Origin of the sequence: Bacillus sp. FSL E2-8900 (genome assembly GCF_037966225.1) — a bacterium.
In the GTDB taxonomy this organism is placed as follows: domain Bacteria; phylum Bacillota; class Bacilli; order Bacillales; family Bacillaceae_G; genus Bacillus_A; species Bacillus_A cereus.
The window spans coordinates 1,301,714-1,416,137 of sequence record NZ_CP150193.1 but is presented as its reverse complement, the minus strand read 5'-3'; the positions used below and the strand labels follow the sequence as shown (position 1 = coordinate 1,416,137).

Genomic DNA, 114,424 nt, shown 5'->3' with positions numbered 1-114,424 from the left:
CCATCATCTTCTCTGCTTTATTTAATCCTTCCACGTAACTCCGATGATGTTTATCATGATGTAACATCATAATTTCTTTAGAAATATACGGTTCTAACGCATTATATGGATAAGGTAATGGCGGGAGTGTATGTCCTCCAATTGGGACAGCTCGTTCACTATCCCCTCTTTCATATAATTCATATTCCTCTTCTTCTTGCATAAATACTTCCTGCAAGTGATGCTGAATATGTTCTACATCATCGCTTATTTCATACATAAACTCTGCATCTGTTTCATACTCATGCTCTTTCATACGCTCTAATAACGTCTGAATTTTATAAGCAAGCATATGGACATCATACACTTCCATTGCGCGACTATCTAATACGTGAAGAACACTTTCACACCAATTTTCTACTTCATGAAAGTAATCTGTAAATACACCTTGCTGATTCATGTTGCACCTCCCTAATGCTATCCACTTAACTATATTCAATGAAAATCCCTTATATAACTGTACAAAAGGAAAAGAAGCTAAGTCACCTTAGCTTCTTTTCCTCAATCAATATTTGTGTAACATCTTTGTCTGATAATCCGTCTCATAATATTCTAGTTCTTCACGCATCAATTGAAATTTACCTTCTAAACTCTTCATCACTTGCTCTAAAGATGCAGGTGGTGTTTGTTGAAAAACGATAGAATTTTTCCCTGTATATGCAGACCGACTATTTTCATACCAATGATCACTCTTCGGTGAAAAAAACTCTGCAATTACTTGATGGTAAATCTTATATAAAATTTTTTCAGCTGCTGTTTTTCGAAATGGCTGGCTATTCAACAAAACAAAACATGCATCCTGTCCTTCTTCACAAAAAACGAGAAGTCGTCTCATTGATGCTAATAACCCTTTATAATATCGCTCATTCCCTGCTGGTGTTTCCTCTAATAAAGAAGGTAACGTATGATAATTTACATAATTGGTTATCAAATTAATAGCATCTTCTAAAAATATAGAAACTTGTTCTGTTTGATTTTCAACCATCAAATTAGACATTTTTTCTCTCTCCTTTGCCATTTCACGCTATTTCTACTCTTTTATTTTTATGTAATTCAGCCAATATTTCTTGTACTTTCGACACCGTTCCCTCATCAAAATATTGTTGAAATTCTTCCATATTATTTAAATACAAACGTTTTTGCGCACGAAGCTCCTTATCTTTCATTAAACAACATATCGCTACAATATCGCGCAAATATATGTTTTGTTCTTCTACTTTATACACTGGATTTCCTTCAAAAGGAGTAATTTCTTGTAAAACTTCTTCAAAATATCGAACGTATAAAACCGAAAAAGTTTTCTCTTTACCATTTAATATATATGTCACTTCAGATCTGTTAAAAAAATCCTCTGATGTATTAGGTTTCGCTTTTTCTAACTCATATCCTACGTAACCTTTTATAATCATATACTCCCCTCCCCTTTCTGTCATTTTATTCTAACTTAATTTTCTGATAAACTAAATATTCTTTTAAATATACCTATATAAAAAATAGCTCGCCTATACAGGATTTTACCTTTTTATTTTTCTTGAAGTTTGTCATAATAATATTATTGTCTCAGTTTTCTTATACAAGGAGAGTTGTATTTATGTCGTTTTCATGGAAACGTTTCTTACAAATCGGGAAAATTATCTTCCCATTTGTTGTATTAACAATTGTATTCTTTCAAGCAAAAAAAGAATTAGCGGGCATTTCTTTTTTAGAAGCGATTGATACAATTAAAAACATTCCAACTGGAGGAGTCTTTTTAGCAATTACACTTGGTGCATTCGCTGTATCAACAATGTTCTTTTATGACTATGTTATGCTTCGTTACTTAAAAGCTGATATTCCTGTCCAAAAGATTTTCCGTATCTCGTGGATTGCTAATACTTTAAATGGATTTATCGGGTTTGGTGGTCTTGTTGGAGCCGGCGTACGCACAATGCTTTATCGTCCATATATAAAAGAAAATGGAAAACTTATTAAAAGTATCGCTTGGATGACAACTGCCTTTATTAATGGATTAGCCATTCTTTCATTTCTTGGTCTTATCGGAATATTAGACACGAGATTTATTTTGCATGAAAAACCATGGCTATGGCCTGTTCTTATCTTCTTCGCTCTTTTCGTCCCTATATATATCGGATTTTCTAAATTAAAAAATAGAAAAGCGACGCAAACAGAGGAACAAGAAGAAGAGGAGAAAAACCCAACTGTTTTATACTCATTAGTTTCATTAGTCGAATGGGTATCTGCTGGTATTGTTATGTACGTCATATTACTATTATTTGGCATTGAAATCGAATTCCAAAAGTTTTTAGGCGTATATGTTATTGCTGCTTTAGCTGGTGTCGTTAGCCTTGTTCCTGGTGGCCTTGGATCATTTGATCTTGTCTTCTTAACTGGGCTTGGGCAATACGGCATCGATACAGGTGTTTTACTCCCTGCTATGTTATTATATCGTCTCGTCTATTACATCTTGCCCTTCTGCCTTGGTCTCATTTTTGCAGCTTTTGAAATGACAGGAGTAGCCATTAAAAAGTTTGAAGATAAACCTTTTATTGCGCCTGCATTAGAGACAACTGGTGTTATATGGACTTTGCAGCGTGACTTTCTAGGAAAGTTAGGTTCTTGGGCATCTGCTGCTTTAACAGTATTTGCTGGCTTAATGGTTATTTTATCAACCATTCTACCGACAAGTATAAATCGGGCACACGCCTTACATATTCTAGCTCCAAAACATCTTATTCAATTTTCTTTTAGCTTATCCCTAACATTCGGTATTCTCCTCCTCATTCTTTCGCGGGGGATATATTACGGAACAAAACGTTCTTATTATATGACGATTGTTTCTTTAATTGGAGCGGCTATTTTTAACACACTAAAAGGAATTGATGTTGAAGAAACTTTTATTTTATTAATCGTACTCGCTGTATTGTATATGCTTCGTAAAAGGTTTGTACGTGAGAAAATGGAAGTCTCACTTTCCGATATCGTAAAAGTTTTTATATTCCTACTTGTAACGTTATATTTATATAAAAACTTAGGTATTTTATTTGCAGGTGCAAAAGAAGCTTTCAAACCTGATTTTGTCGTTCGTAATATTACACAAGTGAAACGAAGTGCATTAGCAGCTGCCTTTTTTGTTCCTACTTTTTTACTAATTGGTTCACTCATTGCAAATCGTTATCGAAATGAATTTCCTGGGCAACCAGCTAATGATAAACGATTACAAAACTTCTTAGATGAACATGGTGGAAATGTGCTTAGTCATTTAGGTTTTTTAGGAGATAAACAGTTCTTTTTCAGTAGTGATGGAAAAGCACTCATTCTCTTCTCAATAACTGGAAAACGGCTTATTGTACTAGGTGATCCAATTGGGGACCCTTCCTCCTATCGTACTGTATTGCAAGAGTTTTTAGCTGAGGCTGATCGATTTGGATACATTTGTGTATTCTATCAAATTGAAAGTAAATGGATGAGTTTATACCACGATTTTGGTTATAACTTCTTTAAGCTTGGTGAAGAAGCTGTTGTTGATTTAAATACCTTTACAATAACAGGAAAGAAACGCGCTGGCATGCGAGCTACTTTCAACCGTTTTGAAAGAGAAGGCTATACATTCTCTATTCATGAGCCACCTTTCTCCGACGAATTATATGAAGAGTTAAGAAAAGTTTCAGATGCATGGCTTGGTGGAAAAAAAGAGAAAGGTTTTTCACTCGGATACTTCGATCGTGAATATATTAGTCGCGCTCCTATCGCAACATTATCTGATGCGGATGGAAAAATTATTGCATTCACAACATTCATGCCTGTATATCAAAACGGATCATTATCTGTCGATTTAATGCGATATTATCCAGATGCGCCTAGCGGCATTATGGACGCAATTTTCATCCACTTATTCCAGTGGGCAAAAGAAAATGAATACCACTCCTTTAATATCGGTATGGCACCACTTTCAAATGTTGGTTTATCCACACAGTCTTTCTGGTCTGAACGAGTGGCTGCTGCAATCTTTAATAACGTTCGTTATACGTATAGTTTCAGCGGATTACGACATTTTAAAGAAAAATATAAACCAGCATGGAGCGGTAAATATTTAGCATTTAGGAAGAATCATTCTTTACCAATTACAATGCTCTCTGTAACAAAATTAATAGGAAAAAGAAAAAACAGCTAAATTCTTAGCTGTTTTTTCTTTTTTGAACTTGTACAATAAATTCTTTTTCATACTTCTTACCATTTATATAGAAATTCCCCCACATTTTATACGTGCCCTCGGCAGGAAATGTAATTCGGTATTGTAATTGCTCATCCGTATCTACAGGCATAGCGTATAAAAAATTCTCCTTCGTTTCATCCACTATATAGAGTGACTCTACTTCTCCTCTCTCTGAATGCAATTTCAATTTTTCACCCTTTTTCGCTTGAAACTGAAATGTTAACGTAACTGGTTCATTCGGATGTAATGCGCCAAATAAAAGAGAAACTTCATACTCTCCTATTTTTTTTGTAAGTACACTGTCGATTGGAAATTTCACTTTTTTCTTATTGTTCTCCTCTTTCGTTCTACCAAAATTCTTCCTAGCGAATGACTCTACGGACTTATTTTTGTCTTCGTATAAAAATATTGTATATTCTTCGTCTTTCGCTATTTTGGAAGATAACTTATATGACCCGTTCCCTGCAAATGTGGGTTTAATTTGTTGTATGTTTTTTAACTGTCCATCTACAATCACTGCCCGCATTTGATCATTTACACCACGAATTTCATTATTCTTGTTGTTTAACAACTGAAATACAATATCTACTTTCTCATTTCCCTTTCCATTTGAAACATCCCACTTTACTTCCTGAACATCTCCTACAGTCTCTTCGTTTTCTTGATATTTTTTTATGTAAAATCCTCCTGCCACAATAAGTACTAACGCAATAAGCCCAATGACAAGATTTTTCAAAACATCACCTACCATTTTTATTGTCTCTATTCATACAAAACTTCTTAAGATATATATTCTAGATTATGATTTATGAAATCCTCCTATTTTGTACATATTACAAATAATAAAAAGATTTTAATTGAAAGGATTCGTAGTGTATAATGCAAATGATATTGATTTCTATCAATACATTATAAGGAGGACTTTTTTATGAGTGTACATATCGAAGCAAAACAAGGCGAAATCGCTGAATCTATTCTATTACCTGGTGATCCATTACGTGCAAAATATATCGCTGAAACATTTCTAGAGGACGTTACTTGCTATAATAATGTGCGTGGTATGTTAGGTTTCACTGGAACTTATAAAGGAAAACGTGTATCTGTTCAAGGTACAGGTATGGGTGTTCCTTCTATTTCTATTTATGTAAACGAATTAATCCAAAGCTACGGAGTTAAAAATTTAATTCGCGTTGGAACTTGCGGTGCAATTCAAAAAGATGTAAAAGTTCGTGATGTTATTATCGCAATGACGGCTTGTACTGATTCTAATATGAACCGTTTAACATTCCCAGGATTTGATTTTGCACCAGCTGCAAACTTTGACCTTTTAAAGAAAGCTTATGATGCTGGAACTGAAAAAGGATTACACGTTCGTGTCGGTAACGTTTTAACAGCAGATGTGTTTTATCGTGAAAGCATGGACATGGTTAAAAAACTTGGAGATTACGGTGTATTAGCAGTAGAAATGGAAACAACTGCTCTTTACACATTAGCAGCGAAATACGGTGTAAATGCATTATCTGTATTAACAGTTAGCGATCACATCTTCACTGGCGAAGAAACAACATCTGAAGAGCGTCAAACTACATTTAACGAAATGATTGAAATCGCTTTAGATGCAGCAATTCAACAATAATACACTAAAGAACTTGTCATACGTCTGGCGAGTTCTTTTTATGTGACTTTTTATAAATAACTACTTTATAAAGAGACAGATTTCTCCCCTCTACTTTCTTGTAACGTTTGTTATAATGAAGTGAAACTTTAATCAGTGGAGGTTTTTTCCATCCCCCATTGATTATTAGTTGAACCAATCGGATTTTACGGGCAATTGATCTCCCGCCTAACTCCCTTGTATTCGCCGAATTTTGAAGTGGGAGTCTTATTGCCCGTTAAAGCGGGATAAAGAAATCATTTACAGTATTTCTCATAAGAGGTGACGCAGTGAAAAACAGAAGTATCGTCTTTAAACTATTTTTATTAACATCCACTTTATTTACAATCATATTCCTACTTTTTTTCCTAGGACAATCTCTATTTTTAGAGAAATTTTATATTAATAAGAAAGTAAAAACAGTCCAAACTGCTTTTGAAAAATTCGTAGATAATTATGATAAAAGTGATAAAAGTTATGAGCAGGTTAGAAAATTAAAACAAGAATTTCATGATAAAACAAATGCCGATATGCAGTTTTTGGATTCTAACGGTATTATTAAAAGTGATAACAATTACTATATCGATGTATTTAATCCCAACAATAATAAACAGTATTCCATTCCACTTAATAATCTTTTAACACCAGAAGAATATAATAAATTCGAAAATTTAGGTTTAAAAAAAGATGTAATAATCAATGTTGATGGAGTCGTACAAGAGAATAATATAATCACACCACAAAAATTAGGAACGAATTATAATCAATGGCAGAACGAACATTTCTATTCGGATTTTCAGTCAATTAATGGTAACCCTTCTAAGAACAGACTTGCAAGCCGATACAAATCTACAACTCGAATTGTCTTTACAGGTGTTATAACTAAGTTACAGCTCCCATCCAAAGCGGAGGTTCGTCTTGCAAATGATATTGAAACATTACAAGCCGTTCAATATTTTGCAGATATGATTAGAGAGGGAACTTCTAACTCGAACCAATTAAGTACTTTCATATTAGATGGCGGAGAAAATATAAAAAATAGTATCTTTGTAAAACCGATTATAGAAAATGGAAGGATTACAGAATACGCTTTTGCGATAGCATCTTTGCAGCCTGTTAATGAAGCGATGCTCGTTTTAAAAGATTATTATGTCTATGCCTTAATCATCGTGTTTCTCGTAATTATTTTGTTATCCTTCTACTACTCAAAAATCATTGTTAAGCCATTAATTAAAATAAATCGTGTTACAAAAAAAATGGCTAATTTTGATTTCAGCGAGAAATTACCTGTTACAGCTGACGATGAAATTGGCGGGCTTTCTGGCAGTATCAATACATTATCTGTAAATTTAAAAGATCGAATCGATCGATTAAATGTTGCTAATACAAAGTTACAACAAGATATTGAACGTGAACGTCAATTAGAAAAAACAAGAAAAGAATTCATTTCTGGCGTATCACACGAATTAAAAACACCGCTAAGTGTAATTAGAAGTTTTGCAGAAGGAATTAAAGATGGTGTTAGTAAGGATACTTCGTATTATACTGATGTTATTTTAGAAGAAACAGAAAATATGAACAGGCTGATTGTTGAAATGTTAGAATTAGCAAAGTTGGAATCTGGTACTTACAAACTAGATATGACGACGTTCTCAATCGGTGAATTAACGCAACAAGTCTACACAAAATTATTATTTAGCATGGAAGAAAAACATTTACAAGTGAACATCGATGCAGACTCTTCTATACTTGTTAAAGCAAATCGCAGTCGCATTGAGCAAGTAGTTGTGAACTTACTAAGTAATGCAATCCGTTATACGCCAGAGGGAGAAAAAATACAAGTCTCCATTATAGAAGCAGAAGATACCGTAAAAGTCGAAATCGAGAATACAGGAAACCCTATCCCTGAAGAAAGTCTTGAAAAAATTTGGGATCGCTTCTATCGTCTAGATGCATCGCGTAGCCGTCACACTGGAGGTACCGGTCTCGGATTATCTATTGTAAAAAACATTTTAGACCTCCATCATGCCGAGTATGGTGTGTATAATACGACTAACAGTGTTGTATTCTATTTCAATTTACAAAAAGTAAAAGAAGTCAAATAATTTGTCTTAATTTCACTAGGAGTTCACATGAAATTCACACTCTCCCTTTATAGTAAGAAACAAGTTAATCCTTTCCTTTACACATATAAAAGAGGAGAGTGCGTGAAATGAAACAAGCAGGACAACCTATTCAAAATGAAAAACAATTAGAAACTATCAAAAATATACTTTTACAATCTTCGAAACGTGATGGCTTATTATTCGTATTAGCTGTAAATTCTGGCTTAAAAGTAAGTGAAATCTTACAATTAAAAGTTAGTGATGTAATCGATGAAAATGAAAATGTTCGCCATTCCATTTTATTTTACAATGAAAAAGTGAAGAAACATAAATGGTTTGCTGTAAATGAAGACTTACAGCACGCAATCGAAGACTACATGAAAGAACGTAAAACTTGGAAACGTAATGAACCATTGTTAAAATCTCAAAAAGGAACAAAATCTATTACGAGACAACATGCATGGTACATTTTAAACAAAGCTGCAAAAGAAGTTGGATTAGAAGGGATTAGCTCACATACACTTCGAAAAACTTGGGGTTATTGTGCATACAAATCAGGTGTTGATATCGCATTTTTACAACACTTCTTTGATCACAGTACTCCATCAAAAACTTTAAAGTATATCGGTATTGCTTAATAACTCTTATACATAAAAAAGGTTACCATTTGAAAATTTGGTAACCTTTTTTATATTTCATATTCTCTTTTCTTGTCTCTCCTATACTGTAGTGGTACTCTAATAATAAGGGGGAGAAATTATGAACACACTTACAATTGAATTACCAAAAGAAACGGCTGAAAAACTTGATTTATTAAAACAAGCTTATGAAAAGAAAACAGGTGCTTCTATCTCTGAGAGCACTCTCGTTCAAACACTTATCTCAAAAGAATTTATCCAGGCGATAACTCCTTTTGATTTACAACAATTCGTCAACGGAAAAGAACAGCATTAATGCTGTTCTTTTTTTATCTCTATTTAAAATATACAAAGTTTTTTATATATTTTTAGAAAAACCATTGACAATGATAATGATAACCATTATCATTTGTTATGAAGCCAACAATTGATGAATCAACCAAACGCTCAGTAACATTGTTACCCCTCTTTTTCATATAGAAAGGCACTGTACATTCCCCCTGTTTGTACAGTGCCTTTCTTGTTTATTATCATTCAAAAAAATTTAATTGCTCCGGCTTCGGCTCACCATATGTAATGTTCATCATTTTCATAAGCTGTTTCGCATTATCTGCTGCATCGCCGCCCGAATTATTGTTAAATAGTACGTATATGTCCTTTGTCTTCTTTTTTAATTGTTCTAGTCTTTCTACCCATTCTTCTAATTCTTTATTGTTGTAGCGATATAAGCAACGCACCGCTCTCCAATTTTCCCCTTTATCAAGCCAGCCATGAACATTCCGGCCATGAAAACGTATTAACACCATCTCTGCATTCGTTACTTCTAATACAAGCGGTACTGAACCCATCCCTGCCTGTGGCTCATCACAAATTGTATGAATCCATTTCTCCAGCTCTAGGAACTGTAACGTCTTATCTCTCATTTTTGGATAAAACCATGTTTGATTTCGAAATTCTATCGCACACGGCAAACCTTCCATTTTTTCTTTTGTATATCGGAGAAAATCTACATTTTTCTTTTTACAATCAAACCATGGTGGATATTGAAATAAAATCGTTTTTAATTTACCAGCTTCAATTAAAGGAAGAATAGATTGTTTATATACATCAAACATCTCATCGAACGTAGAAAAAGGAATTTCACCTTTCATATGTCCCGTCATTCCTTGATACGCTTTTACGACAAAAGAAAAATCTTTCGGCGTTTCCATTGCCCATTTTATATAATTTCGTGCAGGTTGCATCGCGTAAAATGAACTATCCACTTCCACAATAGGAAAATACTCGCTATATGTTCGTAATTTATTTCTATTTTCATAGGGATTTATGTATAAAGAATCATGATCTCCCCATCCTGTCACTCCAATAAACAGCACATATACCTCTCCCTTTTTAACTTCATCTTCTATTCACTTTCCAAACACTTTGCATCATGTAGCCTTTTCTTTAAGAGTATCCTTATAAAAATATGATATACTATATGGAAGAATTTTTAAAATGAGGGGTTATTTATTTATGCTTCCAAACGATGCTACTGTATCTCATGAAAAACGAATTGAAGAACTAGAAAATAAAGTACGTTTTTATGAAGAACTTGTGAATCAATTACCACATCATTTCACATACAAAAATCCACATATTGGTTTACGAATAAAGAAAACTAGAACAACCCATTCCATTCAAGAAATACCAAAAGAGAATAAAGAGGCTCATTTTCAACTTACTTGTGATTCATTATTTTTATTTGAACAACTCGAAAAACACTTTGTACATATTTTTGATGCCTTTTCACATCATGTAACCTTTGTCGATAGTAAAGGGAATATTACTTTATGTAATCAAGTTGCTGCAGATGATTTCGGTGTAATACGAAATGATATTATCGGAAAACCGATTCAACAATTACTAAACTTGCCGGAAGAAAAAATTAAAGCGATTGAAACATTAAAAACGGGAACAGAAATATATAATGAAGAAGTTTTAGACAAAAACTATGGCATTATAAATAACCGAATTATTCGCGATTATAACGGGGAGATTTTTAGAGTTATTAGTGTCTTTCATTATTTAAATACAGAACGTGATGCAGAGAAGTTTTCGTTAGCAGGGCGAATCGCAGCTGGAATTGCACACGAAGTACGAAATCCTCTTACAACAGTACGAGGATACTTACAATTTTTACAAGAAAGCGTTTCTCCATCAAATAAAGAGTTATTTAAAAATTTGCTTATCCCTGAATTAGATCGTGCAAATAATATTATTACAAAATTTTTAGCCATTTCAAAAACACGGGAATTTACAAGAGAACCGTTTCCCATTAATACATTTTTACGTGACTATATTCAACAGTTACTAGTTAGTGAAGTTTCCTTGCATAATATTTCAATTGATTATAACTTCTCTAATGAATTAGATGATATTTTAGTCAATATTGATCGACATGAACTTGTTCAAGTGTTTTTAAATCTATTTCAAAATGCCGTCGATGCTCAAGGCGACAAACCTCTTTCTATTCAAATTACTAGTTATCGCCTTGATAACTTCGTTCGGATTACTTTCACAGATAATGGAATTGGTATTCCTCCAGCTATTCAAGAATATATCTTTGATCCATTCTTCTCAACGAAGGATTCGGGAACAGGACTAGGCTTGTCAGTAACAAAAAAAATCATCCAAAATCATAACGGCACGCTCAAAATGACTAGTGCTTCAAACGGTACAACTTTCACTATTTCTATTCCAATCTTACCTAAAACAACCCTTGAAAAATTAAATCAATGTAAATAAAGGACTAATGCACGAACTACATGCCAATTGTTAAACACTCCCAACAATTAGCATGTAGTTTTTTATGTTGCACTTTTCTTCTTTACATTATATAAACCTTTCTCTATATCTTACTTATTTCTTTCTAGGTGGGCCAATTTCTTATTTTTTTAGAAATGGTAGTTTGTCCATCACGAATTTAGTATAAATTTCATTTTAATATATAGTAATGACTAATGATTCTATGAAAGAAAAGAATGAAAAGATGAACAATAAAAATAAAGGAAAAGTATTTTATGGTAATGATTGTTGCGAAGTAAGAGCATGTAGCCATATTAACATCCCTAAGTCAGAACTCACAGAATTTGTTAGACTTCTTCAAACTCTTGGTCAAGCTATTCTAGTTCAATATGGATCTGGTTGCCTAGGCGGAGGAACTACGGGGACTACTGGTGCTCAAGGGGCTCAACAAGGACCTGCGGGCGATACAACTGCAACACTATCTGTATTCCGAATTTACTAATTTTCACTTAAAAAATATATTTATAATAATATGTATCGTTTAACCGTGCATTAAATCTCTCTTTATATAGAAAGGAGCACTTATTTGGGAGGATAAGTGCTCCTTCTTTACGTTTCTTTACCTCAAATTTACTCTATCTTAATCCTCTTTTTGTATGATAAATAATGAAGTCAAAGATATGAAAGAGGGATGAAAATGAGAGTTATGTCACTAATACGCATTTGGTTTGCTCTTATGGTATGCATTATTTTATGTGTAGGATTTTTTTTAACTCTAAAATATTCCACTATATCAAAAGCAGAGAGAAAAACTGTTCCATACAAACTTTTGTATACAAAACAAAGCAACATCCCTTATTCCAATGCAACAAATAATGAAAAAAAAGTTATAAAAGGAATGCTTATTACGGAAGCTCCTAGTTACGAAACTCTACTTCAAATTGCTGAAACGATTAAAAATCAATATATAAATAAAGGAATTGATGAAATCACGCTGTCTATCCATAATGAAAATAATGGTAGTTATGAAGAAGAATTACTATACGAACCGATTAGTAAAGGAACAATAATCATCACATACGATTCCCAATCCTTTGGCAGTACGAACATTACTCTTAATGAATAGTAGCATTTACCTCACAAATTATGAGCAAACTTTATTTTTCACATGAGAAAGAGGCGAATAACGAAATTCGCCTCTTTTTTTACCATAATGATGGAATCCACTCTTTCACTTTATTAAACCACTCTTGCTGTTCTTTTTTCCTTTGTTGTTCTTCTTCTTGCCTTTTCTTTTCTTCTTCTTTTCTTCGCTTTTCTTCTTCAATTGTTTGCAATTGTTTTTTATAGTCCGTTTCAGATATTAACGACAATTGGAACGCTTTTTGGGCTGGGTTTGCATTTGCTTTTTTCATGATATCCCGGAACATCGTCGTTGTAATTTGACTACCACCTGGAACATAATGCTCGCTATCTGTTTTGTCATATCCTACCCAAATCGCACCTACTAAATCTGGTGTGTATCCTACAAACCACGAGTCCTTTGCCCCTACGCTCGGACCATTTACAAGTTGAGTAGTCCCTGTCTTTCCTGCTGTATCAACATTAGTAACTTTCGCTTTTCCACCTGTTCCCTTTTCTACAACACCTTTTAATAAATACGTCATCTTTTGAGCAATTTTCTCACTCGTCACTCGTGTCTCTTTCTTATACCATTTCCCTATTATTTCTCCTTCAGCATTTTGAACTTCTCTAATTGCATGAGCCTCTACTTGAACCCCATCATTAGCAAATGTACTATATGCTTGGGCCATTACAAATGGTGATGTCCCTACATGCATCCCACCTAAAGCAATTGGATACGTACGGTCTTCTGGTACTAATGGAATACCAAATCGCTCTAAAGATTTCAATCCTTTATCTAATCCTATTTGTTCTAATAGCCACACAGCGGAAACATTATACGACTTTGCTACCGCTTCATACATTGTCACATTACCATGAAAAGCCTGATCACTATTTTTCGGTTCATATTCTTTAATATGAAATGGTTCATCCTTTAATATATCGTATACTTCATACCCTTGTTCTAAAGCGGGTACATATACAGCTAGAGGCTTTAACGTTGAACCTGGTTGTCTTTTTAATTGCGTAGCATGATTAAATTGTAAAAACTGATATGGTCCTCTACCACCAACTAAAGCTGGAACACCGCCTGTTTTGGGATTTATAAGGACTACACCCGTTTGCATAAGTTGATCTGAGCCACTATCTTTGAAATAACTATCATTATTCACAACGTCTTCTACAGCTTGTTGTTTTTTCGGGTCAAGCTCTGTATAAATACGATAACCACCCGCTAAAATTTCATTTTGTGTTAATTCGTACTTTTCCATCGCTTCTCTAACAATATAGTCTACATATTGAGAGTATTTTCCCTTGTATTTATCATCAACGCCACGTTTTAACACAAGTCCGCTCTCTTTTTCTTTATTATACTGTTCGTCAGAAATATACCCTTGCTCTTTCATTAAACTTAATACGACATTACGTCTTTCAATTGACTTGTTAAAGTTTTTATAAGGTGAATACGCAGATGGTGCTTTAATCAAGCCCGCAATCGTTGCAGCTTCTGAAATTGTTAAATCTTTTACATCTTTATCAAAATAAGATTTAGCTGCCCTTTTTATACCCCAAGCACCTTCACCAAAATAAATTTGGTTCATATACATTTCAATGATTTCATCTTTCGTATACGTGCGCTCTATTTTTTTCGTTAAAAAATATTCCTTTATTTTTCGGGAGTATGTGCGGTCTTGTGTCAGAAATACATTTTTCGCAAGTTGTTGTGTTATTGTACTTCCCCCTGCTACAACTTCTCCTGCTGTAATATTTTTAAAAACCGCACTTATAATTCCACTATAATAAATACCATGATGGTTAAAAAATTCCTTATCTTCTACTGCAACAATTGCCTGAACCATAATATCAGGAATATCTTTTCTTTTAACGCCTTCTGTTTTCGAAGAAGCTAATTTAGTTGCGACCTCATTATTTGCATCATAAATTAAAGTCGGTTGTGGAACAGCTTGTTTTAATTCAGATATGTCTTGAATGGAAATTATTATATTTACAGCAATAAATAGAGTAACGAATACACTTCCCAATACAATTAATGAATTACGAAGTTTCTTCCTCTTATTGAACCACTCAAGCATTTTTTTAAAATGAGTGTTCTTCAATTTCATTCGTTCACTTCCTTCATTTATTTACACTCTTCTTTTTAAAAGGAAGAATATACCGCCTTTTAAATTTATTATAATAACGTAGTCATTCCTATAGTGTAAAGCTTTTCTTTTGCATTCATACTTTTTGCAAGAAAAGGACATTCTACAAGTAAGATATTCACTATTGGATATTAATATTATTAATAGAACAACGAGAGTTATGTTAAGTTTTTGTAAACTTTTCGATAAAATGTTTTAAAAAACGACAGTTTTTTGTTAGAATTGATTAGCCAATATATTTTACATATATTACTTTTGTGGGGGTAACAATAATGGTCTTTAAATCAAAAAAAGATAAATTTTCTGAAATGCTAATGAATGTTTCCGAAAATTTAAAAGAAGGCGCGCAGTTTTTCGTGGAGTATAAAATTAAAAATGCTAGCGATTTAAAAGAGTTTTCTATGCGCATGAAAGAGTATGAGTCAAAAGGTGACTCATTTATTCACGAAATCATTATGGAGTTAAACAAAGCGTTTATCACTCCGATTGAGCGTGAGGACATCCTACAACTTGCAATGAGTATGGATGATGTATTAGACGGATTAGATCACAGTGCTGGTCTGTTCGAAATGTATTCTATTACAGAAGCTGATGAATACATGATTAAATTCGTAGAAGCAATTAATCAATGTGCGATTGAGATTGCAAACTCTGTTGAATTAATGTCTAACAAAAAATTAGTCGACATTCGTACAAATGCGATTAAAATTAAGGATTATGAATCACAGTGTGATGATATTCGCCGTCATGCGATTAAGAACTTATTCTCTCGTGAAAAAGATCCGATTAAGATTATTCAATTTAAAGAGATTTACGAAGAGCTTGAAGAAGTAGCTGATAGCTGTCAAAGCGTTGCAAACGTATTAGAAACAATTATTATGAAGAACGCGTAAGGAGTTTGATCATGGATACACTCTTGATACTGACCGTTTTAGTAGTCATTTGCGCTTTAGCTTTTGACTTTATCAATGGATTTCACGATACAGCAAACGCTATTGCAACGGCTGTTTCAACGAAAGCTCTAAAGCCTAGACATGCCATTATTATGGCGGCTATTATGAACTTTTTGGGCGCAATGACATTTACAGGTGTAGCAAAAACGATTACAAAAGATATCGTTGATCCATTCGCCTTACAAAATGGTTCTCTTGTAATTTTAGCTGCTTTGCTTGCGGCAATAGCTTGGAACTTAATTACTTGGTACTACGGTATTCCAAGTAGTTCTTCGCATGCAATTATCGGCTCAATCGCAGGTGCAGCAATTGCGGCCGCTGGGATTAGCTCGCTAAATCTTAAAGGATTTATTAAAATTATTGAAGCTTTAATCATTTCACCGATTATCGCTTTCGTTATTGGTTATACCGTATACAGTATTTTTAAAGTAGTATTTAAAAACTTTAACTTAACAAAAACGAATAAGAACTTCCGTATATTCCAGATTTTCACTGCAGCATTACAAGCCTACACACACGGTACGAATGATGCACAAAAAGCAATGGGAATCATTACGATGGCTCTTATGGCTAATAACTATCATACTTCTAGCGATATCCCGTTCTGGGTACAATTATCTTGTGCTATCGCAATGGGGCTTGGTACTTCTGTCGGCGGATGGAAAATTATTAAAACTGTCGGTGGACAAATTATGAAAATTCGTCCTGTAAATGGTGTAGCTGCCGATTTATCATCATCACTTGTTATTTTCGGTGCAACATTCATTCACTTACCGGTTAGTACGACGCACGTTATCTCTTCTTCTATTTTAGGGGTTGGTGCTTCTCACCGTGTGAAAGGGGTAAAATGGGGAACTGCAAAACGCATGTTAATTACATGGGTTATTACACTTCCTATTTCAGCTTCTTTAGCTGCTCTGTTTTACTACCTATTACATTTTGTTTTCTAATCAAAAGTCGTCTTCCTTATTTTTCTAGGAAGACGACTTTTTTGTGAACAAGCCTATTTCTCATTAAAAAGCGTGTATAATAATTGGTGGATAAGTTATTTAGAGGAGTTGGCAATTTTGGAATACATCATGTTACTTTTCATCGGACTAATCGCCGGAACAGTCGGCAGCCTAGTTGGGCTTGGAGGCGGAATTATTATTGTTCCGTTATTAATTGGATTACACAGTTTATCACCACAACTTGCAGTAGGGACTTCTATGGTAACAGTCGTTTTCACAGGACTATCTTCCACCCTTACTTACATGAAGCATAAGCGAGTAGATTATAAAAGTGGACTTATTTTATTTATCGGAAGCGGCCCTGGTGGTATTATCGGATCATGGGCAAATAAATTTTTAAACCAAGACACATTTTCTTTATACTTTGGGATTTTCCTTATATTCGTCTCAATTCTACTTATGCTTCGAGACAAATTAAAACCTCTTTCCCTCTCAAATACGTCTGTAATTAAGCGTTCTTTTACAGATAATGATGGAAATACTGTACACTACCAATTCCCACCGTTTCTTGCTATCTTTATCGCCTTTATAGTTGGGTTTATATCTGGATTATTTGGAATTGGTGGCGGTGCCTTACTTGTTCCAGCAATGATGCTTCTTTTTGCATTCCCAGCACATATTGCAGTAGCAACTTCAATGTTCATCGTATTTCTATCAGCAATTGTAAGTTCTGCAACTCACATCTCACTTGGAAATGTCAGCTGGATTTATGCATTAATCCTGATTCCGGGTGCATGGATTGGCGGAAAAATCGGGGCTTACATTAATACAAAACTAAGTGGTAACGCCGTAATTAATTTATTACGTATTACGTTGATTATTCTTGGAACTAGATTAATCATTATTTCCCTTTTATAACGTATTCTTTTTAGAATGCGTTTTTCTTATACACATGAATATAAAAATCCTCCGAGGAGAACAAATAAAATTAAACAAACACATAATAACATATAATTTGAAATATGTACTTTCTTCAAGTTGACCACTCCTATAACTGCGACTGTTATCTTTATGATAGCGAAAAAATAGTTCACTTGCAGTTACAGAGTGCTAACAATGCAAAATCAATTATTACAAATTTTATCCTTATATTTCATTTCTTTGTATATTCTATCGATTTAATAAAAAAAGATGTCATATTGACATCTTTTTTAATGAAGAAGTGACCACCCCATGAAGTCTTCATGTACTTGGCACGCCCTCTTATCGTTTCGATCATATAATTCAGCATAGCTATCTGTTTCTTCATCATAAGCCATCGTATAAATAATTTGGCCGTCTACTTCAACGGATAAAACGACTCCACCTTTCATCTCTTCTACATGAATGATAGCATTCGCCGGAATTCTCATATCCGTCATTCTCATCGCATCTAACAATATACTAAACCCCCTACAGCGTATTCATTGCTAGTACTATTACACACTAAATAGTATACTACTGTAATAGCATACATTTCGTCAATGAAATTGCTGTTGAAATAGCATATTGTCTATATACATATACGCTAAAATAGAAGAAATAGAAGAAATAGAAACATATTAATGGGGGGCTAACATTGATTCTACACAAAGGAGATGTACTATTCCGTCAAGGCGAGGACGGTCCTTTATACTTTATAAAAACAGGCTTATTAAAAGTAGTTCGGCTAGAAGAAGACGGAACACCATTTTTATTCAACATTATCGTTCCAGGTGAAACGATACCTCATCATTCTTTAATTTCACCGAAAGAATATCACGGTACAGCTATCGCTTTAATAAAAACAGAAGTGGAACCGATCACTAGTAGTGAATGGTACGAGAGACTTCAAGCAAATCCCGAATCGTATGCTAACATCGCTATGCAATTGCAATCTAAATTAAGAATGATGCAACAACGAATTGATCAATTGACAACCGTCTCTCCGAAAGAACGTCTTCATCGTTTACAAGAATGGTTCACCCTATATTTAGGTGACATTCCTATATATGAAATATTAACACAAACCGAAATTGGTCAACTGATAGGTATACGTCGTGAAACAGTAAACCGTTTATTACGAGAACAAATAAAAAACGAGGTAAAATAAATACCTCGTTTTTTTGCTTATTGTAAGCTTGTTGCTGGGCCGAAAAATTCATAATGAATATGCTCTTGTTTCACACTTAAATCAGTTAGTGCAGCATTTATATGCTTCATAAATGCTACTGGACCACAGAAATAAAACTCTGCTTCAGTTGTCGGAATAATAGTTTTTAACCATTCACTTTCAATGAAACCTTCTTTATCAAAGTTCTTCATTTCTAAATCTTTTTCAGTCGGTGCAGAATAACAAGTATATGCTTTAACTTGTTCATATTCATTTTCTACTGTCTTAACGTGTTCTTTCATTGCATGTGTATTACTATTTATTGCTGCATGAACAAAATATACATTACGTTTTGAATCTTGTTCAATTAACGTATTTAACATACTCATCATCGGTGTAATCCCTACTCCACCACTAATTAGTACAACTGGTAATGTTGAATCCATATTTAACACGAAATCTCCCGCTGGTGCACTTACTGGTAAAACATCTCCTTCTTTTACATGTTCATGTAAGTAATTAGACACTTTACCGTCTGGTGTATCTACACCTTTTTCTTTTTTTACACTAATACGATAATATTCTTTCCCAGGAGCATCGGATAAACTATATTGACGATTATGTGTATATGTCTCACCTTCAATATTGATTTGAATCGTTACATATTGACCTGGGATGAATGAAGAAACTTTCCCTCCATCTTCAGGTTTCAAATAAAATGACGTAATAACATCGCTTTCCTTCACTTTTTTAACAATCACAAAGTTGCGGAAGTCTTTCCATCCACCTTCTTTATGTGCAGCTTCTTCATACATCTCTGCTTCAATGCTAATGAATGCATCAGCAATGACACCATATGCTTCTCCCCATGCATTTAAAACTTCATCAGGTGCACCTGCGATCTCTTTAATGGCACGTAGTAAACATGTACCTACAATCGGGTAATGCTCTGCTTTAATACCTAAACTTCTATGCTTATGACCAATTTGTTTTACAACTGGAATAATAGCTTCTAAATTATCAATGTACGTTGCAGCTGCATAAACAGCATTCGCTAACGCTTGTTGTTGTCTTCCCTTTTTCTGATTTGTATGGTTGAAAATATTCAATAACTCCGGATGTTCCGAAAATAAAATTTCATAAAATCTCGTTGTAATTTCAACGCCTTTTTCTTGTAATAATGGTACTGTTGACTTTACGATTTCAATTGTTTTTGCACTTAACATTGTATCCCACTCCTCTATTTCCTTAACTGTTTTTAGTTTAACTGAATCTTATAATGCAGATTGTGATTTTAATCACTATTAACACGGTGTTTTTGTGAATAATATATGAACATTGCATTTACAAAAGAAAATAAGCTAACTAGAATTCTAGCTAGCTTATTATTTTGTTTGTATAGCTTGTTCGATTACTTTTATATCTTTCCCATCGCCAAACTCCGTATACCCCCAGATATTCGTTTCACCTCTATATTTATTTACGATAATATCCAAGTCATGATATACACGGTGAGCATACACTACATACTCAATATTTTGAAGTTCCACACCTTTTTTTACAATTTCATAGCTTCTATTTACATCGCGTTTTATTTTTTCATTCTTTATTTCCGTATGTATATTTTTTAAAGATTGTTCTTGTTGTTGAAACCATTGCTTAAATTGATTCCAATCCCCATCTGTATAATTCTCTGCTTTACCATAATTTAAGAAATTATTATAGCTTTCATGTGTCATTCGAATAAAATCTAGCACTTTTGTCTCTTCTTGCACATCTTCTATTTGAGCTATTGTATTTACCTCAGCAGGCTTATTTGCATAATGTAACAGCACTTTCATAAGACTATAACTCGCAATGATCATCACGATAATAATACCTAATACATTTAACAATTTCTTCATACACAGAACTCCTTCTCTACTAAAAATATTACAACGTATGACTATACTTGTAACATTCTCTCGTAGAAATATAATTCCTGTATTAATTCTTCCTATCATTTCGACAATATTTTTCTATACATTTCTCGTTGGCAAATGTTCTTGTAAAACAATATATCCTTCATAAGCTGTGTAACCGAGTATAACCATTAATCCGATATAACAAGCAAATACTGTCCATTTCGTTTTCGCATCCACTTTATAATAGTTTTCTTGTTGTTCCTTTTCTGTTTTCCATTCATTTAATTTTCTTTCTGACGCTTCAAATGCTTCCCTTATGTAAATTGTATACTCATCTTTTTCATCTTCATATGGAACATAATCTAACGGTTCGAACTTCGGTAAAAGATACTCTAACACTTCCATTTTTTGAAGTTCACCTATTTGTAACTCTTTTTCCCGTTCTCTTTGTCTTAATGCATTCATCTCATGATGCATCACGTATATAGTCCGATGTACAGCACCCGTTTCTTTTAATTCCTCTTCAAGCCTAGTAACATATTCTTTCATCCCATCAATTTTATGCCCTAATTCCTTAATCGGCTCATCTCTCTTTATTACTCTATATAACTCCATACAACCGATAATAACAATAAATCCTCCCAAAATACTTTTAAAGTAAATTGAATAGCCAAGTAATAAAATAAGGCCTGCTCCCCAAATTTTAGTATTGACAACTGAAATAATTCGCCCACCATCTAGCGGTGAAACGGGAATTAAATTAAAGAAATTAATCATACTTCCAAGCAAAATAACAAGCGCCCAAAATGGCTCTTTCGTCATTATATAAAGCGGTATCGCCGGTAAAAATGACAGAAGTCCGAAAAGCGGACCCATATAGGCAATGTAAGCTTCCTCTTTCGCATTTTTCGGCATCTCTTTCATTCCAATAAGAGCCCCCATAAATGGAATAAAGATTGCTGGCGATGTTGGGATCCCCTTTCTTTTCGCAGCCCATAAATGGCCCATTTCATGAACAAACAACAAATAAATGAGCGCTACTCCAAATTTCCAACCATATAGAACTGCGTATGCGCCAAGCGATAGAAACATACTAAATACCGTTGAAAACTTTGCTAATTTAAAAATTGCAAATACCCACTTTAACTTAGACAGTAAAAATAGACCTATCGCAACAATAATTCCCCATAATCCTTTTTTATTATTTTTCATATTCCTCTCCTTTATCTCTCATTAATGAATCATATCATTCATCAAAGCTTGTTCTTTTCTCTATTATGACATATTTTTTTCTATTGTTAGAAATAATGTTTATATAATCCATTTTCAGCCAAAAATATAAATAAAAGGAGGTGTACACAAATGAATTTACAATCTCTTATAATAGGTGCTCTATCGTTTTTAGCTTCAACTCTTATTTTTTATACCGTTAGTTACGTATTATTATTAGATTTGTTGCCCAATCACGTATTTATTGCCCTTGTCATCCTTTCCGCTCTTATGATTTCTTTTCTTATTACACGAAAATCAATGAATGAGCCATCTACAAAAGCAAAGTAATAGAGAGGGGTGCTTTCCCCTCTCTATTATCATTTCCTAGGAAAGGTCATATAGATTTGACGAGTTTACATTCATTCCAATCCGTAAGGGCTAATTAAAGTCTCACTTTATCTTTGAAAATTCATTTTTTCACCATAATCTTTAACAATCTGAATTATATTTTGAAACACACCTATTTTTTCTTTTTCACTGTTTAATATTTTCAAATCATAATTTTCGTAATATGTTTCTAATGATTTTAATTGTGATTCTGAAGCGCTTTTTATCGGAACAGTAGCATGCAATTCATATTGCTTATACCCTTCCTTTACTTTTTCACCTAAAATTATTTCACTCTCTTTTGCTCCAATTAATTTTTGAACTTTTTCTGGAAAATTGAGTTGCAAATAATATTCTTGCTCCTTCACTAACTTATTGTATAGTGATTGTGAAATCGTATACCGTACCGTATAATTCACGTTTTGATCGCCTGTTTTAATATGAAATGCGGTAATCTGCAAATCTTTTTTTGTTACTTCTGTTAAAGGACTTACCTGCATCTCATCTTCTTTTTGTTCTGAGACATTTGGAAATATATCCAAAAGCTTTTCCGTATCTTTTTCATTCAACATATACATAGCTTTCTTATATTGCACCCATCCTCGTCTATCTTCTCCCCTTAACCATGCATAATAAGTTTCTTTTTTCCCATCTCTACTAATTTGTATTTCATATTCAGGTTCACCGAAGCTTCCTGTTATTTCTTGTTTCTCAGCTTTATTCAAAATGTCTATTACTAACTTCGCTTCTGATTCCTGCAACTTTTTCTCTTTATGTTTTTTTTGTATAACGGTTACCCCTATTGTTTCTTTCACTTCATTCACCGTCTCTTCTACTTTTTTTGTTTCTTTTTTCGGCTCAACTTGACCACAAGCTGCTAGTAACATAACAAACAACAACACCAATACATATTTCCCTTTCAAATTAATCCTCCTCTTACGATAAGAAATCCTTATAATCTTCATACATAAAACAAAAACGTGACATCCTATTAAATACGCTATACTAATCATTGAAAGGAGGTCTTTATCATGTCCATTAATTTTCATGATGAAAATAATAAGTACACATATGCAATAAGAAACGCTCATATTTCTTGGGCTGAAATGGTAAAAAATATTACAGAAATACAAAACAAGCAAATAATTGATATCGGCTGTGGTGGTGGGATTTATACGAAAGAACTCGCTCTTATGGGAGCCAAAAATGTTGTGGGACTTGATTTTTCAAAAGAAATATTACAAGCTGCAAAAGAAAATTGTAACAACTTTTCAAACATTTCATTCATCCACGGTGATGCACATAATATCCCATACCCTAATGAAACATTCGACATAGTTATTTCGCGTGCAGTTATTCATCATTTACAAGACATTCCTACATTTTTACGTGAAGCTTCTCGTATATTAAATAAAAACGGTGTACTTATTTTACAAGATCGAACAATTGAAGATTGTACAATTCCAGGAAGTCCCGAACACATTCGCGGATATTTTTTCTCTCTATTTCCAAAACTTATTGAAATAGAGTCAAAAAGACGTCCAAAAACCAACACTATACAGACAGAATTACAAAAACATTCTCTTCATGTACTTCCCGCACAAACACAATGGGAAATACGAAAAATACATGATTCTGTAGAAGCATTATTGCAAGATTTATCTCCTCGAACAGGTCGATCCATTCTATATGAGTTAACAGATGATGAACTTTCTCAACTTCTACAACATATACAGACCGCATTACAAAACGTCTCTCCTATTATTGAAAGAGATCGATGGACAATTTGGAGCGCCATGAAGTTGTAAGGAAGGAAGCCTCACAAAATAATGTGAGGCTTCCTTTCTTTCATAATCTAATTTTGCAACACTCTTGATATCCTCCACTTCTGGCCTGTGCACTTCCACACTTCGGACATACTAAATATCTAGACTGATTTGTCAACAAACTACCTTTTTGAAAGAGTAAAACTTCTGCTTGTTTAAACGAACGCGAATAATATAACCACATAAAACCAATTATAGCAATAATGCCAAATAATACTCCCATCGCAAGCATTTCAGTCACCTCTTTTGGTTTGTTCTTTCCAGCAAGTGGATTGTTGTATTATTCTCTGTAAATTCAAATAATCCCTTCTTTACTCCTATAAATATCAACTTTCTCTATAAATTTTACAATTCTCCGCAAATTTTTACTCCTATTTTACAATTCATTATTCCTTTTGCAACAACGAATATCACTTTCGATATTTCCGTATATAAATATATCTTTCAAAAAACATATTGACTTTCTAAAAAAAACATGCAACAATACTGTCAGAATACTTGAATAAAAATTCATTGACGAGAACGAGTACGTTATAGAACTGTTCCCCAGAGAGTTGGCGATTTGCTGAAAGCCAACGTTCAGTGCGTAACCGAAAATCATCTCCGAGAAGTAGAACCGAATGTTACAGTAAGTTCTTACCGGCCGTCCCCCGTTACAAGGAACACGTATCATGTTGTACGTTGCAAAGCCGTATACATATAGATTTATTTCTACATGTGTAAATTAGGGTGGTATCGCGGGTAAATATAACTCGTCCCTTTCTTTAGGGACGAGTTTTTTGTGTTCTTACAAATGAATGAAAAAGGAGGAAAAACAATGAACACTGTATCAAAAAAACATATTTTTTTCACGGGTCTTATGCTATTTTCTTTATTTTTTGGGGCAGGTAATTTAATTTTCCCTCCCATGCTTGGCCAAAACGCAGGTGAAAACTTTTGGCCAGCAATGATTGGATTTTTACTAACAGGAGTTGGCTTACCACTACTAACTGTTATCGCAATTTCTCTATCAGGAAATGGAATGCAGCAACTTGCAAGTCATGTTCATCCATTATTCGGAATTTTCTTTACAGTAATTGTATACATTGCTATCGGTCCATCTATGGGCATCCCACGTGTTGCAAATGTCGCTTATGAAATGGGTGTTAGTTCTTTCTTACCAGAAACAATCCGCTCTAGCAGCCTAGTGCTATTTGTATATACAATCATCTTCTTTACTATCGTATTTTGGCTGAGTTTGAATCCATCTAAACTTGTTGATCGTATTGGAAATGTATTAACACCTATTTTATTACTCTCTATTTTCTTATTATTTGTTAAAAGTGTATTTACACCACTTGGGCAATCAGGACCAGCAATGCAAGAGTATCAAACTTCTCCAATCTTCAAAGGCTTTATGGAAGGCTACTTAACAATGGACACTATTTCAGCACTTGCATTCGGAATTATCGTTGTAAATGCAATTCGCTCTAAAGGTGTGAATGATCGTAAGTCCATTGCCATCGCCACAGCAAAAGCAGGGCTTATTGCCGCTACAGGGCTCGTACTTGTATACGGTGCACTCGGCTGGCTTGGGGCAACTAGCGTCTCGCTCGGATATGCAAAAAATGGCGGACAGCTACTTACTGTTATCGTACAACAATTATTCGGTCCATACGGTTTGCTCCTATTATCTCTTATCGTTACACTCGCTTGTTTAACGACATGCGTTGGACTCGTATCTGCGTGCAGCCAATATTTTTCAACATTATTGACTACATTTTCATACAAAACGTTCGCGAGTATCATTTGCGCATTAGGATTACTAGTTGCCAACTTAGGTTTAACGAAAATTATCGCAATCTCTGTTCCAATTCTACTTGTTGTGTATCCAATTGCGATTGTACTCGTACTACTATCATTACTTCATAAATACTTCGGTGGATATCGCTCTGTTTATGTAGGTGCTTTAATTGGAGCAGCTGTAGTGAGCGTATTTGATGGATTAAAACAAGGTGGTATTTCAGTTTCATTTATCACACCATATTTTGAATTTATTCCTTTATATAATGAAGGAATCGGCTGGCTAATACCAGCATTAGTAGGAGCTCTTATTGGTCTTGCAATGGCTAAGTTAAGCGGTACGAAAAAAGTTCCATTAGTAACCGAATCTCACGAAGTAAAAGCCTCCTAAAAAAACTCCCAAAAGGGAGTTTTTTTACATTTGATACGCAGTATGATTAAAACTGCTTATTTTATAAGCCTTCGTATAATATTCAATATTCGTATCAACTGTTTCTACCTTGACAACATCATAGTGCTCTTCTTGCTTTACTAAAAATAAATAGTATTCCTCTGTAGCCTCAATAATCGCAATTTTATCTGTTTCAACATTATATTGTTCACAAAGCGCTTGTAATGCGTTCACATAATCCCCTAATTTTTTAGACTTATCCATTCCGAATATAGTTTGAACTAACATATACATTCTCCCCTTTATATGTACTGTTAACACCTCAATGATAACGCTTACATTATTTGTCGTCAATAAAAACATTCAATTGTTTTAACGCCAAATCTATATTGCATCGAGCCAATAATCAGCGAGGAATTCCCCGCCAATTAAAGTTTTACTTTATCCCGCATTAACTGCCCGTAAAAGTCCGATTGGTGAGGGCTGATAATCAGTGGGAGAGGAACAACCTCCCCACTGATTAAAGTTTCACTTTATCACTTCGTTAATTGATGCCTAAATGCATAAATAACCGCCTGAGTACGGTCACTTACATTCAATTTATTTAATATATTACTCACATGTGTCTTTACCGTTTTCAGTGCAATAAATAACTCGTCCGCAATCTCTTGATTACTTTTTCCCTCTGCAATTAATAACAAAATCTCAAACTCTCTTTCCGTTAAATCATCATGCAAAGGTTGCTCTTTCTTTTGACGCATACGGGACATCATTTTCCCAGTAACTTTCGGCTCTAATACTGTTTCTCCATCATAAGTAGCTCGTACAGCATCAGCAATATCACTTGCTCTTGATGTTTTTAATAAGTAACTGGTCGCCCCAGCCTCAATAACAGGATACAATTTTTCGTCATCTAAAAAGCTTGTTACAACTACAATTTTTGCTTCTGGCCATTCTTGAATAATAGCACGTGTTGCTTCGACACCATCCATCTCATCCATAACAAGGTCCATTAAAATAATATCCGGCCTTAATTGCAATGCTAATTCTGATCCTTTTCTTCCATTCTCAGCTTCCCCTACTACTTCAATATCTGGCTGTGTTGATAAATATGCCGATACACCCATACGAACCATTTCATGATCATCGACAAGCAATACTTTTATCATACTTCTCCCCCTCTCTCAATCATAATCGGTACTTTTACTTCTATTTGTGTACCTTTGGCCGGGAAACTAAGTACCTTAAGTGTCCCACCAATTTCATGAACACGCTCTTGCATCGATCTTAGGCCATATGAACCAGCCTTATTAACCCCTACTTCAAACCCAACGCCGTCATCAATGATTTTTAAAATCGCATATTGATCAATTTTTCGAAGGCGCACTTCTGTTTTCTTTGCCTTCGCGTGTCGCAACGTGTTTGATAGCGCTTCTTGCACAATACGGAATAAATGATCTTCTACACCTTTTTTTAATTCTATTGGCTCAATAAGCCATTCAATTTTCATATGTTGTTTTCGCGATAATTCCGTTAATAATTCCTCTATACCTTCTGTCAGTTTCTTACCTTCCAATTGTACAGGACGTAAATGAAGGAGCAATGCTCTCATTTCTGATTGAGCATTTACAACCATATTTTCAACAAGTTGCAATTGTTTTTTTGTCACATCTGGAAATTCAGTTATTTGTTCATTAATCGCTGACATCATCATCGACATTGCGAAAAGCTGCTGACTTACTGAATCATGCAACTCCCTTGCTAAACGATGCCTTTCTTGAGAAATCGCTTCTTGTCTCATCTCTTCATTCCAATGAGCTCGTTCATTCGTTACTTTTTGAAAGAGTCCAGCTTGCTCCTCTAATCGACGAGCCAGAACGATTACTTTTCGTTCCACTTCATGAAATTCATCATCTGCAGTAAACGAAACATCGCTCGGAAAATTCCCTCGCTCTACTTCAAATAGAAAAGTATTTAATCCTTGTATACGCTGCTCTATATAATAACCGATTGCATATCCTACAATTCCCCCGATAAGTAAACTTGTAGTCATAATAAACAAGCCAATTGGAACAGAAGCGATGGATTCCTTCCATAATAAATCATACACTTGTTGCTCGCTTTTCCATACATATACAATTGTACAAATGAGTGCGATACTAACAGAGGACAACATAGAATAACGAATATACATCCACGAAATATTTTTTTGTTTCTTCATTATACTTTCCTCACTTCCGTGTCGCCTACGACAAGCGAAGAAATAATTTTAATACGTCGAGGAGCCTCTTTATACTGCTCTGTTCTAAATGTAACATTGCGGTTAAACCCTGTCTCTTCATGACCTGGCAAGAGCACACGTCCGACAATAACAGAATGATTTAAAGAAAGTTCAATATCATACGGCACATATAAACGAATATTACCAACGACACCCCGAATAACAATTACCGTTTCCCCTTCTGGAATCATAGCAGTTGTTAAATCTATTTCCACATCACAAGCACCATATTGAACATTAATATCCTCAAGTTCATAAATATGATCCATCATTCGTACATTGCCTACAAACATATTTTTCAAATATGTTTCTGTACGATATATTTGCTTCTCTTCGTCTATAATCCCTTTTTCTTTAATTTCAACCTTCATTGCTTTTTGCTGATGTCCTTGTTGAATCAATTGATAACCAATTAAAGCTAAACAAGCAAATACGACAAGAACAAATGCTGCTGATGAAAATAAGAAGAATAAAAATACGATACCACCAACAAATAAAAATACATTTCCCCGTACATAACGATTCTTTTTACGATAATGCCTTCCAAACATAAGCATAATAAATGCAAAAATGAGACCACCTGGTTCAAAATGTCCAAGTATCATATCAAGAAAAAGACCGAACCCAAATATGATGAGGAGCATCCCCATTAATTGTGTCTTTGAAAAATGTCTCTTCATTTCAGCTCCCCCCTTCTTGTCACATATACATAGAAGAAAAGGCATTGCTTTCCAACACCTTTTCTCCTATCACTATATCATAAGCCTGTTTTATAATATACTACTATTATTTTGTTAACTCTTTCGTTAACGATACATCATTCTTTTCTTTCATTTCACGCTCAAGTTTTGCAATTTTCATATCAAATGTATCACGCTCATGCTCTTCATTCATACGAGTTTCTAAGTCACGAATGTGATCTTCAATTTCTTCAAATCGTAAGAACGGATTATTTTCATCCATTTTATGCATCGCAGTATTCATACGACGATTTGCATGTGCCATATTTTCACGTGCCATTAGTTCCATACGCTTTGCGTGCATTTCTTTTAATTTATTTTTCATTTCAGAAAGACGACGCTCTAACTCATCAATTTGCTCTACAACACCTGCATACATTTCTTCTAATCGAGTTACTTGACCTTCATAATAAGCTACCTCTTCTAACGCACGTTCGTGCAATTGCAATTCGCCTGCTTCTTGAGCAATGATAGCTTGCTTTGATCTTTTATTAACGAAATAACGTGCTTGCTCAAGCTCACGAGCAAAGTTAGATTTTAATGTTTTATGACGCTCAATTAACTTCTCAATTTTTGTTATTTCACGCTCACTATCACGTAAATATTGGTTTAACATCGCAATTGGATTTTTTCTTTCCTTCTCATCTAACACGTTATGAAAATCAGCTAAAATTGCATCGCGTACACGTCCGAATAAAGATTGTTTCATTATAAATCTTCCTCTCTTCTACTTTAATTATAATTTGATTTATTGTTTTAGTTTTTCATTAATTTGTTCCACTCATCTTCAAAGTTGCTATATGGTTTAGAACTTTCTGGAGCAAATTCAACAACTACATCTTTTTCTTTTTTCCACTCACGGTATCCGTAGTATAAAACCACTAAAGCAGCGATACCGATTAATGCTGGCGAATGAGAAAGTGCAATGGATAAACCGATTAAACCAACAATCCCCCAAGCTAACTTTCCAAAAAATGATTTAGCTCGCACAAATGATTTATAGCTCCAATATACAACTCCTGCTCCGATTGCAAATCCTACAATACCAGCAAGACTACCAAGAGCAATTAAAGCCAAAATACCGGCTGCGATAAACGCTAGAAATTGTTTCATCTTGTGCTTGCCTCCCTTCGATTTGATACTCTTATCTTAACTATTTTTTCATCTTTCCATAACGAGCTTAAGAACCGTTTTTAACTCAGACTTAAGACCGAGTCATATTCAGCCCTTTACGCAAAAAAACGTGCAGAGTCTATCCTCTGCACGTTTTTTAATTACTAACATTCATATTAAATTAAGCTGTTTTATGATACTCTTTTTTCTCAGCTACTTTCGAAAACCTTGGAAACCCAATTAAAATAGAAGCAATCCCACATACTCCAACTAAGATTGGATAAAATGCATATGGCAACAATTCAACCGGAGATAACGCTGCAAATCCTGCTGCCGTTAACATTTGGGCACCGTACGGAATTAATCCTTGCACACAACATGAGAAAAGATCTAATACACTCGCTGATTTACGAGGGTCTATTTCATATTGATCTGCAATATTTTTTGCAAGCGGGCCTGTAAAGATAATTGAAATCGTATTATTCGCTGTACACATATTCGTCATACTCACTAAACCAGCAATACCAAATTCCGCTCCTTTTTTCGAACGAATATTACGTGTTAATACATTCATTAAATATTGAATACCACCATTATATTGGATTAATTCAACCATACCGCCAATTAATATAGCAAGTAATACTAACTCCATCATACCGCCCATTCCAGTCGTTACACTTTTAAAGAAACTTTCTAACGTGTAACTTCCATCTATAAGGCCGATAACACCAGATAGTACAGTTCCACCAGTTAATACAATAAGTACATTCCAGCCAAGTAGCGCTGTAATAAGTACTCCTGCGTACGGTAAAATCTTTATCCAATCAAAGCTATGTGCTTTAATCTGCGTGTCACTTCCTGAAGTAACTATTACTAATAGTACAATTGTAATAATAGCCGCTGGTAACACAATTAAAAAGTTCGTTTTAAACTTATCTTTCATTTCTGTTCCTTGTGAACGAACAGCTGCGATTGTTGTATCTGAAATAAATGATAAATTATCACCAAACATCGCTCCGCCAACAACAGTAGCCATTGCAAGCGCAATTGAGATATCGGTTTGACCACTAATACCTACAGCAATCGGCGCTAATGCTGCAATTGTTCCCATTGAAGTTCCCATCGCTAATGAAATAAATGCACCAATAACAAAGATTCCAGCTACGATAAATCCTGGCGGTAAAATAGTTAACGCTAAATTAACAGTTGAGTCTACTCCGCCCATTCCTTTAGCAGTTTCAGAAAATGCACCTGCAAGCACAAAAATTAATACCATAATCATGATATCCGGATTTCCTGCACCTTTAGCGAACCGCTCTACTTTCACATTAAAACTTTCTTTACGATTCATCACTAAAGCGACTCCTACAGCAATTGAAATCGCTACAAGTATCGGCAATTTATAGAAATCACCTGTAATAATTCCAGAACCAATAAATAGCGCCAAAAATATCCCAAGTGGTAATAAAGCTAAACCATTTCCTCTCGTTTCTTTCAAAGTACCATCTCTCCCTAGTTTCAACCTTTTTCTAATGAATAACAAAAGACCTCTTCCGATGAGAAGAGGTCTTATACATCTATAAGAAACGCTCTTCTCATCTTTCAAGCACATGCTTGCTGGATTTGGCACAGCACTCTGAAATCGAGTCCGCTGCCGAGGCATCGTAGGGCCAGTCCCTCCGCCTCTCTTTATAAGAAGGTTTCATATTTATTTTTTAATAATAATTTCTTCCCTAACTTTACTCGCTTACAAAACAAAAGTCAATTATTTTTTGTATAGATTTTTTTGGTAATTATACAAAAATTCGAATACAACAATCATTTTAACTTTTCGATTTCTTCTTCCAATATTGAAATCCAATAAAATTCACTATTTTTTATTGCTGCTAATATCCATTTCGTAGTGTACCAAGCTAACTCATACTCTTCCTTCGTGACATCGCCACTTTTATAAGCATCCTCTAGCTCTTCTTCATCTAATATATACACCTTACCGCTGGGTAATAATACTACATCTAAATATAAATCATCAAAATACGGTAAACCACGATCGTCTATTTCATATTCTTTCGTCACATCAATATAATATTGCACTAAATTGTGCCTATCATCTAACATAGCTGTAATCGCAAAGTTCTTTCCATTAATGAAATATTGAACCCACGTATACCCATCACTTGCAATACAAATTTCTTTACCATCATATTCTTTACAACTAGGCTCTCTCACCTTTTTTATATCCAGTATTCCGAGCATTCCCTCTTCCACTTGCTTAACCGTATAACTCTTTTCTATTAGTCTCTTCCACGAAGAACCGTCACCATATTTTCGTTTCATTATGTCTGCTCCTCTTCTATATACAGAAAAGCTCCCACATATTATGTGAGAGCTTGTTCATATTATAATTAAGCCGCTTGACCCTTTTCAGAAATCTCTTTTAAATAAGCTTGTCCTTTTTCAGCGTCATATTGACCTTCCCACTTAGACATAACTACAGCTGCTAAAGAGTTTCCTACAACGTTAACTGCTGTACGAGCCATATCTAAAATACGGTCAATACCAGCAATGAACGCTAAGCCTTCAGGTGGAATACCTACTGTACCAAGTGTCGCTAATAATACAACGAATGATACGCCCGGTACACCTGCGATACCTTTTGATGTAACCATTAATACAAGCAACAATGTAATTTGTTGTGTAATAGATAAATCAATACCGTACATTTGCGCTAAGAAAATAGCCGCAATTGCTTGATATAAAGTTGATCCATCTAAGTTAAATGAATAACCTGTCGGAATAACGAAAGATGTAATTGCTTTCGGGCAACCGAATTTCTCCATTTTCTCCATGATTTTTGGTAAAACTGTTTCTGAGCTTGCTGTAGAATACGCTAAGATCAGCTCGTCTTTTAAAATCTTAAAGAATTGGAAAATGTTAATTCCAAATATTTTCGCTGTAAGTCCTAAGACAACTACGACGAAGAAAATCATTGCTCCATATACGACAATTAGTAATTTCCCTAACGGAATTAATGAAGCAAGACCAAATGTAGAAACTGTAACACCAATTAGTGCAAACACACCAAATGGTGCAAATTTCATAACTTGGTTTGTTACGTAAAACATTGCATCAGCTACACCTTGGAAAAATTGAAGAACTGGTCTTCCTCTTTCACCAATCGCTGCTACACCTAAACCAAATAGTACAGAGAAGAAGATAATAGCAAGCATATCTCCGTCAGCTAACGACTTCATAATGTTCGTTGGAACAATATTTACAAATGTATCTGCAAATGAATGACTTTGTACTTGCTCTGTCGTATGTGTATATTTCGAAATATCTGTCTTTGTTAACTGCTCCATATTTACGCCTTTTCCTGGTTGGAAAATATTCGCTATTAATAGACCAACAATAATTGCAATTGTTGTAATAATTTCAAAGTAAAGAATTGTTTTTCCGCCTAGTCGACCTAGTTTTTTAACATCGCCAACACCAGCAACCCCAACAACAATACTTGCTACAACAATCGGTACAACGATCATTTTAATTAATCGGATGAAAATATCACCAATTGGTTGTAAGTACTTCACAACAGCTGGATTATCAAAGAAAATCGCACCAACCGCAATACCAAGCGCAAGTCCTATTAATATTTGCCATGCAAGTCCTATTCTTTTCATATTTGTTGTAACCCCCTCTTCGATGTGTCACTCTATCTCTCATTCTATCTCTATAAAACTAAGAAATTAAGAGTATTACATATTATTCGACAATTCACTACATTTTGTCCCTGTTAAAAATCATAAATCAAAAATTTAAATCTGACAACAAAATAACTTTGCCCGAACACAAATAATTTTCTTGACAAAAAGCAGACCCATGTTAGAAAACCTAACATGAGAACGATTCCTTACTAGTGTTTTATTAGCTTTCCAAGTAATATTTCACCTCATAAAAACGATTACTTTCCTCCTTCATTCCACAGATAAATCCCAAAATTTACCTTTGTTACACATATGAATAAAATGTAAGCACTATGACAATTACAGTTGAAAAATGATAAATTCCGACAAAACTTAGCAATTTTATAAAATTTTCTTTACATTATGATTACAACGATAGACACCCTTCTTCTTATGATATATAACATTCATAGGGAAAGGAGTCAGACAACAATGAAAAAGAAATTTGCAGCGTTTAGCGTTTTAGCAGCAGGAACGATTTTTGCTTCCCCGTTACTTTCACCCGTATACGCTGAAACGAATCAAGATAAATTATCTAACATTCAATCTGAATTAGAAGGCAAACAAAGTGACTTACAAAATAAATCAGTCGAGAAAGAACAAATAGAAAAAGAAATTCAAGAATTACAGAAGAAAATCGATGAATTAACTACTTCCATTAATAAAAATGAGACTGAATTAAACGATACAAAAAAAGAAATTAGCAAAACACAACAAGTAATTACTGACAAAAAGAAACATATAGAACAATTACAAACAAACATAGATACACGTCAGGAAGTTATTAAACAACGATTACAATCTATGCAAGAAAAACCGCGTACAAATATCATTACAGAAGTATTAACAAACTCTACAAACATTGCTGATCTTGTTGATAATATGTACTCCGTAAGTTTAATATTAAACAACGATACAGATATTGTAAAAAAACAAACATCTGATCAAAATGCTGTAACGACAGAAAAAGAGGCTGTTGAGAAAAAAGAACAACAACTGAAAGACTCTGAACAAAAACTAGAACAAAAACAACAAGAATTACAAAATAATCAACAGCAGCAACAAACTCTTATTAACGATCTACATACGAAAGTAGCAAAAGTAGATTCAGAGATTGAAGGATTAGAAGAATCCAAGGGCATTTTAGAAAATCAACGTCAAGCTGTTCAAAAAGCAATTGAAGAAGAAAAACGGGCGGAAGAAGCTCGTAAAGCGGAAGAAGCCCGCCAGGCAGAAGAGGCTCGCAAACAACAAGCTACTAAATCTGCTCAAGCGGCCCCAACACCACATGATACAAATATCGGTGGTTTTATCAAACCAGCAGCTGGATCAAAAACTTCCGGATTTGGTGTACGTTCTTTAGATAACCATAAAGGAATTGACATCGCTGCTTCGGGAACGGTTCCAATTATCGCTGCTGCAGATGGCGTTGTTATTCGCTCAGAATTATCATCTAGTTACGGAAACGTAGTGTATTTATCTCACCGTATAAACGGAAAAACATATACGACAGTATATGCTCATATGAATAGTCGTTCTGTATCGAATGGACAAACTGTAAAACAAGGCGATCAGCTTGGATTTATGGGGAATACGGGCCAATCATACGGACAACATTTACACTTCGAACTTCATCTTGGAGAATGGAATGTCGGCAAGACAAACGCAGTTGACCCATCTCCTTATATCGGATTATAAAAAACCTCGGTGCCTACCGAGGTTTTTCATTTACACTTCACACAATATAGGCGTTCTACATAGACTATAACTAAATGCCTATAGTTGACGAGGTGATCCATATGAATACGCAATTACAACAAAAAATAGAAGAAGCTAGAGGAACGTATATTGGCCGAATATTTACATTTGGCGGCTCAGTTTTATTTTTAATCGGTTCATTCCTCGCAGTCACCACAGCCTATAAAGCGTATAATCGTCTATTACATTCATCAACATAAAAAAAGACGGGAGATCCCCGCCTTTTTTTTATGCAAACATTTTAAATACACCTATCGCATTTAAAAATACAATTATTACAGTTACCGGAATAACATAACGAAGTAAGAAGAACCAAATGTTAAATAACGTTTTCCCTTTCGTTTCCGTCACTTCTAATTCTTTCATCAACAATTCTTTACTCATTTTATTTGGTACAAATAATGAAATAGCTAGTACGCCTAACGGTAGCAATACGTTACTTACCGAAAAGTCGACTAAATCAAAGAACGTTTTCCCAAATATTTTCACGTCACTCATAATCCCAAATGATAACGCTGATGGAATACCGACTGCAAAAATAAGAATACCAATTAATAATGATGCTGACGGACGCTTCTTCTCATTACCTTTCGCAACAGATGCTACTACAATTTCAAGCATTGAAATTGCTGATGTTAAAGTCGCAAAGAAGAATAAAATTAAAAACATAATAAAGAAAAATTGACCAAATGGTATTTTTGCAAATACTGCTGGAAGGACGATAAACAGTAATCCTGGTCCTTCAGTTGGTTTTACTCCTAATGCGAAAATCGCTGGGAAAATTGCTAATCCTGCAAGTACTGTAACAAAAACAGTTAAACTTACAATAGATGTTGCTGATTTCGCTAAATGTTCCTCTTTCTTTAAATACGAACTATACGTGACCATTACTGAGGCACCTACTGTTAGTGAGAAGAAAGATTGTCCCATCGCGTATAAAATCGTATCTGCTGTAAGCTTTGAAAAATCTGGCTTTAAGAAGAACTCTACTCCAGCAAAAGCACCATCGAGTGTTAACGCACGAACAATAATCGCAATAAATAAAATAAATAATAGCGGCATCATGTACTTACTTGCCTTTTCTATACCTTTCTCTACACCTTTACTTACGACAAAAATTGTACAAAGCATAAAGATAAATTGTGCTCCAATCGCACTTAACGGATTTGAAATCGTTTCACCGAACAATTGTCCATAATCAGCTGCTCCATTCCAGAAACTTCCTGTCACACTATAATATAAATAAAGTAAAATCCATCCACCTACAACACTATAAAAAGATAGTACACTAAAACAAGTAACAACTCCCATACGACCAATCCAAGGATATACTTTGCTATTTGGCACTAGTACTTTATAAGCTGTAACGGCCTCTTTTTGCGTGCTACGTCCAATAACAAACTCCGCTATTAAAAGAGGCATACCTATAAATAAAGTTAATAGTAAAAATACAAGGAAGAATGCGCCTCCCCCGCCATTACCTGCAACATATGGAAATTTCCATATCGCACCAAGACCTACTGCGGCTCCGGCTGCTGCGAGTACAAAGCCTATTTTCGACGTCCATTGCTGTGTTTCTTTCATCATAATTTCTCCTTTTCTGAATATTTAAACTTTTGTTAATTATACACTTTCATTTCATACTCGCACACCTCCTTTAGAAAATAAAAAAGTCCCCTACACGCAAATATGCATGTAGAGGACGATATATGTAATGTAAATACCGTGGTACCACCTCAATTGGATTGATAAATCCCACTTGTTCAAGTACAGGAATAATTCCGATACTCTATCCTTTTAACGGCGGAACCCGGGTTGCCTACTACAATGTTCAACATACCTCTCGCAAGCCCATTCTGTATATTTTATCGTACCGGGCTCCCACCTAACCCCAGCTCTCTGAACGCATCAAATATACGTACTCTTCTTGCTCATCGATTTCATCTATTGAAGTTACTTGTGATTATAAATTATATTTTTATATTTGTAAAGCGCACTTTATCTTTTATTATTTTAAAACCTTTTCCTCTAACTCACGTAAAAAACTTTCTCTTTTCCCCTCATTTTGCACATATACTGATTTCAACACTTCTTGGAGCAATATATTTCGTTCCCTCTTTTCTAACTGTAAATCTTTTAACTTCAACCTTACTTCATATAAAAAATCTAAATACGATTCATATGTCTCATCATATTTATTTGCAATATCATCTCGAATTTTTTTTGCGAGCTTCGGGCTCGCTCCCCCAGTAGAAACTGCTATATTAAGTAAACCACGATGAATCGCTGCCGGAAAATGAACATTACCACTTTCCGGATTTGTAATAATATTTACTAATTGATTCTCAGCGGCATCTTCAGCAACTTGTTCATTTAATATTGAATCACTACTCGCTGCAACAACTAAAAAAGCACTTTTAATATCACTTTTTTCATATTCTCTTTGATACCAACGAATTTTCTTTTCTTCCACAAGTTTTACTAAATTCGCATCTAATTCTGGACTTATCACAACTATATCCGCACCCTGTTTGAGTAAAGGAATAATTTTAAATCCTGCAACTTTTCCCCCGCCAATAACAACAACGCGTTTCTCATTAACTCGCACTGTAAGTGGATACATACTGATCTCCTTTCAATAACTCCGTCGTTTTCTGAATTAACATATCTTGAAACGCTTCATTCTTCCCTAAATATGGACTGATTTTTATCTCTTCCACTTCATATTGGCGCACTTCTTTCTCAATATGTTTCATAAGTAAACCTGTAAATAACAAGTAAGGCAGTACAACGATGTTCTTTTCTTTTCGTTCTACAACTTCCTTTAACTTCTCCTCAAATTTTGGCTCTGCAGCCGCTAAATAACAAACTTCTACTTTTTTAACCTTCTCTTTTGTTTGAAATAAAGAAGCAATCCAGTTTATATCTCTTAATACTTCAGGATCACTGCTCCCTCTTGCAACAAGAAGTAACGTCACTTCATTTTTATCTTCCTGTTCGATGCCACTTCCGCTATACACCGATTTAACAAGTGTTTCTGATACACCAAACGGATTACCATAGGTCACTTTAACATCCGAAAATTGATTAGTTAACTTTTCCAATTCAAAAGGGATATCTTTTTTTACATGACCTGCCGCTAATAAAAAAACAGGGATAGCAATAATCTCAGTGGCCCCACGCTTCACACATGTACGAAAACCATCTTCAATAGAAGGATTCGCTAACTCTAAAAAACAAACTTCTTGAATAGTCGCTTCTATACGGCTCATGCATGATGTAATAAATTGAATCGCCTCTTCTTTCGCTGTCTTCAAACGACTTCCATGACATATATATAAGACGGCTTTCATTTTACAACACTCCACTTACTTGATAAGCATTTTCTGTCTGCTTCTCAAACCAATGAATTTTTTCTCTAAAACGGACAACCTCTCCAATTACAATCATACTCGGATTTTGAATTTGCTCTTTTTTCGCAACATCTACAATTGTCCCTAACGTTCCAACAACTGTGCGTTGCATAGACGTCGTCCCCTGCTCAATAATAGCAGCTAGCGTACTTTTATCTTTTCCATGCTTCATAAGTTGCTCACATATGTAGGGCAAATTACTAACCCCCATATATACCGCTAAAGTCTCTACACCTTTCGCTAAACTTTCCCATTTCACTTCTTCTTCAGCACCTTCTTTCCTATGCCCAGTCACAATAGCAAAACTTGCACTTGCATCACGGTGCGTCACTGGAATGCCCGCATAAGCAGGAGCAGCTATTCCAGCTGAAATACCAGGAATGATTTCAAATGGTACACCTTGCTTTGCTAATGCTTCAGCTTCTTCTCCCCCTCTACCAAACACAAATGGATCGCCGCCCTTAAGCCTCGTTACAACTTTTCCTTTTTTCGCATACTTAATAAGAAACGTGTTAATTGTCTCTTGCTTCATCGTGTGATAATTCGGGAGTTTTCCGCAATAAATTAAATCCGCGTCAGGCTTTGCGTATGAAAGCAGCTCTTTATTCACAAGTCGGTCGTATAAAATAACATCTGCCTTCTCAATACATTTCAACCCTTTAACAGTAATTAAATCTGGATCGCCAGGACCCGCTCCAACAATATAAACCTTTCCCATCATCTCTCCTCATTTCTTCTATTAAAATGAAACTTCCATTCGTATATAAGAATGGAAGTTTTTATTTTTTCGTATTACTGATCTCTACTCATGGATAACAAATGCCCCACCTTTTCGAATCTTCTTTTTTTCAAACAAAGAAATCTCTTTTACCTCTGGCAACGGTAAAAAATGCTTTTCAAGCTCAATCTCCGCAAGCTTAAATGCCTGTTCTTCACTTTGAGCAACAACAACAATCGGAACAATACTATTTACTAACACAGCTTCAAATCGATATAAATCCATATCGTCCCTCCTAAGACGCTATTACTTCTTCTAGCACGTTATTTAACGCTATTTGTAATGTATCTACACCAACACGACCTACAAAATCATAAAATGTTTCGGCTGGTAATTTATTCTCTTTGAAATAACTTATAAATGATGCGAGTACATCAGGTAGATCCTCGCCATCTATTTTTCCTTTTAACTTTTGATTGTAGGCACCGCCATCTAACAATGTTCCACCTACGTATATTTCAAACGCTTCAACAATACCTTTTTCCTTCGTTTTCATTTTCACCCCTTGTAACCCAATGTCAGCAATTTGACGTTGACCACATGAATTCGGGCAGCCTACCATATGAATTCGAACTGGAACATCGAGTGCAATTTGTGTATCTAAGTATTCTGCAATTTTTCGTAATCTTTCTTTCGTTTCTACTAGTGCAAGATTACAATATTCAATACCGGTACATGAAACCGCATGACCAATAAATGATTTCGGGCTAGCAGATATCGCTTCAAACAGCGGTTCACTAAGTAATCCTTTTACATTTTCTGGAGGAACGTTCGGAATAATGAAGTTTTGCGAGTTACATGTACGAATTTGTCCATTTCCATATTGCTTTGCGATTCTTGCAATCTCAAACATTTCTTCTGCATGTAAACGACCTACCGGTACATTAAAACCTACATATTTTAATCCCTTTTGTTTTTGGTCTTGAACACCATAAAAATAGCCTGCATTCCATCCTTTGAGTGCACTTTCCCCTTTACTTTGTAAAGGCCCTGTATACTCTATTAGTTTCTCTTTAAATTTCTCTGCTCCCCAGTCCGCAACAAGAAATTTCAACCGAGCTAAATGACGTTTTTCACGATATCCAAAATCACGGAATATAGTAGCAATCGCAATCGCCACCGCCTTCACTTCTTCTGGTAAAACGAATACATCTAATTCATCAGCTAAATACGGTCGAGCTGATAATCCTCCACCTACTTTTATATGAAAACCAACTTTTTTCTCACCATCTATTTCTTTCGTTGCAGGCGTAAATGCAACACAGTTAATTTCTGCGTTTGCTGAATTATAAATATTAGAACTAATAGACATTTTAAATTTACGTGGCAAGTTAGAAAACTCTTCATTATGTTGGAAGTAATCATATACTTCTTTTACAATATGCGTTGTATCGAATAGTTCATTTGCATCAATACCAGCAAGCGGATTACCTGTAATATTCCGCGTTATATCACCACAAGCCCCCGCTGAAGATAACCCAACTCTTGTTAATCTTTTAAAAATATCTGGAATTTGCTGAATTTCTAACCAGTGAAACTGAATCGCCTGTCTCGTCGTAATATCTATTACATTACGTCCATAATCTTCAGCGATAGAAGCAAGTACTTCTGCCTGTGCATTTGTAATAATCCCTGACGGAATATTTACCCGCATCATAAAATAACCAGCTTCTTTCGGTCTTTGTAAATACAAGCCTGCCCATTTAAAGGCATCCCACTCTTCTTTCGGAATAGATTCGAAACCATTTTCCGCATAGTAAGGAATATCATTAAAAATTTCTAAGCCATCTTTTTCTAATTTATTTTTCTCGGTCTGATTTAATTTTTCATTGTTAGCCCATACTTTTTCATAACTCATTGTTTATCCCCCTATATAAAACTACGCTCTTGTAAGTACTTCACGATTTGTTCTGCACATTCTTCAATAGAATATTTGTGCGTTTCTACAATTAATTCCGCCTGCTCTGGCTCTTCATAAGGCGAATCAATACCTGTGAAATCCTTAATATCACCTTTTCTTGCCTTTTTATAAAGTCCTTTCGGATCACGTTTCTCACACTCTTCAATCGGACACTTCACAAAAATTTCAATAAATTCATCTGCCGCTAATAAATCTCTTACTTGTTTGCGGTCTACTCGAAATGGTGAAATAAATGCTGTAAGGACAACTGCTCCTTGGTCTACAAATAACTTTGCCACTTCGCCAATACGTCTTATATTTTCCATGCGATCACTTTCAGAAAATCCTAAGTCTTTATTTAAACCGTGGCGAATGTTATCCCCATCCAGCACATAATTTCCAATATTCTTTTCAAACAGTTTACGAGCGACCGCATTCGCTACTGTAGATTTACCCGAAGCTGATAAACCAGTAAACCAAATTACAAAACTATGATGTCCATTCTTCACTCTTCTCTCATCTTTTGAAACCGAAGCTGTATGCCAAGTAATATTCGTATCCATCTCGTTCTCTCCCTATTCTGTTACTACTTCTTTTTTCAAGCCTTTAATTAGCACTTCCACTACTTCTTTACGACTAAATGTACTTGGCGGAATCTCACCGTTTCTTAATAATTCTCTTACTTTCGTACCCGATAAAATAACATGATCTTCTTTTCCGTGCGGACATGTTTTCGTTGAAGCCATCGCTTCACATTTCGTGCAGTAAAAACTATGCTCAAAGAATAGTGGTGTAATTCCTAACTCTTCTATCGTAAAATTTGTGAAGATTTCTTGCGCTTCATACGTTCCGTAATAATCTCCTACTCCAGCATGATCACGCCCTACTATAAAGTGGGTGCATCCAAAATTCTTTCTTACTAACGCATGAAATATCGCTTCCCTTGGTCCTGCGTAACGCATGGCAGCAGGAAATACACTTAAAAAGACACGATTTTTCGGATAATAGTTTTGAAGAAGTACTTCATAGCTTTCCATTCTTACATCAGCAGGAATATCATCCGATTTCGTTTCTCCAACGAGCGGATTTAAAAAGAGACCATCTACAATTTCAAGAGCAGATTTTTGAATATACTCATGGGCACGATGTACCGGGTTTCTCGTTTGAAATCCGACCACTGTTTTCCACCCACGTTTTTTAAATGCTTCCCTCGTTTCAATTGGGTCTAAATGATAAGAAGGAAATTGATTATTTTCAAAGCGTTTTGTTAGAATAATAGTTCCTCCAACGTAAACGTTTGGTCGTTCATATAATTTTTTCACTCCTGGATGAGCCTCATCCGTTGTTTTATATACAAGTAACGCTTCTTTTTCTTTATCTGGTACAAAAATATCTTCTATTTGAATGACACCGTATATATTTCCATTGTTGACAAGCTTTACTTCCTCTCCAGCCTTCAGGCTTTCTGCGACTTTTTCTGTTACCGGTAATGTAATCGGTATACTCCACACACTACCATTTGCTAAACGAAGCGTTTCTACAACAGAATCATAATCTTCCTTCCCTAAAAAACCAGTAAGGGGGCTATATCCACCTGTCGCCAATAGTTCTAAATCACTTAACGCAATATTGTCTAATTTAATTTCTTTTTCAATTTGTGATACATCATATGTCTCATCTATACGGTTTACTAATTCGTTTACTATGCTCATTTTTCTATATCCTCTCTTAGCTTTATTTCAAGATTCATCTTATTGGTAATGAAGACCACATTCAGTTTTCACTTTTCCAGCCCATCTACCATCTCTTGAATCGCCACCATCCCCTACAGGTAACGTACATTTCTCACACCCAATACTTGGATAGCCAACATCATGCAACGGGTTATACGGCAAGCTATGTTTGTATACATATCGCCAAACTTCTTTCCACGTCCAATGAATGAGTGGACAAACTTTAATAGATTGAAAACGATGATCTTGATTTATAAACTTTGTATGCTTACGTGTTTCTGATTGTTCCCTTCTTAAGCCCGATATCCATGCTTTTTCCACGACTAATGATTTTTCTAAAGGTAAAATTTTTCTAATCTTACAACAAAGATTCGGATTGCTCTCCCACAGTTTTTCACCATGCAACTTCGCCTGTTCATCAAGTGTAAGTTCTGGCTGTTTTTCTATAATATTCAATGAAGGAAATCGTTCCCGCACTTTTCGAATTAATTCATACGTTTCTTGAAAATGAACATTTGTATCCAAAAATACAACTTTAGCAGATGGATTTACTTGGTTTATAATGTGCAGCAATACCATACCTTCCACCCCAAAGCTACATGCGTAGACAACCTCATCTTTATATTCTTTATAAGCCCAATTTAATACTGATAACGCACCTTTTGTTTCATCTTCTTCCGAAAACGAAACAACATTTTCTTCCCACGTTTCATACGTCAACATGTTTTTTCCCCCTGTAAAAGCAAAAAGACGGTTTTAACCTAATGAAAATAGGTTAAAACCGCCTCTAGTTTTTCTAGTCAGCGCTTTTCACTTTAAACGTACTTTTTCACTTTTCTCTAACTGAATTACTTTTCCATCTTGCACAACAATTGTAATTGAACCATATTTCATATCAGCAAGCATCGCTTCAATCTTCTCGGATACTTCATCAAAATGTTCCCGTACACTCACGCGAACAGCCCCCCTTTTTATTCATAAAAAAAATCTTTCCCATTTCGAAAAGACTGTTCGGTAATATATTTTACCTTATCTTTCAAAATGGATCCCATTTTGCTGGATTTAGCACCTTGCTTTCTATAAGCAGGTTGCCGAGCTTCTTCGGGCCAGTTCCCTCCGCTTCTCTTGATAAGCTTTGTATTTGTATTTTATCACAATTCTGATTTTTTTCAATCCTAGTTTTCCGATATATTTTAATTATTTTATTTTATAAAAAAGGAATTGCCCATTCGAACAACTCCTTTTCCTATTTAGACAAGCTCTTTAATACGTATGCGATCGTTCCCAATAATATTTTCATATGTTTCGCGTTCCACAACTACTTGCGATGTTCCGCCTTTTGCAAAGACAACGGCTGGTCTTCGAATCCGATTGTAATTATTCGCCATCGAGTACCCGTATGCTCCTGTACAGGAAACTGCTAGTAAATCAGAAGCAGCGACTTTCGGTAAATGAATATCCCAAATCAACATGTCTCCACTCTCACAGCATTTCCCGGCAATCGAAACGAGTTCCTCATTCTCATCATTCGCTCGATTCGCTAACATCGCTTCATAACGCGCATTATATAAAGCAGGTCTTAAATTATCTGTCATTCCACCATCGACTGATACATATTTCCGAATACCAGGAATATCTTTCACAGATCCAACTGTATAAATTGTTGTCCCAGCATCACCTACAATGCTACGGCCTGGCTCAATCCATATTTCTGGCAATGGATATTCACATACAGTAAATTGTTCTCTCACTGCACTTGTTACAGCTCGCACATATGTCTCAAGAGTTAATGGTGTATCTGACTCTGTGTAACGTATTCCAAATCCCCCGCCTACATTTAACACTTTTACTACATAGTTTGTTTGCTCTCTCACTTCTTCTAAAAATTGGCGAAGAACTTCAATTGCTCGAACAAAACCAGCTGTTTCAAATATTTGCGACCCAATATGTGAATGGATCCCTAGCACATTATAATTTGATTTTTGTAAAGCAAATCCAATTGCCTGCATCGCTTGACCGTTTGAAACACCAAATCCAAATTTCGAATCATCTTGACCTGTTGTAATATATTCATGTGTGTGCGCCTCTACTCCAGGCGTTACACGAATTAATATGTTCACAAATTTCCCATGTTGCATCGCTAAATCGTGTAAAACTTCTAATTCAAAGAAATTATCTACGACAAAACAACCGATATTCGCCTGAAGAGCCATCACTATTTCTTCTTCTGTTTTATTATTTCCATGAAAATGAATACGTGATGCCGGAAATCCTGCTTGGAGCGCAGTATATAATTCTCCCCCAGAAACAACGTCTAATGACATACTCTCTTCACGAGCTACTCGGCACATCTCCATGCACAAGAACGCCTTGCTTGCATATGCTACTTGATAAGAGAAACCACTTTCTTTAAAAGCACGATGAAATGCTCGGCATTTTCCTCGAATAGACTCTTCATCGTATACATAAAGTGGTGTTCCGTATTGCTTTGCTAGCTGCGTCGTATCGCACCCTCCAATTTCTAAGTGTCCTTGCCCATTAATTCGGCTTGTGCCGTGTAAATACATTTAAATTCCTCCCTTATTTCCTCTAAAACTCATAACCCCAATCTTCTATTCATTGCAGCACGCTTTTAGATAGACAAAAAACGCGCGGAACAATGTTCACACGCGTTTCTTATTAGGAAAAATATATATTGAAAAAATAAACGAGTTGTTATCTCCTCAAAATAAGAAACCGCATCAACATCTCCAAATAGCTCTCCATAAAATAAATCTTATGACAGTACTACATTTATTCAATGCAGTCCCAATATATGAATAAGATGGTTATTCTTATATTTCGGCAATAGTCCCTTTCAACCTATGATCACAGATTCCATTAAATCTCCCATAGCTTACTCTTTCCTATCGCGGCCTCTACCTTTGAGAGTAGATGAGGTAAGTCTATTTAATTTTCAAACATCTAATTGTTGCTATTAACAATACCAAAGGACCATTTTATTTGTCAAACAATTTTTTATATTGTTTTTTTACAGTTTAGTTTCGTATCATTTGGTAAGCGCTTTACTGAAATCTTTGTCACTTCCCATTCGCCTTCTTCGTTATTAAATGTAATCGTTACCTTCTCAAATGGTGGAGCAATTTTCCCAGCAACACGTTCATACTTTGTCACTTCAATACTTGCTTGAAATAAATATGTACCGCTATACACTTTTTTTAAACTAATAATTTTAGGACATTGATAAGGTTTCAAACTTCCATATTGTTTTTCAATTGCTTTATTTATTTTTGGAAATAAAACAGAATAAAGTGCATCTTCCATAAGAGGTGCATCATATTGGGCTACCGACACACTCGGTGAAGTAAAAAGTATAACACTACTGCATGCTATAAAATATAATAATTTTCGCATTATAACCTCCGTATAATCACGCGATTCTTTCTGCGTACGATAATTATCATACATAGAAATTCTGTTTTATTGTCTCCCACCACTCTTTTTCTACTCGATTATTATAAAAAAGCCCACAACCTTCTTTTATTTTCGTATAATGATACTCATAGTATAATAATCATAATAACAAAGGACTGTTCGTATATATAAAATGAGTCGTTAAGCAAACTGACTCACAAGAACTGTCATGCTTTTTAGGAGAGGAGTATATTATGCTACAACATCTGTTTCCAAAACTGCGATTTGCACTCGTTGCAGTCGTTTTACTATGGATTAAAACATATATTGTGTACAAGCTAGCATTTGATATTAAAATTGATAATTTCTTTGAAGAATTCATGCTTTTTATCAATCCACTAGCTGCGTTACTTTTATTTTTCGGCTTAGCTTTACTTGCATCTAAGCACCGAAACCGAATTATAATTGGAATCAGTTTTATACTGTCATTTATTTTATTTGGAAACGCAATGTTTTATGGGTTCTATAACGATTTCGTTACTTTCCCGGTTTTATTCCAAACAAACAATATGGCTGATTTAGGGACAAGTATAAAAGAACTCTTTACGTACAAAACATTACTTTTATTTGCAGATGCAATTATTTTAATGTTTATTTCACGTAAATTCCCATCATTTGGTGACAAAACACCACTTTCCCGCTCAGAGAAGCGAACTTTCTTTAGCGGTGTAACAGCTTTATTAGCACTACAAATTGTTGTATCAGTTATTTATAAACCACAAATGTTCTCGCGCTCATTTGACCGTCAAACTGTCGTGAAGAATTTAGGTTTATACACATACCATCTATTTGATATTACGCTTCAATCCAAGTCTTCAGCTGAGCGTGTATTTGCAAGTGGGGATGGGTTTTCTGAAATTAAAAACTATACAGACTCAAAAGACAAACAAGTTGATAAAAACTTATTTGGAGCTGCAAAAGGTAAAAATGTAATTTTAATTTCAATGGAATCTACACAAAACTTTGTTATTAATAAAAAAATAAATGGAAAAGAAATTACACCATTTTTAAATGAATTTATTAAGGATAGTTTCTATTTCGATAACTTCTATCATCAAACTGGACAAGGCAAAACTTCTGATGCTGAATTTATCGTTGAAAACTCACTTTATCCGCTAGATCGTGGTTCTGTATTCTTTACTCATGCAACAAATGAATACACAGCGACACCAGAACAATTAAAGAAATACGGATATTCTTCTGCCGTCTTCCATTCAAACGATAAAACGTTTTGGAATCGGGATGTAATGTATCCTGCGCTTGGATATGATCGTTATTTTAATTTAAATGATTACGCAGGAACGGAGCAAATGTCTGTCGGTTGGGGATTAAAAGATAAAGAGTTCTTTGAACAATCTATTCCAAAGTTAAAATCTTTACCGCAACCGTTCTATACAAAATTTATTACATTAACAAATCATTTTCCGTTTCTTCTAAATCCGGAAGATCAATATGTTGATGAATTCAACTCGGAAAGTGGTGTTGTAAACCGCTACTTCCCAACTGTTCGTTACACAGATGAAGCTCTTAAATTATTTATTCAACAATTAAAAGAAGAAGGATTATATGATAATTCCGTTATTGTCATTTATGGTGATCATTACGGTATTTCCGAAAACCATAACACAGCTATGGCACAGTTCCTAGGAAAAGATACTATTACACCATTCGATTCTATGCAATTACAACGAGTTCCTCTTATTATTCATGTGCCTGGCCAAGAAGGAAAAGTTGTTTCTAAAGTATCCGGTCAAATTGATATTAAGCCAACGCTCCTTCATTTACTTGGTATTAAAACAAATAAATCCGTTGAATTTGGAACTGACTTATTTATTAAAGAGAAAGACCCGCTTATGGTAATGCGTGATGGTAGCTTTGTTTCTGAAGAGTATGTTTATACAAAAAATATGTGCTACAAAAGAAGTACGGGTGAAGAAGCTGACATGACGCTATGTCAGCCGTATATTGAAAAAGCAAAAACAGAATTAAAATTCTCCGACAAATTAATTTATGGAGATTTATTACGCTTCGATCCTAATAATCGATATAAAACTGGAACGATGACAACGAAATTTGAATAGTAAAGGAAGCAACTTTATACAAGTTGCTTCCTCTTTTTATTTTCACTTAATTTTCAAACCATCCTTCTATGAAATCTTTCACAAATTGGTAATTTCTTTCGTATGAGGAATAAATTTATGGTATGATAAAATAAGTAAACTTTCATACACTAATTAAGAATTTATTACAGAAAGCAAGGGATCAGATTTTGTATAGAGCAGCTATTCCAAACTTATTTACGCTCGGAAATTTATATAGCGGATTTTTATCAATCGGCTATGCATCTTTAGGATATTATAAATCAGCTGCTATTTTAGTACTTATCGGGATGATGTTAGATAGTCTTGATGGTCGTGTTGCTCGTTTATTACGTGTTGATTCACAAATGGGAAAAGAGCTCGACTCGCTTGCAGATGTCGTAACATTTGGTGCAGCACCAGCTGTTTTAATGTATTACACATCTTTCTCAAACTACGGAATCATCGGATTATACATAGCGGGATTATTCCCTCTTTTCGGAGCATATCGTTTAGCACGATTTAATGTAACACCATCTTCTACTTCAATGAAATATTTCACTGGAGTACCGATTACAGCAGCGGGAGGGCTTGTTGCTTTCTTAACATTATTTTCACATACCATTCCAAAAATCGTTCTTATTACCGTATTTGTAACGTTCGCATTTTTAATGGTGAGCCGCATTCGTATCCCAAGTTTAAAAGATGTACCAATTCCACGATATAGCATCATTATTACACTATTTTTAGTTGGAATCATTATTACAATGTATCAAACAGGATTTGGAAATTTTTCTGTTTTCTTATTCATTGCCATTCCACTATATATTTTGTACATGTTATCTCAATTCATTAGACAAAGACCGTCTAAAAAAGCGAATAAAGAAAAATAAGAAAACCTTCCAAGTCCGGAAGGTTTCTTTTTATTTTGTAACTAATACCTTTTGATTTACAGGTGTTACTGGCTCTTCGCCGTTTAATACAGCTAAAATATTTCTGACAGCCATTTCAGCCATCGCATCACGAGTTTCAAATGTTGCATTCCCTACATGTGGAGCAAGTACTACATTCTTTAATTCTTTTAGCTCTTCTGTAATTTTCGGTTCAAATTCAAACACGTCAAGAGCTGCTCCTTCAATTTCATTTGTTTTTAATGCATGAGCAAGTGCTGCTTCATTCATAATTGGTCCACGTGAAGCATTTACAATATACGCTGTTTTCTTCATCATTTTAAACTGCTCTTCATCAATCATATGATGTAATTTTGGATTATAAGCACAGTTAATTGTAATAAAGTCTGCTGTTTGTAATAATTCTTCCAACGTCACATACGTTGCTCCCAGTTCACTTTCAGCTTCAAGCTTACGATTTGGCCCTGTATATAAAACATCCATTCCAAATGCTTTCGCACGTTTTGCAACAGCCTTCCCAATTTCTCCAAGACCTATAATTCCGATTGTCTTACCATGAACTTCTCGTCCTAAGAAAAATAACGGTGCCCATCCGTTAAATCCAGTCGTACGACATAACGTATCCCCTTCAGGAATTCTACGCGCCGCTGCTAAAAGAAGTGCAAATGTTAATTCTGCAGTCGCTTCCGTTGATACTTTCGGTGTATTCGTAACTGCAATTCCTTTTTCGCCCGCATACGTGTAATCAATATTGTCGTAACCAGCACCATAGTTTGCAACAATCTTTAAATGAGGCGCTGCATCAATAACTTCTTTTGGCACCTTTGTCGAAAGTAAACTTAACAATGCATCTTTATCTTTTACACGCTCTGTTAATTCATCTATAGAAATTAACTCCTCTTTATTGTACATTTCTACATTATGATCTTTTAATAGTTCTAATCCAATTTCCGGAATTTTTCCCGCTACTAATATTTTTGCCACTACTAACACCTCTTCTATAGAAAATAAGACATCTCTTATATTTCATTGTAAGAAATCCACATATAAAAACCAAGGAATTTGATTATAGTTTTGAAAATCGACACTTTTCCATGAAAAAAGAGGAGATGCAACTCTCCCCTTTTCTTACGCTTTTTCCTGCGATTCTTTTCCGAGCTTCACATCAATAGTTCCTTCTGCAACCGTATCGCTAATTTGCTCCTCAATAACCGATTGAGATGCAGCATTCGTTTCAGAAGTATAAGCTTGTTGCTGTGCACCTTGTACATTTTGTTTATTTTGTTGTTTCGCCATTTCTTACCCTCCTTTTCATTCTTTCTTATTTTGAACAAAAAGGACCGTTTTCATCAAAAAATTGCGTTTCATTTTGAATTTGTTACTTCTTCTTCAAGCGACCTCATTACTCTTGCTCGCTTCGTAAATGTTGCAACCTGAGTAACACCGTGAGCTCGTAATGTTTGTACATTTTGTTGTACATAATTCCCTAAATCATTTGGGTAATGGGCATCCGAAGAAATCGTAATTGGAACACCATACTTAGCTAATACTTGTAAATATAGTGGACTTGGGCACATTTCACGAACAGGATAACGATAGTATAATCCTGCATTTATTTCTGTTGCCGTATTCGTTTCTACTAACGCACAGGCAATTTCCTCATAATAAGAAAGCTGTTCATTCTCATCCAATCGATAATTAAATACCTTTATATTATCAAGATGAGCGATAATATCAAATAACTCGGTACGAATCGCACTCTCAACTGTTTTAAAAAACATATCATATAATGCGCGTAGGTCATGCACCTCAAAATATTCTTTCGTATCTGGATTATCAAATCCCCAGCCATTTAGAAAATGAACGGAACCAATTACATAATCAAAGTCTCCTAGCGCTAATAATTCTTTTAACTCTCCTTCACAACCAATAAAATAATCCGCTTCAATTCCAAGTTTAAGTGTGACACCTCTTTTCCCCCATCGTTCTTTCGCCTCTTCAATTGCCTTTGTAAAATCATACAGTGAAACTACCCTTACTTGATCCAACCATTCTTTCTGTATACGACCGAGCTTAGAATCACTAATATCTACATATTTTTCATAATATCCTTTTGCTTCATGAAAACGATATAGATGATCAACAATTCCCACTTCTTTTATTCCTTTTCGTACAGCTTCTTCTAAATATAGATCTATCCATTCTGTTGTAAATGGCCCTTCCTTCACACGCTTTTGCAAACGCTCTTGTGTTTTCATAAGCCAATCAATAGAATGTCTTTCTTGAAGCGGTTCATAACATTCCAACGCTTCATTTATTTTAGCAAGCCATCCTATTGAATACGGTCCTTCTTCTAAGTGAAGATGATAATCTACTTTCATATACATTCCCCCTTATAATGTATCTATTTCCCTTCTATCCCCAACTCTCGAAAGCTTTCCATTTCGTTCTTTCACCTCTCGCATGACATCTTCCAATGCAATATTTTTTTCAGCTAATAAAACGAAACAGTGATAAAATACATCAACCATTTCTTTCACTACTTCTTCTTTATCATTATTTTTACATGCGATAATTACTTCAGCACACTCTTCACCAATCTTCTTTAAAATTTTATCTTCTCCTTTTGAAAATAAATAATTTGTATACGATTCAGGAAGTGGGCTTCCCTTTCGTTCTTCAATTGTTTTATACAGCAACTTAAAGGCATTTTCCATATGTATCCCCCTATATAATTTGATAGTGAAAACATGTCTTCTCTCCCGTATGACAAGCAGGTCCTACTTGTTTCACATTCACAACAATTGAATCTTGATCACAATCTAAATATAAAGATTGCACATATTGAACATTCCCTGATGTTTCCCCCTTATTCCATAACGACTGCCTCGAACGAGAATAAAACCATGTTCTTTTCGTCTCTAACGTTTTTTCATATGCTTCTTCATTCATATAAGCTAGCATTAAAACGTCTTTCGTACCTTCTTCGATGACAATTGCCGGTATTAATCCTTTTGAAAAATTAGGTTTCATAACCGCACCTCAATATTTGCATCTCTTAATTTTCGCTTTACACTATGCACTGTCGCCTCCCCATAATGAAAGATGGATGCCGCTAACGCTGCATCAACTGTTGTCTTTTGAAAAACTTCTATAATATGATCCGTATGACCACAGCCCCCTGATGCGATGACTGGAATAGAAACACTTTTTGAAATTTCTTCTGTTAAACGAAGGTCATATCCGCTTTTCGTTCCATCTGCATCCATACTCGTTAACAAAATTTCACCTGCCCCAAGTTTAACAACACGATTCGCCCATTCTATGGCATCCATTCCTGTGTCAACTCTTCCGCCGTTGACGTATACGTTCCATTTATCTTCTGCTACTTTTCTAGCGTCAATTGCCACGACAATACACTGTGATCCAAAGTGTTCTGCGCCCTCTTCTATTAGCTTCGGGTTTCGCACTGCCGCTGAGTTTATTGAAACTTTGTCTGCTCCAGCTCTTAGTAAATTGTACATATCTTTCACACTTGAAATCCCCCCGCCAACCGTAAGAGGAATAAATACTTTAGCTGCTGTTTTTTCTACAACATCTATAATCGTTTTTCTTCCTTCATGAGTCGCTGTAATATCTAAAAATACGATTTCATCTGCCCCTGCCACGTTATATGCTTCAGCTATTTCAACCGGATCACCGACATCTTGTAATCCTATAAAATTTACACCCTTTACGACTCGCCCTTCTTTCACATCTAGACATGGAATAATTCGTTTCGCTAACATAACTTCGTTACCTGTAACACTTCTTCTAAATCAATCGTTTTCTCGTAAAGCGCCTTTCCAATTATGACACCATATATATTCATATCATTTAACTTTTTCACATCTTGAATAGATGCCACTCCTCCAGAGGCAATGAGACGAATGCCCACACTTTTTTGAAGTAACGCCAATTGTTCAAAATTTGGCCCTGCAAGCGTCCCGTCTTTCGAAATGTCTGTAAACACAATCGTTTGAACACCTAAACTTTCCATTTGTTTCGCTAAACTAATATAAGAAATTTCAGACAGATCAAGCCAACCTCTCGTTGCTACGAAACCATTTTTCGCATCAATTCCAACAATGATTTTCTCTTTATATAGACGAACTGCTTCCTCTAAAAATGACTTATCATAAAGAGCTGCTGTTCCTAAAATCACTTTTTCTACACCTACTGACAATAACTTCTCCACCGCTACAAGTGAACGAATTCCTCCTCCCACTTGCACAGGAATACGTACCGCCTTGCAGATTTTTTCAATGACGGGCAAATTTAACGACTCACCAGCAATTGCACCGTCTAAATCAACAATGTGTAGTATTTCCGCTCCAAGCTTTTCAAATATGATTGCCTGCGCTACCGGATCTTCATTCATCACCGTTTCTTTACTAAACTCTCCTTGATAAAGTCTAACGCATCGTCCTTCTTTTAAATCGATAGCTGGGAAGATTTCCATGCTTCTACCACCCCTTGAAAATTTTTTAATATTTGCATGCCAATTTCACCACTTTTTTCTGGATGAAACTGTGCACCAAATACATTTCCTTTCGCTACAAACCCTGGTACTTGCATTCCATAATCACTTACTCCGCATACAATTTCATCTGGACAATCCGCGTAATATGAGTGAACATAATACACGAAAGAACCATCCACTAATCCATTCCAAAGCGGAAATTCTCTTTCCTTCCTTAATTCATTCCATCCCATATGAGGAATTTTATACGAAACTTTTAACTTACGAATTTCCCCTGGTAGTAAACCTAACCCGCTACAATCTTTTAGTTCCTCACTTCGTTCAAATAAAAGCTGCATGCCCAAACATATACCGAGGAGTGGTTTTCCTATATCACAAACCTCTTTTAGTACACACACTAAATCTCTTTCTTCTAATACGTCCATCGCTTTCGGAAATGCACCTACTCCCGGTAAAATCACGCCATCGCTTCTCAATATCTCTTTTTTATTACTCGTTACAATGTACTCTGCGCCAATATATTTTAATGCTTGCTCTACACTGCGAATATTCCCCATTCCATAATCTATAATGGCAATCAATTACAACATCCCTTTCGTTGAATTTACACCAGTAATGTTGGCATTTTTTTCGACCGCTTCTCTAAGCGCTCTACCAAAAGCTTTAAATAATGCTTCAATTTTGTGATGCGTATTACTTCCGTATAGAACGCGCGCATGTAATGTAATATTGGCAGCATGTGCAACTGCTCTAAAAAATTCTTCCGTCAATTCTGTATCAAAATCCCCAAGCTTCGGATTTGTTAATTCCCCTTGAAATACACAATATGAGCGTCCACTTATATCAATTGCGACAAATCCTAAAGATTCATCCATCGGTACATACGCAGAACCGTAACGATTAATTCCCTCTTTGTTTTGCAATGCTTCTTTCAAGCAATTTCCGAGTACAATTCCAACATCTTCAACGGTGTGATGTGCATCGACAAATACATCACCTTCTGCTTCAACTTGCAATCCAAATCTTCCATGTCTAGCAAATAAAGTAAGCATATGATCGAAAAAACCAACCCTCGTTTGAATAGATACATTTGTACTTTCATCAAGCTGCAAACTTAATTTAATTTTTGTTTCTGTCGTCTCACGTACTTGACTGGACTGACGCATTATTGTTCCTCCTCAAACCTTATTTGGATTGCTCTCGCATGTGCATGTAACCCTTCTTTATTTGCAAGCTCTACAATATGATGCTGTACATTTTTTAATGCTTCCTCCGTATAAGAAATAAAACTTGATTTTTTCACGAAATCATCGACTGATAACGGAGAAAAAAATCTTGCCGTTCCGCTCGTTGGTAATACATGATTCGGTCCCGCTAAATAATCCCCGAGCGGTTCAGGTGCATATGACCCAAGGAAAATAGAACCTGCATGTTTCACATAATCTAGAGCATTCATCGGTTCTTTTATATGTAACTCTAAATGTTCTGGAGCAATTTCATTTGATAACTTTAGCGCCTCCTCTAAAGAAGGAACGATAAAGATGGCTCCATTTCTATTTATTGATTCACGTGCAATTTCACTTCTTGGTAACGTTTCTAACTGTCTTTCTACCTCTTTTTCTACTTCTTTAGCTAGTTCTATATTCGTTGTAATACAAATCGCCGTTGCTCTCTCATCATGCTCTGCTTGCGATAATAAATCCGCTGCGATATATTTTGCATTACCTGTTTCATCCGCGACAACTACAATTTCTGATGGACCAGCAATCATATCGATATTTACTATTCCGTATACTTCTCGTTTCGCTAGAGCGACGTACAAATTTCCCGGTCCAACTATTTTATCCACTTTCGGAATCGATTCCGTCCCGTATGCTAAAGCAGCAATTGCTTGTGCGCCACCTATCGTATAAATTTCATCTACTCCCGCAAGATCTGCAGCAGCTAATATATGCGGATCAATTCCTCCTTTCCTCGGCGGTGTTACCATTACAATCTTTTTCACACCTGCGAGTTTCGCCGGCAATACATTCATTAATACTGAAGAAGGATATGAGGCTGTCCCACCCGGTACATATACACCTACATTTTCTAACGGCCGAATGAGTTGCCCTCTAATTATCCCTTTACTTTCACAATCGAATATTGAGTGCTTCTTTTGCTTTTCGTGATACGAAACAACGTTTTTCTTCGCCTCTTTTAAAGCTTCTAAAAATGAATTCTCTACAAACATACTCGCTTGCTGTATTTCTTCTTCACTTACACGAAAATCTTTCATCTCTACACCATCAAACTTTTTTGTATAGAAAGATAAAGCCTCATCTTTCCCTTCCCTTACATGTCTAATGATTTCTCTTACACTTCTTTGAACAGTTTCTTCTATTATATTAGCGTTTTCTCTTAGCACTTTTATTTTAGATAATGCCTCCTTAAATTCTTCATAAATGATTTCCATTTTAAATCCTCCTATTTCCTTGATAAGATTTCTTGCTCCATCATATTTATAATGCTGAATATTTCGTCTTTTTTAGTTTTTAAGGCTGCCTTATTTACAATCATCCGAGCCGATATAAAGTACATTTCCTCAAATACAATGAGTCCATTCTCTTGTAATGTTTTTCCTGTTTCAACAATATCTACAATCGCATCTGCCAATCCAAGAAGAGGAGCGATTTCTACAGAACCTTCTATCTTAATAATTTCTACATCCTCTCCCTTATCATGATAATAAGTAGAAGTAATATGGGGGTATTTCGTAGCGATTCTTTTCTTCCGGTAACTCTTCGGATTATACGTAGGAATAGAAGCAACACAAAACTTACAAATCCCCACTCCTAAATCCAGCATTTCATAAATATCTTTCTCGTTTTCCATTAAAATATCTTTTCCAACGATGCCAATATCAGCTACCCCATGTTCTACATAAGTAGCAACATCAATCGCTTTTACTAAAATAAATGAAACATTTGTATTTTTACTTTGAAATACAAGCTTCCGACCTTTATTTTTGAGCTCGGAACAATCAATTCCAATCTGCTCAAAAAGTGGAATGACATGTTTTTCTAATCTTCCTTTCGTTAACGCAATTTGAATGTTACGCATGAAGCCTCTCCTTCTTTCTGGACTACCCATTTCTCATTCCATACATATTCCACTAAGTATTCATTCTTTGCCTCAACGACCGTTCCTATTTTATTTTTTCTTGCAAATTGAAAGGTATCGCTTAAATTAGAGAATAGAGATAACCAAGCATTTTTCCCATCCTTTCGAAGTAAATTTCGTAGCCTTTCTGCTTCCGCTAATCTATTTAACTCATAATGAATCACAATATCAATTTGATTTCGTTCATATGGTTCTTGCTGCTCTTGCAGCGCCTTCACAATTTGATTTACTTGTACCGCGAGTCCAACAGCTGGCAGCATTTCTCCAAAATTCCCAATTAGCTCATCGTACCTTCCGCCACTAACGATTTCTTCTCCAATTTCATATATATATCCTTTGAAAATAACACCCGTATAGTAATCTAAGTGTTGAATCATGCCCAAATCAATTGATATGTAAGAACCATATCCTAACATTTCAATTGTTTCATACATTTCTTTTACTCTTGCAATTGCCATTTTCATTTCATTACTTGAAGCAAGCTTTTCTGCTTCCTCAATAACTTCTAAATTTCCAAATAGCCTTGGCAATTTCTCAAGTAATCTTACTGTCTCATCGCATCGATCTAATTTCTTTTCTCCGATAAAATTTGAGAGGGCTGCATAATTTTTACTTTCTATATACGTTCTAAGTACCCTTTCTTCTTCATCCTGGATGGAGAGTTTTTTTACAATACATTTATATAACTGTACTTGCCCAATCTCAATTGTAAAAGATTGCACCTTCAACTTTTGAAGTGCTTGAATGACACTTATTACACATTCAATTTCAGCTCTTACATTATCAATCCCGATAACTTCAATACCACTTTGTACGATTTCATTATATTTTCCAGAATGGGATTCATTCGCTCGAAATACATTCCCGCTATACGTCACTTTAAGTGGCGTATCCCATCTCTGTGTTCCAATAACTCTCGCTAAAGGAATTGTCATATCTGGACGTAAAACGATAATCCTTCCCTTTTCATCAAAAAATTTATACATCTTCTCTTCATCTATCGGTCTATTTTGAAATGCAAAAACATCATAAAATTCAATTGTAGGTGTTCTTATTTCCTCATAACCTCTCTCTAAAAAAGTAAGCCTTAATTTTTGTTCTACTTCTTCAATTAACGTACATTCTTCGAATAAATAATCTCTCGTTCCATTCGGGTTTGCTCGTTTCCATTTTGTCATCTAAATTTTCACACCTTTCCCCTTCTAATGTATGCCTATTTCATTCCCCTAAGCCGAAAATAAAAAGAGCCTTGTAGACAAAATACCTACAAGGCTCTTCAGTAGAGTGTAGGTACAATGGGAATAACCCTTGTACCTACACGTTTTCACGCTAGGTTCAAGGGTTTTATGTATGATGATGTAGTTGTGTAAGCATTGTAATAGATTGCACGATATTCATAATACTTACTCCCTTTCTCCTCTGATTTTCACATAGTATATAACAGTTAATTTTGAATGTAAATACATTTTTAATATTCCGTCATTTTTTTTAATGTAAAGCCACTTTTCTTTCATACTCTTTTATTTCTTGTTCATATTGCATTGTAATACTAATTTCATCTAAACCATTTAATAACTTCTCTTTCCACATTTTCTCGATCGTAAAATGGAATCTATGCGTATTCGTTGTCATTATTTCATTTTCTAAATCAACTGTAATTTGTTCCCTCGCATCTGTTTTAGCAAGTTGTTCACGCATATCTTTATCCATTACAATCGGTAACATGCCATTCTTCATACAATTCATATAAAAGATATCGGCAAATCCTCCAGCGATAATAACGCGGAAACCATAATCAGCAAGTGCCCATGGAGCATGTTCTCTTGACGAGCCACATCCAAAATTATCACCTGTGATTAATATGCTGGCTCCTTTTCTTTCTTGTGCATTAAGCGGGAAATTAGGGTTTTCTTGGCGATTATTATCATATCGCCACTCATCAAATAAAAACTTCCCAAACCCAGTTCTTTCAATTCTCTTTAAATATTGCTTCGGAATAATTTGATCTGTATCAATGTTATCATTCATCAGTACTGCGGCAGTACCTTTATGAATACGAAATGGCTCCATCATAACTCTCCTTTCTAATATCAACAAAATGACCATATAACGCAGCCGCTGCCGCCATTGCCGGGCTAACTAAATGCGTTCGTGCTCCCTTTCCTTGTCTTCCTTCAAAATTGCGATTGGACGTAGAGGCACAATGTTCTCCTTCAGGCACTTGATCTGGATTCATACCTAGACACATTGAGCATCCGGGCTCTCTCCATTCAAATCCAGCTTCTTCAAATATGCGATGTAATCCTTTATGCATCGCTGCTTCTCTTACCCTTTGAGATCCAGGTACAACAAGTGCTCGCACACCTTCTTTTACTTTTTTACCTTTCACGACAGATGCAGCAATTTCTAAGTCAGAAAGCCTGGAATTTGTACAAGATCCAATGAAAACATGTTGAACTGGAATGTCATACGTACTTTGTCCGGGACTCAATCCCATATAAGAAAACGCTCTTTCATCATTTGCATCATGCTTTTCTGGCAATTTCTCATCGATCCGAACACCCATACTAGGATTTGTTCCCCACGTAACGTACGGCGCTAAATCCGTAACATCTACTAGAATATGTAAATCATAAACTGCATCTAAATCTGTATAAAGTTCTGACCATTTTTTCTTAATAGATTCATAGTCTTTCGGTGCATATTTACGCCCTTTTACGTAAGCAAACGTTTTTTCATCTGGTGCAATAATGCCAGCCTTTGCTCCCCCTTCAATTGCCATATTGCAAAGCGTCATCCTCTCTTCCATATCCATAGCATGAATGGCCTCTCCATAAAATTCCATTACGTAACCTGTTCCAACTGCTACTCCGTACTTTGAAAGAAGGTGTAAAATAATATCTTTCGCATAGACACCTTGCGGTAACTTCCCTTTTAACTCAATGCCCATCGCTTTCGGCTTTCGTTGCCATAACGTTTGCGTTGCCAATACATGTTCCACTTCACTCGTACCAATACCAAACGCTAGTGCGCCAAAAGCACCGTGTGTTGCTGTATGACTATCACCACAAACAATCGTTTTTCCTGGCTGTGTGAGTCCAAGTTCTGGTCCTATTACATGAACGATCCCTTGCTCTTCATCTCCGATATCCGCTAATGGCACCTGAAATTGTTTACAGTTTTGCCGAAGTGTATCTAGTTGCTGCTTCGCAATGCGGTCGGTAATATTCCAAACATCTTTCGTTGGAATATTATGATCCATCGTTGCAAATGTTAAATCTGGTCTGCGGACTGTTCGATTTGTAAGCCGCAAGCCTTCAAAGGCTTGCGGTGACGTTACTTCATGAACAAGATGTAGATCGATATATAATAAATCCAATCCATTTTCATTAGTCGCAACTACATGTCTTTCCCAAAGCTTATCTAGTAACCTTTTTCCCATTATCTCCCTCTCCCTACTAACGCTTGCTCTTCCATTTCTTGAATAACTGCCTTTGTAAATGAAGTTGTCGTTTCAGTCCCCCCGATATCTGCTGTACATTTCCCTGATTTAAGGACTGCAGAAACTGCTTCTTCAATTGCATATCCTTCTCTCGTTAATCCGAACGATTGCCCAAGCATCATTGCAACAGAACGCATCATCGCAATTGGATTCGCCTTATTTTTCCCCGCAATATCCGGTGCTGATCCGTGAATAGGCTCGTATAATGAAGGTCCCTTTTCAGCGTGACTTGCTGATGGAAGCATTCCTAATGATCCAGCTAATACTGAAGCCTCATCACTTAAAATATCACCAAATAAATTTTCCGTTACAATAACGTCAAATCTTCCTGGATTCCGAATTAATTCCATAGCTGCTGCATCTACTAAAATGTGTTCTACTTCCACATTTGGGTAGCGAAGTGCTACTTCTTCTGTCACAGTTCTCCATAATTTACTAGACTCTAAAACATTCGCTTTATCAATAGATGTTACTTTTTTCTTCCGCTTATTTGCTAATTGAAAAGCATACGAAACGATACGTTCAATTTCATGGCGATGATACGTAAGTGTATCTGTCGCCACTTCTTCCGTTCGCTCTTTCGGATAAGAAAAATAAATTCCGCCTGTTAATTCACGAACGACAACGAAATCAATTTCATCAGCGTTTTTTAATGGTGATAAATGTGCAGTTGCACTTTCTACCGTTACAGGGCGAACATTCGCAAATACACCGAGTCCTTTTCTTAATGCTAATAATCCTTTCTCAGGCCTTTCTTTCGCACTATCCCACCTTGGTCCACCTACTGCTCCAAGTAAAACCGCATCACTCGCTAAACAGGCGGCAAGTGTTCGCTGTGGTAATGGTTGCCCAGTTAAATCGATAGCAACACCACCAAAGTACTCATCTTGCAAATGAAAATGATGTCCATATAGCCTTTCTACCATATGCAATACTTCCTTCGCACTCTCCATTACTTCTGGACCGACACCATCACCAGCTAAACAAACGATACGTTTTTCCATTTTTAACACTCCTTTTAACCGAATTTTCAGAACTTTAATTTGATAGGTGAGGAAAGCTTCTCTCACCTATCAATTATTTATTTCACAAGCGCTATAAGAGATTTTAATTTCCCTGCTGCATGGACATAAGCTCTCGCCGACGCTTCCAATACGTCTTGCGCAACTCCGAAACCTGATATTTGGTGACTACCTTCTTTTAATTCAACATGAACGTGAGCAAGTGCATCTTGACCTTGTGTAATAGATTGTATGCGATAATCTGCCAATTCACATTCTAATCCCAAAATTCTTTGAATCGCATTGTATATCGCTTCAATACTACCAGAACCAGTGGCTGCATCTTCATATACATTTCCTTCCTCATCCTTCAACACAACTGTTGCGCATTGTGTACTATTTGATACGAAATGCACTTGTAATTGCGTAATGTTATATTGCTGAGCTGCAAATGCTGCTTCACCAAGCATAAGTGCGCGTAAATCTTCTTCAGTAATTTCCTTTTTACGATCAGCCAATTTTTTAAATGCTTCGAATGCCGCATCTCGCTCTTCATTTGTAAATTCATAACCAAGCTCTTTCATTTTTTCCGTAAACGCATGACGGCCAGAGTGTTTCCCAAGTACAAAGAGATTTTGAGATTCTCCTATAAGCGCTGGTTCGATAATTTCATAAGTTGTTACTTCTTTTAAAACCCCGTCTTGGTGGATGCCCGATTCATGAGCAAATGCATTCGCTCCAACGATTGCTTTATTTTTCGGTACAACCATACCCGTTAACCTGCTTACTAATATACTCGTCGCCTTAATTTCTTTTAAAGTCATCGAAGGCTCTGCTTTATAAAAATCTTTTCTAATATGAAGAGCTACCGCAACTTCTTCTAACGCTGCATTCCCTGCTCTTTCTCCAATGCCATTAATCGTTCCTTCTACTTGCAATGCTCCCCCTTCAACCGCAGCTAACGAATTTGCTACTGCCATACCAAGATCATCGTGACAATGACAAGAAAAAATCGCTTTTTCATATGATGGAACGGATTCTTGTAAGTATTTAAAAAGAGAATAATACTCTTCCGGATTTGTATATCCAACTGTATCCGGAATATTAATTACATTCGCTCCTGCTCGAATCGCAATTTCTACTGCTTCAGCTAAAAATGCTCTCGATGTTCTTGTCGCATCTTCTGCAGAAAATTGTACTGTCGGAAATAATGATTTTCCGAGCGTAACCGAGCGATGAATACTATTTAACACATCTTCTTTTGACATACAAAGTTTATATTTCATATGAATATCACTCGTAGCTAGAAATACGTGTAGACGAGGAGATACAGCGCCTTTCACAGCTTCATATGCTCTTCGAATGTCACTTTCTTTCGCTCTAGCTAAACTCATAACCGTAGCATTTTGAATTGTATTCGCAATACGTTTTACCGATTGGAAGTCGCCTTCGGAAGCTGCCGCGAATCCAGCTTCCATTACATGAATACCAAGCCTCTCTAATTGCCTAGCAATTTGTAATTTCTCTTGTTCATTTAAATTTACTCCTGGTGATTGTTCGCCATCACGAAGCGTTGTATCCATGAACAAAACCTGCTTCATATTATTTAACCCCTACCTTTACTCGCGGCTGTACGAAAGGCATCATTTCACGTAATTTACGTCCAACTACTTCGATTTCATGTTTATTCTCTTTCTCATTTGTCGCATGGAAATTTGGTCTTCCTGCTTTATGTTCTGCAATCCACCCTCTTGCAAATGTACCATCTTGAATTTCTGCTAATACTGCCCCCATCGCTTTCTTCGTATCTTCAGTCACAACGCGTGGTCCTGATACGAAGTCTCCCCACTGCGCTGTATCTGAAACTGAATATCTCATATTTTCAAGTCCACCTTCGTACATAAGGTCAACGATTAGCTTCAATTCATGTAAACATTCAAAATATGCAAGTTCAGGCTGATATCCCGCATCAACTAACGTTTCAAACCCTGCTTTTACAAGTGCAGTCACTCCGCCGCAAAGTACAGCTTGCTCTCCAAACAAATCTGTTTCTGTTTCTTCTTTAAACGTCGTTTCTAGTACACCAGCTCTCGTTGCTCCAATTCCGTCAGCATAAGAAAGTGCTTTTTCAGTCGCAACTCCTGTTGCATCTTGATATACTGCAAATAATGCAGGAACAGCCCCGCCCTCGGCGAACGTACGGCGTACGAGATGCCCTGGTCCTTTTGGCGCTACTAGAAATACATCTACATTAGCTGGTGGTTTTACTTGATCAAAGTGAACATTAAATCCATGTGCGAACACGAGAGAGTTTCCAGCCTGTAAATTTGGTGCAATTTCAGCTTCATATACTTCTGGTTGTAATTCATCAGGCAATAGAATCATTACTACATCAGCTTTTTCCGCAGCTTCTGCTACTGTATATACAGAAAACCCATCTTCATTCGCTTTATCCCAAGACTTACCTTTTCTTAAACCTACTACTACATCAAATCCGTTATCACGTAAATTTTGCGCATGCGCATGACCTTGCGAGCCATATCCGATGATTGCTACTTTCTTTTCCTTTAATACATTTACTGTTACATCTTTCTCATAATAAACTTTTGCCATTTTCATTTCCCCCTATATTTAAATGATTATTGAATTAACATAACTTGCTTATCTTGTTTTTTCATACTACGTGTAAATGCTGTTACACCTGTTCTAGCAATTTCTTTCAAACCGTATGGACGAAGTAATTCAATTAACGCTTCTACTTTATCTTGCGTACCTGTTACTTGCACAACTATGGAATCCTTCCCAACATCTATTACAGCGGCTCGAAACGGTTCAATTAAACTATATAATTCTGCCCTCGCTACAGAAGTTGCTACTTTAATAAGAGCAAGCTCTCTAGCAATCATCGCTTCTTCTGTAATATCTGATACTTTCAGAACATCAATTTGCTTATGCAGTTGTTTAATTAACTGCTCCACTTGCTGTTCACTTTCAACGTGTACAACAATCGTCATTCGCGATATATCTGATGATTCTGTATGACCTACTGAAATACTTTCAATATTAAAATGTCTTCGTGTCATAACCCCTGTAATTCGGTTTAACACACCACTTTGATTTCGAACTGTCGCTGTAACAATTCTCTTCACCCTTTTTCCACTCCCTCCATTTGGTGAACACCTTTTCCTGGCGCAACCATCGGCATAACCTTCTCTGATTGAAGTACACGACAATCAATTACGACTGGCTCTTGTAATTCGATCGCATGCTGGATTTGCTTCTTTGCAAGAAGTGGATCGTCAATACGAACACCTTTTATGCCATATGCATTTGCAAGAGCGACGAAATCTGGTTGGCATGGTAATAAAGAATGTGAATATCTTTGATTGTAAAATTCATCTTGCCATTGTCTTACCATTCCTAAAGCTTCATTATTTAAAATAAATACTTTAACGGGTAAAGCGTGTTCTTTTAATACACTTAATTCTTGCAGAGTCATTTGAAACCCAGCATCACCAACAATTGCAATAACTAATTCTTCAGGCTTTGCAATTTGCGCACCGATTGCTGCTGGAAATCCGAACCCCATCGTTCCTAATCCACCAGAAGTTACCCATTTATCTGGATTTTTCAGTGGATAATATTGCGCTGCCCACATTTGGTGTTGCCCAACGTCTGTTGTTACAATCGCTTCTCCCTTCGTAATTTCATATAGCATATCAATCGCATATTGAGGTTTAATACTTTCAGAATTTCTTTTATAAGAGAATGGATATTTTTCTTTTCTATTCTTTAATAAAAAGAGCCATTCATGATGATTTTCTTTCTTTCCTTCTGATTGAAGCAATACTTCTAACGCCTGCTTAGCACTTGCAACAATAGGAATCTCTGTTGGCACATTTTTCCCGATTTCTGCTGGATCAATATCGATATGTGCAACAGTCGCCCCTTTAGCAAAAAAAGCTAAATTTCCAGTAAGACGATCATCAAATCTCGCGCCTATATTAATGAGTAAGTCGCATTCATATAATGCCATATTGGCTGTATAAGAACCGTGCATTCCCCCCATCCCTAGAAATAGTTCATCATCTGGTGGAAAACCACCAAGTCCAAGTAATGTATGCACAACAGGGATTTCATATTTACGAGCAAAACTTGTCAATTCTTTCGAAGCTTTCGCATGCAATATACCCGCTCCAGCTAAAATTAACGGTTTTTTTGCGGTTTCAATTACTTTGAGTAATTTGTTTATTTGAAGTAGATTCGGTTCATAATTAGGGTTATATCCTGGTAAATCCATTTGTACATTGCTACATCGCTCACCTTTCTCGACTACCATATCTTTCGGAAGGTCAATAACGACTGGTCCTGGTCTTCCTGTTTTAGCAATATGAAATGCTTCTTTAATAATTCGAGGTAAATCTGAGGCCTTTCGCACTTGATAGTTATGTTTTGTCACTGGCATCGTAAGTCCCATAATATCTGCCTCTTGAAAAGCATCGCTCCCAATTAACGTTGTTGCTACTTGGCCTGTAAATACTACAAGTGGCAATGAATCAATCATCGCATCAGCTAGACCCGTAATTACATTTGTAGCACCTGGTCCACTCGTTGCAATTACAACCCCTGGATTCCCTGTAATTCTGGCATACCCTTCAGCAGCGTGAATTGCCCCTTGCTCATGCCTTGTTAAAATATGCGGAATTTCACAATCATACAATGCATCATAGAGAGGTAAAACGGCACCACCCGGATAACCGAAAATCACTTCTACGCCTTCCTTTTCTAGCGCTTCTAACAATAGCTGTGCACCAGTTTCCAGTTTCTCTTCCGTTTTTGAAGACATTGTTCTTATAAGCCCCCTTTTTCAACCTTTTATACAATAAAAAAATCCTACGTCCACACTCCAGCTATGTGCTGAAGGGACGAAAGATTTCGCGGTACCACCCTTCTTTGCAAGAATACTCTTGCCTCAGTGATCCATAAATGGATCTAGCTAATAACGGAGCTACCGTCTAAGCCTAGACAAATGCTTTAGCTTAGCACTCAAGGGCGATGTTCGTCGACGTGAACCATCGGTTTTCAGCAACCACCGACTCTCTGTGAGGCTTCACAATCAACTACTCCTCCCTATCAACGCTTTCTTATGTTAAAAAAGTTGTTATCCAACTTTATTTTCTTCGTAAATTTTCTCTCCATCTTCTACAACTAACTTACGAAACTCTTCTAATAAACGGTTCGTATGTGGACCTGTTTGCCCTAAGCCAATCGTTCTACCATCTACTGTCGTAACAGCAATCACTTCAGCAGCTGTTCCTGTTAAAAACACTTCATCAGCTACATATACATCATGTCTTGTAAATAACTCTTCTCTTACGTCATACCCAAGTTTTTCGCCGATTTCTAAAATGGCGTTTCGTGTAATACCTTCTAACGCTCCAGCAGAACTTGGTGGTGTAATTAATTTATTTCCTTTAACAATAAACACGTTATCTCCTGATCCTTCAGCTACATATCCTTGATCATTTAACATAAGCGCTTCTTGTACTCCAGCTAATTTCGCTTCAATACGAACTAAAATATTGTTTAAGTAATTTAAAGATTTTACTTGAGGGGATAAAACATCGGGACGATTTCGGCGCGTTGCAACTGTTACAACTGGAATCCCTTTCTCATAATATTCTTGTGGGAATAAAGATAATTGTTCTGCAATTACTACTACATTCGGCTTCTTACATGAATCGGGATCCAATCCAAGATTTCCTGCTCCTCTTGATACAACAAGGCGAATGTATCCATTAGATAATTTATTTTGTCGAATCGTCTCAACAACAATATTTGTTACTTCATCTAATGAATATGGAATTTCTAAAAGGATTGATTTTGCTGATTCATACAACCGGACAAGATGCTCTCTCAAACGGAAAACATTACCGCTATAAACTCTAATTCCTTCAAACACTCCATCGCCATATAAATAGCCATGATCATATACTGAAACTTTTGCCTCATCTTTTGGAACAAATTCTCCATTTAAGAAAATCCATTGCTCATTCACTAGAAGCGCCTCCTATGTTCTATGAATTTTTTATTGTTTCCTAGTTTACTCTCCTTTCTAAATAAATCAAGTGAATTTTTAGAAAATTTATAATTTTTAATCATACGTACTTCTTTACTTATACTGATTTAACAACATTGTTAACGTTTACAAAAAGTCAAAAAATTTTTTTCGCCAATTTCCACTAAAAAAATATTTGTTTAAAAGAAGGATTTTCATCAATTGATACGAATCTATTGTATTCAATAAACGGACGTCCGATTTTATAAATCCGGAAATATATAACGACTTTTGCTGAAAAAGGGGGAAAATAACAAAAATAGCGCTGTCTAAAAATAACATTCATATTTTTCATTTCGTAATCATAATCCTATTTTTAAAAAACAATTTGTCAAAATGAAGGAGGAAATAAATATGGCGTGTGTACAAATTAAAGGAACGAGACAAGAGGTAGTAGAAATGCTGCAATTATTTGATCTAATGGATACGAAAGGTTTTTGTAAATTCGATAATTACGTAGAGGTAGAACCAAATACGCAAGAACATAATCATTTTATTGCTTCAATCGACATCCATTCAAATACTTCTTCAGCACAAGATACATTATTAAACGATCAATTCGTTAGTCAAATGCTTACTGGCGTATATAACGACTAAACAAAGATTTACTTCCTACCGTCTTTTCATAAATATATGCAGTGAACTTGAGCATACTAGCAATTAGATGGTAGGGAGGTGAGAATTATGGCTAGAATTGGCGTTGAAAACTCATTAACAGACGTTCAACAAGCTCTTCAGCAACAAGGTCATGAAGTTGTTACACTTAACTCAGAACAGGATGCACAAGGGTGTGATTGTTGCGTTGTAACTGGGCAAGATTCTAATGTGATGGGCATTGCAGATACATCAATTAAAGGATCAGTCATTACAGCTCACGGTTTAACAACTGATGAAATTTGTCAACAAGTTGAAAGTCGCACTTAAAAAATGAAAGAGGACTCCTTTTAAAAGGAGTCCTCTTTTTTATATTCACCTAACGGGAAAGTAACATATACTGGATGAAAGCCCTACCTCTCTCTCATCATTACGGTTCCACTGACCGCTCCTTGATTCACTAGTATACATATATAGCTTACAAATACAATTTATAGGGTTTGTTCACAAAAGTTGTTGATAAAATTACCCGATCTTTCGCAAACTTTTCGTATTGCATTCATAAGAGATATTTACTTTACACTAGCTGTAACCGAGACACGAATTAAAATTCTAACACCAATACAATAACTTGTCAACTTTTTTCCGCAAATTAAAAACAGACATTAACGGTTTGTCTGTTTTAGAATGGAGCTTTTTCTTTTATTACATATACAACAAAGCCGCTTACTAACATGAATAAGCCAACTACTAAGTTTTTGATATTAATCATAAATTCCTCTCCCTTATTCCACACATCATATATATTTACATTTCAATTATTCCGATCATCCTAAAGCGCACTTTTTTTAATATATCATAATTCCTAAAAAATGCAAGTTCACTTTTGACGACCATTCACAAATTTATCTACAGTGCTTGGTACAGTATTTAAAGCCTTTTCAATTAAATGTGTACTGCTGTTGAGATGTAATACTTGCACCCCATTAGAACCAACTACTAAAAAAGCTACTGGACTAATGGAAACCCCAGCCCCGCTTCCTCCTCCAAATGGATGCCCTTGTTTGTTCTCTTTATGCTGATTTTGCCCACCGTTATGTTTTTCAGTAATGAAATCCCCTTTAAAATCACTTCCACCAGCTCCAAAACCAAAAGCCACTTGAGATACTGTTAATACTACATTTCCGTCAGCTGTTGAAACCGGGCTCCCAACAATTGTATTTACATCTACCATCTCTTTTAAATTTGTCATTGCCGTTTTCATTAAATTTTCAATTGGATGTTCCATTATGTATTGCACCCTTTCCTCATTATTCCTTTTTATATTTTCCAAAATAGAGGAAGTCATACTAACTTTTCCTATTTCAAGAAAACATTTTCCTCCTTTTAAAAGATACTACTCCCTGTACATGCTCCGGTATAGTGAAACTTTAATCAGTGGGATGTGCACGTTTCTCGACTCCCACAAATAGCGGGATAAAAAAGAAAAAGAGATACATACTACTATTGAACCTTGTTATGAAAGGAGTCATGACTTTGACTGAGAAATTTGATGATTATAAAAGAAAAGATAGAATAGATAGTGATTATAGTGACTATAAAGAAGAGTACGCCGCTGAGGTTGCACCACAACGCATTGATTATGATTACGATGATAAAGACGATAAAGATGTTGTAAAATCGTCCGCTGCTGGATCAACTGCTGGTTTTATCGCTCTTGCGCTATCTATCTTATCGCTATTTACATTTCCAACACTATTTGGTCTTGTTTCTGTTTTACTCGGTATTTACGCTTATAATCGCGGAGCTACTGTAACTGGCGGTATCGCTGCAGTTGTCGGTGGAATTGCTGCACTTATCGCAATTTTATTCCGAGTAGCACTTATTGGTCTATTGTTCTCCCTGTTCTAAAAAAGAAAAAGGTATCTCGCTTAACGCGGGATACCTTATCCTGTAAACACATCTTCCGATGGATATTTTATTTTTTGTTTTGCTGGTCGCGCTAAAGAGAACACAAGTGTTAATGGTCCAATTAATCCGCAGAACATAACAAACATAATAATACATTTTCCGAATGCCGATAGCTTTGCAGTAATTCCCATCGTTAATCCGACTGTGCCAAACGCTGATATTGTCTCAAATAATAATTGAATAAAGCTGAAGTTTTCTGTAAGCATTAATATGAATACCGCTGCTAAAATAAGTATTTGACTGGCAACAGCAATCGCTAAGGCCCTCGTTACTGTCGACATTTTAATTGTACGCTGAAATAAAACAATTTCCTCCTTTTTTCTAAAGAAAGAAAGGACAGATGTAATTAAGATAACAAACGTCGTTAATTTAATTCCTCCACCTGTCGATACACTTCCTGCACCAATAAACATTAAAATCATCGTAAATAATATAGATGATTCTTCCATACCTCCATAGTCAACCGTATTAAATCCAGCTGTCCGCGGAGTAATACCTTGAAAGAAGGAAGCCCATAGTTTTTCATTTAAAGATAAATTCCCTAACGTCTTCACATTATTATATTCCAATACAAAAATTACAATCATTGCTATAACATTTAGCACTACTGTTCCAATAATCATTATTTTTGAGTGAAGTGATAATTTTCGAAAACTGCGGCTATACCATATATCAATTAATACGGTAAAACCGAGTCCCCCAATTACAATTAAAGAGCAAATCCCAATATTAATAATGGGATCCCCTACATATCTTGTTAAATTATCTGGCCATAAAGCAAATCCTGCATTATTATAAGATGCAATTACATGAAAAATACTATAATATAAACCTTTTCCAAAACCAAACTCTGGAATAAAGCGAAACGATAAAAAGATGACCCCAATAAGTTCAATACAAATCGAAAATATAAAGACACGCTTTACTAATTTTACAAGACCACCTATATTTGTTTGATTAAATGCTTCTCCAATTAATAAACGATGGCGTAATCCGATTTTTTTACCTAGTACCCAAACAATTAAAATGGCAATTGTCATAAGACCTAGACCACCTGTTTGAATTAAAAACATAATAACAATTTCGCCAAACATCGTAAATGTACTTGCTGTATCCACTACTCCCAAACCAGTTACGGTCGCTGCTGACGTTGCTGTAAAGAAAGCATCTACCCAACTAATATGTACTTTCGTTGCGAATGGTAATTTTAATAACAAACCGCCAACCACAATTAAGCAGAAAAAGCCTAATGCTAATATTTGTGGTGGGTTTAATCGTATAAGACGATTATACAGCCCTTGTTTTTTTGTTACGTCCATATCACTAACTCCCTTATTAAAGTGAAGCTTTCCCCTCATACAATAAAAAGCTTTTTAAAAGCCCTTAAATAATTGGGACAAACCTTATATTCTCATAATATAGTTGAGCATAATCCTTTTTTTCATAGATTACAACTTTTATTTATATTCAGATTCCTTTTCGTTTTATGCTGGGAAAACTCTATATCCTAACTCAATATTGCTAGCAATAACAATTTCATATGTACTATTTTTCAAATCCCCATATCTTTCACTCTATGTTCACATAGAGGTCACACCTATCTTTTATAGTATATGTATCGAAGTTGTTCCTCCCTAATTTATAAGACATTCCCCAGTGTCTTTGAATAGCTTCCATCCCTAATTAAATTGACATAAATTGTCCCCTTCCTTGACCATCTTATAAATGATGGTCTTATTTTTTTGTTTTCTCTATCTTTTATTCCGCTATTTGTGGGCAATAAACGCCCGATTGGTTAAGGCTAATAATCAACAGGGGATGAACAAAAAACACTCATTAAATTTTCATTTTATTTAAAACTCCCTCTCTCTTTCACTCTATATTCACACAGAGGTCACATCCACCTTTTATAGTATATGTATCGAAGTTGTTCCTCCCTAATTTATAAGACATTCCCCAGTGTCTTTGAACAGCTTCCATCCCTAATTAAATTGACATAAATTGTCCCCTTCCTTGACCATCTTATATATGATGGTCTTATTTTTTTGTCTTTCTATCTTTTATTTAAAACTCCCCCTCTCTTTCACTCTATGTTCACACAGAGGTCACATCTACCTTTTATAGTATATGTATCGAAGTTGTTCCTCCCTAATTTATAAGACATTCCCCAGTGTCTTTGAACAGCTTCCATCCCTAATTAAATTGACATAAATTGTCCCCTTCCTTGACCATCTTATATATGATGGTCTTATTTTTTTGTCTTTCTATCTTTTATTTAAAACTCCCCCTCTCTTTCACCCTATGTTCACATGAGAGTCACACCTATCTTTTATAGTATATGTATCGAAGTTGTTCCTCCCTAATTTATAAGACATTCCCCAGTGTCTTAAAGCAACTTCCATCCCTAATTAAATTGACATAAATTGTCCCCTTCCCTTGACCATCCTATGTGATGGTCTATTTTATTTTCCAAACACAAAATCGGTCTATCTACACTTAAACAAAAATGAAAAATTCAGAAAATATTGTCAAATTAGGTATTTTTTCGGTATAATTACTTTAGAAAGAAATTTCGCAAAAACAAAAGGGGGGATTTTATTGAAACAAACAAAAGCAATCTTAATCGCATTATTTCTAGGTCTAGTTGTTGGACTCACTCTAAATTTAGCTGCTCCATCTATCTTTGAGCCACTAAATCAATATGTGTTCAACCCAATTGGTCAATTGTTTATTCGACTTATTAAAATGCTAGTTGTTCCTGTTGTGTTCATTTCTATCGTACTTGGTGCTGCCGGCCTTGGAGATCCGAAACAACTTGGAAGAATCGGTTTAAAATCAATTTCATTCTTTCTCGTAACAACTGCGGTTGCCATCTCTATAGCGGTTACATTTGCACTTATTATAAAACCAGGAGCTGGCGGTAATTTTAAAACAGAAGGTCTTAAGTATGAAGGTGCAAAAACTGAAACATCTTTCGTCGACACATTGCTAAATATCGTACCAGATAACCCAGCAAAAGCGATGGCTGACGGAAACATGTTACAAATCATTGCCTTTGCCGTATTGATTGGACTCGGTATAGCTATTTTAGGAAAACGAGTTCAAGGTATCCATTCATTACTTGAACAGGGCAACGAATTAATGATGTATCTTGTTAATCTCGTTATGAAATTAGCCCCAATTGGAACATTCGGTTTGCTCGCTTCATCCGTTGGTAAAATGGGGCTTGCAGGCGTCACTGCGATGTTCAAGTATATGATTGTCGTTATGTTAGTACTCATTATTCACGGGGTCTTTGTATATGGCGGCTTATTAAAGGTATTAGCAAAAGAAAGTATTGTTCGTTTCTTTAAACATTTCGGACCAGTAATGGCAATTGGATTTAGTACATCTAGCTCTAATGCATCGCTTCCATTTGCAATGAAAACAGCACAAGATAAGCTTGGCGTTCCAAAAGCGATAAGCTCATTTGTACAACCACTAGGGGCAACTATTAATATGGATGGTACTGCCATTATGCAAGGAGTAGCCACTGTATTTATCGCTCAAGTATACGGAGTTGAACTTACATTACCGCAATTAGCTATGGTCGTATTAACTGCTGTACTAGCTAGTATCGGTACTGCTGGTGTACCTGGTGTTGGACTTGTAATGCTTACAATGGTTTTAAATCAAGTAAATCTACCAGTAGAAGGTATCGCTTTAATTATCGGTATTGACCGTATTCTAGATATGTCTAGAACAGCTGTAAACATTTCTGGTGATGCAATTTGCGCAATGATTGTCGCAAAATCAGAAGAAAAATATAATACGGATCAATCGGCAGCATCGTAAATCAAAAAAGGAGTGAATTATTTCACTCCTTTTTTGATTTACTCCCTTTTTTAGAACGATATTCTTTCCCTTTATTATCATTACCAGTTTCAAATTCAGTGCTAAATTCCTGATTAAACTGGCCGGACTTTGGTGATCCTTGATTACCGCTCCCTTTACTACCGTTACGATTCGTCATATTTCTCCCTCCTTCCTTGTATTAGTAGTATGGCGCTCTATCTTTTTTCATACACATTTTATTTATTAACATCTATTACACACGAAAGAAGATCTCCCATCTATAAGGAAGACCTTCTATTTTATCACGTAAGCGTTTTCTTGTTTATAATCACTTAAATAAGTTTTTTGGAAATTGAAATCATTACATTCATTTCATCTTCTGAAAGTGCAGAGAATCTTTCTTGTAAATATTGTTTTTTCGCATCTTCCATTTTCGCAACTAAATCTTTCCCTTGTTCTGTAATCTCTAAATACACAACTCGGCGATCTGATGTAGAACGTGAACGAGTTACAAAACCCTTATTAATTAATTTTTCTGTAACAGCTGTAATATGACTATTCGACACATTTAATTCATTTGCTACACGCGATACCATTTCTTTATTCGTACGATTTAATATTCTTAGGACGATGAATTCATTCCACGGTATGTAACCACCAAATATTTTTCCGATATCATTACGCAACGTGCGAAACATAGCAAACACATTTGTCGATAGTTCTTCCATTAATTGCTCTCGATTTTGAGACAACATTGACAGCTCCTTTTATTTCATTTAGTTAAATAAAAACCTTATTAATAATTTTACATGAAATCTTACTTTTTGTCACCTTATTTTCCCATAATTCGTAGTTTTTTAATATGTATTTCATGATAAAATGAAGTCAACTTCCAGAAAAAGGGGTATTTTAATGCATGAGGAGGATAGGTTCTCAAATCTCAGCCTAAAAGATAAAACAATTATCATTAGTATTATTGCTCTTTTTCTCATTATAGTTTTTACATTTATATTTTTTGTATATGTAGGAATCTTTCAAATTACAGGTATAGCGTATAGTTCACGTACTGCTTTACTTCTCTTTTTTTTATTAATCACTTTCTTAGATGGTATTACATTATTTATTTTCAGTTTCTTCAAAGCGCTGCTATATCCATTGACTCAAAATATGTCAAATTGGATTTCTCTCACTCTTTTCTCATTCATTGAAATTACACTAGATTGGTTCGTCATTCATACTGCTGATGATTGGATAGAAAGCGTACAAATGTCCAACTTAACTGAATTATGTGTCGTACTATTCTTTTTTCTATTAAATAAATTATTAAGTGACAAGAAAGAGTAAGAATACAAGCTTTTCTATATAAAAATTGGTACAATGAAAGCAAATCTTACTAAAGAGGTGTTAATTATGAACTTACAACAATGGGCTGATAAAGGTATGTCCTTTGATACATATGTGAATGAAATGCAAGTAAACCAATACGAGCTACTACACATTTACAATAATTTTTTAATTCCAAATGAATTACTTCCTGTATTAGAAGAACGTCAAAATGATGGCTGGCGTGTTATCGTATTAACTGCTGATTGGTGTGGCGATGCTCTTTTATGCGTACCTGTTATGAAACGAATTTCTGAAGTTGCAAATATTGATATGAGTTTATTAATTCGCGATGAAAACTTAGAATTAATGGATCAATATTTAACAAATGGAACAGCACGTGCGATTCCAATCTTTATTTTCATTGATAAAGATGGAAATGAACAAGCTGTTTGGGGACCACGCGCTCCAAAAGTACAAGAATTAGTAACTTCAATGCGCGCTACATTACCTGAAAAAGAAGATCCAACTTTCGAAGAAAAACAAAAAGAAATGTATGCTAATTTCCGTGCTACATTAGCTGATGATACTTCTCTTTGGGAACATGTAATGGAAAACATGATGGAAAAAGTAGTAAAATAAAAACCTGCCGAGCTCGGCAGGTTTTTTTATTACATAATGAAGAAATAGAATACCGCAGCTAAAATGAAACGATAATAAGCGAACGGTGTTAGTTTTACACGAGATAATAATTTCAAGAATGAAACAATTGCAAGCATCGCAACAACGAATGCAGTTACAAATCCTGTTACAAATAGCGTTATATCTGCTGAGCTTAATACATCCCAGCTTTTAATTAAATCTAAGCCACTTGCAGCTACCATCATCGGTACTGCTAAAATGAACGTATATTCAGCTGCCGCTGTATGCGACACGCGAGCTAATAAACCACCACTTATTGTAGAACCAGAACGAGAAAATCCTGGCCAAAGAGCTAAACATTGGAACATTCCAATTGTAAATGCCTGTTTATATGTGATTTCATCTAACGTTCTTGCTGTACTTGGTTTCGAAAACTTCTCAGCAACAATCATTAAAATACCACCGGCTACTAAGCTAATAACAACTGGTCCTGGACCAAATAAAACCTCTTTAATAGTGCTATGGAATAATACGCCAAGTACCCCGGCAGGAATCATCCCGATAATAATATGTAATAAATTTAACGATGGTCCGTCTGTTACTTTACCTATTCCAACTAACGACCATAGACGCTTCCAAAATATAACAACAACTGCTAAAATCGATCCCAATTGGATAACAACTTCAAAAACTTTCGCTCTCTCATCGTCAAATCCAATTAAATGTCCTGTTAAAATCATATGTCCTGTTGATGATACTGGTAGAAACTCTGTTAACCCTTCAACAGCACCCATGATTAAACCAATTAACCAATCAGCCACAAGTAGTGCCTCCTTAATAACAAATAATATGTAATTTTTTCACACCTTATCATAATACCTTATCCCTTTTCAAAGTGCATCCTTTTTTTATTGGCTTCATATGTTATAGGCGCGTATTTCTTTTCTAATCTTTGATTAAATTGTATGATAGTAAGAGTTTGTTTTTTTATACGGAAAGGGGATTTTATGAAAGAAACTACTTCATTCTCACAAAAGTTAAAGCAATTTGTATTACTATTTTTTCCGATTTTCGTAACGCAAATGTCATTATTTGCGATGAGTTTTTTTGATACAACGATGTCAGGACATGCAAGTCCAACTGATTTAGCAGGTGTGGCAATTGGAACAAGTATATGGATTCCAGTTAGTACGGGGTTAACAGGAATTTTAATGGCTACTACTCCCATTGTTGCACAGCTCGTTGGATCCAAGAAAAAAGAGGACGTTCCCCACGTTGTCATACAAGCAGTTTATTTAGCAATTTGTGCTAGCTTCGTTGTTATCCTCATCGGTTTTTTCGTCGTTTCACCTATTTTAAATGGCATGCGCTTAGAAGAACCTGTGGAACGTATTGCAGCGCAATTTTTAAGTATTATCGCAATAGGAATTATACCTTTATTCACTTACACTGTTTTACGTGGATTTATTGATGCATTAGGAAAAACTCGAACAACGATGATTATTACATTATTATCATTACCAATTAATGTAATATTAAATTACCTATTAATTTTTGGTAACTTCGGTTTCCCAAAGCTCGGTGGTGTCGGAGCAGCAATTGCTTCCACTGCAACATATTGGTGCATTTTAATTATTACAGTCATTATTATTCAGACGAAAGAGCCTTTTGCCTCTTTCAACATTTTCAAACAATTATACCGACCTTCTCTTTCGAGTTGGATAGCATTCTTAAAACTTGGCGTCCCTATCGGATTTGCTATCTTTTTTGAAACGAGTATTTTCGCTGCGGTAACGCTCATGATGAGTAATTTTAGTACGACAACTATTGCAGCTCACCAAGCAGCTATGAACTTTGCTTCCTTGTTATATATGACTCCGCTAAGTTTAGCAATGGCAATGACTATTGCGGTTGGATTCGAAGTTGGAGCAAAACGTTACGATAATGCAAAACAATACGGACTGATTGGAATTGGATTAGCCCTTGCCTTTGCTTTATTATATTCGATTCTTCTCTACTTCTTTGATGATCAAATTGCTTCTATTTATACGACAGATGCAAAAGTTCATCATTTAGCAAAAGAATTTCTTATCTTTGCAATTTTATTTCAAATTTCAGATGCAATTGCAACCCCTGTACAAGGAGCTTTGCGTGGTTATAAAGATGTAAATGTTGCTCTAATTATGACTTTAATTGCTTATTGGATAATAGGTCTACCACTAGGTTACATATTAGCGACGTATACAGAATGGGCCGCGAAAGGCTATTGGATCGGTCTTATTATCGGTCTAGCATTTGGCGCTGCCTTCCTACTTATCCGTCTCTTTCAAGTACAACGAAAATATACAACACAAAACAGCCGCTAATAATAAAGCGGCTGTTTTCTTTATGCATATTTTTTCTTGTAACGTATAATATAATGAAAAAGAAAGGTGGGTACATATGGACGACAAAGAAAAAAAGCAATCATTCGATGAAGAATTTGCCCCTGAAATTTCACCTGGATATCGGCAAGATGTACATAAGCCACCTAAATATAAAAACACTTCGTTTTTAATGGGCATTACCATTTTCGCTGCTGTATTACTCATACTTATCATTTTCGTTTATTTTTGATGAAAGGTGGCCTATTATATGAAGAAACAAGATTCCAATCGTTCAAAAAGAACTGTTAAAACACAAAAAGGATATGCAGGAGATTCTGTTCATACTCTTAAACAAGTCGAGCAAGGGAATTTATATATTGCTCAAAAAGAACTTGGTCAACAAAATGAAAATCTTTAAAGGCCCTTTATTCCTTAAGGGTCTTTTTATTCCGCATTAAGTAATACACCCTCAAATGTTCTATTGAGCAATGAATTTCCTTTATTGTACGCACTGCTTTTGTTCTAGCACCATAAATATATTATTAACCTTTACAATTTTCACTTCATAATTCAATTTCATTTCGCTTCTCTTACTCTTACCATTTTCAGTACCCGCAACGTACGCTACAGCTTGATAAAGAAAACTCTCATTGGTCTCTTCACGTATCTCCTCGTTTGTAAATTTATACTCTAAATCTTGAAAACGATTTGGATAATAATTTCCCATTAATTGTTCATACCCTCTATTTAAAAATAGTTCTTCACCTTTTCGTTTCACATCTTCTTTATTAGTAGACCCAAACACTGATAGTTGCTCGGTCACAAAATGCTCTCCTACCTTTTTCATTTCATTATGAGTTAAGTTTTCTATACTTTTGTTCTTTAACTCCTTATTTAACTCGTACTGATCAATCGGTTTAAAGGTAGCAAAAACCTCCTCTTTATATGACCAAAACAATACAAAAGCGATACATAGAGAAATGATTAACAGTCTTTTTTTCGTAATACTCCCGCCCTTCTTCATAATAATAGATATATTTTAACGTATAGAAAGAAAATTCTGATATCATAAAATAGAATAACTTAACTCAGAAACGAGGAACAATTATGGACTCTTACAAACATTATATAAAAGAAGCTTTGCCTAATCTTTCTATACATTCATATAAACAAAATGAAGAAGGATGGGATAATGTAGCAGTTATAGTAAATGATGAGCTACTGTTTCGTTTCCCGCGAAAACAGGAATATGCGATGCGAATTCCGTTAGAAAAAGAACTATGCGCAATTCTCACTCAATCACTACAAGAAATCGAAGTTCCACAATATCACCTAATTTATAAAAATGAATCTGATGAGGTTCCTCTTTGTAGTTACTATACTCTCATTCATGGTGAACCATTAAAAACAGAAACAGTTGCCACGCTGGAGGATCCAAAGCTGAAAGCAATTATTACACAATTAGCTACTTTCCTTGCGGTACTACATAGTATTCCTTTACACCAAGTTACAACGCTATGTTTCCCTATTGAAAAAACATGTACCTACTGGAAAGAGCTACAAACAAAATTAAACCAATATCTCACTACTAGCCTTACTTCATTACAGAAACTAGCCTTAAATCGCTTATTTGAAAATTTCTTTGCATGTTTAGCTACATCCACTTTTCAAAACACAATCATTCACGCTGATTTTACTCATCATCACATTTTATTTAACAAGCATAACAAAAGCATTTCAGGTGTTATCGATTTTGGTGATGCGCAAATTGGCGATCCTGCTTTTGATTTTGCAGGACTATATTATGATTTCGGACATGAGTTTACTACATCTGTATATGAACAGTACAGTACACTTATTTCTCATCATGATCCATTACTCATTCATCGTATTACTACCTTTTATCAATACAGTCCTTTACTACATAATATTATTTATAATTTTGAGTCAGAGAATGAACTCGAATTCATTACAGGCACAGAACAGCTAAAAACGATATTACAGGGATGAGATTACATTCTCTCCCTATATACTCTCTCCTCATACATCATTAACTTTTTATCCATTTCAACAATAACTTTATACAATTGAAACGCCTGTAAAATTTGCAGTTGAATTTCAAAAGGAGCATTTTGTTCTTTTAACCATTGAAATACTTTTGTTTCATCTTTCATTGATTATTCCTCCCTTTATTCTGCTATTTGTGGGTAGCCCGATTAATGAGGGCTGATAATCAGTGGGTGATTGACAAAACCCCCACTGATTAAAGTTTCACTTTATTAAAATCTGCTACAAATATACCGTAAATGATGAAAAGCTTTTCATGTCAATAACAAAAAAGGATGCAAAGTTGCATCCTTTAATGAACTATATTTTTCTTCTGTTTCGCTTCTGTCTTTACTTCTTCCCCTTGGCATTCACTACGAAACGCACAACTTATACACTCAGAACGAAAATGACGCTCTGTATAATGCTCAGGTTGCTCTAACATTTCTTTCATTCTAGATAAATCAGCCATTCCAGTTATAATATCTTCCTGTTTCGGAATGTACTCATACTTAGTTCCTTCTATTAAATTAATAACTTCAATTTTTCCTGGAAGAACTCCGAAAGCTTTATAACTGAATACTGTCATTAGCTTCTGACAAAGAGCAAGCATTTCCTCATCTGCATCGACAACATACTTTTTAATTACAAACGACTCAGCACTCCACTCACCAACTTCAAATGTCAATGACATGTGGACACCTAACTCTTCCATATATGTTTGAAACTTCTCGTATAAAAATAATGGTGGTGTCTGACTATCATCCTTTTCAACGAACTGTAATAAGTGATCCGTTAGCTTCGCTAATACAATATAGTATTCCGTCTTCGAAGCAAACATATTAATCCTTACTTTTTTCCAATACTTTTCTATTAATATTAAAAGTATAATTTTCGTTTGTTGACCCGCAGGTAGCGTGTAATACTCGTTAATAATTTGATTGACAATCATTTGTGCTATTTGTTGCCATTCAAATGAAGAAGGTTCTCTTCTTTTTATGTGACGAAAATAAAATTTATGCGGACAACGCATAAAATCATACAAATGATAATCTGTCATCGTTTTGATTGAGATTTTCTCATGCACTTGCTCTTCATCTCCCTTCTGCCATTAAGAAAGGTGTTTTACAAATTCAGCTCCAAACTGTAAACATTTTTCTACATCTTCATCTTCTGGCGTTAATTCTACTTTTAGTCCTTCTAACACAACTGCTGCCCCGCGCTCTTGTAGCTTTTCTATTAAAATGTCAACTGCCACTCCGTATTTCGGATAAGCCGAATCACATGATCCGAATACTGCCGCTTTTTTCCCAGTTAAATCAATAGAATCCATTGCATCATAAAAATCTAAGAAATCATCAGGAAGATCGCCATCTCCCCAAGTGTATGCACCTAAAATAATTCCATCATACTGTTCTAATATAGAAGCTTCTGGTGAATCCATAATATCAATAACTTCAATTTCATTTTCTGTTTCACGAATTACGCCGGCAATATGGTCAGCCATTTCCTCTGTATTTCCACTCATACTTGCAAAAATCATTACTAACTTACTCAACTGAACCTCTCCCTTTACTTTGTATCTCTTTTTCTGTTTGAATGCTCTTCTTCTCATCTACATATTCAGACCGAATTACATTTCTTTGCCATTCCATATGCTGATCAACATCTTTATTTTTATCTTTTAATCCCCTCCGCAGAAGGTGAAAATTCTTTCTCATTAACATGTCGCATCCATCCTATTGATAATAATTATCAATTTCAACTACATTTAGATTAATTGACATTGATTATCAATGTCAATAACTATTTTTAAAAAAATGATTAAAATGTACAAGCTTGTCCGTTAGCTATTCATATACTATGAATGAGCATAGTTCTTTCTCAGCCCTCTCTGACGGAAAGAAATAAAAGCAACTGCAATAGAGTGCAGTTGCCTTTTTTTGTTTTTCTATAATTTTAGTAATCTTATAGTCGTCTCTAAAAATAGCTCCACTCCACAAATTAATGCTGATTCATCCACGTCAAATTTCGGATGATGATGTGGATAACAAGTATATATATTTTCATTACCTGTTCCTAATTTAATGAAACAACCAGGTGCTTTTCTTAAATATGCTGAAAAATCTTCTCCACCCATAGAAGGTTCAAGCTTCACAACACGCTCATTCCCAAACAAATGTAGTGCACTTTCTTCTACTATTTTCGTAATATATTCATCATTAATAACCGGATCATATCCATATCGATACGTATATGTATACGATCCTCCATGTGCTTCTGTAATTCCTTTCACAATTTTCTCGATTTTCCCTTCTGCTTCCACCCTCAATGCTTGATTAAATGAACGAACAGTTCCCATTAAAGTTGCTGTACTAGGAATAATATTGTCAGCCGTTCCCCCATGAAATTGTGTAACTGAAACAACCCTTTGCATAAAAGCACTTGTATTTCTTGATACGATATGTTGTAGATTTGTAATAATCTGTGCTCCGATAGCAATAGGATCTATCGTTTCTTCTGGTCGCGCCGCATGTCCTCCTTTGCCTTGAATCTCAACTGTAAATACGTCTGGAGCTGCCATCATCGGTCCATATGCAATTCCTATCTTTCCACTCTCAAGTCCTGACATAACATGTAAACCTATTACATAATCAACACCGTCCATTACACCTGCCTCAACCATTTCTTGTCCCCCACCGGGATACACCTCTTCTGCGTGCTGAAAGAATAGACGAATCTCACCTGCAAAATCTTCCTTTATATTTGATAACACCTCTGCTGTACTTAATAAAATAGCTGCGTGAGCATCGTGCCCACATGCATGCATCATTCCTTTATTCACAGATGTATAAGATTTACTTGTCTCCTCTTGAATTGGCAAAGCGTCTATATCAGCTCGAATCGCAATTACTTTCCCTTGCTTCACACCTCTTTTAATTGCTAGTACACTATACTTCGTCGGTCTCGTTACTTCAAAAGAAGAAAATGAGCATAATGTATCATATATAAATTGCGAAGTTTCTTTTTCATGAAATGATAATTCCGGATACTTATGGAAATGCCTTCTCCATTTCACGATATTTTCTTCCGAAATTAGATTCTTCCACACTCTATTCATGATAATTTCCTCCTTTTCAAAAGAACTAGAAATTTAAAAGTTTACTCCGTCTTAAATGATTAATAAAAACAAACACTGTATTTTTACGTATTCTTATAGTCCACTTTTATGTATTCACACAATCCACTTTCTATTTACATGTCAAACCCATTACAAATTCATGCTGAATGTAATATAATTGCTAAGTTAGGGATTTTCTTTTTTAGTATTTAGTGCTAATATCAAAAAAGAGCCTTTTGACTTATTTTTACCTAAAATGTGGGATTTTGTTTTTTTCACAATAATGTAGGACATGATACCTACAAAGAGCTATTATTTCATTAAGAGAGGGAAAGACATGGAAAGATTAAAAGAGATATGGTCTCGACCACTCACACAATGGGTTGCAAAGACGGTTTATTATCTTGCAATTTTATTTGCATTACTTTGGTTGTATGGATTCCATGATACAAACACAAGTACATTTATTTACAATGAATTCTAGGGTGGGAACGTTATGAAGTTATTAGAACAAATTGAAAAGTGGGCTGCAGAAACGCCTGATCAAACCGCTTTTGTTTGGCGAGATGCGAAAATTACGTACAAACAATTAAAGGAAGATTCTGATGCGTTGGCACATTGGATTTCTTCTGAGTATCCAGACGATCGTTCACCAATTATGGTGTATGGCCATATGCAACCTGAAATGATTATTAACTTTTTAGGATGTGTAAAAGCTGGACATGCTTACATTCCTGTAGATTTATCTATCCCAGCTGATCGTGTACAACGTATTGCTGAAAATTCTGGTGCGAAATTACTTTTATCGGCAACAGCAGTAACTGTAACTGATTTACCAGTTCGCATCGTAAGTGAAGACAACTTAAAAGATATTTTCTTTACTCATAAAGGGAACACTCCAAATCCTGAACATGCGGTAAAAGGTGATGAGAACTTCTACATTATTTACACATCAGGAAGCACAGGTAATCCGAAAGGGGTTCAGATTACTTATAACTGCCTTGTTAGCTTTACAAAATGGGCTGTAGAAGATTTCAACTTACAAACAGGGCAAGTATTCTTAAACCAAGCACCTTTCTCATTTGATTTATCTGTAATGGATATTTACCCATCATTAGTAACAGGTGGTACACTTTGGGCAATCGATAAAGATATGATTGCGCGTCCAAAAGACTTGTTTGCTTCTTTAGAGCAATCGGATATTCAAGTATGGACTTCCACACCTTCTTTCGCTGAAATGTGTTTAATGGAAGCATCTTTCTCTGAGAGTATGCTACCGAACATGAAAACATTCTTATTCTGCGGTGAAGTGTTACCAAATGAAGTAGCTAGAAAATTAATTGAGCGTTTCCCTAAAGCAACAATTATGAATACGTATGGTCCAACAGAAGCTACTGTCGCTGTAACAGGTATTCACGTTACAGAAGAAGTGCTTGATCAATACAAATCACTTCCAGTTGGCTATTGTAAATCAGACTGTCGCCTTCTTATTATGAAAGAAGATGGCACGATCGCACCTGATGGTGAAAAAGGTGAAATCGTAATTGTCGGTCCAAGCGTAAGCGTTGGATATTTAGGAAGCCCTGAATTAACAGAAAAAGCATTTACTATGATTGACGGTGAGCGCGCCTATAAAACAGGCGATGCTGGCTATGTTGAAAATGGTCTTCTATTCTATAATGGTCGTCTTGATTTCCAAATTAAGCTGCATGGTTATCGAATGGAATTAGAAGAAATTGAGCATCACCTTCGTGCGTGTTCTTACGTAGAAGGAGCAGTTATCGTTCCAATTAAAAAAGGTGAGAAATACGATTATTTATTAGCGGTTGTTGTTCCTGGGGAGCATTCGTTTGAAAAAGAATTCAAATTAACATCTGCAATCAAAAAAGAACTCAATGAGCGATTACCAAACTACATGATTCCACGTAAATTCATGTATCAATCTTCTATTCCAATGACACCAAATGGAAAGGTAGATCGCAAAAAATTATTGAGTGAGGTTACAGCATGACCGCATATGGATCATTTTATTTTTTCGCTATAGTGGGCATTTTATTAATACCTACTATCATAGCTGGATTAAAAGGTAAAATGTTGCGCAAATATAATGCCGTTTTAACATTAGTCATGATTGCTATTATCTTCTCAGATAAACCAAAGCAAGCAATGATGCTAGCTGCATTTATTATTTGGCAATATGTCCTTATTAAAGGCTATTTAATTTTAAGAAAACAAAATAATAGTACATTCACATTTTGCATAGCTGTTATTTTATCGATTTTGCCTCTTATTTTGGCAAAAATCGCGCCGTTTGCATCGTTTTTACCTGAGTTAAAACTTGTTGTTTTCCTAGGTATATCTTACGTAACATTCAGAGCAGTTCAAATGGTATTTGAAGTTCGTGATGGTTTAATTAAAGAGCTTTCTTTCTTTAACTTCTGGGAATTCGTTTTATTCTTCCCTGCGATTTCAACAGGACCTATCGATCGTTACCGAAGATTCCAAAAAGATATTCAAAAGCCACCTAGCGCTGAAGAATATCAAAATTTACTATATACAGGACTAAATCGTATTTTCCAAGGTTTCTTGTATAAATTTATTATTGCTTACTTAATAAAGCAATATTGTATGGATCCAGCATTCGCTCAACACGATACAATATTTTCAAATATGATTTACATGTATAGCTATAGCTTATATCTATTCTTTGATTTTGCTGGTTATAGCTCTTTTGTAATTGGTGTAAGTTACATGATGGGAATTAAAACGCCAGAAAACTTCAATAAGCCATTCCTTAGTCGTAATATTAAAGACTTCTGGAACCGCTGGCACATGAGTTTATCATTCTGGTTCCGTGATTTTATTTACATGCGTTTCGTCTTTTTTGCAACGAAGAAAAAGTTAATTAAGAACCGTTACACCATTTCGTATATCGGGGCATTTTTAAACTTCTTCATTATGGGAATTTGGCACATCCAAGGAAGCGCTGTTGCGCAGTATGTTATTTATGGTCTATACCATGCCGCACTGTTTATTTTATTCGATATTTTTGAACGAAAAAACAAGAAGCATAAGTTTTGGCCAAACAATAAATTTACACACATCCTTGCGATTGTAATTACGTTCCACGTTGTATGTTTCGGTTTCCTAATCTTCTCTGGACACCTTAACAGATACTTTTAATGCACCCTTCTTATTCCATTAAGAAGTTGCACATATAATAATTTCGGATATAAAGGAGATTTTAAAAATGGCAGAATTCAAAGAGCAAGTATTAGATATTTTAGAAGAAGTATGTGAAAACGATATTGTGAAAGAAAACTTAGATGTTCAATTATTTGAAGAAGGTATCCTTGATTCTTTCGCTGTAGTATCTTTATTAGTTGAATTCCAAGAGCGTTTAGATATTGAAGTTTCTATTTCTGATTTTGACCGTGACGAGTGGGCTACACCAAACATGGTTATTAAAAAGTTGGAAGAAATCCGATGAACAAAGCAAAATTTGGTCCGATGCTTTTAGCATTGGCCCTTTTTGCTGTATTCTTACTTATTCCAACGCGCTTCCTACTTCCACTTTTAAGTGATGAAAAAGTAGAACAAGCTGCTACTTCTTTAAAAGAAGAAAAAATTCAAAGTATGATTTTACAGCAAAAGATGTTAGCAGATCCAAAATATCTTCCGATGTACGGTTCATCGGAATTCGCACGTATGGATGCTTTCCATCCATCTAATTATTTTAAAGTAAAGCCTGAAGGATTTACGCCATTCCTTCTTGGACGCGGCGGAACACAAGACCTTGTACATGTATTAAACTTCGCATCTACAATGGATCAATTGAAAGATAAGAAAATGGTATTCGTTCTTTCTCCACAATGGTTTGTACCACAAGGTATTGACGAAACGCACTTTGCACCTAACTTTTCAAAACAACAAGGTTACCACTTCATTTTCAACAATGATTTAAAACCTGAAATGAAAAAACAAATTGCAAAGCGTTTATTAAACTTTGAGATTGTAAAAAAAGAAACTTTATTAAAAATTTCGCTTGAAGGTATCGCTTATGATGATACGAAGTATAAAGTAAAAGCACTTGCTGCTAAACCTTTCGCTTATATTTACCGTAACATTTTAGATCGTAAAGATTTATTTACAGCTATGTTTAATATTAAACCGCACAAAGAGAAGCTCGATTCTTCATTAAAACAAATGAACTGGGAAGAGGCTCGTAAACATGCGGATCAAACAGGTGCAGCAGAATCTGGATCTAATGAATACGGTATTGAAGATGATTATTTCAATAGCAAAATTAAGAAAAAATTAAAGCAACGTGAAGGTTACTTAAAAAATGATGCTTATGACCAATCGCCAGAATATGAAGATTTACAAATTGTACTTGATTTATTAAAACAATCTGGTGCAAAACCACTCTTCATTTCTGTTCCTGTCAAAGGTCCTTGGTACGACTACGCTGGATTCCCGAAAGAACGCCGCGAAGCATACTATAAGAAAGTTCATGAGCAAATTGAAAAAGCTGGTTATCCAATTGCCGACTTCTCAAATCATGAATACGATAAATACTTCTTAAAAGATCATATGCACTTAGGTTGGAAAGGCTGGGTTTACATCGACGAAGCCATCCAACAATTTTATAAAGCAAACTAACGAAAAGACCGCTTGAATTACTCAAGTGGTCTTTTTGTATATATTTTGTAATTGCTCGATTGCATTCGCCGCTTCTTTCATAACTCGCTCCACTACATGCTGAGCTGATTCGATTCGTGCCAATGATGCTGCCTGCCCTGCCCAAAGTGACATATATTCTTCCTTATTTTGCTTCGCTGCCTCTTGGCGTATTTTAGAAGTTAATACGTTTTGCACTGGATATACCGGAAGCCCTTCTTCTTTTCCTTCATGTCTCTCTATAAATTCATTCCGAATACCGCGTGCATATTTCCCGGAAAACGCACGAGTTACAGTTGTGCTCGTATCTGTACTATGTAAAACCGCTTCTTTATACACATCGTGCGTAATACTCTCTTCACTTGTTAAAAAGGCTGATCCCATTTGAACACCTTCTGCTCCTAGTGCCAATGCCGCAACAAGCCCTTGTCCGTTCATTACACCACCTGCTGCGACAATTGGGATATGCGGAACAGCCCCTACTAACTGAGGTATTAACGCAAACGTACCAATCATAGCATCTCGTTCTTTCCCAATAAACGTTCCTCTATGCCCTCCTGCTTCGCTACCTTGCCCAATAATAATATCTACTCCTAGCTCAGCAAGTACTTTCGCTTCCTTCACATGGGTAGCTGTTCCGATAACTTTTATTCCACTTCTTTTTAAATCATTTATTTCTTCTTTTTCTAACGTTTGAAATGCAAAGCTAACGACCGGTACTTTTTCATCTAATAGCACTTGTAATTGTTCCTTATAGCTTTTTGGAAGCTTTAACGTTCCTTCTACTTCTATACCTAATTCTCTATTCACTCCGCTTAGTAATACTTTCGCCTCATCTACCTTCTCTTCTTCTATTTCTATCTCTTTCGTTACAAGTAAATTAACACCGAAAGGCTTATCTGTTAGTTCTCTTATTCTATAAATCGCTTTACGAATTTGTTCTGGGCTCATATAGCCCGCTCCAAGCGTCCCTAATCCTCCACTATTACTTACTGCTGCAACAAGTTCTGGCGTCGTAATCGCGCCTGCCATACCGGCTTGAACAACGGGATACTCAATTTTTAATATGTCTGTTACTCGACTTGTAAACATCATTTCCCCTCCTATTTCCTTTATATCTTCTTTATTTGATAAGCTTTCCCCTGCTTTTGCAAGGGTTGAACTTCATATGAAGCGAATATATTGAAAGAGAAGGAGGCTGAGCTTAATGATTTATCCAAATGCATTAAAACAAGGTGATACAGTAATGATTATTGCACCATCTGGTCCACCTACAATCGAAAATGTATTAAAAGGTGTGAATGTATTACAAGAGATGGGGTTATCCGTAATAATCGGGAAGAGTGTTTACGAGAAATATGGATTTTTAGCCGGAAGTGATCAAGTTCGGCTTGACGATATACATGAAGCATTTACAAATAATGAAGTGAAGGCAATTTTTTGTGCACGAGGTGGTTATGGAAGTGCTCGTCTTCTTCCTCACATTCAATATGAAGTTATTAGGCAGAATCCAAAAATCTTTTGGGGATATAGCGATATTACAGCTTTACATACTGCTGTTTCACGTTATGCAAAGCTTATAACATTTCATGGTCCGATGATTGAAGAACTAGGAAAAGGCATTGATTCCCTATCTTTATCCTCTTTTAATCAGCTATTCCATCCGTATTCAACCATTTTATCTGCATCAGAATGTATCGTACCTAGCTCTCACAGTACAGTTACAGGTACGTTAGTTGGAGGAAATTTAGCTGTGTTAACAAGTATAATTGGCTCGCCCTACGAGATAAATACGGACAATACACTTTTATTACTTGAAGACATTGGTGAAGAACCGTACCGCATTGACCGTATGTTAAATCAGCTACTTTTATCTGGAAAGTTTAATGAATGCAGGGGCGTTATTTTCACAAGTTGTCACGACTGCACTCCTTCAAAGCCCTCTCAATCATTGCAAACAATATTATATGAATATTTCGCGCCATATCATATACCTGTCCTATTCGATTTACCAATTGGACATATAAGTCCAAACATCGGTATTCCACTTGGAGCTACAGCAACAATAAACACGAATAATAAAACAGTCTCTATTTCTTCTGGTATAGCCACTCCATATTCAAATTAAAAAGGAAAAGCGATTACGCTTTTCCTTTTACTTATAATAATTAAAAATTCGTCCAGATGCGATATCTGCAATTTCTTCTGGAATAAATGTTTTACTTATATCAGTGCCAACATTTAATACAGCTGTAGCATCTTTCTCAATGCTACCAAATAACTCTTTCCCACGTATCGTAATAAGGGGCGTTCCTTCTGGCAACACATCTTTTACAAATTCCATTTGTGTAAAGAACGGAACGATCCATCTACCTTCTCCTTGGAAATGACGCAAACGAAGTATTCCTTCTGTTGCCCCGTCCTCTGCTTCTAGTGAACCAGCAACATAAAACTCAGTAGATAAGAGCAATTCATAAAATTCCTTTTGCTTCTGTTTATCATCCCCTGCTACAACAAGTACCTCTTCTAATTTCTTTACTGAAATTTGCTCCATATGATGCCACCCCTATTTTCAAAATGATTGTACTTAGATTATACGAAATATTCTTATTTTTTTCTACATAATTCGCAATTATTTTCTTAAAATAATTTTAATACTTCTTTTGTCGTCACAATCGTAGCAAACTCTTCATGTAAATTTACAAGTGTCATATTGTGAATATCCTCTGCACTATACTCCTTACCATCTAAACCTTTACGGTTAAACGTAGCCGTTGCATCACTCACTAAATATGTTGTAAATCCTAAATTCCCTGCCATTCGTGTCGTAGTTTCCACGCAATGATTTGTCGTTAATCCTACAACCACTACTGCATTACATTTGTTCTTTCTTAATTGCTCTTCTAAATTTGCCCCAATGAACGCGCTGTTAACGAATTTCTGAATAACCACTTCACCAAGTAGTGGTTGCACTTCTTCTTTAAAGTTTACCGTTTCCGCTCTCTCATAAAACATTGACTGAGCATTTTCTTTATTTACATGTTGAATATGAAAAACTGGTCGTTCCCTTTTTCTCCATTCTTCTAACAAAATTCTCATGTTTTCTTCAGCAAAAATATTATTTCTCTCGCCCCAATCTGGTAATTCAAATGCCTTTTGTACATCGATTATGATAAGTGCTATTTGATTTGTCATCATTTCCCCCTTAATTTGGCTGTAATTGAAATAGAAAACCCAGTTGTTGTGACGCAGTAATAAAGCAAACATAGGCGCAAAGCTCTACAATTTCTTTTTCTGTCCAATATTGTTTTAATACGTGAAACATAGTATCATCTATTGCTTTTCGGTCATGAACAAATGTATGCGCAAAAGTAACAGCTACACCAATCTCCTCTGCCTTTTGCACATCATCAGGTCTTCCCTTTGCCATACAGTACGGACATTCATTCCCATACGCTAATGTTCTTCTCACTTGCTCCTTCAACTCTGCTGAAAGAGTTCCTGTATTGTACAGTGTATCTTCTAACGTACTCCACGAATGTAATATATCCGAATTATGCCCTAATAACTTTTGAAACTTTGTATCTCCTACATTTGATAATGAAATTCTCTCCATCATTTCCCCTCCTATTTCCTTCTGTTTTATTGTAAAATAAATAACGTTCACTTTACATTTCATATGAATCTTAATTTATATTTTCCCTTTACAAAAATCATTATTTTACTGGAGGTATATTTACAAATGCAATTAGACCGTGTTGATCGAAAAATTTTAAATGAATTATATAATGATAGTCGCCTTTCGATGCGTGAATTGGCGAAACGAGTAAACTTATCTGCTCCGTCTACTTCAGAACGTGTTCGTAAGCTCGAAAGCGAAGGTGTTATTCAAAAATACACAATCGATATTGATTATAAAAAGGCAGGACTCGTTTTAGATTGTATTTTAGAAATCACTTTAAAAAATGGTGATACAACACGTATGCAACAATTTATTCAGTCTTATCCATCTGCAAGTTTTTGTTACCGAGTAACAGGAAGCTTATGCTACATTGTAAAAATTTCTGTTCCTTCACTCGTTGAACTTGAAGAATTTATCAATGATGTTTCTTCATATGCAACGACAGTTTCTCATATCGTATTATCAGAAGTATCTCTTACTCCTGATATTGAACATATCTTCCCAGAAGATTAATTTATTTTTATTCAAAAAATATAAAAAAACCCCTTACAATAAGAATAAAAATAATATATTATGTATTAAAATACATAAAGTTCGAGAAAGGGGCTTTACATTGAAAATCTGGTTTTATGAAAAAACGGCACAATTAGATGACTTGCTTGGTATTTGGGACAATGTTCCAACCATCCCGCGAATTGGTGAAAAAGTGGAGATTTTAAAGACGGTCCGCACTGTTACAGATATTAAATATGTAAAGAACGGTAATAATTTTCGAGTAGAAATTATTACAAATTAAAAAGTAGCTCTTTAGGAGCTACTTTTTAATTATCTATTATGTGCTTTCTTTATAACGATTTTATCTTCTTCTACAGATACTGTTACATAATCATTTTCTTCTAACCGAAGCTTATTTACAGCCTCATCTGGTAACTCTATGGCCATCAATCTATCGGTTAAGATCACTTGACTATACACTTCATTTTCTTGTGATGAACTCACTACTTTTTGCTCATTTATAAAACGTACTGGTGGCACGCCAACTTCTTTTACTGTACGCCATTGTTTCCAAACATAAGGAATTAACCATAGTAATCCAACAACTGTAAGACCGATACCAATCCATAAATTACTTTGCGCTTGTAATTCAGTAATTGAGATTGTACCGCTTTCTTCTCCACCGAAAAATTGCATACTTGTTGCAATCAAATTATTTAGAGCGTGCACAGCTATATTCGTCCATATATTTTTTGTCTTTATGTATAAAAGACACATAACGACACCAAACATGAACGCACCAATAACATCAAAATGTCCTAAGCCAAAAATAATTGAAGATATAATTACAGCTTTTTTAATTCCCCATTTATAAGCCATTCGCTGTAAGAAAAATCCCCTAAAAATAACCTCTTCCATAATAGGTGCTAACACACATGCTGAAATGAAAGTAAATATCGTCATATATACGTTACTCGTATTAATAACATTTCCGTCTTCTAGCATAGTAACTAAGAAATTCGGTAACGTATGTGCTAATATGTAAAATTGAATCTGAGATATGCCAACTGAAAAAATCATCCCCATTATCGTTGCTAATACAATTAATCCCCAAGATAAACGTCCTGGCTTATCAAAAAAACTGTTAAATACAACATTATTTTTATTTGTTTTTACGTATAGCCAAAGTAACGGAAATACAAAAAATACAGTTATTTGTGAAATAACCTCCATCGTATTCTCAGAAACATTTGTTAGATCTAATGGAATCATTATAAGGAACACCCCTATAATCATCCATCCAAAAAAGCTACGTAGCCTTATACGTGAAAATGCATAGTGCATATAAAACACCCCCAAAGATAGTAAAAATAAACTTTAATTAGTACTTTATAGGCAATCCTTTCCCTATAAATAGCAGGATAACTAAATTATAATATGAATATAGTTGAAATCCTTCCTATTTTTCTCATTTTTTTAAACAGCATATCTCTTAAAATACCATATCGCTGTTCTTCAAGTTGCAATCCAAGTGAAATTTATGTAATAAAAATCCCCGTTTTTACAAGCGGGGATTTCTTTTATTATAATACGTCACGTTTTTGGAATAATGCACTTGATGCTACAAGTAACACAACAAAGTATGCAGCTACAAGTAATAATGAAGTTGTAAACGTAAATTCTGTAAATGTTGGTTCCATTCCACCATTGATTAATTTATTGCTATCGTAAGCTCTTAAATCCAAATGGTTGAATACTACAAACTTCGCTACACCTTTTGCAAACATTATTAATACCATATTAATTGCACCTTGTAAGAAGAATAGGAACATCGTAATAATTAATGGTAATACAGATTTTCTAAATACGTTTGCTAAGAAAAATGCAAGTGTTGCAAAGAAAAATGGTGATAGCAGCTGATATAATATTGTTTTTAAAACAATTCCTAACGTTAATTCAGTTTTACTACCGTCCATTACAATTAATCCAATAATCATAGCAATTAACGTACTAGCAAATACAATAAATAACATCGTTAATAACACTGTAATATATTTAGAAAATAAAACTGTCATTCGTTTTCTTGGACGAATTAATAATTGTTTAATCGTTCCTTTTTGGAATTCATCTGTAATTGTACGCGAAGCTGTTGTAATTCCAAAAACCGTTGCGAATATCATAATTAAGCCGATATCTGAACTTACAAAATCTAAGTAAGATCCATTTAAACTACCAGCTTCACCCCATTTCGCCAGTACTACTGCTCCTAAAATCTCCAATAAAGCAATGACACCAATTAAAATATACATACCTTTTTTCGCATGCAACTTTAAAAATTCATTTTGAATTAATTTAAACATTACGCTTTCACTCCCCCAGTAATCGCTAAGAACTCATCCTCTAACGTTTTATTTTGAACAGTAACTCCGTATACAAGCACATCAGCATGAACAAGTTTTTTTACAAGTTGCGGAATGTTGTCTTTTGTTACAGATGCTACAATTACATTCCCTTTTGCTTTACCTTTAATGATTTCATTCGCTTTCTGAACTTCATCTACTTCAAACGCTACAACGACTGCCTCATCATGTTTCACTTTTTCATGTAAGTTGTACTCTTGTACAAACTCACCTTGTTTAATAATAACGACGCGATCACACATTAATTCAATTTCACTCAATAAGTGACTTGATACGATTACAGCAATATTCTCTTCTTTCGCTAAACGTTGTAAATAATCACGAATTTGGCGAATACCAGCTGGATCTAATCCATTTGTCGGCTCATCTAAAATTAAGATTTTCGGCTGATGCAGTAATGCCTGTGCAATTCCTAAACGTTGTTTCATACCAAGTGAATATGTTTTCACCTTTTTATGAATCGCATGCTCTAACTCAACAAGCTTTACAATCTCAGCAATGCGCTCTTTACTAATTGGTGTAATGGCCATGTTCGCAAAATGCTTTAAGTTTTGCATTCCTGTCATATAATCATATAGTTCAGGATTTTCTACAATCGCTCCAATTTGCTCTAGTGCCTTTTCACGCTCCGAGCGAATACTATGTCCACAAATTGTAATATCGCCCTCTGTCATTGAAATAAGACCTGTCATCATACGGATCGTCGTCGTCTTACCGCTACCGTTCGGTCCAAGGAATCCGTATACTTCTCCTTCACGAACCTCAAATGATAAACCACGAATAATTTCCGTTCCACCAATCTTTTTTCGAACATTCTCTAACTTTACTACTACGTTTCCCAATGCTGATTCCTCCTTTAGACTTCTAGTTTTTTATCGATAATATAAGCAATTACATATATTATTAGAGCACTAACCATTACCATGAAACTTATATTAAAAATGTTAAATCCATTTTCTTGAAACATATTAATAAACAGACTCTTGCTTTCACTATGATATTCTACTCTTCGCAATACTTGGAAAGCTGGAGCTAATTTTCCTAGCAAGGTTGTCGCTAAAGTAATCGCGATATTTATTACTAGAAAAATAATAACGATTAGTATATTTTGCGCCTTTTTCTTTTTCGTAAGTAACTTTACTAGAGTAATTACCAATATGATTTGTAAAACACTAAACAAAAACTCAAATAAATCGCTTATCGTATATATTAAATTATTAATTATGCCTACTTGCATAATCTCTTTTGCTTCTACATATACAGAAGTCGTAGGAAAAGCTAATACATAACTTACGTAGAAAAGAATTCCACATATCCCATACCATATAGCCATTGCGATAAATGAGAAAATAAGCATAGAAATTACATATTGTTTCCCAGATATTGCTGTAAGTCGTAACATTGGATTAGTTAGTAAGCGTGAATATGATTTCATTGTTTGTATAAACATATAAACAATATAAAAGAAAAATATAATCATAATGATTCCAAATATACCCTCTTGTCTACTGATAGCCGCATCACTTTTTCTTACAATCATTTGTGAAAATAACACAGCTTCAATTAGCACAAAGAATAAAAAAGTAACAATATATCTTTTCTTATTTACATTCCATAAATAGGAAAGTACTGACTTCACTTACTAAACACCTCCTTAAACAATTCATGAACTGCTTTTCCTCTCTGAAAACGAATTTCTTCTACATTTTCATATAGAACCATTTCTCCATCTTTTAAAAAGATCACTTCATCAAAAATATTTTCAATTTCATTTATTAAGTGAGTGGAAATTAATATCGTACAATCTTCCCTATAGAACTGTAGAATTAGATCCAATACATGTTCTCTAGAAAGAGGATCAATCCCGCCCAATGGCTCATCCAGTACATATAGCTTCGCTTTTCGAGAAAACGTTAAAATAATCTGCAACTTCTCAACCATACCTTTTGACAATGCTGTAATTTTTTCTTCTAACGGTATTTTAAATTCTGCAATCGTATCTACCGCTTTTTGAATATCGAAGTCTTTATAAAAATCTCGATAGAAAAATAAAGCGTTTTTTACAGTCATCCAATCATCAAAGATTGGCTTATCGGACATAAATGAAACAATTTCTTTCGTCTGTAACCCTACCTTTTTACCGTCTATTGTAATACTACCTTCAGAAGGGTGTTGCAAGCCTGCAATCATTTTCAATAACGTCGTTTTCCCGCTCCCGTTATCTCCAACAAGCCCAACGATTTTCCCTTCCGTAATCTCTATGTTTAATTCACGGATCACTGCTTTTAATCCGTATCTCTTCCATAAGTTTTCTATTTTCAATAGCTCTGTCATTGGCTCTCCTCCCTCTTATCATGTAATGAAGAACGAAGAATTGTAAGAATTTCTTCTTCTGAAAAACCTAAATTGTCCATTCCATCTATAAAAGAATGAAGTAATTCTTTCGCCATCTCTTTTCGCAGCTCCATAATTTTCTCCCCTTCATTCGTTACATACCGTCCCATTCCTCTACGTGTGACAACAACTCCATCCCGTTCTAGCTCTTGAAATGTACGCTGAATCGTATTTGGATTCACTTGTAATTCACTCGCTAATTCACGGACAGAGGGAATTTTATCACCAGGCAATAAATGTCCTGTTACGATCTCTTTTTTTATGTATTCCATTACCTGAATGTAAATTGGTGTATTTGGAGAAAACTCTATTTTCATTTCTTCCCTCCTTTTGTATCGGTGTACTAGTTAAATAATACACCGATACAAAAGGTTTGTAAATACCCATTTAATTACAAAAAAGTTCTATCCGTTAAACGAATAGAACTTCCCAAATATAAATCGCTATACAAAAATAATAGTGTTATGTAAACAAAATTATAAAGAAAAACTGTCTTATCAATGAATAAGACAGTTTTTCTTTATAATCCTATATTAAAAGTTAAACACGAAGTCATCGTCAGCTAACTTTTCAACGTTCGTTGCTTTTACGTAACCATTTCCTTTTACAGAGAAGAAATCATGGTTTTTCGTATCTGTACGTAAACCATTTAAAACGATTGGGTTAATTTCTTCTTCTTCAAACTTCGGCTCAAGTCCTAAGTTCATAAGCCCTTTATTCGCATTGTAACGAACGAAACGATTTACATCTTCTACAAGACCGATAGAAGTGTAAATTTCTTCTGTATAGGCCATTTCAATTTCATATAGTTCCATTAATAAATCTTGTGTTTCTTTTTGCACTTCTTGTTGCTCTTCTGCAGAAAGTTCTGCGAAGATTTGTTGTGCTAAAATACCGACGAATACGCCGTGAATTGACTCATCACGAATTATCAAGTTGATAATCTCACCACTTGCTGTTAGTTTTCCTTGACCAGCTAAGTAAAGTGGATAGAAGAATCCGCTATAGAATAAGTAACTTTCTAAGAACACACTTGCTACCATTGCCATGTATAACTCTTTTTTTGTTACTTCAGGCTTTAATAAACGACGATAGTAACTAGTAATAATACCAGCTTTTTTCTCAAGTAACGGATGATTGTCTACCCAGTCAAAAATATCATCAATCTCTTCTTCTGTAGCTAATGTTGTGAAAATGTGACTATAACTTTTCGCATGTACTTCTTCCATAGCTCCCATGAAAGCTAATACACTTTTCGCTTGTAAATTTTCAAGATGAACCAGTACAAGTGGCATTCCTTCGCCACCTTGTTTCGTATCTAAAAGTGTTAAACCACCTAATACACGCTTATAAGCAATTTGCTCTTCTTTCGATAATTGCACCCAAGTATTTTTGTCAGACGAAACCGCAATTTCTTCTTCTGTCCAAAACTGAGCGATGTTTTGCTTCCAAAACATTAAACTAAAATCATCTTCTTTTTTGTTCCAGTTTACCGCACGCATTAAATCGCCCCTTCTCTAAATATGATAACTAAGCATGAGCAGGGTTCAGAAAACCCTGCTCATCATGTCTCACTTTTTATATTAAACGGTACAAGCCACACACTCTTCCACGCTTAATTTACGTGTTCTCGTATAATACAGACTCTTTAAGCCTTTTTTATGTGCATAGATGTAGTAACGTGCTAATTCACGTGTTGAAATATCACTATTAACGTAAAGAATTGTACTAATTCCTTGGTCAATATGTTCTTGAATTTCTGCGATTAAATCAATTAATTTAAACTGATTCATATCGTAAGAAGATTTATAGTACCAGAACGTATCTTTTGATAAATACGGCATTGGATAATATGTTGTCGCATTCGCATATGTTCTTGATTCGATTTGACTTACGATCGGCATTACGCTTGAAGTTGCATTTTGAACGTAACTGATTGATTGTGTTGGAGCAATGGCAAGACGATATGAGTTGTATAAACCATTCTTCTGTACTTGCTCTTTTAAACTTGTCCAATCTTCTTTTGTTGGAATATGAATTCCTTCAAATAGTTGCTGAACTTTTTCAGTTACTGGGCTGTAATCTGTCGTTTCATACTTTTCGAAGTATGTTCCATTCGCATAATCAGATTTATCGAAGTCCTTAAATGTCTCGCCTTTTTCTGTAGCGATTTCCATACTTTTCTCAATAGAGTAGTAATTTAACATCATAAAGAATGTACGAGCAAATTCTTTCGCTTCTGCACTTTCATAAGCGATTTTATTTTTTGCTAAATATCCGTGTAAGTTCATTGCTCCAAGTCCAACTGAATGAAGCTCGTCATTTGCTTTTTTCACAGTTGGTGCATTCGGAATAATCGTCATATCAGAAACAGCTGTTAAAGCTTCCATTCCCGCATGAACTGCTTCACGAATTTCTTTATTTTCCATTACGTTTACGATATTTAACGATCCTAAGTTACAGTTAATATCACGACGGATAATGTCATCTGTACCGTAATCATTTATTTCTGAAGTTTCTTGAAGCTGGAAGATTTCTGTACATAAGTTCGACATCTTCACAGTTCCAATATCCTTCAATGGATGTTGATTATTTGCATTTGATTTAAACATTAAGTATGGGTAACCAGACTCAAGCTGAATCATAGCGATTTTAATAAGCATATCACGTGCACTAATATCTAGTGGCTTCTTCTTCACTTTCGGATTGCTCATTAATTCATCGTACATTTCATCAATGTCAATATCATCTAAATGCTTGCCATATTCTTTATAAACCGTATAAGGCGCGAAAACATGGAAAGGTTCGTTTTTCTCAGCAAGCTCAAAGAACTTACTTGGAACGATAATTCCGATTGATAGAGACTGAATACGGCTCTTCTCATCGGCATTTATTTTTTTTGTATCAAGGAATTCAATAATATCCCAATGGAAAATGTTTAAATATACTGCACCGGCACCTTTTCGTTGGCCAAGCTGATTCGCATATGAAAACGAATCTTCAAGCAATTTCATAACAGGTACTACGCCACTTGCAGCGTTGTCGATACCTTTAATTTGCTCACCGCGTGCGCGTAGCTTAGATAAGTTTAAAGCTACTCCCCCGCCGATTTTCGATAATTGCATCGCAGTATTAATGTTAAAGCCGATCGAATTTAAGCTATCGTCCATCTCTAACAAGAAACAAGACACCATTTCTCCTCTTCTGCTTCTTCCCGCATTTAAAAAGGTTGGTGTCGCTGGTTGGTAGTTTTGTTTTACAATCATGCTTGCGAATTGTCTTGCCTTCGAAACATCACCGCGTCCTAAGTATAATGAAACAATTGCTACACGATCTTCATAGCTTTCTAAGTATTGTTTTTGATCATTCGTTTTTAACGCATAATCTTTGTAGAACTTAGATGCTGCCATATAAGATTGGAACTCGAAGTTTTCACCATAAGCGATGTTATATACTTCCTCTACTTCCTCCAAGCTATACTCGTCCAGAACGTTGTAATAGTAATCATGTTCTTTCATATACTCCATTCGCTCTGCCACGCTATTAAAAGGAACGGTATTCTCTCTAGCTTCTTCCATAAAGACTTCTAATGCCTCTTTATCTTTATGAAGCTGATAAAAACCGTCCTGCATTTGCGTGATTTCATTATTCAGTTCAATGTGTCGCAATCTCCCGCACCCTTTCCTTAAAATATTCTACATCGTTATTTGTTCCAGATAACTCAAATTTTGATACAATAGGCACTTCATATTTAGTAGAAATCTTGTCAGCACTTGCACCGAACATGTCTCCCCAGTTACGATTGCCGCTTGCAGATACGCCTTTTAATTTTTCATTATTGCGCTCTAAAAAGTCTAAAACACGTTCTGGTACATTGCCAAAACCTGTTGTATACGTAATAAGAATAAAGTCTTCATCTATTACTAGATCTTCATCAATTTGAACGGCCGGCATATTTAATTTGTGAATGAAACGCTTCACGTTTCCTGTCATAGAATCATATGCAACTAACATTTCCGACCCTCCCTCTCAAATCTATATTCTCTATATGTTGTTCTTGATTTCTCTATATATTGTATTACGTTTCAAAATAAGACACAAGATATATGTATAAATTCTTTCTTTTTTTAACTTTTACTTTTCGACATGATAGCCGTTTTTTTTCAATACAATGACTATGAAACAACATTCTAAAACTCATGTCAATAAAGTGCTTTTCAAAAAAGTTGTCAACGAATTTAACCTTATTTTTAAAAAAGTTAACAATATATTTTGTCATAAAACGGTAGATGCTGAAGAAATATATTTCTCCAGCATCACGCAAAAAAGAACAGATATGAAACTATAATCTGCTCTAAAAAACGATTACATTTATCAAATTTACCTTATTAAATATATTATACATATACTTTCGTTTCTCGTTACATACTAAAAGATAACTATTATAGAAAAAGATTATTATTATGGAACTTCAATTTATTTATGAAAAGTTTATTCAGAGTGCTCAATGCGCAAAATATCTTTTACAAATATATGATGCGGATTTTCATCTTTATCAATCATTGTACATACCGGAGCCTCTTCATCAAAGTATACAATCATTCCTTCTACGTACTGATATGTATGTCGAACTTGTACAGTTACTTTAATTTCTACTGCTTCTTCATATGCTCTTTTTATTTTCTGAAGCATTTTTGCTGAACATTTTCGTTTCTCTGGATACATAACCATTCCCATAAATCGATTGCCGGCTCTATCTTTCCACATATAATCCCAATGTGGTAAAATGCCTTGTTTAAAATCGCCCATAATTCCCCTCTCCTTTATCTTTTATTTATCCCGCATTAAACGTCCGATTGGTGAAAGGCTACTAATCAGTGAGAGATGCCCTGCTGATCAAAATTCCCCTTTATGAACGTGGCGTTTCTGAATATGTATAAATCACTTGCCCGCCTCGCTGTGCGTTACCAATGAAATGCTTAAAGTCTTCTCTATTTACAACAACTTCTCTGAACGTATAAAATACATCTTTCGTAACAACATACTCCTTTATTTCACCATTTTTTAGCTGATCTAAAATTGTATTTGCTAATTCTTTATCCATGTATTTCACCTCTCTGCAATATTTTATTTTATCGTATATTCTATAGGTCAACAACTGTAAATTTATCCCGCTATTTGCAGGTAGTGCGATTGGTGTTGACTACTAATCAGTCGTGGAATGAACAAAAAATCTTACTGATTAACGTTTCACTTTATCTCGTTGTTATGCCATGATTTTATTTTCGTTATTTCGCAAACAATATCGTTTTACTATATGTCCACTAAATATCATATACTAACATAGCTACTTCTCTATATCAAACATTTCGGCATTCAATTATGCAAAGTTCCATACCACTATGCTACAATATACAAATAGAACTAGGAGGGATACTATGATTCGGAAAGCAAAAAAGACAGATGCAATGGCAATAGCTCCTTTATTGTATAATGCTCTGCATGAAATTGCTGAAAAAATCACAGGTAGCACAGATGAAGCAGAAGTATTACTAGGACTTGAGACATGGTTCTCAAAAGAAAATAACCGTCTGAGCTACGAAAACTGTTTTGTCTATGAACAAGACGAGAGTGCAGTTGGAGTTATTGTCGCTTATCACGGTAGTGAAGCAACACAGCTTGACGCACCAATTGTACATCACTTAAGAGAATTACATAAAGATGAATCAATTACGTTAGAAAAAGAAGCTGAGCTTGATGAGTATTACATTGATACACTATCAGTTTCAAGTGCACACGGCGGAAAAGGTATCGGTTCTAAATTAATTGAAGCTGCCGAAATCTATGCAACTGAAAAAGGGCATGAAAAAATCGCTTTACTTGTTAATTTAGAAAACACACGCGCCTATTCACTATACGAAAAGTTAGGTTATAAAAAAGATGAAATTGTTATGCTAGTAGGCGAACCTTATGCTCATCTCGTAAAACCATTAAACGTCAAAATTTCTGTATCTTAAAAAGAAAGCACACGATTTATATAAATCGTGTGCTTTTATGTTAAATTCGTATTTAATATATTTCCATCCATCGCCTCGTGAAACGTATATGTTGTACATCCCCATGGCTTTCTATGCAAAATAGGCGAACCAGACCATCCCATTGCCCTCAGCTCCGTTCCAATCATCGAATTAAAATAATTATGACCTACAAGAGCAATACTTCCATGTACGAGAGCATAACGATGTAATACGTAAGCTGCTTGCCTTGCCCTCTCTCTTACTTCCTTATAAGATTCAACATTTTTATGGTAACCAAGTATCCATAATGCTCGTCCAATACACATCCATACGTTAAGTTTACACTTCAACAATTTTGGCGCATAAAAGCTCGCCGGAACTGCCACTTCCCTAAAAAGAGAATTTTGTATAAAACATAAAGAATCCATTAATTCAGCTGCTGACTGTACAGCACACTTTTGATCACTCGTTACAATCAATTTCGCTACTTCAACCGCTTCTCTTGTTTCCAATGGTATAGGTTGTTTTTCTGTTATAGTATGTAAATCATATCCTTTTATCCATTCATGAAAGGATGTAACCGTCATTGGTTCTATAGTACAATCTAAGCGACCATGACGAATAAAAGAAATCTTCATTCTTTTCACTCTCCATTCATCACTTATGAACTCTATTATGCACTAGTTCTAAACATCATACCACGCAAGAAAATAAAGTTATATACCTTTACATCTCCCCACCATTATCATGTGTTATCGAAGCATGGATACCATCCATCCCATCAAAATATGTACTCGTATCATATTGACGAATCTTTTTTAAATGCATATAAGAAAATAAAAATAAAATTAAAGCTATAACACTCCCCACAAATTCAAACATCATTTTACCGCCTCTAATTTCTCCCACTTCAGCAGGTTATTCTACTTTTTCATTATACCTCGATATAAAGATTCTCGCATTTTTGCTATTTTTTTCAAAAAACATGGATTTTCTACATATTTTCTTACAAAAAGTGAATATTTTTCGAATTTTTACTTTGGAAACATTTACAAAGTAGGAAATATGGTTCAAAATAGGAGGAAATAAAAAACCCAAATTTATTCTTTTTTTGGGAAAACTGTAACAAGGAGAGTTGCTTATGCAGATCGCAGAAACTGGAGATATCATCGAATTTAAAGGTGGAATGCAAGGCCGTGTTCAAAAAGTAAATCAAAACTCTGTTATTGTTGATATAACAATTATGAAGAATTTTAGAGAACTAGATATGGAACCTCTTACAGTTGTAAGTCATAAAAACTATACTGTCATTAATCAAAATGCATAATATAATAGAAAGAAAGGGCCTGTATACTATACAGGCCCTTTCTTTCTATTAACGATTATCAATTGTTTCCGGATATAGATCGTGGTTCATCATGCGGTAATCAGCCATTTGTTCATACTTCGTCCCTGGGCGCCCGTAGTTGCAGTATGGATCAATTGAAATACCACCACGTGGTGTGAATTTCCCCCATACCTCAATATAACGTGGATCCATTAATTTAATTAAATCGTTCATAATAACGTTCATGCAATCTTCATGGAAATCACCATGATTGCGGAAACTAAATAAATACAACTTTAAAGATTTACTCTCTACCATTTTTTGCTCTGGAATATAGCTAATATAAATTGTTGCAAAATCTGGTTGTCCTGTTTTCGGGCATAAACTTGTAAATTCAGGACAATTGAATTTTACAAAATAATCACGGTTTGGATGATTATTATCAAATACCTCTAATATTTCTGGGCTATATTCAAATAAATATTTTGTATTTTGATTCCCTAGTAATGTTACATCTTTTAAATCTTCATCTAATCTTCCTGTCATTTTAAACATCCCTTCTCGTTATACGCCGCGCTTATTTCCCCATACTAACGCATGAAGCTGAGGCAATACTTTTGCATCATTCATCTCTTTACAATTTACAGCTTTATCAATCAGCCATTCATACTTATCTAATAATTTTTTTATAAGCATCGCATCATCCACTGTTTTTGTATCATCGTTTCCTACTTGTAAGAAAAATGGTACCTTTGGATAACGTTCGTGCATCTTAACTGCATATTCAAAATCATGATCATCGAATACTACTACTTTTAAACTAATATCTTTTCCTGCTAGTTTCTGAATAATAGCATCTAACCTCTGAAAATCTGTTTTCATCGTTGAACTTGGTGGTTTTGGAGAAATTGTTATCTCATCAATTTGAAGTAACCAATCTTGCCATTTACTCCCTTGCGTTTCAATTGCCGTTCGCATTCCATTTTCTTTTAATATAGAAAGAAGAAACTCAATATTTTTCAGTAATGCCGGATTTCCACCTGAAATCGTAACATGAGAAAAATTTTCTCCTCCAATTGCAACAAGCTCATCCCAAATATCTTCTGGTGTCATCTGTCTAATTTGATCTTTAGCTGATCCATCCCACGTAAAAGCAGAATCACACCAAGCACAGCTATAATCACAACCAGCTGTACGGATAAACATTGTCTTTTGCCCTACAACCATTCCTTCACCTTGAATAGTCGGACCGAATATTTCTAAGACAGGGATTTTACTCATCAAGCATCCACTCCCGTCTTACTTCCGCATAACTAGTCGGCGTCTCAAATAGACGAACAAATTCAACGCGAGCTCCTTTATATTCGTTCACTCGATTCTCTTTTGTTAGTGCTTCTGCCATCTTTTCATAAATCCAAACGACCATATTTTCAGCAGTCGTATTCATTGCAGGTAACGTTTCGTTTAAATAACGATGATCTAGATAAATTTCTATTTCATTCTTCCAAATTTCTTTTATATCTCCAAAGTCAATTGCAAGACCTATTTCATTTACATATCCACTAATTCCAAATACAACTTTATATGTGTGACCATGTAAGTTTTTACATTTCCCTTCATAACAGTGTAAATGGTGTGCTGCATCAAATGTAAATTCCTTGCTGACCATTACTCTTTTATTATGGTATTTGAGTTGTTTACGCTGAATATCCTTGTCCATTTTTTGCAAATTCTCTACGATGCGAAATCCAAAAAAGTTATCCATTAGTTGTTCGCTCCTTCGCGTTCTTGTAGGTACGTATCTAATCCTGCTTTACGAAGTTGACATGCTGGACATTCACCGCAACCATCACCAATGATTCCGTTATAACATGTTAATGTTTTTTCTCGAACAAACTCAAATGCTCCAAGTTCATCTGATAATTTCCATGTTTCAGCCTTATCAATCCACATAAGTGGCGTGTGAATGACAAACGGGTAATCCATAGATAAATTTAAAGTAACATTTAACGATTTCACAAACACGTCACGGCAGTCTGGATAACCACTGAAATCAGTTTCACATACACCCGTTACAATATGACGTGCTCCAACTTGTTTTGCTAATACAGCAGCAAATGATAAGAAGAGTAAATTTCGTCCATCTACAAATGTCGATGGCAATTCACCTTCTTCATGTGTAATCTCCATATCCGTTCTCGTTAAAGCATTTGGAGCAAGTTGATTTAATAGACTCATATCTAGTACCGTATGCTTTATTCCTAGTTCTTTTGCAATTTCCGCTGCACAATCAATTTCTAGCTTATGACGTTGATTGTAATTAAACGTTACAGCTTCTACCTCTGCAAACTGCTCTATTGCCCAAAATAAACATGTCGTACTATCTTGTCCTCCACTAAAAACAACAACTGCTTTTTCTTTTTTCATTTCACTCATTCTCCTTCTCTACTATAAATAAGAAGAAAGAACGTTCTTGAACTGTCACAATAAAAAAACAAAACAATACCTAAGGATATTGTTGTTTCCATAGTTTTTTATAGAGGGAGTTCGCGAACCTCTCCCGCGCGGTGCACGGAATTTCTTCTTTCATTGACACAGCTTATTGTAACATATTGTATACTAGCGTAAAAATTTCTGATTTTTCAGCTATTTATCATTTCATTTCTTTCATTTTATAGTATGATTAATTTAATATAAGAAGAGAGGAGGCATCCCACTGAAACCCTTTATTATTTATCTCTTTTTAAATATATTATTCATCCTGATTACAATGCTCGTATATCATTTATTTTGGAATCAAAAAGGGAAACGCTCTCCTAAATTAAATTCAGCTATATTCATTGTACTCTGTTGCCTTGCTACCGTACTCTGTATTACATTTGCAGCAAAAACAAATAATGGTTTTCAATTTGATATGCGCCATATTGTATTAATTGTCGGTACATTAACGGGAGGGCCTATTGCTGGTGGTTCTATCTTAGTTGTATTAAACATATATCGCTTATTATTAGGTGGGATAGGTGTTTTCCCATCTCTTATCGGTTCTGTTCTTCTATTTATTGTTCTATTATTAACATATAAATTTTTCAATCGAACTTCTAATCGTATAAAAATAACACTTGCTATTATCTACAGTCTCACATACGGATTTAGTTGGATACCCTTCTTCCTTTCAAAGGTTACAAATAAGACTGATTATATACCGCATATTATTGTGTATGAATTATGTTCAATGCTTGGTACGATTCTAATTTTATATTTACTACACATATTACAAACTCAAGTTCGTCTCCAAAACGAACTTATAAATGCTGAAAAGTTTCATTTAATTGGTGAAATGGCAGCGTCTATCTCTCATGAAATTCGCAATCCATTAACTTCAACGAAAGGTTTTTTACAACTGTTACAATCAGATACATGCACTGAGCAGGAACGAAAATTATATATCGACATTGCCATTAATGGCATCGAACAAGCAAATCATGTTCTTACAGATTATTTAACCTTTGCTAAACCAAGCATTGAAAAAGAACAAACATTACAGTTAGAAGAAGAATTACTACATGCATTGTCGTTAATTACACCGCTTGCTAATTTAACAAATGTACGTACTCATTATATAAAGCAAAGCACTTCTTTTTTTATCGCTGGAGAAAAGCAAAAACTAAATCAATGTTTATTAAATATTTTAAAAAATTGCATTGAGGCTATGCCAAAAGGCGGTGATCTTTATTTCACATTAGTTCCTGATCATAAGCATATTCAGTTATATATAAAAGATACAGGAGTCGGTATGGATTCAGAACAAGTAAAACGTCTTGGTTCGCCCTTTTATTCAACGAAAGAAAAAGGTACTGGACTTGGAATGATGGTCGTATTCAGTGTTGTTCAAGCTATGAATGGAAAAATTGATATTATAAGTGAAAAAGGAATCGGTACAACCTTTTTATTAACTTTTCCACTCATACAAAAAACGTGATGAAATACTCATCACGTTTTTTCTGTTCCTTCAACTAATTCAGCAAAAGCTTTCACTTTTCCGTGCGGTTGTTGATTTTCTTTACGTGCTTTCCAGGCGCGCTCTTCTTCTCGCTTCTTCTTAGACATGTTTTTTCAACTCCTTCTTTTCTTTCTCCATGTAGTATTCCAAAATAAGAAAGAAAACTATGCACGTATCAAAAAAGAAGTGGTTTCCCACTTCTTCCACTTTAGCGTTGCAAAATTGCATGTTTCGCCTCTTTTAACTGCGTAAGATGTCTTTGTTCATGCAAATCAAGAAATTGAACCCATTGATACAAATTCAGATCATTAAAAACAGGATGCTTTAATCCATTTTCAAATAAATCTTTTTCATCTATAACACTATGAAGCGCGTGTAATAGTTCTTGGCGTGAATGTTCTAGTAATTGAATTCCTTGCTGTTTTTTCATTAAAGTTTCTGTTGGTTGCATTTGCTGAGGAGCTTCTCGTTTATGTGTGCGATCAAGCGTAAGTTGGAGGTCTTTAAATGGAGTCATGTTTCTTTCATTTTTTTGTAAAGCATATACAAGGGCAGACGTGACAGATTGTTCAACTAAATGCAAGTGGTGTAAAATTTGAATAATACTCCATTTATCACGGCGTGGCTTTACATTCACTTCTGTGTCATTTAACATTTCAATTTCTGATAATAGCGTGCTTCGAGTAGACTGTAATGAGTTTACTAAACTTTCTAAACTTACATCCATATTAGATTGAAGCATACTTGTTCCCCCCTTTTGTTGGTGAAAAGAGGTGCTCCTTATTAGAAACACCCCTTCAGTATTCTGAATTTTCTTTTATTATCTCATCATTTTCCCATTATGTCGATGTTAAACATGTGAAAAAAGCGCATGTTTTTTACAATTTTGTGTCGTCAATCGCATGTAACCATGCTTCAATTTCTGTAATAACACTTTTCACACAGCCTTCAGCAAATGGTGATGTTAAATTTGCAACCTCTACTAATTCTAAGAACGATTTACTTCCACCTTGTTGGCACAGATTCACATAATCTTCCCACGCCTCTTGTCTATTATCTCTTGCACGTTTCCAAAATTGTAGCGCACAAATTTGAGCAAGCGTGTAATCAATATAATAGAACGGTGAGCTATAAATATGCCCTTGACGTTGCCAAAAACCACCGCGCTCTAAATAATCATTCTCCTCATAATCACGATGTGGTAAATATTTCTTCTCTATGTTACGCCATGCTGTCTTACGCTCTTCAGGTGATGCTTCAGGATTTTCATATACATAATGTTGATATTCATCAACAGATACACCATAAGGTAAAAACAGAAGTGCTGAACTTAAGTGAGAGAAGTAATATTTATCTGCATCTTCTTCAAAGAATAGCTTCATCCATGGCCATGTAAAGAATTCCATACTCATAGAGTGGATTTCACACGCCTCATATGTTGGCCAATTATATTCTGGAATTTCAAATTTACGACTTTCATATACTTGGAAGGCATGACCTGCTTCATGTGTTAATACATCAATGTCACCAGATGTTCCATTGAAGTTTGAGAAAATAAATGGCGCTTTATAATTCTCAATATATGTACAATATCCGCCACCAGCTTTTCCTTTTTTCGCAACTAAATCTAATAAATCATTATCTAGCATGAAATTGAAAAATTCATCTGTTTCAGCCGATAACTCTTTATACATTGTCTTTCCATGATCAACAATCCAATCCGCATCTCCTTTTGGAGTTGGGTTACCTGTAGCAAACTCAAAGTTTTCGTCGTAATAAGCTAACTTCTCTACACCGATACGTGCTTGTTGTCGCTTTCTTAATTCCGTTGTAACGGGAACGATATAATCTAGCACTTGCTGACGGTAATTAGCCACCATCTCCGCATTATAATCTGTACGGTACATTCTTGCATATCCAAGTTCAACAAAGTTTTTGAAACCTAAAGATTTTGCGATTTTCGTTCTCACTTTAACAAGCTCATCATAAATACGATCTAGTTCTTCCTCATTTCCAGCTAAAAATCCGTAGTATGCTTCACTTGCTGCTTTACGTTCGCTTCTTTCTTTTCCTTGCATAAACGGAATCAGTTGCGATAACGTTCTTTCTTCTCCAGCAAAGTCAATTTTTGCAGATGCTAATAACTGTGTATATTGCGATGATAATTTATTTTCTAATTGTAAATCTTTCACGACTTCATCTGAATATGTTTTTAAATCACATTCTGCTAGAGCAAATAATTGTTTTCCATAATACGCCTCTAATTCTTCACGAAATGGAGAATTAATGAGTGCCTTATAATATTTTGTACCATATCCTTGTACAACTGGAGAGAATTCATCAAAGAAATCCTGCTCCTCCTTATAAAAAGTATCCGTCGTATCAACAGAATGGCGAATGTAACAAAGGTTTCCCATTGTACCAAAATCGTTGCGAATCTCATTAATTGAATGAATGACTTGTTTTTGTTCTTCTACAGTTTTTGCGTTATCAAACTTCTCTAAAGCAACAGTAAATTTCTCTTTTAACTCTTCAATATTTGGGCGTTTATATTCATAGTCTTTAAATGACATGAACGAGCCTCCTCTCCATTACATACCTTTATTATAATTCAATACGTATTCTTGAATTCCCTCTTAATTTTCAACAAATTTCGGCAGTGACTGCCCTGAGTTCATTACAAATAAAAAAGCCTTGGATTTATTTATCCAAAGCTCCTTTGGAACATATTATTTTTCATACTTCCCAATTTTTTTTAATAAATCAAGTAATTCATCTTTTTCATCTTTCGTTAACATTTCAAAAGACTGATGTATAACTTTCTCATGCCCCGGAAAAATAGAAGCAATAAAGTTCTCGCCAGACTCAGTTAATTGCGCGTAAATAACACGTCTGTCATTCGGACATGGAATTCTCTTTACTAATCCCTTTTTCTCCAGCTTATCTACAACATATGTAATGCTGCCACTAGCTATTAAAATACGCTCACCAATTTGCTGAAGTGGTTGACCGCCTTTATGATATAGCAGTTCTAATACAGCAAATTCAGTTGGATTTAATCCGTTACTTTGTATAGATTTATTTGTAGTATCCATAACAGAACGATGTACACGAGATAATGCAATAAATACTTTTAAAGATTGAGAAATATCTTCTCGTTCATTATTTGATGTCATACAACTTTCAACCCTTCACTTAAATTCTCAGCAATAAAAAGAAATTGCCACTTCATACTTCATGTGAATTCCGAATGAGCATTCACTCATCCATTTCCTCTCCCCTAATATATTAAGAATCATTCTTGAATAAAAACATGACAATTTTAACATAGTTTATATATAATGATAATAAAAAAAGAAGGAGTACCACATTTGAAAGTCAAATTCCAAAGCATAATTGTATATATATTGCTTGTTATCCTACCGACAATAGGGATTGGTGCTACATTTTATTCGTATCATACATATAAAATGAAACAGGAAAACAAATTATCTGCTCATACAGTTCTCTTTTTATATAGAGATTATTTGGATCATCATCTTGGTGAAGCAATTTCTGCTTTAGACATGCTTGCAAAAGTTGTAGGCACCGAGACTGGTAATATAAATGGCATTAAACAAATTGTACATGATACAGATGGAAACGATGCACGCTTTTCTGGTCTATATTACGCTACACCAGAAGGAGTCATTACAATCGCATCTGAAGATGAATCAAAGCCTATAGATGTTTCAGACCGTAAATATATTCAAGACGCGCTCCAAACTAAAAAAACCACTGTATCATCAGTCATTACTGATCGCGTTCTTGGACATAAAGCTATTATAATTGCTGCCCCCATATTTAATAAACAGAAGGAGCTCTCAGGATTATTATTAGCTAGTTTACGCTTTGATTACATTTCATCTTCTTTAAATGCCATTAAACCACAATACCATTTTGAGGTAACTGATAAACATGATGTAGTTTTTCTAACCGATGATAATAACGACACAAGTGATACGCATTCTAATATGCTTACTACCCCACTCCAAAGATTAAATTGGAAGGTCTCTGTTTCTCCATTACCTATTCATCAAAAAACCTTATACCAGTGGGTTACAATAGAGTGTATAGCTACTTTATTTTTAATGTCTATTTTATTTTTACTTGCTCAATATATTTTGTTAAAACGGCAAACAAAACTTGAAAGACAACAAAATGAACTACAGAAAATTGAATTAGTTGGAACTTTTGCAGCGAGTACAGCACACGAAATCCGTAATCCTCTTACTGGAATTAAAGGGCTCGTCGCTCTATTAAAAGAGAAATATAAAGATGAGCAAGATCAGTTCTACTTTTCCGTAATTGAACAAGAAATAGAGCGAATCAATGAAATTGTAAGTGAATTTCTTATTCTCGGAAAGCCAACCGCCATCATCGAACAAACGTATGATGTAAGAACAATTCTAAATGAGGTAGCATTAATTATTCAATCTGAGGCGAATTTACATAACATTGCATTCCATTTACATTTGCCAGACCATCCTGTTCATATCCGTTGTTCGAAAGACCATATGAAACAAGTGGTTTTAAACATTACAAAAAATGCAATTGAGGCCATGACTTCTAGTGATACACTAACCATTGTAGTAAAAAACAATGAAACACACGCACAATTGCAGATTATAGATACTGGAAAAGGGATTCCACAACATATTCAAAAACACCTCTTTCATCCGTTCTTTACTAATAAAGATACTGGAACAGGTCTTGGACTTGTCATATGTAAACGAATTGTAGAGATGTATAATGGGCATATTTTTATTGACAGTACAGAAAACGAAGGAACAACAGTTCATATCGAAATTCCGTTACACATAGTATAATTATCCTTATCCTATAAGGGTAATTATACTTATTTCATAAAACCAGCCACAAGCATTCGCCAAAAATTATTTGATTTTCCTTCATACCCGATTTGGAAAATAGGTATTTTTATAATTGAAAACCATTTCGGTGTTTGTTTTTCTTTATAACATTGATA

At 35.1% G+C, this 114,424-nt stretch carries 132 protein-coding genes, 4 riboswitches and 3 other annotated features (2 of these 139 cut by a window edge); of the genes, 41 read left to right on the top strand and 91 right to left on the bottom strand.

The features are described from left to right. From NST90_RS07350 to NST90_RS07340, 3 genes are all read right to left on the bottom strand, one after another. On the bottom strand, positions 1 to 439 hold the beginning of the coding sequence (locus tag NST90_RS07350; protein ID WP_001075741.1) for a superoxide dismutase. Its footprint begins 476 nt before the window's first position; the window shows 439 of its 915 coding nt (coding positions 1–439); the start codon lies at positions 437 to 439; the stop codon falls past the left edge of the window. A gap of 105 nt (positions 440 to 544) precedes the next feature. Further along, on the bottom strand, positions 545 to 1,036 hold the full coding sequence (locus tag NST90_RS07345) for a YpuI family protein (protein WP_000067557.1): 492 nt from the start codon (positions 1,034 to 1,036) through the stop codon (positions 545 to 547). Positions 1,037 to 1,058: 22 nt separating this feature from the next. Further along, on the bottom strand, positions 1,059 to 1,448 hold the full coding sequence (locus NST90_RS07340) for a hypothetical protein (protein ID WP_000584362.1): 390 nt from the start codon (positions 1,446 to 1,448) through the stop codon (positions 1,059 to 1,061). Between the two features lie 182 nt (positions 1,449 to 1,630). Between NST90_RS07340 and mprF the strand changes: the two genes are divergently transcribed. After that, a complete protein-coding gene (gene mprF, locus NST90_RS07335; RefSeq protein WP_000010848.1) occupies positions 1,631 to 4,210 on the top strand; it encodes a bifunctional lysylphosphatidylglycerol flippase/synthetase MprF in 2,580 nt (859 codons plus the stop codon). A 4-nt stretch (positions 4,211 to 4,214) separates the two neighbouring features. On the opposite strand, the gene NST90_RS07330 is transcribed toward mprF, so the two are convergent. Further along, positions 4,215 to 5,003, bottom strand: a complete 789-nt coding sequence (locus NST90_RS07330) for a hypothetical protein (protein ID WP_000232610.1) — start codon at positions 5,001 to 5,003, stop codon at positions 4,215 to 4,217. Between the two features lie 177 nt (positions 5,004 to 5,180). Between NST90_RS07330 and deoD the strand changes: the two genes are divergently transcribed. From deoD to NST90_RS07310, 4 genes are all read left to right on the top strand, one after another. Beyond that, positions 5,181 to 5,888: a purine-nucleoside phosphorylase gene (deoD, locus tag NST90_RS07325; RefSeq protein ID WP_000110707.1), complete on the top strand. Its 708-nt coding sequence runs from the start codon at positions 5,181 to 5,183 to the stop codon at positions 5,886 to 5,888. A gap of 308 nt (positions 5,889 to 6,196) precedes the next feature. Then, positions 6,197 to 8,011 (top strand): HAMP domain-containing sensor histidine kinase, encoded by a 1,815-nt coding sequence (locus NST90_RS07320; RefSeq protein ID WP_000797518.1) that lies wholly within the window; start codon positions 6,197 to 6,199, stop codon positions 8,009 to 8,011. A 107-nt stretch (positions 8,012 to 8,118) separates the two neighbouring features. Continuing rightward, complete coding sequence (locus NST90_RS07315) at positions 8,119 to 8,649, top strand: tyrosine-type recombinase/integrase (protein WP_000806236.1); 531 nt, start codon at positions 8,119 to 8,121, stop codon at positions 8,647 to 8,649. 121 nt (positions 8,650 to 8,770) lie between these two features. Beyond that, positions 8,771 to 8,965 (top strand): DUF3924 domain-containing protein, encoded by a 195-nt coding sequence (locus tag NST90_RS07310; protein WP_001094860.1) that lies wholly within the window; start codon positions 8,771 to 8,773, stop codon positions 8,963 to 8,965. 214 nt (positions 8,966 to 9,179) lie between these two features. Here NST90_RS07310 and NST90_RS07305 read toward each other — a convergent pair whose 3' ends face one another. Beyond that, the gene (locus NST90_RS07305; RefSeq protein ID WP_000897355.1) at positions 9,180 to 10,025 is read right to left on the bottom strand and encodes a DUF72 domain-containing protein; all 846 of its coding nucleotides are present in this window, start codon (positions 10,023 to 10,025) and stop codon (positions 9,180 to 9,182) included. 139 nt (positions 10,026 to 10,164) lie between these two features. On the opposite strand from NST90_RS07305, the gene NST90_RS07300 reads away from it, so the two are divergent. The 3 genes from NST90_RS07300 (at position 10,165) to NST90_RS07290 (ending at position 12,562) form a co-directional block, all read left to right on the top strand. Then, the gene (locus NST90_RS07300; RefSeq protein WP_000937247.1) at positions 10,165 to 11,436 is read left to right on the top strand and encodes an ATP-binding protein; all 1,272 of its coding nucleotides are present in this window, start codon (positions 10,165 to 10,167) and stop codon (positions 11,434 to 11,436) included. 223 nt (positions 11,437 to 11,659) lie between these two features. Next, entirely contained in the window at positions 11,660 to 11,938 is a 279-nt protein-coding gene (locus NST90_RS07295) for a hypothetical protein (RefSeq protein WP_002023636.1), read from the top strand. 195 nt (positions 11,939 to 12,133) lie between these two features. Further along, the gene (locus tag NST90_RS07290; protein ID WP_283748219.1) at positions 12,134 to 12,562 is read left to right on the top strand and encodes a hypothetical protein; all 429 of its coding nucleotides are present in this window, start codon (positions 12,134 to 12,136) and stop codon (positions 12,560 to 12,562) included. A 79-nt stretch (positions 12,563 to 12,641) separates the two neighbouring features. Here NST90_RS07290 and NST90_RS07285 read toward each other — a convergent pair whose 3' ends face one another. Beyond that, positions 12,642 to 14,684, bottom strand: a complete 2,043-nt coding sequence (locus NST90_RS07285; protein ID WP_025709318.1) for a PBP1A family penicillin-binding protein — start codon at positions 14,682 to 14,684, stop codon at positions 12,642 to 12,644. 311 nt (positions 14,685 to 14,995) lie between these two features. Between NST90_RS07285 and NST90_RS07280 the strand changes: the two genes are divergently transcribed. The 3 genes from NST90_RS07280 to NST90_RS07270 all read left to right on the top strand — a co-directional run bounded on the left by NST90_RS07280 (position 14,996) and on the right by NST90_RS07270 (position 17,544). Then, on the top strand, positions 14,996 to 15,616 hold the full coding sequence (locus tag NST90_RS07280) for a DUF47 domain-containing protein (protein ID WP_000231449.1): 621 nt from the start codon (positions 14,996 to 14,998) through the stop codon (positions 15,614 to 15,616). Positions 15,617 to 15,627: 11 nt separating this feature from the next. Then, positions 15,628 to 16,626: an inorganic phosphate transporter gene (locus NST90_RS07275; protein WP_000380273.1), complete on the top strand. Its 999-nt coding sequence runs from the start codon at positions 15,628 to 15,630 to the stop codon at positions 16,624 to 16,626. Positions 16,627 to 16,743: 117 nt separating this feature from the next. Next, entirely contained in the window at positions 16,744 to 17,544 is an 801-nt protein-coding gene (locus NST90_RS07270) for a sulfite exporter TauE/SafE family protein (RefSeq protein WP_000455762.1), read from the top strand. 293 nt (positions 17,545 to 17,837) lie between these two features. On the opposite strand, the gene NST90_RS07265 is transcribed toward NST90_RS07270, so the two are convergent. Continuing rightward, entirely contained in the window at positions 17,838 to 18,065 is a 228-nt protein-coding gene (locus NST90_RS07265; protein WP_000883009.1) for a hypothetical protein, read from the bottom strand. 179 nt (positions 18,066 to 18,244) lie between these two features. Between NST90_RS07265 and NST90_RS07260 the strand changes: the two genes are divergently transcribed. Continuing rightward, positions 18,245 to 18,757: a Crp/Fnr family transcriptional regulator gene (locus tag NST90_RS07260; protein WP_000600585.1), complete on the top strand. Its 513-nt coding sequence runs from the start codon at positions 18,245 to 18,247 to the stop codon at positions 18,755 to 18,757. A gap of 17 nt (positions 18,758 to 18,774) precedes the next feature. On the opposite strand, the gene hmpA is transcribed toward NST90_RS07260, so the two are convergent. The 3 genes from hmpA to NST90_RS07245 form a co-directional block, all read right to left on the bottom strand. Beyond that, the gene (gene hmpA, locus NST90_RS07255) at positions 18,775 to 19,983 is read right to left on the bottom strand and encodes an NO-inducible flavohemoprotein (protein ID WP_000947317.1); all 1,209 of its coding nucleotides are present in this window, start codon (positions 19,981 to 19,983) and stop codon (positions 18,775 to 18,777) included. Positions 19,984 to 20,142: 159 nt separating this feature from the next. Continuing rightward, the gene (locus tag NST90_RS07250) at positions 20,143 to 20,661 is read right to left on the bottom strand and encodes a hypothetical protein (RefSeq protein WP_000735227.1); all 519 of its coding nucleotides are present in this window, start codon (positions 20,659 to 20,661) and stop codon (positions 20,143 to 20,145) included. A 114-nt stretch (positions 20,662 to 20,775) separates the two neighbouring features. Then, positions 20,776 to 21,873, bottom strand: a complete 1,098-nt coding sequence (locus NST90_RS07245) for a site-2 protease family protein (RefSeq protein ID WP_074618960.1) — start codon at positions 21,871 to 21,873, stop codon at positions 20,776 to 20,778. Positions 21,874 to 22,023: 150 nt separating this feature from the next. On the opposite strand from NST90_RS07245, the gene NST90_RS07240 reads away from it, so the two are divergent. Beyond that, positions 22,024 to 22,221, top strand: coding sequence for a hypothetical protein (locus NST90_RS07240; protein ID WP_001053357.1), 198 nt, complete (start codon positions 22,024 to 22,026; stop codon positions 22,219 to 22,221). Between the two features lie 107 nt (positions 22,222 to 22,328). Here the strand turns inward: NST90_RS07240 and NST90_RS07235 are convergent, their stop codons facing one another. After that, the gene (locus NST90_RS07235) at positions 22,329 to 23,183 is read right to left on the bottom strand and encodes a hypothetical protein (RefSeq protein WP_000677062.1); all 855 of its coding nucleotides are present in this window, start codon (positions 23,181 to 23,183) and stop codon (positions 22,329 to 22,331) included. Positions 23,184 to 23,291: 108 nt separating this feature from the next. Between NST90_RS07235 and NST90_RS07230 the strand changes: the two genes are divergently transcribed. After that, on the top strand, positions 23,292 to 24,068 hold the full coding sequence (locus NST90_RS07230) for a class I SAM-dependent methyltransferase (RefSeq protein WP_000026272.1): 777 nt from the start codon (positions 23,292 to 23,294) through the stop codon (positions 24,066 to 24,068). Positions 24,069 to 24,108: 40 nt separating this feature from the next. On the opposite strand, the gene NST90_RS07225 is transcribed toward NST90_RS07230, so the two are convergent. Next, positions 24,109 to 24,318 carry a hypothetical protein gene (locus tag NST90_RS07225; RefSeq protein ID WP_000880630.1) on the bottom strand — a complete coding sequence of 70 codons (210 nt, stop codon included), beginning with the start codon at positions 24,316 to 24,318 and terminating at the stop codon, positions 24,109 to 24,111. 272 nt (positions 24,319 to 24,590) lie between these two features. Beyond that, positions 24,591 to 24,849 (top strand) — a binding site (T-box leader). A 54-nt stretch (positions 24,850 to 24,903) separates the two neighbouring features. Here NST90_RS07225 and brnQ point away from each other — a divergent pair. Continuing rightward, the gene (gene brnQ, locus NST90_RS07220; protein ID WP_001099143.1) at positions 24,904 to 26,259 is read left to right on the top strand and encodes a branched-chain amino acid transport system II carrier protein; all 1,356 of its coding nucleotides are present in this window, start codon (positions 24,904 to 24,906) and stop codon (positions 26,257 to 26,259) included. A gap of 24 nt (positions 26,260 to 26,283) precedes the next feature. On the opposite strand, the gene NST90_RS07215 is transcribed toward brnQ, so the two are convergent. From NST90_RS07215 to gltP, 9 genes are all read right to left on the bottom strand, one after another. Then, positions 26,284 to 26,622: a DUF3922 domain-containing protein gene (locus NST90_RS07215; protein ID WP_002023642.1), complete on the bottom strand. Its 339-nt coding sequence runs from the start codon at positions 26,620 to 26,622 to the stop codon at positions 26,284 to 26,286. A 173-nt stretch (positions 26,623 to 26,795) separates the two neighbouring features. Beyond that, entirely contained in the window at positions 26,796 to 27,428 is a 633-nt protein-coding gene (locus tag NST90_RS07210; protein ID WP_000598707.1) for a response regulator transcription factor, read from the bottom strand. Then, positions 27,425 to 28,480: a sensor histidine kinase gene (locus NST90_RS07205; protein ID WP_000744326.1), complete on the bottom strand. Its 1,056-nt coding sequence runs from the start codon at positions 28,478 to 28,480 to the stop codon at positions 27,425 to 27,427. The genes NST90_RS07210 and NST90_RS07205 overlap by 4 nt, the downstream gene beginning before the upstream one ends. Next, positions 28,480 to 29,220, bottom strand: coding sequence for a cell wall-active antibiotics response protein LiaF (liaF, locus tag NST90_RS07200; protein ID WP_000820355.1), 741 nt, complete (start codon positions 29,218 to 29,220; stop codon positions 28,480 to 28,482). Before liaF ends, NST90_RS07205 begins: the two co-directional genes overlap by 1 nt. Positions 29,221 to 29,326: 106 nt before the next feature. Continuing rightward, positions 29,327 to 29,989 (bottom strand): PspA/IM30 family protein, encoded by a 663-nt coding sequence (locus NST90_RS07195; protein WP_000814127.1) that lies wholly within the window; start codon positions 29,987 to 29,989, stop codon positions 29,327 to 29,329. A 47-nt stretch (positions 29,990 to 30,036) separates the two neighbouring features. After that, positions 30,037 to 30,393 carry a flagellar basal body rod protein gene (locus tag NST90_RS07190; RefSeq protein ID WP_283748220.1) on the bottom strand — a complete coding sequence of 119 codons (357 nt, stop codon included), beginning with the start codon at positions 30,391 to 30,393 and terminating at the stop codon, positions 30,037 to 30,039. A gap of 181 nt (positions 30,394 to 30,574) precedes the next feature. After that, positions 30,575 to 31,891, bottom strand: coding sequence for a Na+/H+ antiporter NhaC family protein (locus NST90_RS07185; RefSeq protein WP_000665494.1), 1,317 nt, complete (start codon positions 31,889 to 31,891; stop codon positions 30,575 to 30,577). 94 nt (positions 31,892 to 31,985) lie between these two features. After that, positions 31,986 to 32,091: riboswitch (SAM riboswitch) on the bottom strand. Between the two features lie 120 nt (positions 32,092 to 32,211). After that, positions 32,212 to 32,730, bottom strand: coding sequence for a DUF402 domain-containing protein (locus NST90_RS07180; RefSeq protein ID WP_000824668.1), 519 nt, complete (start codon positions 32,728 to 32,730; stop codon positions 32,212 to 32,214). Positions 32,731 to 32,798: 68 nt separating this feature from the next. After that, positions 32,799 to 34,073 carry a glutamate/aspartate:proton symporter GltP gene (gltP, locus tag NST90_RS07175; RefSeq protein WP_000821130.1) on the bottom strand — a complete coding sequence of 425 codons (1,275 nt, stop codon included), beginning with the start codon at positions 34,071 to 34,073 and terminating at the stop codon, positions 32,799 to 32,801. Positions 34,074 to 34,568: 495 nt separating this feature from the next. Here gltP and NST90_RS07170 point away from each other — a divergent pair, with 495 nt between their 5' ends. Further along, entirely contained in the window at positions 34,569 to 35,834 is a 1,266-nt protein-coding gene (locus NST90_RS07170; protein ID WP_000726086.1) for a M23 family metallopeptidase, read from the top strand. 101 nt (positions 35,835 to 35,935) lie between these two features. After that, complete coding sequence (locus tag NST90_RS07165; protein ID WP_001096006.1) at positions 35,936 to 36,094, top strand: hypothetical protein; 159 nt, start codon at positions 35,936 to 35,938, stop codon at positions 36,092 to 36,094. Between the two features lie 28 nt (positions 36,095 to 36,122). Here the strand turns inward: NST90_RS07165 and NST90_RS07160 are convergent, their stop codons facing one another. The 12 genes from NST90_RS07160 to NST90_RS07105 form a co-directional block, all read right to left on the bottom strand. Continuing rightward, positions 36,123 to 37,478: a sodium-dependent transporter gene (locus tag NST90_RS07160; protein WP_000665440.1), complete on the bottom strand. Its 1,356-nt coding sequence runs from the start codon at positions 37,476 to 37,478 to the stop codon at positions 36,123 to 36,125. Positions 37,479 to 37,589: 111 nt separating this feature from the next. Next, positions 37,590 to 37,838 (bottom strand) — a binding site (T-box leader). Positions 37,839 to 37,902: 64 nt separating this feature from the next. Next, positions 37,903 to 38,517, bottom strand: coding sequence for an NAD(P)-binding protein (locus tag NST90_RS07155; protein ID WP_000283353.1), 615 nt, complete (start codon positions 38,515 to 38,517; stop codon positions 37,903 to 37,905). Then, positions 38,492 to 39,247, bottom strand: coding sequence for a sirohydrochlorin chelatase (locus NST90_RS07150; protein ID WP_000648887.1), 756 nt, complete (start codon positions 39,245 to 39,247; stop codon positions 38,492 to 38,494). The genes NST90_RS07155 and NST90_RS07150 overlap by 26 nt, the downstream gene beginning before the upstream one ends. Position 39,248: 1 nt before the next feature. Beyond that, positions 39,249 to 40,025: a uroporphyrinogen-III C-methyltransferase gene (gene cobA / locus NST90_RS07145; protein ID WP_000521261.1), complete on the bottom strand. Its 777-nt coding sequence runs from the start codon at positions 40,023 to 40,025 to the stop codon at positions 39,249 to 39,251. A gap of 84 nt (positions 40,026 to 40,109) precedes the next feature. Further along, complete coding sequence (locus tag NST90_RS07140) at positions 40,110 to 40,310, bottom strand: DUF3906 family protein (protein ID WP_000366914.1); 201 nt, start codon at positions 40,308 to 40,310, stop codon at positions 40,110 to 40,112. A gap of 10 nt (positions 40,311 to 40,320) precedes the next feature. Further along, entirely contained in the window at positions 40,321 to 41,943 is a 1,623-nt protein-coding gene (locus NST90_RS07135; protein ID WP_000119624.1) for a ferredoxin--nitrite reductase, read from the bottom strand. 11 nt (positions 41,944 to 41,954) lie between these two features. Then, on the bottom strand, positions 41,955 to 42,548 hold the full coding sequence (cysC, locus tag NST90_RS07130) for an adenylyl-sulfate kinase (RefSeq protein WP_000380499.1): 594 nt from the start codon (positions 42,546 to 42,548) through the stop codon (positions 41,955 to 41,957). A 12-nt stretch (positions 42,549 to 42,560) separates the two neighbouring features. Beyond that, positions 42,561 to 43,697, bottom strand: coding sequence for a sulfate adenylyltransferase (gene sat / locus NST90_RS07125; RefSeq protein WP_000029491.1), 1,137 nt, complete (start codon positions 43,695 to 43,697; stop codon positions 42,561 to 42,563). Between the two features lie 39 nt (positions 43,698 to 43,736). Next, on the bottom strand, positions 43,737 to 44,441 hold the full coding sequence (locus NST90_RS07120) for a phosphoadenylyl-sulfate reductase (protein WP_000959022.1): 705 nt from the start codon (positions 44,439 to 44,441) through the stop codon (positions 43,737 to 43,739). Between the two features lie 87 nt (positions 44,442 to 44,528). Continuing rightward, the gene (locus NST90_RS07115) at positions 44,529 to 44,672 is read right to left on the bottom strand and encodes a YezD family protein (protein ID WP_000116158.1); all 144 of its coding nucleotides are present in this window, start codon (positions 44,670 to 44,672) and stop codon (positions 44,529 to 44,531) included. A 72-nt stretch (positions 44,673 to 44,744) separates the two neighbouring features. After that, positions 44,745 to 44,853: riboswitch (SAM riboswitch) on the bottom strand. Between the two features lie 115 nt (positions 44,854 to 44,968). Next, the gene (gene lysA / locus NST90_RS07110) at positions 44,969 to 46,285 is read right to left on the bottom strand and encodes a diaminopimelate decarboxylase (RefSeq protein WP_000280675.1); all 1,317 of its coding nucleotides are present in this window, start codon (positions 46,283 to 46,285) and stop codon (positions 44,969 to 44,971) included. A 180-nt stretch (positions 46,286 to 46,465) separates the two neighbouring features. After that, positions 46,466 to 46,647, bottom strand: a riboswitch (Lysine riboswitch). Positions 46,648 to 46,736: 89 nt separating this feature from the next. Next, positions 46,737 to 47,132: a DUF3888 domain-containing protein gene (locus NST90_RS07105; protein ID WP_001228823.1), complete on the bottom strand. Its 396-nt coding sequence runs from the start codon at positions 47,130 to 47,132 to the stop codon at positions 46,737 to 46,739. A 254-nt stretch (positions 47,133 to 47,386) separates the two neighbouring features. On the opposite strand from NST90_RS07105, the gene NST90_RS07100 reads away from it, so the two are divergent. Both NST90_RS07100 and pssA read left to right on the top strand, forming a co-directional pair. Next, positions 47,387 to 49,273: an LTA synthase family protein gene (locus NST90_RS07100; RefSeq protein WP_000939079.1), complete on the top strand. Its 1,887-nt coding sequence runs from the start codon at positions 47,387 to 47,389 to the stop codon at positions 49,271 to 49,273. Positions 49,274 to 49,461: 188 nt separating this feature from the next. Continuing rightward, the gene (pssA, locus tag NST90_RS07095; RefSeq protein WP_000285417.1) at positions 49,462 to 50,163 is read left to right on the top strand and encodes a CDP-diacylglycerol--serine O-phosphatidyltransferase; all 702 of its coding nucleotides are present in this window, start codon (positions 49,462 to 49,464) and stop codon (positions 50,161 to 50,163) included. 30 nt (positions 50,164 to 50,193) lie between these two features. Here the strand turns inward: pssA and NST90_RS07090 are convergent, their stop codons facing one another. The 20 genes from NST90_RS07090 to ilvE form a co-directional block, all read right to left on the bottom strand. After that, positions 50,194 to 51,165: an NAD(P)-dependent oxidoreductase gene (locus tag NST90_RS07090; RefSeq protein WP_001062858.1), complete on the bottom strand. Its 972-nt coding sequence runs from the start codon at positions 51,163 to 51,165 to the stop codon at positions 50,194 to 50,196. A gap of 144 nt (positions 51,166 to 51,309) precedes the next feature. Beyond that, positions 51,310 to 51,477, bottom strand: coding sequence for a YozQ family protein (locus NST90_RS07085; RefSeq protein ID WP_001118878.1), 168 nt, complete (start codon positions 51,475 to 51,477; stop codon positions 51,310 to 51,312). 68 nt (positions 51,478 to 51,545) lie between these two features. After that, on the bottom strand, positions 51,546 to 52,562 hold the full coding sequence (locus NST90_RS07080) for a histidinol phosphate phosphatase domain-containing protein (RefSeq protein ID WP_283748221.1): 1,017 nt from the start codon (positions 52,560 to 52,562) through the stop codon (positions 51,546 to 51,548). Between the two features lie 12 nt (positions 52,563 to 52,574). Beyond that, positions 52,575 to 52,898, bottom strand: a complete 324-nt coding sequence (gene hisE, locus NST90_RS07075) for a phosphoribosyl-ATP diphosphatase (RefSeq protein ID WP_000426358.1) — start codon at positions 52,896 to 52,898, stop codon at positions 52,575 to 52,577. Positions 52,899 to 52,908: 10 nt separating this feature from the next. Next, on the bottom strand, positions 52,909 to 53,214 hold the full coding sequence (gene hisI, locus NST90_RS07070; protein ID WP_000803955.1) for a phosphoribosyl-AMP cyclohydrolase: 306 nt from the start codon (positions 53,212 to 53,214) through the stop codon (positions 52,909 to 52,911). Further along, positions 53,211 to 53,969: an imidazole glycerol phosphate synthase subunit HisF gene (gene hisF / locus NST90_RS07065; RefSeq protein ID WP_000880112.1), complete on the bottom strand. Its 759-nt coding sequence runs from the start codon at positions 53,967 to 53,969 to the stop codon at positions 53,211 to 53,213. Before hisF ends, hisI begins: the two co-directional genes overlap by 4 nt. Next, positions 53,963 to 54,682 carry a 1-(5-phosphoribosyl)-5-[(5-phosphoribosylamino)methylideneamino]imidazole-4-carboxamide isomerase gene (gene hisA / locus NST90_RS07060; RefSeq protein WP_000402296.1) on the bottom strand — a complete coding sequence of 240 codons (720 nt, stop codon included), beginning with the start codon at positions 54,680 to 54,682 and terminating at the stop codon, positions 53,963 to 53,965. The genes hisF and hisA overlap by 7 nt, the downstream gene beginning before the upstream one ends. After that, on the bottom strand, positions 54,655 to 55,284 hold the full coding sequence (hisH, locus tag NST90_RS07055; RefSeq protein ID WP_000560361.1) for an imidazole glycerol phosphate synthase subunit HisH: 630 nt from the start codon (positions 55,282 to 55,284) through the stop codon (positions 54,655 to 54,657). Before hisH ends, hisA begins: the two co-directional genes overlap by 28 nt. Then, positions 55,285 to 55,869, bottom strand: coding sequence for an imidazoleglycerol-phosphate dehydratase HisB (gene hisB / locus NST90_RS07050; protein ID WP_001249960.1), 585 nt, complete (start codon positions 55,867 to 55,869; stop codon positions 55,285 to 55,287). Beyond that, positions 55,869 to 57,158, bottom strand: coding sequence for a histidinol dehydrogenase (gene hisD / locus NST90_RS07045; protein ID WP_000402930.1), 1,290 nt, complete (start codon positions 57,156 to 57,158; stop codon positions 55,869 to 55,871). The genes hisB and hisD overlap by 1 nt, the downstream gene beginning before the upstream one ends. A gap of 11 nt (positions 57,159 to 57,169) precedes the next feature. Then, positions 57,170 to 57,805 (bottom strand): ATP phosphoribosyltransferase, encoded by a 636-nt coding sequence (hisG, locus tag NST90_RS07040; RefSeq protein WP_001244488.1) that lies wholly within the window; start codon positions 57,803 to 57,805, stop codon positions 57,170 to 57,172. Then, a complete protein-coding gene (locus tag NST90_RS07035; RefSeq protein ID WP_000170296.1) occupies positions 57,781 to 59,043 on the bottom strand; it encodes an ATP phosphoribosyltransferase regulatory subunit in 1,263 nt (420 codons plus the stop codon). Before NST90_RS07035 ends, hisG begins: the two co-directional genes overlap by 25 nt. A gap of 310 nt (positions 59,044 to 59,353) precedes the next feature. Continuing rightward, on the bottom strand, positions 59,354 to 59,935 hold the full coding sequence (gene leuD / locus NST90_RS07030) for a 3-isopropylmalate dehydratase small subunit (RefSeq protein WP_000433189.1): 582 nt from the start codon (positions 59,933 to 59,935) through the stop codon (positions 59,354 to 59,356). Beyond that, positions 59,913 to 61,307: a 3-isopropylmalate dehydratase large subunit gene (gene leuC / locus NST90_RS07025; protein ID WP_000518111.1), complete on the bottom strand. Its 1,395-nt coding sequence runs from the start codon at positions 61,305 to 61,307 to the stop codon at positions 59,913 to 59,915. The genes leuD and leuC overlap by 23 nt, the downstream gene beginning before the upstream one ends. Continuing rightward, positions 61,307 to 62,371: a 3-isopropylmalate dehydrogenase gene (gene leuB, locus NST90_RS07020; RefSeq protein ID WP_000415384.1), complete on the bottom strand. Its 1,065-nt coding sequence runs from the start codon at positions 62,369 to 62,371 to the stop codon at positions 61,307 to 61,309. Before leuB ends, leuC begins: the two co-directional genes overlap by 1 nt. Before the next feature lie 77 nt (positions 62,372 to 62,448). Then, positions 62,449 to 63,969 (bottom strand): 2-isopropylmalate synthase, encoded by a 1,521-nt coding sequence (gene leuA / locus NST90_RS07015; protein ID WP_000815753.1) that lies wholly within the window; start codon positions 63,967 to 63,969, stop codon positions 62,449 to 62,451. Position 63,970: 1 nt separating this feature from the next. Further along, positions 63,971 to 64,981: a ketol-acid reductoisomerase gene (ilvC, locus tag NST90_RS07010; RefSeq protein WP_001151741.1), complete on the bottom strand. Its 1,011-nt coding sequence runs from the start codon at positions 64,979 to 64,981 to the stop codon at positions 63,971 to 63,973. Between the two features lie 26 nt (positions 64,982 to 65,007). Beyond that, complete coding sequence (gene ilvN / locus NST90_RS07005; protein WP_000822952.1) at positions 65,008 to 65,517, bottom strand: acetolactate synthase small subunit; 510 nt, start codon at positions 65,515 to 65,517, stop codon at positions 65,008 to 65,010. Then, positions 65,514 to 67,214, bottom strand: coding sequence for an acetolactate synthase large subunit (gene ilvB / locus NST90_RS07000; protein WP_000095876.1), 1,701 nt, complete (start codon positions 67,212 to 67,214; stop codon positions 65,514 to 65,516). Before ilvB ends, ilvN begins: the two co-directional genes overlap by 4 nt. Before the next feature lie 72 nt (positions 67,215 to 67,286). Further along, positions 67,287 to 67,514, bottom strand: a binding site (T-box leader). 15 nt (positions 67,515 to 67,529) lie between these two features. Continuing rightward, positions 67,530 to 68,426 (bottom strand): branched-chain-amino-acid transaminase, encoded by an 897-nt coding sequence (ilvE, locus tag NST90_RS06995; protein WP_001005486.1) that lies wholly within the window; start codon positions 68,424 to 68,426, stop codon positions 67,530 to 67,532. A gap of 414 nt (positions 68,427 to 68,840) precedes the next feature. Here ilvE and NST90_RS06990 point away from each other — a divergent pair, with 414 nt between their 5' ends. Both NST90_RS06990 and NST90_RS06985 read left to right on the top strand, forming a co-directional pair. Beyond that, positions 68,841 to 69,083: a DUF3911 family protein gene (locus NST90_RS06990; protein WP_000752513.1), complete on the top strand. Its 243-nt coding sequence runs from the start codon at positions 68,841 to 68,843 to the stop codon at positions 69,081 to 69,083. Between the two features lie 87 nt (positions 69,084 to 69,170). Next, the gene (locus NST90_RS06985; protein WP_000101022.1) at positions 69,171 to 69,410 is read left to right on the top strand and encodes a YkuS family protein; all 240 of its coding nucleotides are present in this window, start codon (positions 69,171 to 69,173) and stop codon (positions 69,408 to 69,410) included. Between the two features lie 352 nt (positions 69,411 to 69,762). On the opposite strand, the gene NST90_RS06980 is transcribed toward NST90_RS06985, so the two are convergent. Together NST90_RS06980 and ytfJ are read right to left on the bottom strand one after the other, a co-directional pair. Continuing rightward, positions 69,763 to 69,852, bottom strand: coding sequence for a hypothetical protein (locus NST90_RS06980; RefSeq protein ID WP_000608227.1), 90 nt, complete (start codon positions 69,850 to 69,852; stop codon positions 69,763 to 69,765). Between the two features lie 108 nt (positions 69,853 to 69,960). Then, positions 69,961 to 70,428 (bottom strand): GerW family sporulation protein, encoded by a 468-nt coding sequence (gene ytfJ / locus NST90_RS06975; RefSeq protein WP_000204234.1) that lies wholly within the window; start codon positions 70,426 to 70,428, stop codon positions 69,961 to 69,963. Positions 70,429 to 70,616: 188 nt separating this feature from the next. Here ytfJ and NST90_RS06970 point away from each other — a divergent pair, with 188 nt between their 5' ends. Beyond that, positions 70,617 to 70,991, top strand: a complete 375-nt coding sequence (locus tag NST90_RS06970; protein ID WP_000136541.1) for a hypothetical protein — start codon at positions 70,617 to 70,619, stop codon at positions 70,989 to 70,991. Between the two features lie 35 nt (positions 70,992 to 71,026). Here NST90_RS06970 and NST90_RS06965 read toward each other — a convergent pair whose 3' ends face one another. Continuing rightward, the gene (locus tag NST90_RS06965; protein ID WP_000383526.1) at positions 71,027 to 72,370 is read right to left on the bottom strand and encodes a TrkH family potassium uptake protein; all 1,344 of its coding nucleotides are present in this window, start codon (positions 72,368 to 72,370) and stop codon (positions 71,027 to 71,029) included. A 1,279-nt stretch (positions 72,371 to 73,649) separates the two neighbouring features. Here NST90_RS06965 and NST90_RS06960 point away from each other — a divergent pair. Next, positions 73,650 to 74,885, top strand: coding sequence for a dicarboxylate/amino acid:cation symporter (locus tag NST90_RS06960; protein WP_283748222.1), 1,236 nt, complete (start codon positions 73,650 to 73,652; stop codon positions 74,883 to 74,885). A 22-nt stretch (positions 74,886 to 74,907) separates the two neighbouring features. Here NST90_RS06960 and NST90_RS06955 read toward each other — a convergent pair whose 3' ends face one another. Then, positions 74,908 to 75,063, bottom strand: coding sequence for a hypothetical protein (locus NST90_RS06955; RefSeq protein ID WP_000184928.1), 156 nt, complete (start codon positions 75,061 to 75,063; stop codon positions 74,908 to 74,910). A 154-nt stretch (positions 75,064 to 75,217) separates the two neighbouring features. After that, on the bottom strand, positions 75,218 to 75,637 hold the full coding sequence (locus NST90_RS06950; protein ID WP_000081432.1) for a MarR family transcriptional regulator: 420 nt from the start codon (positions 75,635 to 75,637) through the stop codon (positions 75,218 to 75,220). 160 nt (positions 75,638 to 75,797) lie between these two features. On the opposite strand from NST90_RS06950, the gene NST90_RS06945 reads away from it, so the two are divergent. Both NST90_RS06945 and NST90_RS06940 read left to right on the top strand, forming a co-directional pair. Then, positions 75,798 to 76,229: a regulatory YrvL family protein gene (locus NST90_RS06945; protein WP_000544069.1), complete on the top strand. Its 432-nt coding sequence runs from the start codon at positions 75,798 to 75,800 to the stop codon at positions 76,227 to 76,229. Between the two features lie 33 nt (positions 76,230 to 76,262). Next, entirely contained in the window at positions 76,263 to 76,850 is a 588-nt protein-coding gene (locus NST90_RS06940; protein WP_002023667.1) for a thioredoxin family protein, read from the top strand. Positions 76,851 to 76,879: 29 nt separating this feature from the next. Here NST90_RS06940 and uppP read toward each other — a convergent pair whose 3' ends face one another. After that, positions 76,880 to 77,671: a bacitracin resistance undecaprenyl-diphosphatase gene (gene uppP / locus NST90_RS06935; protein ID WP_000796256.1), complete on the bottom strand. Its 792-nt coding sequence runs from the start codon at positions 77,669 to 77,671 to the stop codon at positions 76,880 to 76,882. 186 nt (positions 77,672 to 77,857) lie between these two features. On the opposite strand from uppP, the gene NST90_RS06930 reads away from it, so the two are divergent. The 3 genes from NST90_RS06930 (at position 77,858) to NST90_RS06920 (ending at position 79,634) form a co-directional block, all read left to right on the top strand. Continuing rightward, on the top strand, positions 77,858 to 79,216 hold the full coding sequence (locus NST90_RS06930) for an MATE family efflux transporter (protein ID WP_000665546.1): 1,359 nt from the start codon (positions 77,858 to 77,860) through the stop codon (positions 79,214 to 79,216). Between the two features lie 76 nt (positions 79,217 to 79,292). Next, entirely contained in the window at positions 79,293 to 79,466 is a 174-nt protein-coding gene (locus tag NST90_RS06925; RefSeq protein ID WP_000341062.1) for a hypothetical protein, read from the top strand. Between the two features lie 18 nt (positions 79,467 to 79,484). Then, positions 79,485 to 79,634 carry a hypothetical protein gene (locus NST90_RS06920; protein ID WP_000743742.1) on the top strand — a complete coding sequence of 50 codons (150 nt, stop codon included), beginning with the start codon at positions 79,485 to 79,487 and terminating at the stop codon, positions 79,632 to 79,634. An 81-nt stretch (positions 79,635 to 79,715) separates the two neighbouring features. Here the strand turns inward: NST90_RS06920 and NST90_RS06915 are convergent, their stop codons facing one another. Then, positions 79,716 to 80,240 carry a hypothetical protein gene (locus NST90_RS06915; RefSeq protein WP_025710314.1) on the bottom strand — a complete coding sequence of 175 codons (525 nt, stop codon included), beginning with the start codon at positions 80,238 to 80,240 and terminating at the stop codon, positions 79,716 to 79,718. An 83-nt stretch (positions 80,241 to 80,323) separates the two neighbouring features. Here NST90_RS06915 and NST90_RS06910 point away from each other — a divergent pair, with 83 nt between their 5' ends. Further along, entirely contained in the window at positions 80,324 to 81,226 is a 903-nt protein-coding gene (locus NST90_RS06910; protein WP_000378982.1) for an aminoglycoside phosphotransferase family protein, read from the top strand. Positions 81,227 to 81,228: 2 nt separating this feature from the next. On the opposite strand, the gene NST90_RS06905 is transcribed toward NST90_RS06910, so the two are convergent. The 5 genes from NST90_RS06905 to amaA all read right to left on the bottom strand — a co-directional run bounded on the left by NST90_RS06905 (position 81,229) and on the right by amaA (position 84,383). Then, positions 81,229 to 81,390: a hypothetical protein gene (locus NST90_RS06905; RefSeq protein WP_000651086.1), complete on the bottom strand. Its 162-nt coding sequence runs from the start codon at positions 81,388 to 81,390 to the stop codon at positions 81,229 to 81,231. Between the two features lie 185 nt (positions 81,391 to 81,575). Then, a complete protein-coding gene (locus tag NST90_RS06900) occupies positions 81,576 to 82,349 on the bottom strand; it encodes a hypothetical protein (RefSeq protein ID WP_025710313.1) in 774 nt (257 codons plus the stop codon). Positions 82,350 to 82,373: 24 nt separating this feature from the next. After that, complete coding sequence (locus NST90_RS06895; protein ID WP_000041153.1) at positions 82,374 to 82,820, bottom strand: flavodoxin; 447 nt, start codon at positions 82,818 to 82,820, stop codon at positions 82,374 to 82,376. Continuing rightward, positions 82,813 to 82,989, bottom strand: a complete 177-nt coding sequence (locus NST90_RS06890; protein WP_000929023.1) for a hypothetical protein — start codon at positions 82,987 to 82,989, stop codon at positions 82,813 to 82,815. Before NST90_RS06890 ends, NST90_RS06895 begins: the two co-directional genes overlap by 8 nt. A 224-nt stretch (positions 82,990 to 83,213) precedes the next feature. Then, complete coding sequence (gene amaA / locus NST90_RS06885) at positions 83,214 to 84,383, bottom strand: N-acyl-aliphatic-L-amino acid amidohydrolase (protein ID WP_006928846.1); 1,170 nt, start codon at positions 84,381 to 84,383, stop codon at positions 83,214 to 83,216. Between the two features lie 337 nt (positions 84,384 to 84,720). Between amaA and NST90_RS06880 the strand changes: the two genes are divergently transcribed. The 5 genes from NST90_RS06880 to dltD all read left to right on the top strand — a co-directional run bounded on the left by NST90_RS06880 (position 84,721) and on the right by dltD (position 89,045). Continuing rightward, positions 84,721 to 84,867, top strand: coding sequence for a teichoic acid D-Ala incorporation-associated protein DltX (locus NST90_RS06880; protein ID WP_000440293.1), 147 nt, complete (start codon positions 84,721 to 84,723; stop codon positions 84,865 to 84,867). Positions 84,868 to 84,879: 12 nt separating this feature from the next. After that, entirely contained in the window at positions 84,880 to 86,394 is a 1,515-nt protein-coding gene (dltA, locus tag NST90_RS06875) for a D-alanine--poly(phosphoribitol) ligase subunit DltA (protein WP_000770505.1), read from the top strand. Then, positions 86,391 to 87,566, top strand: coding sequence for a D-alanyl-lipoteichoic acid biosynthesis protein DltB (dltB, locus tag NST90_RS06870; RefSeq protein WP_000127933.1), 1,176 nt, complete (start codon positions 86,391 to 86,393; stop codon positions 87,564 to 87,566). Before dltA ends, dltB begins: the two co-directional genes overlap by 4 nt. A 67-nt stretch (positions 87,567 to 87,633) precedes the next feature. Further along, positions 87,634 to 87,873 carry a D-alanine--poly(phosphoribitol) ligase subunit DltC gene (dltC, locus tag NST90_RS06865; protein WP_000807310.1) on the top strand — a complete coding sequence of 80 codons (240 nt, stop codon included), beginning with the start codon at positions 87,634 to 87,636 and terminating at the stop codon, positions 87,871 to 87,873. Then, positions 87,870 to 89,045, top strand: coding sequence for a D-alanyl-lipoteichoic acid biosynthesis protein DltD (gene dltD, locus NST90_RS06860; protein ID WP_071732556.1), 1,176 nt, complete (start codon positions 87,870 to 87,872; stop codon positions 89,043 to 89,045). Before dltC ends, dltD begins: the two co-directional genes overlap by 4 nt. 21 nt (positions 89,046 to 89,066) lie before the next feature. Here the strand turns inward: dltD and NST90_RS06855 are convergent, their stop codons facing one another. Next, complete coding sequence (locus NST90_RS06855; RefSeq protein WP_044306634.1) at positions 89,067 to 90,155, bottom strand: nitronate monooxygenase; 1,089 nt, start codon at positions 90,153 to 90,155, stop codon at positions 89,067 to 89,069. Positions 90,156 to 90,270: 115 nt separating this feature from the next. Between NST90_RS06855 and NST90_RS06850 the strand changes: the two genes are divergently transcribed. Continuing rightward, entirely contained in the window at positions 90,271 to 91,191 is a 921-nt protein-coding gene (locus tag NST90_RS06850; protein WP_000640062.1) for an LD-carboxypeptidase, read from the top strand. Between the two features lie 27 nt (positions 91,192 to 91,218). On the opposite strand, the gene NST90_RS06845 is transcribed toward NST90_RS06850, so the two are convergent. The 3 genes from NST90_RS06845 to NST90_RS06835 all read right to left on the bottom strand — a co-directional run bounded on the left by NST90_RS06845 (position 91,219) and on the right by NST90_RS06835 (position 92,682). Further along, the gene (locus NST90_RS06845; RefSeq protein ID WP_000435265.1) at positions 91,219 to 91,617 is read right to left on the bottom strand and encodes an SseB family protein; all 399 of its coding nucleotides are present in this window, start codon (positions 91,615 to 91,617) and stop codon (positions 91,219 to 91,221) included. Between the two features lie 86 nt (positions 91,618 to 91,703). Further along, positions 91,704 to 92,258 (bottom strand): cysteine hydrolase family protein, encoded by a 555-nt coding sequence (locus NST90_RS06840; RefSeq protein WP_071732555.1) that lies wholly within the window; start codon positions 92,256 to 92,258, stop codon positions 91,704 to 91,706. Between the two features lie 10 nt (positions 92,259 to 92,268). Further along, the gene (locus NST90_RS06835; RefSeq protein ID WP_006928837.1) at positions 92,269 to 92,682 is read right to left on the bottom strand and encodes a carboxymuconolactone decarboxylase family protein; all 414 of its coding nucleotides are present in this window, start codon (positions 92,680 to 92,682) and stop codon (positions 92,269 to 92,271) included. A gap of 123 nt (positions 92,683 to 92,805) precedes the next feature. Here NST90_RS06835 and NST90_RS06830 point away from each other — a divergent pair, with 123 nt between their 5' ends. Next, positions 92,806 to 93,258 (top strand): Lrp/AsnC family transcriptional regulator, encoded by a 453-nt coding sequence (locus NST90_RS06830; RefSeq protein ID WP_001175505.1) that lies wholly within the window; start codon positions 92,806 to 92,808, stop codon positions 93,256 to 93,258. A 100-nt stretch (positions 93,259 to 93,358) separates the two neighbouring features. Then, on the top strand, positions 93,359 to 93,541 hold the full coding sequence (locus NST90_RS06825; protein ID WP_000707107.1) for a DUF3913 family protein: 183 nt from the start codon (positions 93,359 to 93,361) through the stop codon (positions 93,539 to 93,541). Positions 93,542 to 93,570: 29 nt separating this feature from the next. On the opposite strand, the gene NST90_RS06820 is transcribed toward NST90_RS06825, so the two are convergent. From NST90_RS06820 to NST90_RS06770, 11 genes are all read right to left on the bottom strand, one after another. Further along, a complete protein-coding gene (locus NST90_RS06820; protein ID WP_000558806.1) occupies positions 93,571 to 94,584 on the bottom strand; it encodes a CPBP family intramembrane glutamic endopeptidase in 1,014 nt (337 codons plus the stop codon). Between the two features lie 239 nt (positions 94,585 to 94,823). Then, complete coding sequence (locus NST90_RS06815; protein ID WP_071732554.1) at positions 94,824 to 95,600, bottom strand: ABC transporter permease; 777 nt, start codon at positions 95,598 to 95,600, stop codon at positions 94,824 to 94,826. Further along, positions 95,600 to 96,502: an ABC transporter ATP-binding protein gene (locus tag NST90_RS06810; protein ID WP_000528788.1), complete on the bottom strand. Its 903-nt coding sequence runs from the start codon at positions 96,500 to 96,502 to the stop codon at positions 95,600 to 95,602. Before NST90_RS06810 ends, NST90_RS06815 begins: the two co-directional genes overlap by 1 nt. 14 nt (positions 96,503 to 96,516) lie before the next feature. Then, complete coding sequence (locus NST90_RS06805; RefSeq protein ID WP_000843921.1) at positions 96,517 to 97,299, bottom strand: hypothetical protein; 783 nt, start codon at positions 97,297 to 97,299, stop codon at positions 96,517 to 96,519. Next, positions 97,296 to 97,994, bottom strand: a complete 699-nt coding sequence (locus NST90_RS06800; RefSeq protein WP_000137745.1) for an ABC transporter ATP-binding protein — start codon at positions 97,992 to 97,994, stop codon at positions 97,296 to 97,298. Before NST90_RS06800 ends, NST90_RS06805 begins: the two co-directional genes overlap by 4 nt. Continuing rightward, positions 97,991 to 98,371, bottom strand: a complete 381-nt coding sequence (locus tag NST90_RS06795) for a GntR family transcriptional regulator (RefSeq protein ID WP_000687512.1) — start codon at positions 98,369 to 98,371, stop codon at positions 97,991 to 97,993. The genes NST90_RS06800 and NST90_RS06795 overlap by 4 nt, the downstream gene beginning before the upstream one ends. A gap of 216 nt (positions 98,372 to 98,587) precedes the next feature. Then, positions 98,588 to 99,556 carry a class 1b ribonucleoside-diphosphate reductase subunit beta gene (nrdF, locus tag NST90_RS06790; protein WP_001203028.1) on the bottom strand — a complete coding sequence of 323 codons (969 nt, stop codon included), beginning with the start codon at positions 99,554 to 99,556 and terminating at the stop codon, positions 98,588 to 98,590. Between the two features lie 81 nt (positions 99,557 to 99,637). Continuing rightward, positions 99,638 to 101,722, bottom strand: coding sequence for a class 1b ribonucleoside-diphosphate reductase subunit alpha (nrdE, locus tag NST90_RS06785; protein ID WP_001215839.1), 2,085 nt, complete (start codon positions 101,720 to 101,722; stop codon positions 99,638 to 99,640). After that, a complete protein-coding gene (nrdI, locus tag NST90_RS06780; protein WP_000959447.1) occupies positions 101,709 to 102,068 on the bottom strand; it encodes a class Ib ribonucleoside-diphosphate reductase assembly flavoprotein NrdI in 360 nt (119 codons plus the stop codon). Before nrdI ends, nrdE begins: the two co-directional genes overlap by 14 nt. A 477-nt stretch (positions 102,069 to 102,545) precedes the next feature. Continuing rightward, a complete protein-coding gene (locus NST90_RS06775; protein WP_000502205.1) occupies positions 102,546 to 102,863 on the bottom strand; it encodes a hypothetical protein in 318 nt (105 codons plus the stop codon). A 100-nt stretch (positions 102,864 to 102,963) separates the two neighbouring features. Next, entirely contained in the window at positions 102,964 to 103,158 is a 195-nt protein-coding gene (locus NST90_RS06770; protein ID WP_000356684.1) for a hypothetical protein, read from the bottom strand. A 334-nt stretch (positions 103,159 to 103,492) separates the two neighbouring features. On the opposite strand from NST90_RS06770, the gene NST90_RS06765 reads away from it, so the two are divergent. Continuing rightward, positions 103,493 to 104,071 (top strand): GNAT family N-acetyltransferase, encoded by a 579-nt coding sequence (locus tag NST90_RS06765; RefSeq protein ID WP_000619542.1) that lies wholly within the window; start codon positions 103,493 to 103,495, stop codon positions 104,069 to 104,071. 35 nt (positions 104,072 to 104,106) lie between these two features. On the opposite strand, the gene NST90_RS06760 is transcribed toward NST90_RS06765, so the two are convergent. Both NST90_RS06760 and NST90_RS06755 read right to left on the bottom strand, forming a co-directional pair. Next, positions 104,107 to 104,709 (bottom strand): histidine phosphatase family protein, encoded by a 603-nt coding sequence (locus tag NST90_RS06760; RefSeq protein WP_071732553.1) that lies wholly within the window; start codon positions 104,707 to 104,709, stop codon positions 104,107 to 104,109. A gap of 88 nt (positions 104,710 to 104,797) precedes the next feature. Continuing rightward, entirely contained in the window at positions 104,798 to 104,956 is a 159-nt protein-coding gene (locus tag NST90_RS06755) for a hypothetical protein (protein ID WP_000971062.1), read from the bottom strand. A gap of 256 nt (positions 104,957 to 105,212) precedes the next feature. Here NST90_RS06755 and NST90_RS06750 point away from each other — a divergent pair, with 256 nt between their 5' ends. After that, positions 105,213 to 105,398, top strand: a complete 186-nt coding sequence (locus NST90_RS06750; RefSeq protein WP_001165082.1) for a DUF2187 family protein — start codon at positions 105,213 to 105,215, stop codon at positions 105,396 to 105,398. Between the two features lie 48 nt (positions 105,399 to 105,446). Here NST90_RS06750 and queF read toward each other — a convergent pair whose 3' ends face one another. From queF to queC, 4 genes are read right to left on the bottom strand one after another with little or no spacing between them, the layout of a single operon-like run. Continuing rightward, positions 105,447 to 105,944, bottom strand: a complete 498-nt coding sequence (gene queF / locus NST90_RS06745; protein WP_001986050.1) for a preQ(1) synthase — start codon at positions 105,942 to 105,944, stop codon at positions 105,447 to 105,449. Positions 105,945 to 105,962: 18 nt separating this feature from the next. Continuing rightward, on the bottom strand, positions 105,963 to 106,679 hold the full coding sequence (queE, locus tag NST90_RS06740; protein WP_000036294.1) for a 7-carboxy-7-deazaguanine synthase QueE: 717 nt from the start codon (positions 106,677 to 106,679) through the stop codon (positions 105,963 to 105,965). Next, complete coding sequence (queD, locus tag NST90_RS06735; protein ID WP_000368414.1) at positions 106,672 to 107,163, bottom strand: 6-carboxytetrahydropterin synthase QueD; 492 nt, start codon at positions 107,161 to 107,163, stop codon at positions 106,672 to 106,674. Before queD ends, queE begins: the two co-directional genes overlap by 8 nt. Continuing rightward, positions 107,163 to 107,825 (bottom strand): 7-cyano-7-deazaguanine synthase QueC, encoded by a 663-nt coding sequence (queC, locus tag NST90_RS06730; RefSeq protein WP_000711595.1) that lies wholly within the window; start codon positions 107,823 to 107,825, stop codon positions 107,163 to 107,165. Before queC ends, queD begins: the two co-directional genes overlap by 1 nt. A gap of 93 nt (positions 107,826 to 107,918) precedes the next feature. Continuing rightward, a riboswitch (PreQ1 riboswitch) is annotated at positions 107,919 to 107,962 on the bottom strand. A gap of 206 nt (positions 107,963 to 108,168) precedes the next feature. On the opposite strand from queC, the gene kinB reads away from it, so the two are divergent. Next, positions 108,169 to 109,377 (top strand): sporulation sensor histidine kinase KinB, encoded by a 1,209-nt coding sequence (gene kinB / locus NST90_RS06725; RefSeq protein WP_000964151.1) that lies wholly within the window; start codon positions 108,169 to 108,171, stop codon positions 109,375 to 109,377. Positions 109,378 to 109,388: 11 nt separating this feature from the next. Here kinB and NST90_RS06720 read toward each other — a convergent pair whose 3' ends face one another. The 4 genes from NST90_RS06720 to NST90_RS06705 all read right to left on the bottom strand — a co-directional run bounded on the left by NST90_RS06720 (position 109,389) and on the right by NST90_RS06705 (position 112,574). Further along, entirely contained in the window at positions 109,389 to 109,505 is a 117-nt protein-coding gene (locus NST90_RS06720; protein WP_000038355.1) for a DUF6254 family protein, read from the bottom strand. 101 nt (positions 109,506 to 109,606) lie between these two features. Continuing rightward, positions 109,607 to 110,140 (bottom strand): DinB family protein, encoded by a 534-nt coding sequence (locus NST90_RS06715; RefSeq protein ID WP_000941971.1) that lies wholly within the window; start codon positions 110,138 to 110,140, stop codon positions 109,607 to 109,609. Between the two features lie 136 nt (positions 110,141 to 110,276). Then, entirely contained in the window at positions 110,277 to 111,971 is a 1,695-nt protein-coding gene (locus NST90_RS06710) for a M3 family oligoendopeptidase (protein ID WP_000008577.1), read from the bottom strand. Positions 111,972 to 112,127: 156 nt separating this feature from the next. Next, complete coding sequence (locus NST90_RS06705) at positions 112,128 to 112,574, bottom strand: MarR family transcriptional regulator (RefSeq protein ID WP_000203336.1); 447 nt, start codon at positions 112,572 to 112,574, stop codon at positions 112,128 to 112,130. A 195-nt stretch (positions 112,575 to 112,769) separates the two neighbouring features. Here NST90_RS06705 and NST90_RS06700 point away from each other — a divergent pair, with 195 nt between their 5' ends. Further along, positions 112,770 to 114,266 (top strand): DUF3149 domain-containing protein, encoded by a 1,497-nt coding sequence (locus NST90_RS06700; RefSeq protein WP_044306630.1) that lies wholly within the window; start codon positions 112,770 to 112,772, stop codon positions 114,264 to 114,266. A 29-nt stretch (positions 114,267 to 114,295) separates the two neighbouring features. On the opposite strand, the gene NST90_RS06695 is transcribed toward NST90_RS06700, so the two are convergent. Next, a protein-coding gene (locus NST90_RS06695) for an aspartyl-phosphate phosphatase Spo0E family protein (protein WP_000495536.1) crosses the window boundary here: on the bottom strand, positions 114,296 to 114,424 show its final stretch. The gene runs 153 nt beyond the window's last position; the window shows 129 of its 282 coding nt (coding positions 154–282); its start codon lies off the right edge, out of view; it ends in the stop codon at positions 114,296 to 114,298.

What these genes read in the sequence shown, in the direction of transcription:
- NST90_RS07310 (WP_001094860.1), top strand. Translation starts at nt 8,771, where the DNA reads ATGAACACACTTACAATTGAATTACCAAAAGAAACGGCTGAAAAACTT.
- hisE (WP_000426358.1), bottom strand. Translation starts at nt 52,898, where the DNA reads ATGGAAAATGCCTTTAAGTTGCTGTATAAAACAATTGAAGAACGAAAG.
- hisB (WP_001249960.1), bottom strand. Translation starts at nt 55,869, where the DNA reads ATGCGTCAGTCCAGTCAAGTACGTGAGACGACAGAAACAAAAATTAAA.
- NST90_RS06715 (WP_000941971.1), bottom strand. Translation starts at nt 110,140, where the DNA reads ATGCTTCAATCTAATATGGATGTAAGTTTAGAAAGTTTAGTAAACTCA.
- NST90_RS07170 (WP_000726086.1), top strand. Translation starts at nt 34,569, where the DNA reads ATGAAAAAGAAATTTGCAGCGTTTAGCGTTTTAGCAGCAGGAACGATT.
- NST90_RS06940 (WP_002023667.1), top strand. Translation starts at nt 76,263, where the DNA reads ATGAAAGCAAATCTTACTAAAGAGGTGTTAATTATGAACTTACAACAA.
- NST90_RS07275 (WP_000380273.1), top strand. Translation starts at nt 15,628, where the DNA reads ATGGATACACTCTTGATACTGACCGTTTTAGTAGTCATTTGCGCTTTA.
- NST90_RS07035 (WP_000170296.1), bottom strand. Translation starts at nt 59,043, where the DNA reads ATGACAAAATGGAAACGAGCAAACCCGAATGGAACGAGAGATTATTTA.
- NST90_RS06980 (WP_000608227.1), bottom strand. Translation starts at nt 69,852, where the DNA reads ATGATTAATATCAAAAACTTAGTAGTTGGCTTATTCATGTTAGTAAGC.
- NST90_RS07245 (WP_074618960.1), bottom strand. Translation starts at nt 21,873, where the DNA reads ATGAAAAATAATAAAAAAGGATTATGGGGAATTATTGTTGCGATAGGT.
- NST90_RS06835 (WP_006928837.1), bottom strand. Translation starts at nt 92,682, where the DNA reads ATGATGGAGAGAATTTCATTATCAAATGTAGGAGATACAAAGTTTCAA.
- leuA (WP_000815753.1), bottom strand. Translation starts at nt 63,969, where the DNA reads ATGAAGCAGGTTTTGTTCATGGATACAACGCTTCGTGATGGCGAACAA.
- cobA (WP_000521261.1), bottom strand. Translation starts at nt 40,025, where the DNA reads ATGGGAAAGGTTTATATTGTTGGAGCGGGTCCTGGCGATCCAGATTTA.
- NST90_RS06855 (WP_044306634.1), bottom strand. Translation starts at nt 90,155, where the DNA reads ATGTTTACAAGTCGAGTAACAGACATATTAAAAATTGAGTATCCCGTT.
- leuC (WP_000518111.1), bottom strand. Translation starts at nt 61,307, where the DNA reads ATGGGAAAAAGGTTACTAGATAAGCTTTGGGAAAGACATGTAGTTGCG.
- NST90_RS07105 (WP_001228823.1), bottom strand. Translation starts at nt 47,132, where the DNA reads ATGCGAAAATTATTATATTTTATAGCATGCAGTAGTGTTATACTTTTT.
- ilvC (WP_001151741.1), bottom strand. Translation starts at nt 64,981, where the DNA reads ATGGCAAAAGTTTATTATGAGAAAGATGTAACAGTAAATGTATTAAAG.
- brnQ (WP_001099143.1), top strand. Translation starts at nt 24,904, where the DNA reads ATGAACACTGTATCAAAAAAACATATTTTTTTCACGGGTCTTATGCTA.
- hisF (WP_000880112.1), bottom strand. Translation starts at nt 53,969, where the DNA reads ATGTTAGCGAAACGAATTATTCCATGTCTAGATGTGAAAGAAGGGCGA.
- NST90_RS07295 (WP_002023636.1), top strand. Translation starts at nt 11,660, where the DNA reads ATGAAAGAAAAGAATGAAAAGATGAACAATAAAAATAAAGGAAAAGTA.
- NST90_RS06720 (WP_000038355.1), bottom strand. Translation starts at nt 109,505, where the DNA reads ATGTCTAAGAAGAAGCGAGAAGAAGAGCGCGCCTGGAAAGCACGTAAA.
- nrdI (WP_000959447.1), bottom strand. Translation starts at nt 102,068, where the DNA reads ATGTTAGTTGCATATGATTCTATGACAGGAAACGTGAAGCGTTTCATT.
- NST90_RS06985 (WP_000101022.1), top strand. Translation starts at nt 69,171, where the DNA reads ATGGCTAGAATTGGCGTTGAAAACTCATTAACAGACGTTCAACAAGCT.
- NST90_RS06915 (WP_025710314.1), bottom strand. Translation starts at nt 80,240, where the DNA reads ATGAAGAAGGGCGGGAGTATTACGAAAAAAAGACTGTTAATCATTTCT.
- NST90_RS06795 (WP_000687512.1), bottom strand. Translation starts at nt 98,371, where the DNA reads ATGAAAATAGAGTTTTCTCCAAATACACCAATTTACATTCAGGTAATG.
- NST90_RS06955 (WP_000184928.1), bottom strand. Translation starts at nt 75,063, where the DNA reads ATGACGAATCGTAACGGTAGTAAAGGGAGCGGTAATCAAGGATCACCA.
- ilvB (WP_000095876.1), bottom strand. Translation starts at nt 67,214, where the DNA reads ATGTCTTCAAAAACGGAAGAGAAACTGGAAACTGGTGCACAGCTATTG.
- NST90_RS07230 (WP_000026272.1), top strand. Translation starts at nt 23,292, where the DNA reads ATGTCCATTAATTTTCATGATGAAAATAATAAGTACACATATGCAATA.
- NST90_RS06910 (WP_000378982.1), top strand. Translation starts at nt 80,324, where the DNA reads ATGGACTCTTACAAACATTATATAAAAGAAGCTTTGCCTAATCTTTCT.
- NST90_RS07085 (WP_001118878.1), bottom strand. Translation starts at nt 51,477, where the DNA reads ATGGCGAAACAACAAAATAAACAAAATGTACAAGGTGCACAGCAACAA.
- liaF (WP_000820355.1), bottom strand. Translation starts at nt 29,220, where the DNA reads ATGAAGAGACATTTTTCAAAGACACAATTAATGGGGATGCTCCTCATC.
- deoD (WP_000110707.1), top strand. Translation starts at nt 5,181, where the DNA reads ATGAGTGTACATATCGAAGCAAAACAAGGCGAAATCGCTGAATCTATT.
- NST90_RS07330 (WP_000232610.1), bottom strand. Translation starts at nt 5,003, where the DNA reads ATGGTAGGTGATGTTTTGAAAAATCTTGTCATTGGGCTTATTGCGTTA.
- dltB (WP_000127933.1), top strand. Translation starts at nt 86,391, where the DNA reads ATGACCGCATATGGATCATTTTATTTTTTCGCTATAGTGGGCATTTTA.
- NST90_RS06840 (WP_071732555.1), bottom strand. Translation starts at nt 92,258, where the DNA reads ATGACAAATCAAATAGCACTTATCATAATCGATGTACAAAAGGCATTT.
- NST90_RS06770 (WP_000356684.1), bottom strand. Translation starts at nt 103,158, where the DNA reads ATGGATAAAGAATTAGCAAATACAATTTTAGATCAGCTAAAAAATGGT.
- dltA (WP_000770505.1), top strand. Translation starts at nt 84,880, where the DNA reads ATGAAGTTATTAGAACAAATTGAAAAGTGGGCTGCAGAAACGCCTGAT.
- NST90_RS06990 (WP_000752513.1), top strand. Translation starts at nt 68,841, where the DNA reads ATGGCGTGTGTACAAATTAAAGGAACGAGACAAGAGGTAGTAGAAATG.
- queD (WP_000368414.1), bottom strand. Translation starts at nt 107,163, where the DNA reads ATGGATAACTTTTTTGGATTTCGCATCGTAGAGAATTTGCAAAAAATG.
- NST90_RS07285 (WP_025709318.1), bottom strand. Translation starts at nt 14,684, where the DNA reads ATGAAATTGAAGAACACTCATTTTAAAAAAATGCTTGAGTGGTTCAAT.
- NST90_RS07155 (WP_000283353.1), bottom strand. Translation starts at nt 38,517, where the DNA reads ATGTATCCACTTACAGTGCGAGTTAATGAGAAACGCGTTGTTGTTATT.
- ytfJ (WP_000204234.1), bottom strand. Translation starts at nt 70,428, where the DNA reads ATGACTTCCTCTATTTTGGAAAATATAAAAAGGAATAATGAGGAAAGG.
- NST90_RS06750 (WP_001165082.1), top strand. Translation starts at nt 105,213, where the DNA reads ATGCAGATCGCAGAAACTGGAGATATCATCGAATTTAAAGGTGGAATG.
- NST90_RS06710 (WP_000008577.1), bottom strand. Translation starts at nt 111,971, where the DNA reads ATGTCATTTAAAGACTATGAATATAAACGCCCAAATATTGAAGAGTTA.
- leuD (WP_000433189.1), bottom strand. Translation starts at nt 59,935, where the DNA reads ATGGAGCCATTTCGTATTCATAAAGGTACTGCCGCAGTACTGATGAAT.
- NST90_RS07300 (WP_000937247.1), top strand. Translation starts at nt 10,165, where the DNA reads ATGCTTCCAAACGATGCTACTGTATCTCATGAAAAACGAATTGAAGAA.
- NST90_RS06775 (WP_000502205.1), bottom strand. Translation starts at nt 102,863, where the DNA reads ATGGGCGATTTTAAACAAGGCATTTTACCACATTGGGATTATATGTGG.
- NST90_RS07340 (WP_000584362.1), bottom strand. Translation starts at nt 1,448, where the DNA reads ATGATTATAAAAGGTTACGTAGGATATGAGTTAGAAAAAGCGAAACCT.
- NST90_RS07195 (WP_000814127.1), bottom strand. Translation starts at nt 29,989, where the DNA reads ATGAAACAATCTTTATTCGGACGTGTACGCGATGCAATTTTAGCTGAT.
- NST90_RS07345 (WP_000067557.1), bottom strand. Translation starts at nt 1,036, where the DNA reads ATGTCTAATTTGATGGTTGAAAATCAAACAGAACAAGTTTCTATATTT.
- NST90_RS07150 (WP_000648887.1), bottom strand. Translation starts at nt 39,247, where the DNA reads ATGAAAGCCGTCTTATATATATGTCATGGAAGTCGTTTGAAGACAGCG.
- sat (WP_000029491.1), bottom strand. Translation starts at nt 43,697, where the DNA reads ATGAGCATAGTAAACGAATTAGTAAACCGTATAGATGAGACATATGAT.
- NST90_RS07205 (WP_000744326.1), bottom strand. Translation starts at nt 28,480, where the DNA reads ATGAAGAAACAAAAAAATATTTCGTGGATGTATATTCGTTATTCTATG.
- NST90_RS07240 (WP_001053357.1), top strand. Translation starts at nt 22,024, where the DNA reads ATGAATTTACAATCTCTTATAATAGGTGCTCTATCGTTTTTAGCTTCA.
- NST90_RS06920 (WP_000743742.1), top strand. Translation starts at nt 79,485, where the DNA reads ATGAAGAAACAAGATTCCAATCGTTCAAAAAGAACTGTTAAAACACAA.
- hisA (WP_000402296.1), bottom strand. Translation starts at nt 54,682, where the DNA reads ATGGAAATCTTCCCAGCTATCGATTTAAAAGAAGGACGATGCGTTAGA.
- NST90_RS07315 (WP_000806236.1), top strand. Translation starts at nt 8,119, where the DNA reads ATGAAACAAGCAGGACAACCTATTCAAAATGAAAAACAATTAGAAACT.
- dltD (WP_071732556.1), top strand. Translation starts at nt 87,870, where the DNA reads ATGAACAAAGCAAAATTTGGTCCGATGCTTTTAGCATTGGCCCTTTTT.
- NST90_RS06945 (WP_000544069.1), top strand. Translation starts at nt 75,798, where the DNA reads ATGCATGAGGAGGATAGGTTCTCAAATCTCAGCCTAAAAGATAAAACA.
- kinB (WP_000964151.1), top strand. Translation starts at nt 108,169, where the DNA reads ATGCTCGTATATCATTTATTTTGGAATCAAAAAGGGAAACGCTCTCCT.
- NST90_RS06765 (WP_000619542.1), top strand. Translation starts at nt 103,493, where the DNA reads ATGATTCGGAAAGCAAAAAAGACAGATGCAATGGCAATAGCTCCTTTA.
- NST90_RS06845 (WP_000435265.1), bottom strand. Translation starts at nt 91,617, where the DNA reads ATGGAGCAAATTTCAGTAAAGAAATTAGAAGAGGTACTTGTTGTAGCA.
- dltC (WP_000807310.1), top strand. Translation starts at nt 87,634, where the DNA reads ATGGCAGAATTCAAAGAGCAAGTATTAGATATTTTAGAAGAAGTATGT.
- NST90_RS07290 (WP_283748219.1), top strand. Translation starts at nt 12,134, where the DNA reads ATGAGAGTTATGTCACTAATACGCATTTGGTTTGCTCTTATGGTATGC.
- NST90_RS07120 (WP_000959022.1), bottom strand. Translation starts at nt 44,441, where the DNA reads ATGTTGACGTATGAAACGTGGGAAGAAAATGTTGTTTCGTTTTCGGAA.
- gltP (WP_000821130.1), bottom strand. Translation starts at nt 34,073, where the DNA reads ATGAAAAGAATAGGACTTGCATGGCAAATATTAATAGGACTTGCGCTT.
- NST90_RS07210 (WP_000598707.1), bottom strand. Translation starts at nt 27,428, where the DNA reads ATGATAAAAGTATTGCTTGTCGATGATCATGAAATGGTTCGTATGGGT.
- NST90_RS06800 (WP_000137745.1), bottom strand. Translation starts at nt 97,994, where the DNA reads ATGACAGAGCTATTGAAAATAGAAAACTTATGGAAGAGATACGGATTA.
- NST90_RS06925 (WP_000341062.1), top strand. Translation starts at nt 79,293, where the DNA reads ATGGACGACAAAGAAAAAAAGCAATCATTCGATGAAGAATTTGCCCCT.
- mprF (WP_000010848.1), top strand. Translation starts at nt 1,631, where the DNA reads ATGTCGTTTTCATGGAAACGTTTCTTACAAATCGGGAAAATTATCTTC.
- NST90_RS06830 (WP_001175505.1), top strand. Translation starts at nt 92,806, where the DNA reads ATGCAATTAGACCGTGTTGATCGAAAAATTTTAAATGAATTATATAAT.
- NST90_RS06965 (WP_000383526.1), bottom strand. Translation starts at nt 72,370, where the DNA reads ATGGACGTAACAAAAAAACAAGGGCTGTATAATCGTCTTATACGATTA.
- NST90_RS07190 (WP_283748220.1), bottom strand. Translation starts at nt 30,393, where the DNA reads ATGAAACAATTTCTAGCGTTTATCGCAGCCGGTATTTTGGCTTTAATT.
- hmpA (WP_000947317.1), bottom strand. Translation starts at nt 19,983, where the DNA reads ATGTTAAGTGCAAAAACAATTGAAATCGTAAAGTCAACAGTACCATTA.
- lysA (WP_000280675.1), bottom strand. Translation starts at nt 46,285, where the DNA reads ATGTATTTACACGGCACAAGCCGAATTAATGGGCAAGGACACTTAGAA.
- NST90_RS07100 (WP_000939079.1), top strand. Translation starts at nt 47,387, where the DNA reads ATGCTACAACATCTGTTTCCAAAACTGCGATTTGCACTCGTTGCAGTC.
- queC (WP_000711595.1), bottom strand. Translation starts at nt 107,825, where the DNA reads ATGAAAAAAGAAAAAGCAGTTGTTGTTTTTAGTGGAGGACAAGATAGT.
- NST90_RS07140 (WP_000366914.1), bottom strand. Translation starts at nt 40,310, where the DNA reads ATGGATTTATATCGATTTGAAGCTGTGTTAGTAAATAGTATTGTTCCG.
- NST90_RS07135 (WP_000119624.1), bottom strand. Translation starts at nt 41,943, where the DNA reads ATGAGTTATGAAAAAGTATGGGCTAACAATGAAAAATTAAATCAGACC.
- NST90_RS07160 (WP_000665440.1), bottom strand. Translation starts at nt 37,478, where the DNA reads ATGAAAGAAACACAGCAATGGACGTCGAAAATAGGCTTTGTACTCGCA.
- NST90_RS07180 (WP_000824668.1), bottom strand. Translation starts at nt 32,730, where the DNA reads ATGAAACGAAAATATGGTGACGGTTCTTCGTGGAAGAGACTAATAGAA.
- NST90_RS06930 (WP_000665546.1), top strand. Translation starts at nt 77,858, where the DNA reads ATGAAAGAAACTACTTCATTCTCACAAAAGTTAAAGCAATTTGTATTA.
- NST90_RS07250 (WP_000735227.1), bottom strand. Translation starts at nt 20,661, where the DNA reads ATGAAGAAATTGTTAAATGTATTAGGTATTATTATCGTGATGATCATT.
- hisI (WP_000803955.1), bottom strand. Translation starts at nt 53,214, where the DNA reads ATGAAACCTAATTTTTCAAAAGGATTAATACCGGCAATTGTCATCGAA.
- NST90_RS07280 (WP_000231449.1), top strand. Translation starts at nt 14,996, where the DNA reads ATGGTCTTTAAATCAAAAAAAGATAAATTTTCTGAAATGCTAATGAAT.
- queE (WP_000036294.1), bottom strand. Translation starts at nt 106,679, where the DNA reads ATGAGTAAAATCCCTGTCTTAGAAATATTCGGTCCGACTATTCAAGGT.
- NST90_RS06880 (WP_000440293.1), top strand. Translation starts at nt 84,721, where the DNA reads ATGGAAAGATTAAAAGAGATATGGTCTCGACCACTCACACAATGGGTT.
- NST90_RS07225 (WP_000880630.1), bottom strand. Translation starts at nt 24,318, where the DNA reads ATGCTTGCGATGGGAGTATTATTTGGCATTATTGCTATAATTGGTTTT.
- leuB (WP_000415384.1), bottom strand. Translation starts at nt 62,371, where the DNA reads ATGGAAAAACGTATCGTTTGTTTAGCTGGTGATGGTGTCGGTCCAGAA.
- NST90_RS06755 (WP_000971062.1), bottom strand. Translation starts at nt 104,956, where the DNA reads ATGATGTTTGAATTTGTGGGGAGTGTTATAGCTTTAATTTTATTTTTA.
- amaA (WP_006928846.1), bottom strand. Translation starts at nt 84,383, where the DNA reads ATGAATAGAGTGTGGAAGAATCTAATTTCGGAAGAAAATATCGTGAAA.
- NST90_RS07080 (WP_283748221.1), bottom strand. Translation starts at nt 52,562, where the DNA reads ATGAAAGTAGATTATCATCTTCACTTAGAAGAAGGACCGTATTCAATA.
- hisD (WP_000402930.1), bottom strand. Translation starts at nt 57,158, where the DNA reads ATGGAAATCATTTATGAAGAATTTAAGGAGGCATTATCTAAAATAAAA.
- queF (WP_001986050.1), bottom strand. Translation starts at nt 105,944, where the DNA reads ATGACAGGAAGATTAGATGAAGATTTAAAAGATGTAACATTACTAGGG.
- NST90_RS06890 (WP_000929023.1), bottom strand. Translation starts at nt 82,989, where the DNA reads ATGTTAATGAGAAAGAATTTTCACCTTCTGCGGAGGGGATTAAAAGAT.
- NST90_RS06905 (WP_000651086.1), bottom strand. Translation starts at nt 81,390, where the DNA reads ATGAAAGATGAAACAAAAGTATTTCAATGGTTAAAAGAACAAAATGCT.
- NST90_RS06760 (WP_071732553.1), bottom strand. Translation starts at nt 104,709, where the DNA reads ATGAAGATTTCTTTTATTCGTCATGGTCGCTTAGATTGTACTATAGAA.
- NST90_RS06850 (WP_000640062.1), top strand. Translation starts at nt 90,271, where the DNA reads ATGATTTATCCAAATGCATTAAAACAAGGTGATACAGTAATGATTATT.
- NST90_RS06820 (WP_000558806.1), bottom strand. Translation starts at nt 94,584, where the DNA reads ATGCACTATGCATTTTCACGTATAAGGCTACGTAGCTTTTTTGGATGG.
- NST90_RS07165 (WP_001096006.1), top strand. Translation starts at nt 35,936, where the DNA reads ATGAATACGCAATTACAACAAAAAATAGAAGAAGCTAGAGGAACGTAT.
- NST90_RS06705 (WP_000203336.1), bottom strand. Translation starts at nt 112,574, where the DNA reads ATGACATCAAATAATGAACGAGAAGATATTTCTCAATCTTTAAAAGTA.
- NST90_RS07215 (WP_002023642.1), bottom strand. Translation starts at nt 26,622, where the DNA reads ATGTTTTTATTGACGACAAATAATGTAAGCGTTATCATTGAGGTGTTA.
- cysC (WP_000380499.1), bottom strand. Translation starts at nt 42,548, where the DNA reads ATGGATACGAATATTACTTGGCATACAGCTTCGGTTTCAAAAGATGAG.
- nrdF (WP_001203028.1), bottom strand. Translation starts at nt 99,556, where the DNA reads ATGCGTGCGGTAAACTGGAACAAAAAAGAAGATGATTTTAGTTTAATG.
- NST90_RS06815 (WP_071732554.1), bottom strand. Translation starts at nt 95,600, where the DNA reads ATGTTTAAATTAATTCAAAATGAATTTTTAAAGTTGCATGCGAAAAAA.
- hisG (WP_001244488.1), bottom strand. Translation starts at nt 57,805, where the DNA reads ATGCGTAACATTCAAATTGCGTTAACGAAAGGAAGATTAGAAAAACAT.